This is a genomic window from Prochlorococcus marinus CUG1416 (assembly GCF_017695965.1).
Taxonomy (GTDB): Bacteria; Cyanobacteriota; Cyanobacteriia; order PCC-6307; family Cyanobiaceae; genus Prochlorococcus_A.
In genome coordinates this window covers 570911-661723 of record NZ_JAAORM010000002.1, presented here as the reverse complement: position 1 = coordinate 661723, position 90813 = coordinate 570911, and the positions used below count along the sequence as shown (strand labels likewise).

Sequence of the window (90813 nt, the reverse complement as noted above, 5' to 3'; positions counted from 1 at the left end):
GTAACCAGAATCCAACAAAAATTTTGAGGTAATTAATTATGAATTTTAAAAGATCACCATTCGCAATTCAAGATAAAAATAAAAAAGATCTAGATAATAGAAAAGAATATTCAACTCTCAAGGAACTAATTCATGAGAAAGGGATTTCATCGGACTTAGCTGATTACTGGGATAAGGAATGTGAATTAAATCCATCCAACCCACGGTGCTTGGTATACGACGATTAGTTATTTCTATTGTTTATCCAATGTTTTCTTAGAAATAAGGCATAAATCTTTTTACTAATCGCAACATACAGACCTAGGACTACTAGAAATATCGAGAGTGGAATCACAGAACAAAGACTAATTATTATTGTTATCTCTTAAAAGATTTAAATAAGGAAGTAGATCTAGACACTTTGTTAGTTATTTTTAATGAGATATTCTTGTCTATCCAATTACAAAAGCCAATTATTTTTAGACAAAAAAAAGACTCTTGCGAGCCTGAGTGATGGGGATTCCTATGATGACAAATTAAACAGAAACAATCAACACCATAAATAGTTAATTTTATTACTTATAAAAACAATCTGTAGTTCTAATGTTTTTTTTAAAGACTGGGTTATGGGGATTATCAAGCTTTAAAATGATTGATCACCTAACTTATGGCTTTAACTATGTAAAAACAAATCCATATAATAAGAGAATCAAATTGATTTTTTATATTGCTCAACTTAAAAAACTTTGGAAGACGCCAGTTCCTTCATTTAGAAAAAATAAATCGGCATAACTACGCATATACATATATAAACATCTGTAGTATTTTTTAGATAATGAATAGGAGGGATTAGAAATGATTGATTGTCCACCAGAGAATTTTATAAAATTGGTTTAAGCAGCCAGCCCATTAAAAAAATTAATAGCAATTTATAAGTGAATGAGATTGATTCCTTGAGGATGGAGTCAATCTCTTTTTTATGTAATTAATTAATACCTACTGAATTTACTAAAAAACCCGCTCATGGCGGGTTCCTAAATGGTGGCGGGGGGGAGATTTGAACTTCCGACCTTCGGGTTATGAGCCCGACGAGCTACCAGACTGCTCTACCCCGCGTCATATACATAGCATACATCTGAAAGGGTTATTTTTTCTATTTCTTTAGGATTCTTGGAATTTTAATTGACCTTTAACTTCAATTCGCACTCCCTCAGAAAAATTAAACACCTTTTCTTCAATGTCTTGAATTCTTAAGTCAGATATCCACTCTAACTGTTTTAGTAAGTGAAGACTAACAGCATGTTTAGCTCTTTTTGAACCATCCTCTACTTTTAAAGCCAATCCTATCCCTTCATTTACCTTACATAGGCACTGTATTCCCTCTGCTCCTCCTTTACCTATAACTTGTCCATGAGAAGCCTTAATTATTTCTGTATCAAATTTATTGTTGTCACTTATCATTATTGGGTTAGTTGTCATAGCTCTACTTATTTGTTCTAATTCAGCATTTTCTGAACTGCTTAGAAGTGAATACAACTTGGACATTTCTATTAGTTTTAAATAAAGAGTTGGGGCGCCACAATCATCACGTTCTGCTTTTACGTTAGATATCGGTATTTCAAGAAATTCAGAAATAATTCTGAATATTTCGATTTGAAGTGGATGATCCCCCTTTAAGTAACTTTCTAATGGCCAATTCATTTTTTTGCATGTAGCTAGAAAAGCTGCATGTTTACCTGAACAATTATGTTCTAATGGACTTTCCTTATATCTTGGACATTTAAGGTTATTAATGTCGATGTCGTATTCCCATAGAATTTTGAAGGCTTCCCTTGAATGAATTTTTGTACCGGCATGTGAACCGCATGCTAATGCAATTGATTTTGAATCATTATTTATTTTTGATGCAGCTCCACTACTTACAAAAGGTATTGCCTGAAAAGGTTTTAGCGCTGACCTTATAAAACTTTTATATTCTGGATTTCCTGCGCACATTAAAACCCTCCCTTTCTTATCGCTAATAACAGCATGAATCTTATGTACTGACTCAATGTTTGTACCTCTCATTAAGATTGCTTGTAAAGGAGGGTTATTCGAGGTGTAAAGGTTTTTGAAATTTGAACTCATTTAGAAATTGTTATATTGAAAAAGTAAAATTCCAGACAAAGCTAAGACTGAGATAATAGAAAAAATCTGAATTAAATTTCTCAAAATAGGCTTTACCTCAATTGAGGCTATAAGTGATTCTTTTTCTTTTAAAAATAATGGTTTTATCCATACTTGACCGTCATACCATCCGGATTCTTCGTACTCAACTCTTTCAGATGTTAATCTCCTAAATACATGATTCCAACCAATATATAACCTGATAGAAATCAAGAGAGGGATTGATAAGCTACTAAAAAAACTTAATAGAATATATTTTAAAAGGGATGTTTTGAAATATATACTTCCAGTAGAAATAACAAGAAATATAATAAAAGCAAATACCCAGAATTTAATCAAGACAAGAATTAGTGATTTTTTTGATTTTGGCCATGAAAAAATGTTTGATTTAGACAATTCAATGAATTCATTTGTGGGTTGTTGCTCTCGAGGTACAGGACATTTAGATTCGTTCATAAATTAATAATTATGGAAATGTAATATTATCTCCATTACTCCAGAATGATTCAAGGTCATAAAATTTTCTTATTTCTGGTTGAAAAATATTTACAATTAAATCACCATAATCAAGTAAAGCCCATTTCGCCTCATTAACCCCTTCTTTTCTTATTGGTTCAATTCTAGCCTTTTCTCTCAGTTCTCCTTCTACAGAGTTAGTTATAGATCTAACTTGTACATCTGATAATCCTTCCGCAATCAATATCCATTCACTAATGAAAGATACATTGTCAATTTTTATAAGTTTTATGTCTTTAGCCTTTTTTTCTTCACAAGCTTTAGCTGCCATCAAAACCAAATTTTTATTGTCCATATACATTTTCACTTGAGACTGATTTTTCTGAACCTTCTTGCTGAGACAATTCTGATCTAGCTTTTTCTGCACTTTTTCTTAAGGCATCTAATCTATCCTCAAAAAAGCTTCTTTTTTTCTTTTTTCGAGTTTTCTCAATTAACTCCTTTAATGCTCCTCCAAGACTTTTATAAGCGTTTGGGATACTGTATCCAAATCTACAAGCGAGATCTATAGCTCTTTCATCTGCAAAAATAGCATCTTGAATTTTTTTTTCAGAATTATTTTTTATATATAATCTATAACCTGCAAAACTTGTTAAACCAAGAGCAAGTAATAAAAGTAGCCCATCTTGTACCCACAACTCGCCTATTGCCCCTCCAAGTCCTATGGCAAGAGCAGCCATTTCCCAACCATCTCGGGGAATTGTGTCATTTTGAATTTTCCCTACTTCGTGCCAAAATAATAAATTTCTGTGGTCAATTGCAAAGTTATCCCATTCATCTAAATCTATTTGGATTTCAACTTCGTCACGACCAATTTCCTCAAGTGTTATTAAAGGAGGGTCTATAGCAGCAGCAGCTTCAATAAAAACCCAACTTTCATTTTCTGGAGGCAACAAACTTTTAAGTCGTTGAAGTTCGCTCATAAAAAATTTATTTCTATTAATACTATAGAAACAAATGTTGCTTTTCAAGTAACTTGATTAACATCTGATGATTTATCAGTAGCATAAAAAAAATGAAGGTTTTAAATTATGCCTCAAAGAGGTGATCTTAAAAAAATTCTTATTCTAGGTTCAGGACCGATTGTTATAGGACAAGCTTGCGAATTTGATTACTCTGGCACTCAAGCTTGTAAAGCTTTAAGAAAAGCTGGTTATGAAATTATCTTGATAAATTCAAATCCTGCATCGATAATGACTGATCCTGAAATTGCAAGCAAAACATATATTGAACCATTGACCCCCGAAATCGTTTCTCAGATAATTTTAAAAGAAAAACCTGATGCAATTCTTCCCACCATGGGAGGTCAAACTGCCTTGAATCTTGCTGTTAAATTATCAGAATCAGATTTTTTAATAAAAAATAATGTTGAATTAATAGGCGCTGATTTAAGAGCTATTAATAAAGCTGAAGATAGGAAATTGTTTAAAGAATCGATGGAAAAAATAAATGTAAATGTATGTCCATCTGGAATAGCCTCTAATCTGGCTGAAGCTAAAGAGGTATCAAAAAAAATTAATTCTTATCCTCTGATAATTAGGCCTGCATTTACTTTAGGTGGTGTAGGAGGTGGAATTGCTTATAATCTTGAAGAATTTGTTGAATTGTGTAAAACAGGCTTAGAGGAAAGTCCAACTAATCAAATATTGATTGAGAAATCCCTTATTGGATGGAAGGAGTTTGAATTAGAGGTGATGAGAGATACTGCTGATAACGTTGTAATAGTATGCAGTATTGAAAATTTAGATCCAATGGGTGTTCATACTGGAGATTCGATAACTGTAGCTCCCGCACAGACCTTAACAGATAAGGAGTATCAGAGATTGAGAGACTTGTCATTGAAAATTATTAGAGAGGTGGGAGTTGAAACTGGGGGGAGTAATATTCAATTTGCTATAAATCCAACCAATGGCGAAGTAATTGTTATAGAAATGAATCCTCGTGTGAGTAGATCCTCAGCCTTGGCAAGTAAAGCAACTGGATTCCCAATAGCCAAGATTGCAGCTTTATTATCTGTTGGCTATACACTTGATGAGATAATTAATGACATAACGAAAAAAACACCTGCATGTTTTGAGCCTTCAATTGATTACGTTGTCACCAAAATACCTAGGTTTGCTTTTGAAAAGTTTAAAGGCTCTTCAAATACATTAAGCACAGCCATGAAATCCGTTGGTGAGTCAATGGCAATCGGTCGATCTTTTGAAGAATCATTTCAGAAAGCTTTAAGGTCCCTAGAAGTCGGGATTTGTGGTTGGGAATCTGATTCACTCGAAGAATCTAGGAATGAGAATGACTTAAAGAATAGTTTGAGAAACCCAACATCTGAAAGGATTCTCATAATTAAACAAGCTATGAAGTTAGGAAAAACTAATTCTTATATTCAAGAAGTTACGAATATAGATTTATGGTTTATCGAGAAATTACGCAATATCTTTAATTTCGAAAATAAATTTTTGAAAGAAAAAGAACTTTATGATTTAGATAGAGATTTGATGCTACATACTAAACAACTTGGGTTCTCAGATCAACAGATAGCAAAGTTAACTAATTCTGAGTTTTTTGAAGTAAGAAGATATAGAAAAGATTTGAACATAATACCTATTTATAAAACTGTTGATACTTGTTCAGCTGAGTTTTCATCTTCAACTCCCTATCATTATTCAACTTACGAAGAGTCTTTTATTGAATTAAATTCTCAAACTTTTGATAGCGAGATTTCAAAAAATGAAAAATCTAAAAAAATTATGATTTTAGGGGGGGGGCCAAACAGAATTGGTCAAGGAATAGAATTTGATTACTGTTGTTGCCATGCATCATATCAAGCTTCTACAAATGGTTATGAAACAATAATGGTTAATAGTAATCCTGAAACTGTATCAACAGATTATGATACTAGCGATATTTTATATTTTGAGCCTGTAACTCTAGAGGATGTGCTCAATATAATAGAAGCGGAAAATCCATATGGTCTGATTGTTCAATTTGGAGGTCAAACTCCACTGAAATTATCATTACCTTTACTTGAATGGCTTAAATCTAATGATGGGCTAAAAACTGGATCAAGAATTCTTGGTACTTCTCCAATCTCAATCGATTTAGCTGAAGATAGAGAGGAATTTACAAAAATACTTAAGGAATTAAGTATTAGACAACCTTTAAACGGCATAGCTCGTAATCAAAATGAAGCACAATCTGTTGCACAAAATATTGGATTCCCTTTAGTTGTAAGACCCTCTTATGTTTTAGGAGGCAGGGCTATGGAAATTGTTAAAGATCAGAACGAATTGTCGCGATACATCTCTGAAGCAGTTAAAGTTTCGCCTGATCATCCAATACTTCTTGATCAATATTTGAATAATGCTATTGAGATAGATGTTGATGCTTTATGTGATTCAGAAGGTTCAGTTGTAATTGCTGGTTTAATGGAACATGTAGAACCTGCAGGAATTCATTCTGGAGATTCAGCTTGTTGTTTACCAACCATTTCTCTTTCAACTTCCACTCTAGAGACTGTAAAGAACTGGACTAAATTAATTGCAAAAAGACTAAATGTTGTTGGTTTAATTAATTTGCAATTCGCAATGACAAATTTAAATAATGATGAAAATAAATTATTTATTCTTGAGGCAAATCCAAGAGCTTCCAGAACTGTCCCATTTGTTTCAAAGGCCATAGGTAAACCAGTTGCAAAAATAGCTACCCAGTTAATGCAAGGCTTTACATTAGAAGATGTTAATTTTACTAAAGAATTTTCTCCAAAATATCAGGCAGTAAAAGAAGCCGTCTTGCCTTTTAAACGATTTCCAGGATCCGATACACTACTTGGTCCTGAAATGAGATCTACTGGAGAAGTTATGGGTTTAGCTAAAGATTTTGGAATTGCTTATGCTAAGTCAGAATTGGCAGCAGGAAATGGTGTTCCCACTGAGGGAGTAGCTTTTTTGTCTACTAATGATTTAGATAAAAAGTATCTTGTTCAAATTGCAAAGGAATTGTTGACTTTAGGATTTAAATTAATTGCAACAAAAGGTACAGCTTCATATTTGATTGATTTAGGCCTTCAAGTTGAAGAAGTGCTAAAAGTTCATGAAGGTAGACCAAATATAGAGGACTTAATTCGTTCGGGACTTGTTCAATTAATAATTAATACACCAATTGGCTCTCAGGCTCTTCATGACGACGCATATTTAAGACGTGCTGCTTTAGAATATAATATTCCAACTTTTACAACCATTCCTGGAGCCAAAGCCGCTATTAAAGCCATCAAAGCCCTTCGAAGTAATAAAATTGATACTTACTCTCTACAAGAAATCCATAATTATTAAACTCAATCTAAATTTTTTAGTTTTTCTCTTAATTGATTTGCTAAAGAATTTCGACTAATTGAAAGTAATTTCAATGTATCCTCATGCATCTTAAGTTGTGTTTCCGCTATTTGTAATCCTTTTATAGATTCTTTTATATCCTTAGAAAGTTCATTTATCAAATACTTTTTCCCTTCAAAGGTTAATACTGGGTTCCCAGAATCATTTGTGTCTTCACTCATGAATTTTACTTTTTAATAAATAAAATATAATTATAATTTCTTAATTAACTGTTTTTCACATAATTCTTTATAAATCCCTTCATTATTAAGTAAATCAATATGTTTACCAACCTCAATAATTTTACCTTTATCGAAAACAACTATTTTATCTGCTTCTTGAGTAGTGGCTAATCTATGAGCAATTACAATAACAGTTCTATTCTTCATGGCTCTATTAAGCCCTTCTTGAACTTCTGCTTCTGATTCTGCATCTAATGCACTTGTGGCCTCGTCTAAGAGAAGAATAGATGGGTTTCCTAGTATTGCTCTTGCAATTGCAATCCTCTGGATCTGACCTCCTGAGAAATTTGAACTTCTTTCCGTTATCTTAGTTTCATATTTATCAGGAAGATCTTGAATGAAGTTGTGAGCATTTGATAGTTTCGCTGATTCTATAATTGCTTCTTTTGTGTAACTCCTTCCCATTCTTATTACATCAATAATTTTTCCAGAAAACAAAAAAGGCTGTTGTTGTACTAGTGCAATGTTTTTTCTTATATCTTTTGTATTTAATAATCTTAGATTTTTATCATCAATAAAAATGTCTCCATTATTTGGCCTTATGAATTTTAATATTAAGGCCATCATTGTACTTTTGCCGGCTCCTGAAGCTCCAACTAAGGCTGTAACTTCCCCTTTGTTAATTTCTAAATCGATATCTTTAAGAACTTGATTATCTTTTTCATATCCAAAATTAACTTTTTTAAAAGATATTTTGCCTTCAATATTGGATATCCTTTTCAAATTATCTTTATCATCTTCAATAGGTTCTAGATTTATCTTTTTCAATCTTTTTATCGATGCTTCCGTCTGTTTATAGTCATTAAAATTTGTACTAACATGGCTTATTGGATCAATAAGCATTAATATTGCAGCAAAAAAACTACTAAATTCTTCACTAGTTAGAAGGCCTAGGTTGATTCTTGCGGCTCCTAAACCTAATATTGCTAATATTCCAAAAGCTTCTACAAATCCTACAACTGGATGCTGAAATGCAAGTAATTTCAATGTTTTATATTTTGCTTTTTTATTATCACTTAATCTTTTATAAAATCTATTCTCAATCCAATTTTCGGCAGCAAAAGATCTTATTGTCGACATTCCATTTATAGATTCACCTATTAAACTTGCTAAGTTACTAGTTGATTCTTGACTACTTTCAGATGCTAATAGAACTTTTCTTCCAAAACTATTAACTGAAAAAATAATCAATGGTGCTAATAAAAAAGTTGATAATGTGAGTGACCAATCTAAATAAAACATGTATATTATTACCGCTAATAATTGTAACGTACACGGAATAGTATCTTGAGCTGTTTTATAAATAACTTCGCTTACTCTATCTACATCTTCTGTAAGTCTATAAGTAATATCTCCGGCTGAAATTTTTTCAACAGAATTCATCTCAATTTTTTGAATTTTGCTAAATAAATTTCCTCTCATTACTTCACTAATTTCTAATGATGGTTTTGCTATAAAAACATCCTGTCCAAATTGTGCAGTTTTTTGAATTAAAAATACTAATAAAGACTTAACTATTATGCTAGAAACTTTGGAAAGATCACCAGATCCAATTGCGGGTATTAAGTTGCCAGCCAAATAAGCTAGCAAAGGCCAACAAGCTACATAAATAACCATGCATATAAAACCCTTTATAAACCTATTTGAATATGGTCTGACTGGAGGTATTAATCGCAAGATATTATATATTTTATTATTTATCCTACTTTATATTTGGCTACAGAAACAATGAAATTAGATCAATTCTTAAAATGGAAAAATTTGGTATCTTCTGGTGGAGAAGCAAAAATTGTTATTAAATCCGGTTCCGTCAAAGTTAACGGTGTAATTGAAACCAGAAGAGGAAGAAAATTAAATAAGGGAGATAAAGTAATGTTGCTACAAAATGAATTAATTTTTGAATAGTTCCCTCTTGCAGCTCAATTTATATTAATATGATTTTCTTGGAGATAGTATTTTGAGAAAACCTGTTATTGCTGGTAATTGGAAAATGCACATGACTTGTGCTGAAGCTAAGTCTTATTTAGAAGAGTTTTTACCTTTAATAAAAAACATAAAGGATGATCGTAAAGTTGTTATTGCTCCACCTTTTACAGCTATTTCAACCTTTTCTAATTATTCTGATTTTGATTTTTTAGATATTTCTAGTCAAAATATTCATTGGGAAGATGAAGGGGCTTTTACGGCGGAAATATCTCCAAAAATGCTTATTGAACATCGAGTCTCATATGCAATAGTTGGTCATAGTGAACCAAGGAAATATTTTAGTGAAAGTGATGAACAAATTAATAAAAGAGCAGTTTTTGCACAGGCTAGTGGACTTACCCCAATAGTTTGTGTTGGAGAAACATTAGAACAAAGAGAGAGAGGAGAAGCATATAGAGTTATCACTAGACAAGTTGAACAAGGACTGGAAAATACAGATCCATCTAATCTCGTAGTGGCCTATGAACCAATTTGGGCTATTGGGACAGGTAAAACATGTGAGGCTAAAGACGCTAATAAGATATGTTCTTTGATTCGAGAATTAATAGGTTTTGAAGATTTAATTATTCAATATGGTGGATCCGTTAAACCTAATAATATTGACGAAATTATGTCAATGAGTGACATAGATGGAGTTTTAGTTGGTGGTGCTTCATTAGATCCTATTAGTTTTGCAAGAATTGCAAATTATCAATAATACAAAGCCGTGGCCAAAAGGCTGGGGACAAAAAACCTCAATTATGGGAGTTATTAATTTAACTCCGGATTCATTTAGTGATGGTGGAGCTTTAAATTCTGAAAAAAAAATTATAGATCAAGTTAATAATTTTTTGAATAATGGTGTGGATGTTATTGACCTTGGTGCTCAAAGTACGAGGCCTGGGGCCGAAGAAGTTGGATCTAAAATAGAAATAAAAAGGTTAATCCCATATTTGAAAATAATAAAGTCTGAATTCCCAGATATTTTAATTTCTATTGATACTTTTAATTCTGAGGTGGCTTACGAATCTCTTTTAAATGGTGCTAATTGGATAAATGATGTCACTGGAGGAAGAAGAGATAAAGAAATTTTGGATGTTGTTTCAACATTTAACTGCCCATTCGTCATAACTCATAGTCGTGGAAATAGTAATAATATGAATGAACTTAGCAAATACGAGAATGTATTGAGTGAAGTTAAGTCCTCTATTGAGACTTTGATAAAAAATGCGTTAGAAAAAAATATATCTAGAAAAAATATAATTGTTGATCCTGGGATTGGTTTTTCAAAAGATATAAATCAAAATCTAGAGATTTTAAGAAACTTGGATGTATTTAAAAACTTAAATTTACCAATCTTAATTGGTGCATCAAGGAAAAGATTTATAGGGGAAATTTTAAATGAAAAAAACCCTAAAGAGAGAGATATTGGTACACTTGCAATAAGTTGTCTTTGTTCTCATTTTAAAATAGATATTGTGAGAGTTCATAATGTAAAAATGAACTATCAAATTCTAAAAGTGGCTGATAGGATTTACAGAAAATAGAAAGATTATTATTCTTTTACACCCTCAATTTTATCTTCTACCTCTTGGTAAAGTTCTTTTAACTGTTCTATATTTTCGTCTGAAGTTTCCCAATATCCTCTACCATTTACTTCTAGTAAAGTCCCTACTATTCTTCTAAAACTATTAGGATTTAAATCCATTAGTCTTTTTCTCATCTCTTCGTCATTTATAAATGTTTCGTTAGTTTCTTCATAAACAAAATTATCTACTTGACCACTTGTTGCACTCCAACCGAGGGTGTAATTAAGTCTGTTAGAAAGCTCTCTTACTCCCTCATAACCAGATTTAAGCATACCCTCATACCATTTAGGATTTAAGAGTTTTGTTCTTGAGTCTAATCTAATAGTCTCTCCAAGTGTCCTGACTTGAGCATTTGAAGTAGTTGTATCTGCAATGTAACTACTAGGTTCTTTGCCGTCATCTCTTAGTGTTTTAATTAGTTTTGTTGGATCTGAATCAAAATAATGACTCACATCTGTTAGAGAAATTTCTGATGAATCAAGGTTTTGGAATGTAACATCTGCTGTTTTCATGACAGATTCAAATACATCTCTTTTTTGATTCATTTCTCCTGGATTATCAGCATTAAAAGCATATGTCTTTCGAGATAAGTACATTTCTTGTAATTCATTTTCTTCCTCCCAAGTTGAATTTTCTACTGCTAAATTAACATTTGAACTATAGCTGCCACTCGCATTAGAGAATACTCTCGCTGAAGCTTCTCTTATTGAAGTGCCTTCTTTTTCTGCTTGTTCTAGTGAGTGTTTTCTTACAAAATTTGATTCCAATGGCTCATCAGCCTCAGCAGCTAATTTGACTGCCTGATCTATTAATGCCATTTGATTTATAAATAGATCTCTAAATACCCCAGAACAGTTGACTACTACATCTATTCTTGGTCTGCCTAATTCTTCTAATGGGATTAATTCTAATTTGTTGATTCTTCCAACAGAGTCTGGTTTTGGCTTTACTCCTACAAACCATAAGATTTGGGCCAGTGATTCTCCATAAGTTTTGATGTTGTCAGTACCCCATAAAACACATGCAATTGTTTCAGGCCAAGTACCTTGCTCTTCCTTTTGTCTTTCAATTAATTTGTCAACAACAGACTTTGCTGCAGCGACTGCTGCTGTTGTTGGAATTGATTGAGGATCAAGTGCATGTATGTTTTTACCGCTAGGTAAAACACCTGGGTTTCTTATAGGGTCTCCGCCTGGTCCTGGTAAAACATAATTACCATCTAATGCTTTAATTAGGCTATCCATTTCTTTGTCTGCACAGACCTGTTCCAAGCAGAAAAGTAAATAATCAAATAATTTATTTATTTCTTTCTGATTGACATCATTAAATCCATTTAATCTACAAACTCTTAACCATGGAGTGGGTAGATTTAGGCCAAATACTTTAAGAAATTCAAAAAGTTTAGAAAGAATTGATTTTTCTAAATAAACTCTACCATTAATAATTTTTAAGGAGTTAACCATTGCGAATATTGATTCTCTTGCTGTCTTTATTATTTTTTCATTTAATTCTACAAATTTGAGTTCACCTTTGTTATTGCCATCATATATTTGGTCAATAGTCAGATCCATGGATTCTGCCAGTAGTCCCGGTAAAGATCTTAATCCCTCTTGTTCTCTTTCTAATGATGCAATATTTACAAGAGTTGCTACAGCTTCTTCAGCAGTTGGAGCTTCTCCGATGGTATGAAGACCACAGGGTAATAATCTACTTTCTATTTCCATTAACTGTTTATAGATATTGCCAACAAATAGATCTCTTTCATCTAGAGAGAGTTCTTCTACGTTTTTTGAAGGGAGCTCAACATCTTTATCAAGATTACATTGTTTAGACGTCTCAACGATTGCATTAACTATTTGAATACCCCTACTATTTTCTCTTAGTTGTTGATAAGAACCAACAAGTTCACTTAGTTCTTTAAGTCCTTTGTAGAGCCCAGCATTTTCTGCTGGAGGAGTCAAATAACTAATAGTTGAAGCGTACCCTCTTCTCTTTGCGATTGTAGCTTCAGAAGGATTATTCGCTGCATAATAATACAAATTAGGCAATGATCCAATAAGAGAATCTGGATAGCATGTTTCACTCATACCCATCTGTTTACCGGGCATAAATTCAAGTGAACCGTGAGTTCCAAAATGTAGAACGGCATCAGCAGCCCAGATTTTTTCTACATAAGTGTAATAAGCAGCAAAACCATGATGAGGACTAGCACTTCTTGAATAAAGTAATCTCATTGGATCACCTTCATAACCGAATGTAGGTTGTACCCCTATAAAAACATTTCCAAAATGTTTTCCATATATAAGTAGATTCTGTCCATCACTATTTAGATTTCCAGGTGGTTTACCCCAATTTTCTTCAAGTCTTTGTGAATATGGTGTAAATTCTTCGTATTCTTTTACTGACATCTTATGAGCAATATTTAATTCAGGAGAACCATCCATTGCTTCAGGGTTGTTAATTACTTTTTCCATTAATTCTTTTGAATTACTTGGAAGTCCATCTATTTGATATCCTTTAGATTTCATTTCAAGAAGTACTCTGTAAATTGAACCGAAAACATTCAAATATGCCGCTGTACCGACATTTCCTTTGTCTGGTGGAAAACTAAATACTGTAATAGCTAATTTCTTATCCTTTCTTTTCTTTACACGTAAGGTTGACCATTTTATAGCTCTTTCAGCGATTACATCTACTCTATCTTGGAGTGTATGTGCCTTACCTGTAGCATCGTCACGACCTGAAAGAATGATAGGTTCAATTGCACCATCCAGCTCCGGAATTGCTATTTGAAGTGCTACCTGAACAGGGTGTAATCCTAAGTCGCTATCTTCCCATTCTTGAGTGGTTTGAAAAACTAATGGCAGTGCAACCATATAAGGTCTGTTTAGTCTTTTTAGAGCCTCAATAGCCTTCGGATGATCTTGTCTTGCTGGACCACCAACTAGTGCAAATCCTGTTAATGATACAACTCCATCAACAATAGGTATATCTTTATTGAGAGCATCAAAATAAAATTCGTTGACTGGCTTAGAAAAATCTAGACCTCCACAGAAGATAGGAAGTACTCTTGCTCCTCTATATTCCAACTCTTGAATAACAGCAACGTAATGAGCATCATCTCCAGTGACTATATGACTCCTTTGAAGCACTAATCCTATTGTTGGGGTTGAGTCATCTTTAGGTTTTATATCTTTTCTGTTATTTTCCCAATTTTGAAATTCTTTAAGACTTTCAAACATACAAGGAGCTAAAGGGTGCCAAATTCCTAAATCTGGGAAGGTTTCAGGGTCTTGTATTTTGAATTCTTCTATTTGATCTTTTATGTTCTCTGAAACTGCATATTTTTCAGAGATCATTAATAAGAAGTTTTTTAAGTTCTCAGTGGTACCACCTAACCAGTACTGAAAACTTAGAATGAATGTTCTCGCATCTTGAGCTTTTTCTACTGGTAGATATTTAAGTATTGATGGTAGTGTATTTAATAATTTCAACATTGAATCTTGGAAGCTTGCTCCATCAGATTCTTTTTTCTTTTTTATTAAATCTCCAATAATACTTTTAGATTGACCAAGTTGAGCCATACTAAATGAACCTAACTTATTTAATCTCATTACCTCTGGCATCGAAGGAAAGATAATTGATGCTTTAAGTTTGTCTTTGTATGGAGAAACTGCATCAACAACTTTTTGCGCAAGATCTTCGATAAAAATTAGTGAAGCTACAAATATATCTGCTTTTGCTATGTCAGCTTTAAAATCTGCAAAATTACTTTCATTTCTAAGTTCTTCGATAAGATACCCGCTAAGGTCTATACCTATTGGGCCATTCATTTCATTTATTGACTTTGCAGCTTCCGTTAAGGAATTTTGGTATTGTGGCTCAAGGACAACATAAACTGCTTTTATTACAACTTTGTGTTTGTTATCCTCAACAGGAGATACTCTGCGGTTTGCTGAGCGGACCTGCGTAAACATTGATTTTCTTTAAGTATTACTACCAGCCTACGAATGAAAAGACGTTATTGTGTGCAATATAAATAGCGTGTAACAACCCTTAAAAAAAAAATTTTTTAAAAAATGATTGAAAATTCTAAAAAAACTATACCAGTACTTGTATCCGGAGCTTTAGGCAGGATGGGACGTGAAGTTGTTAACACTGTATTAAATTCTACAGATTGTGAACTTGTTGCAGCAATTGACATAAACGAAAAGAACAATGGGTCATATATTTCTGAATTATTAAAAGTAAAAAATTGTGATGTTTTTGTCTCAACTGATTTTGAGGGAACTTTATGTTCGGTTAGTCAAAATTACAGAAATGAAAAAATTAAACCTGTTTTAGTTGATTTTACTCATCCTAATTCTGTTTATGAAAATACTAGATCAGCTATCGCATATGGGATTTCACCAGTAGTGGGAACTACAGGTCTTACTCCTTCGCAAATAAATGATTTGTCTGTTTTTGCACAGAAAGCCTCTATTGGTTGTGCGATAATTCCAAACTTTTCAGTTGGCATGGTTCTCCTTCAACAGGCAGCATCTGTGGCTGCAAAATTTTATGACAATATTGAATTAATCGAGATGCATCATAATCAAAAAGCAGATTCTCCTAGCGGAACCTGTATAAAAACTGCAGAAATGATTGAAGAATATCCTAAGAAATTTAATCAGAATATAGTTAAAGAGACTGAGTCATTGAAGGGTGTGCGAGGAGGACTCAGAGATTCAGGAATAAATATACATTCGGTAAGATTACCAGGATTATTAGCCCATCAGTTAGTAATTATGGGATCCCCTGGGGAAACTTATACAATTAAGCATGACACTATTGATAGAAAGGCTTACATGCCCGGTGTTTTACAAGCTATTAAAAAAATTGGTAATTATGAATCATTAGTTTATGGACTTGAAAAATTGATTTTTTAAAATGTTAATTCCAATTAATTCAAATCAAATATCAAAACTTATTCCAGCTGTAGGTACTGGAGGGCAATTTAAATACACTTTAGGTAATCCAAGGAAAATTCTTCAAAGAGTAATAATTTCCTCAATTGGAGGATTTATCTCGTTAATTATAAGTTCAACTGGAGATCAAACAAATAATTTTTGGTTATTACTTTGCGTGGCTTTCTTTTTGTACATCATTTGGGGTCCTATTCTTGAATCAAGTAGAAAAAATTTGAAGATAAGAAAATATAAATTTTTTTCTATTTTTGATGGTTACGTATCAGATATCTATAAAACAGAAAAGATTGAAAGTTCCAGAGAACAATCTAATAGGCAAGGTCGATTAGAATTAATCGAAAATAAAAGGACGTGGCTAGTTCTTGAATTAGAAGATGAATATGGCTATTTAGAAAAGTTAAGTTTCCCTATGGAAAATAAGCACAGTCAAATTAGAGTTGGTTCGAGTATTAGATGTTTATTAACATCTAATAACCGTAATTTTGATAGAGATTTTTATTTGACCGATGCTTGGTTGCCAGAAATTAACTTATGGGTTGGTGAGTACCCCTATTTATTAAGACCAGCATTTGAGGAAATTTGCTATATTTATCTGAATAGATAGATGATATTTATATTATCTAATGAAAAATACATTCAATTTTAAAATTGTTGGCTCTGGTCCAACAGGTTTATTACTTTCAATTGCACTTTCAAAATTTGATTGCAATATTTTTTTAACTGATTTATTAACAAAAGAAAGATTAATTGATAAAGATAAAACTTATGCAATTACTCACTCAACAAGAAAAATCTTATCTAAATTCGGACTTTGGGAAAAATTAGAACCATATTTATATGGCTTTGATACCCTTTCAATATCAGACAGCGTAACATCTGCTATTACGAACTTATCAATTTCTGATTTAGATGATGATATAATTTTTGCTGAAAATATTGGATGGGTAGTTAAACATTCAGATCTTATGAATGTATTTTTTCAAAAGATCGATAACTATAAAAATATTTTTTTTATTAAGCCACAAAAATTGTTACGTAAAAAAATATTATTTGATTATCAATTCTTTTCTACCGGAGCAAATTCACTTGATAAAAAATTGTTAGATTTTATAGATATAAAAAAATCTTATAATCAATCTTGTTTAACGTTTAAGGTTTCTATTAGAGGTAATTGTGAAAATCGTGCTTATGAAATTTTTAGAAAAGAAGGCCCGCTTGCATTATTACCTTTAGGGAAAAACATATATCAAGTAATTTGGACTTCCAGTACATTAAAGTCTATTGAAAGGTTAAATTCTGATAAGAATTTTTTGTTGGATAATTTATCAACTATCCTGCCTGATGAATTTAAGTTGGATCAAATAATTGGTGAATTGAATATATTTCCTGTTTCATTATCCTTGAATTTACCCGTTTTAAATTTTAAAAAATTAGTTTTTGTAGGTGATGCATTTCATACATTTCATCCTGTGGGTGGTCAGGGTCTTAATACTTGTTGGAGAGATGTTAATACTATTTTTGATCTTTTTAATGAAAACATTTCTATTACTAAAATGCATTTGATCTTATTCAAATTTAAGTATTTTTCAAGAAGGATTTTAGATATTATTTTTACTTTTTTCATAACTGACACATTGATAACAATTTTTGCAAATAGAAATCTTTTTTTATTTCCAATAAGAAAATTATCATTTTTACTTTTAAATAATTTTCTATTTATAAGAAAAATAGTCATTAATCAAATGACTAAATCTCTGATTTATTCAAGAATTAAATAAAACTCATGAATAATTTTTTATACAAAGAGATGATAATTTATTTATTTAATGAAGTAGGTTTAGAGGAGTCTTCTATTGAACTTGCTTTGAAATTGTCTATAAAAAATAAAACTCCATTACCAATCTTATTATGGAGCTATGGAATGCTAACTATTGAAGAACTTGATAAGTTATATTCATTTTTATTTCAAAAAATGGAATAATAATTCTGTTATAATTTACATATAGATTAATCAAGAACAATTACAGTTTTAACAAAAGGAAATAAGGTATCAAGGCAATCTATAGAGAAGCTTGATTTATTATTATTAATCCTAGAGACTATTGATTTAAATGGTATTCAATCCCTTTACGCCATATCAAATAGACTTAATTTAAATGATGTTTTTCCAAATAAAGTTACTATCTGGAAACTAAGGAATAATAATCCATTGAGAAAATCCTATGTGAATAATAATATTAAACTAGATGAATTTGATGCCTTAATTAAAATTACTGTTGAACTCTCTAGATATTTATATCCTTATATCAGAGAGATACTTCAATCTAAAGAAAATTTTGAAAAGAATTCAGTTATCTGGAATGATTTTAATAAGAGATTTATAGAGTTGATTAAAGAGAGATTTAACTTAGATTCTATGAGAGTGAAAAAGCTTTTAAATCAAACTGAAAATAATGAAATTGTTATAACGTTATTGCTTACGTTATCTCTTTGTATTTCAAATCAGGGTTATGAAAAGTTAAAGAATTTGTTATTCGATTTTTAATATGATACAAAATAAATTACTATTTCATCAATCTTCGGTGAGTCTAGAAATAATCGGATTGCCAGATTATTCAAATAATGAAAATAAAGATCAAATATCAATAATTTCACAATGGAAATTAACCATAATTGATAAACCACTTATTGAAGGCAAAATTGAACATTTAGGGCCTATTATGGATGCTTTTTATATTTATTCAAATCTTTTAATCAAAAACGAAATACCATTATATGAGTCTAAATTAATAGATATAAAAGCTGACAATCTCAACATACATAATATTGTTCTCAAGAGCTCTAAACCAAATGTAAAGCCATTAATTTTTAAGATTGGTAATTCATTGTTAACCGACATCATAAATTGTTTCGATCAGTTAAATGAATCATCAAAAGTTAGAATAAAAAAAACTGGTTTATCTAATAATATTCCTAAAAAGGTGAAATTTGGGTTAAATAACAAGGTTAAATTTTTCAATTTCATTTTGCCGCCATTTATTGCAATCTGTTCTTTAATTCTATTCTCCTCTACTTTTATTTATTTTTATAATCCTGTTGAAGATAAAGAAAAAAATGAACTAAAAAATCCAAAATAAAGACTATTAGCATTCAAAATATAAACACGATATTATTAGAGAAATTACTTTTCAGAATAATTATTAATTTATTCTTTGTTATTTGATGTATGGCAGATTTGAAAATCCCTAATTTAAATATGAAGTCTGAAAAATATATTTTTAAAAAGAAATTTACTTTAAGAAGAAAATCAAAAAAAAGACTATTAACTGAATCTGGCTTTATGTTTATTTTGGGTCTTTTATTAGTTTATATAAATTATTTAATACCTAACAAGAATTTGCTTTTTCAAAATCTACCTTTGACTTTTAATAAGTCTTTTATTTTAATTATTGAGCTCATATCAAATCTTTATGAAATATTTTTGGTGATTTTCATTTTTATTTCTTCGATTATTACTTTTATTTTATTAATGGGCTCTTTTTATAGGTTATTTAAGATTGGAAAGAGAAAAACGACACAGATCGGTTATAAATAATTTCAAATTGGCTGCATTAATCCCCCGCCACCTGAATCAGAATCATCGTCATCATTTTCTGTTTCTAATCCGAATAGTGCGTAGAATCCAAGAGCAATAGATGAGAAAATTATTGTTAAGGGTAAAATCGAAGTTTGTATTCCGACGTCTATATATTCACCCATGAATTAAGAAAAAATTTTTATAAACCTAACCGAAATTAAACTCTTTCGCGGATTTTAAATAATTATTTAATAATTTATTCTTTTTTAATTAGTAGGTCCTTATCAAAATTATTTATTTCTTCAAGAAATAAACCAAAGCAATACATCAATTGATCAATTTGATTTTGAACTTCAGTAACGCCTAAACCTCTTATAGTTATTAAGGAGCATTGTTCCCTTTCATCAAAATTAAATTTATTTTGAACATTACTTGGTAAAGAATTTTTAAGAATTTTGAAAGTAGAATTTTTTAATTTGGTCTCTATTAAGATGTTTGGCTTTTTGAGTTTGATCTTGTTAAAACCACATTTTTTAGCAAGCAATTTTAGTCTCATTATCATAATCAAGGACTCAACAGGTTTCGGTAAGGTTCCATATCTATTAATCCAATCTGAAGCTAATTCAGTTAATTCATTATTATTTGAACATTCAGTAGCAGATTTGTAAGCCTCAAGCTTCTCTTCTCTGTTTAATATCCATGTTGCAGGTATAAATGCATTTATTTGGAGGTCAATTTGTGTGTCACTAACTTCTGGTATTTCTTGCCCAGAGATTTCTGAAATAGCCTCATGGAGCATTTCTATATATAAATCATATCCAAGAGCATTAACTTTCCCACTTTGTTCTTCTCCCAGTAAACTTCCTACTCCTCTTATTTCCATATCTTTCATCGCAAGTTGGTATCCACTTCCAAGTTCCGAAAAGTCTTTTATTGCTTTCAATCTTTGTTTTGCAGCGTCATTAATTTTATTTATATTTGGATAAAATAACCAAGCATGAGCTTGTACTCCGCTTCTCCCAACTCTTCCTCTAAGTTGATAAAGTTGTGATAGTCCAAATTTGTGAGAATCTTCAATTATAATTGTATTTACTTTAGGAATGTCTAATCCACTTTCAATTATCGTTGTGCATATCATGAGATCAACTTCTCCGTTATTAAAAGCAATCATTGCATTTTCAAGCTCTGTTTCGTTCATTTGTCCATGAGCAACAATAAACTTTAAGTTGTGAAACATATTTTTTAATTTGTTTACAGCTTGATCAATATCAGAAATCCTTGGAAGAACATAAAATATTTGACCACCCCTATCAAGTTCTTGATTAATGGCAGTTCTTATTACATCCATATCAATTTCAGATAAATATGTTTTTATTGATCTTCTTGATGGAGGAGGAGTATTTAGTAAGCTCATTTGTCTCAGCCCAGATAAGCTCATATAAAGAGTTCTAGGAATTGGAGTTGCCGAGAGAGTTAAAACGTCTATGTTAGTTTTTATTTTTTTAATTTTCTCTTTTTGACTTACTCCAAATCTTTGTTCTTCATCTATAACAAGTAGTCCTAAGTTTTTTATTTCAATTTCTTTCCCTAGAATTTGATGTGTGGCTACTACTAAATCAATTTTGTTATTTTTTAAACCTGCATAGATTTCCTTTCTCTCATTAAGGGTTTTGAATCTATTGAGTAATGAAACTTTTATTGGGTAAGGTGAAAATCTATTATTTATTGTTCTCCAATGTTGTTGAGCTAGGATTGTTGTAGGTGCTAGTAATATTACTTGCTTGCCTGATGTAATAGCCTTAAAAATAGCCCGAACAGCAACCTCTGTTTTGCCAAAGCCTACATCTCCACAAACTAACCTGTCCATTGGCTTATCGCTTTCCATATCAGACTTTATTTCTTTTACAGCAGTAATTTGATCTGGTGTTGGTTGATAAGGGAATGATTCCTCTAATTCATCTTGCCAAGGACCATCTTCTGGGTATACGTGCCCCTTTACTTTTTCTCTCTTTGCATAAAGTTTTAAGATATCGACAGCAACTTTTTTGATTTGTTTCTTATTTTTATCTTTTATTCTTTCCCATTCTGTCCCTCCTAATTTATTTATTTTTGGCTTTATTTTTCCGCTAGATCTATACCTGTTAACACTACCGAGTTGATCAGCTGCAACACTTATCTTCCCGTCTTGATACTGAATGACTAAATAATCTCTTGAATCTCCAGTTATATTGATTTTTTCAATTTTTAAAAATTTTCCTATTCCATGATTTTTATGAACAATAAAATCCCCTGGACTAATCTTATTCAAATTAATATTTGAATTGGTACTTCTTTTTTTTCTTCTTATGAAAACATTATTAAAAAGAGATTGTTGTGCAAATAATTCTTTATCTGTTACGAGGACAACTTTCCATATAGGAAGATAAAAACCCTCTATTTCATAATTGTTCCTATTTTTTATAATTAAAGGAGTTGAATTATTAATTGACTTAAATGCTTCATCATTATCATTAGGATTATTTAAGAAGTTTGTATTACATTCGTGCTCAAAAAGTAAAGTCCTAGTTCTCAATGGCTGTGCCGATAATATCCATACTTTTTCTTTATTTTTTATATATTTATTTATATCGTTAGATAATTTCCCTATATTTTTAGAGTATGAATTTAATCTTTTATCGTTTAATAAAAAACTATTATGAATATTCTCTTTAGATTCAAATTCATACAATTTTATTAAATTAAAATTTCTCAGTGAATTTAATATTTCCTCAAACTTTAAATGCAAATTAGGCTTAGCCTTTAAGGTAATATCATTATTTTTGAGGTTTTCATTTAATTCATACGCACAATTATCAAAATTACTTTCTGAATCTAGATACCAGTTATTCGCAAATTTATTACAATCTTCTAATTCATCAATTACAAGAATTGTTTCTTTCTTTATGAAATCTATTATATTTGAAGGCTTTTTTTCAATTATTCCTAAATAACGATCAAGATTATTTTTATTTATATCTTCTGAATTAAAAATACAGTTCTTAGATAAATTATTTAACTTATCTTTTATTAGTAAATCAAATCCAGCCTGTATTATTTCAATATTATTGATACTTTCCAGTGTTTTTTGTGTATTGGGATCATATTCTCTTATTTTCTCAATTACATTATCAAAAAATTCTAATCTTATAGGGAACTCATTATTTACAGGATATATATCTATTATTTCCCCTCTCCTACTCCAGAATCCTTCTGTAGAAGTTACATCTTCTTTTTTATAACCAAGCAATGTAAGTTTATTTGCTAATTCTTGAATTTCAATTTGAACCCCTTTTTGCAGATCTAACTTGTTTTCAATTAATAATTTTTTATTTATTAGATGAGGTTGTAGTGATTTCTCTGTTGATACAACAATATTAAGTTCTTTGTTCTCTTTTTTTATTAATTTCGATAAAACAGTAAGCTGAGTAAATTCAATCTCTTTGGATTTATTGATTGACGAGTATGGTAAATGTTCTGTTGGCGGATAATATAAAACTGCTAAATCATTTAAACTTTCAAAATAACCAATCCATTTGTAGGCAATTTCTATATTAGGACAAATTAATAATATATTTTTATTTTCTTTTTTTGCAATGCTATCTAAGACTATTGATTTAGCATATCTACTTGAACCAACAATATTTAATTCTTTATTTTTTGAAATTCTTTTTATTAATTCAGAGGTAATTTGTGAGTTTGAAATATAATTAACTAAAGTATTTAAACTCATTTATAGTTATCAATCTTGATTACGAATATCCGACATATTATATTAGATTTTATACTGATTGTGAATAATATTTGATGGATTCAGCCGCAATAAATTCTTTTATACCCACACTAGATCAAGTAGACAGTTGGTACGAAATCTTTACACTTTTACCAATATTAATTGCACTAGAGTTATTATTATCGGCTGATAATGCTGTCGCACTAGCTTCTCTTACTAAATCCCTCGACAGTTCGGAATTAAGGTCAAGAGCCTTAAATATTGGTATTACAATATCTTTATTATTTAGAATTATTCTCATCATTTTATCTAATGTTCTTCTCAAGTTTATTTTTATTAGGGTTTTTGCTGGTTTTTATTTAATATATTTATTCTTCTCTAATGTTTTTTTTAATTCTGAAATAGAAAATGCCGAAAATGGCACAGATAATAATAAAAATAATTTTAAGTTCTTAAGGGTTGTAGCACTTCTCTCAATTACTGATTTTGCATTTTCCATAGACAGTATCACTACTGCAGTAGCTATCAGCGATCAATACATATTAATAATATTTGGAGCAGTAATTGGAGTATTAGCCTTAAGATTTACATCGGGGATTTTTCTAAAACTTCTGGATATATTTTCTAGATTAGAAACAGCAGGTTACGTAGCAATTTTAATTGTTGGGATTAAACTTTTAATAAATACGTTAATTAAAGAATCTATTCTTCCAGACTATTATTTTTATATTTTGATTCTTTTTGCTTTCATTTGGGGATTCTCTAAAAAGAGAATTTAAAACTTAATCTGAGAGATATTCACCTACTGAGGGCTTTAACTGTTGTATCAATTGCTTTTTGCTAGATATGTTTTTGCCTTCAAGTTTTGCTTCTATCAAAATAATCGGTTCAGTTTTAGTTGAAATTATTATTCCTTCATTTTCTATGACAGCTAGAATAATACCTGGCATGGGATAATTTCTCATGAAACTTATTTTTTCATTATTAATATCATCATTACTCAAAACTTTAATTTTAATTATTTTTAGGTTCTTACCTCTAAAAGTTGTATATGCTCGTGGGTATAATGCTTTTATTTTTCGAGAAATTTCAATTGCCTCATTCCCCCAATCAACTTTATAGTCTGATTTCTCAATCATTCTTGCGTAAGTAATTTCTCTTCCAAGGGTATTTTGTTTTGTTAATTGAGAATTAGTATTTTTATTAATATTTTCTTCTAGTAAAGATGTAGCATTTAAAAATAATTTTGCAGATAAATCACTAAGTTTTTCCGTTAGAGTATTTAAATTATCATTATTATCGATTTTAATTTTTTCTTCCAACAATAAGTCACCAGTATCTAGTCCTTCACTCATTTTCATAATTCCAACTCCTGTAAATTCATCCCCTTTCATTAGGGACCATTGGATTGGGGCAGCACCACGCCATCTTGGAAGTAATGAAGCATGTGCGTTCCAACAACCAAATTTCGGAATTTCTAATATCTCTATGGGTAAAATTTTCCCATAAGCGATAACAATAAATAAATCACAAGATAGTGATTTAAGTTCATTTACAAAATTTATATTGTCCCTAATTTTTTCAGGAGTATAAATTTTTATAGATTCTTGCTCGGCAAAGCTTTTAACAGGTGAAGATATTAATTTATTACCCCTATTTCTTTTCTTATCCGGTTGGCTAACTACTGCAATCACGTCGTGCTTAGATTTAATAAAAATATCAAGGCTCGCAAGTGAATATTCAGGTGTACCCCAGAATATAATTCTCACACGTCACCAGTTATTGATAATTCATCTACCCATATATGTGGAGAAACCCCATTTGTTGTTACCTCCTGGCTTGATTCAATATTTAATATGTTTTTCAAAAGATCTTTGATATCTCCTGCGACAGTTGCAGATTCTATTGAGATTTTTTTACCGTTTTTATAAAGCCATCCATCAAATGGAAGAGAGAACGAACCTTGACTTGCTCTGACCCCTGCATGGATTGCATTTAATTCTTCAATATAAACAAATTCTCCATCATAATTAGAGTGATTTAATGATGTGTTTAAATCGTAGTCTCCATTTGATTTTTCAACTACTATCCAATCAGGAGATACTGAAACTTTTGATCCTAGTCCAGCGTGACCAGTAGGAATTGTTTTAAATATTCTTGCAGTTGATTCAGAATGTATAAAATTTTCAATTCTCCCTTTGTTAATTAAACATATTCTTTTGGTAGGGGTTCCTTCTCCATCAAATGGTGATGAAGAAATATTCTTTTCGTGAAGACCATCATCATAAATATTAAGTGCTTCTGTAGATAGCTTCTCTCCAATAGAATTTTTATTAGATAAGCTCACACCATCTAAAATGCTTCTAGCATTAAACATTGAGCTAAAGGCGTTAATGATCGTTAAAAAAGACTCTGGGGAAAAACATATTAAATATTTATTAGTTTTAATAGATGAATAATTTAAATGAGAAATTGTTTTATTCGAAGCCTCTTTAATACACGATTCTATATCTATATCATCAACTCCATATCCAAGTTTTACGGAACCTGAGCTACGAGGTTTCTTATCTTTCTCTTCTGCTCTTGCATATAAATAGAGTGCAGCTTGACTTTTGGTGTAACTTCGAAAGGCACCATCACTATTTGCATAAACTCTCTCATAAAAACTCTCAGATAAACCATTATATGGAACAGATTTGATTGAATCATGACTTTCTAATAGTTTTACTTCCGCTTCTCTTAAAAGAGTAAGTAATTTTTTAATTCCAACAGGATTTCTATTTTTTACGTCCTTAACTTTAATAGGATCCTTGGCTAGTGGTGAGAATTCTGTACTTTCATTCTTGTTGCCAAAATCAGAAGCAATATTTGCTAGATTTAGAGCCTTTTTAATACCAGATTCACTGATATCACTTGTTGTAGTAATACCAACTAAATTAGATTCGTTCCAAACTCTTAAAGTTAAAATTTGCTTTTGTGATGCCTTAAGTTGTTTAGCCTCACCTTTATCTACTTGCACAGAATAATCATTAGAAAAGCTTGCACCATAATCCCATTTTTTAAGATTTAGGAAATCTGCAGCTTTGGAGATTTGAGTTGTAATTTCTCTTGAATTCATACCCTATCTTCCACCAACCGTGATTGAATCAACCTTAATATGAGGTTGGCCAACAGTTACATTGACACTTCCACTAATGGATCCACAGAATCCAGGCGCTAATTCAAGATCATTTCCGCACATTGATATTTTTGGCATAACTTCTTTAGCCTCACCAATCAAAGTTGCTCCCTTTACTGGCTTAGTTAATTTTCCATTTTTAATTAGATATCCTTCTTCTACCGCAAAATTAAATTGTCCTGTAGCACCTACACTGCCTCCACCCATTGATTTGCAGTAAAGACCATCACTAATACTATTTATTAAATCTTCTTTAGAGTACTCACCTTTAGCTATATAAGTATTTCTCATTCTTGAAGCTGCTGCAAAAGAATAATTTTGCCTTCTTCCACTCCCTGTTCTTTTATGGCCAGTTCGTAATTCACCTGCCCTGTCGGATATAAACTTTTTTAAAATTCCATTTTTTATAAGAACTGATTTCTCCGGTTCCATACCTTCATCATCTACTGATAATGAACCAAAGGATCCTTCTGATATGCCTTCATCTATTGCTGTAACTGATTCATGCGCAATTTTTTCATTCAACTTATTCTCGAATGGTGTTGTACCTCTCTCTATTTGTGTAGTTTCAAGCAAATGTCCACATGCTTCATGAAATATAACGCCACCAAATTTATTAGCTAATACAACAGGCATTTGTCCAGCCTCAACATAATCCGCATACAACATATTCATTGAACTTTCAAATACATCATTTGCTGCTTTTTCATGATCCCAGAATCTAAATTCATTAGGCATTCCTGATGATCCAAATCTTCTACTCCCATTAGATCTATATTGAGCATCACTAGCCATTACGTTAAGACCAACTGTTTGATGCAACCTAATATCGGAAGCATAGGTCCCATCGCTGGAGGCTATGATTACTTCCTGAAGATTTCTAGAGTAACTTCCTTTTCTAGTTATTATTTTGTTATTTTTTTTAAGAGACTTTGTACTGACTAATAGTTTTTCACTTATCTCATGAATTGATGGAACTTCATCAATCCATGTTTTCTTGGATAAACTATAATCTCTATGTTTATTTAGGCCGTTAAAGACTTCTCTGTTGTTTTTGTCAGTTATATCAAGCATCTCAATAGCTTGAGATACTGATTTCATCAAGCCATGTTTTGATAAATCATTAGTACTTACAAATCCGTCCCTTTTGTCTTTGAAGATTCGAATACCAGCACCTCTTCCAAATGATGGACTTACACTTGTAATGTAATCCTCTTCAGCAAGTACACTTGAATTGTCTGTATTTTCTATAAATATTTCTACAAAATCAGCTCCAAGTCCCATTCCATAGATAATAATTTCTTCTAATAAATCTTTATTGCAACTACCAAATTCGATTTCATTTGATTTGATTTGTGACGAAAGCATATGAGTTTAAAAATTTGCTCTGTATAAAAGATTATCTAATCTCAGGTTGGAAATCTTTGCTATCTAGAGGTTTTAATAAGTATAGTCTTAATAGCTGGTAACCGTTTGATAAATAGGTAGGTAATTTCTTTAAAGTTTTGGATATTTTATTTCCATCGCTGTTAGCAATATCAGAAAGGACCTTATTATTTTCAACTATTTTATCTAATCTTTCATAAAAAGATTTATCATATACATCTAATACTACAGGGAAAACTCTAGCAGAAGTTTCATTTGTTTTATTAATAACGTACTGGTCGTAATCTCTAGCATCTAAACCTAAAGAGCTGTAAAAATCTTTTTTGATTCCTAAATCCCTTGCATACATAGTTGCGAATACAGCAAGTAGAAAAAACCTTGACCATAACTTTGATGTTAATGGAAGATTGTTCAAAAAGTATCTAAATCTATGGAAATAGTCAAAGAGTGGATGTGTAAAGGTAGAGCCACCAATGGTAATTTTTTGACTTAAAGATTTAACAGTACGTGGTTGTGCTCTCATTAGTGCGTCAAAGAAGTCACCATGTCTATTTTCATCTTGACACCAATTTTCAAAGTAATTAAAGAGAGGAAAAATCTTGCTATCTGGATTCTTTTCAAGATGTCTATAAATTGCGATGTATCTCCAATAGCCTATTTTTTCTGATAAATAAGTAGCGTAAAAAATACTTCTTGGTGGGAAATAAGTGTAATCTTTATTGGCGGTTAAAAAACCTAAATCTAACTGTAATCCAAAGTCACTCATTGATTTATTCAAGAAACCTGCATGTCTAGCTTCGTCTCTAGCCATATGAGCAAAACATTCAGCAAGAAGAGGGTTTTTGTCTTTAATCCTCTTGCTAAGCTCCTTATAAAGTAAAAAGCCGGAAAACTCTGAAGTACAACTTCCTTCAAGAAAATCAACAAAAAGTTCTCTTGTCTCAGGATCTAGTTTTTCTGCAGCTCCTTCAAATTCACTATTTCTTACAAAATGATGCCTATTGTAGTCTTTCCTAAACTCCTCACATATAGCTTCCAGTTCCTCCTCATTTATTGATAAATCCATATTTTCCATTGCCTCAAAGTCTGTTGTGTAGAACCTTGGAGACAAAATTGTTTCCTTTGCTGGTGCCTTTCCATTATTTACTTCTTTTTTATTTTTAGATTCAATAGTTGATTGAGACATCTTTACTTTGATTTGTTAATACTATTATTTACTATGATTTGTATTTTCGAGGGAAAAGTTAACTAGGTGTCATTCTTTTTTTATCAATTTACTCCTAAAAGTTTTTGCCCGTTTAATCTCTGTAGAACTCTTGAAATTATTAATTTAAGGGTTATTCTTTTCTCGTCAATAAGAAATGATTCGATTATGCTAGGTTTTTGATTTGGTTTGGATAAAGAAATACTTTTTAATGAACTTATGTCCTCTTTATCGAATGATAGCCAAAAGCTGCAAGTTTCCTTTATTTCGCAATTTATTACCCAGCATTTATCTCCAGCAATTGGTCTATTGGTGTTTTTGAGATTAATATTGTTTATTTCTAATCCTCTTTGATTAATTTCTTCTACTAAAGAAGGAATTAAATGAATATTAATAAACTCTTGGAATGGCTTTTTTTCTATGGGGAGTTCTTTTTTGAGATTAGAATTAGTATTAACTGTTGGATCATTATCATTTTTTTTATCAACTCTAGAAGCAAGATTATTATTTGAGTTAGTACGATTTTCATTGATAACTTCATTATTTGGTTCTAAATTTTCTTCCATAAAAAAATACTATTTACTATATTTATTATAAATAAAAATAACCATTTTTTATAATTAGAATTATCTAGTTTACTACCAATCATTATCGTCATTATTCCAGTCATCTTTGTTATTAGGTTTATTGGAATAGTTTTGATCTTTTTTAAAATTATTTTCTTCCGTATTTTTAACTACTCTGTAATTAACAGATATTGTTGGTTGAGCATCTCTAATGTCCCTTTGTGGTGGTATATCAATATTACATTTGATATCTTCTTCATTATTTAGAGGTTCATAATTTTCTTCTATATTTTCAATAACATTTTTCTTATAACTACTAATTGTGTTTGTTAATAACGTACTTATTAATAAACCAGAAAAAAATGAAATATTGATTAACTTACCTATACTTACTTCTTGGATAGTCCATTTAAAGTATCTAAATGAAGTCCTTTGTTTATTATTTGTGTGTAATGCAATTTGAACAATTATTATTAAGATAATAGTTAATAATAAATATTTCTTCTTAATAATCATTCTAAAAAAGGTTTCTTCATTTTACTTAGTTTAATAATATTTACATGATTTATTGTTGATAATTTATTTATATTAATTCTAAATCAATTTGATATTTAAGAATATCTACTTTTATAATTTTTACTTCTATTTCATCTCCAACTTTATATGATTTCTTAGATTTTCTTCCAATCAATAAATTTTGTCTTGATCTATATTCATACCAATCATTATTAAGAGTACTGACATGGACTAAACCTTCTACATTTAATTCATATATATCTACAAAAAAACCATAACTTTGAACTGAAAAGATAAACCCACCATAAGTATTACCTAATAATTTTTCTGCTTCTCTTACTTTTTTTATACTTATCATATTAGATTTATATTGGTTGACTTTGTTTTTATATTCCTTAAGTTTATCTATTACAAATTTATTAAATAGTGTATCTATATTCTTTGACATTGATGAATTAAATATATCCCAATTTACAGACTCCCATGAATTACTCTCCATTATATTTATATCATTTATGTTACTTTTCTTCGATTTCTTCCCATTTATTATCATATTAAAAATACAGTACTGATTCAAAAGATTCGTGAAGTCATATCCTGGCATTGTCCAGGGAGAAATAAATAGTTTTTCTGATTCATCATCATCATCTGATTTTTTAGAAAGTAGGCGTATTTCATTTTCCTTAAATTCATTAATTAACAGTTTATGTAATATTCTTTTTTTACTATTATCATCGCATAATTTAATTATTTGACTAAATGTTAAATTACCATCTTCATTTAGCTCTATATCATTGCCTATAAACTCTGAATATTTGATGATTTCATTTACATTTATGTAATCCAAATCACTTGATATGTATCCAGCACTCTTTAATCCGTATTTATTTGAATGTTTGAACCATATTATATTAGCTTCATTTAGGATTGGGGCTAGATATGTTTGGCAATCATCTTTTTTTAAAGGCTCAAAATATCCTTTAGAATATTCACTTGGGTTATGGATAAAAAATTCATCTATTGATTTTATTTTATTAAGTTGGGTAGGAATTTCAACTTTACCCTCCATGAGATGTGATTTTCTAAATGATGTTGAAATTTCTAATATTTTATCTAAATCTTTAATATGTTCCTTTATGGGTTTTAATAATCTCGAGGTGATTCTAGTTTTACTTTTTCTAGATAGAAGAGCTTCAGTGAGGTCACTTCCAACAATCAAAGAGCATTTTACTAAAGTAAGGTGAAATGACCACTCAGTAATTTCATTATCACTATTCAAATGCATACAAAGACTTATGGCTTCATTCTTTTCTCCTAAATTAAATTCAGATGGATTTCTTATTGCTTCACTAAGGTAGTTTTGCCAATTATTCAATAAAGGTAATGACTCAAAGCCGTTAAAGAATATTTCTAGGGACTTTTTACTATTTAGTTCTACTCTTTCTGCAATACTATTTGAATGTAACCATAATCTAGAAGTTCTATCTTTTCCTTGTTCTATTTGAATCATAGGGAGCATAGGTGAATTATCAGAATCCCAACTTTTAAACAAATAAGAGTTTTTATCTGATAAGTCGATTCTTTGCCTTTTTTCTATTTTTTTTGATTCGATAAGATTATTATTGTTTAATTTATTGATATTGCTTTTAGACAAAACAAAATCTGTATCGAATTCCTCATTACTATTAAGCTGTAGTTCTTTTATCACATGGCCTAAACCTTCCTCTTGACCTATGGGAAATCTATCAATCGCAACTTTAACTATATTTTTATTTTCTGGTTTGTAGATATATTTTTTATTCTCTTTTGGAAGTCTTATTTTAAAAAGTATCCTATCATCGATAGGAATGGCATATACATCATTTTTTATTATTTCAACTTTAGAAAGAAGTATCTGATTTGTTCTTTCAAGAATACAATCAACTATTCCCTCCGGTGATCTTCTTCTGAATCCCTCTTTTATTATCCTTACTAAAACTTTATCTCCATTCGATGCATTATTTAGGAGATTTTCTTTAATATAGATATCTTCTTTGCTTTTTTCTCTTACTGCAAAGCAATAACCTTTGCTACTACACCTTATTTTAGCGACAATGTGATTACTATCTTTTATGAAAGTATATTCATCATCTTTGTTTTTGTTTATTATTTCTAATTTTTCAAGAGCTTTTAGAGCTATATTTAGTTTATTTTTATCCGATATTTTTGTTAATTTTAATGATCTGCATAATTTCTTATATTCCACCCCTTCTGACTGATTTAAATTATCAATTATTGAAGATGTTGTGAACATGGTATAAATGAATATTTATAAATTAATTAGGTTATACATAATACATTATTACACCTTTTAACCAAGCTTAAAACTAATTTTTTTCTTTGTCTTCATTTTCTTCTTTGTCGATAGCGAATGAATTTATAAATAGCCTGATACCAATAATAAAAAATGTTATGGAGGCTATTGATTTAAGAACTACTTCTGGTAGAAAACTTGAGATAGAGCCGCCTGTTAATGCTCCGAGTAAACTTGCAAAGACAAGTGCAGAAGAGGATCCTAAAAAAACAGCTAATGGTTTATTTGAAGTACCACTTATCGTTAAAGTAGCTAGTTGGGTTTTGTCGCCTAATTCAGCAATGAAAACGGTTATAAATGTTGACAGTAATAAACTTAAAACCATTTATATATAAATTTTGAAAGTATCATAGGCTAAAAATACACTAATAATTATCATTAAAGCTCCTGTAAATAAAGCAAATTTGCTTGGAGATATTTTTTTTGATAACCATTTTCCAATTAGGACTCCAACTACACTAGAGCTTATCAAAGCTAGAGAACTTCCAAGAAAAACAATTATTGGCTTACCAGATTCAGCAGAAAGCATTAGTGTGGCTATCTGGGTTTTATCGCCAAGTTCTGCAATAAAAATTGTTGTAAAGGTTGTTATGAATATCGATAAGAAGCTTTTTTCTACATTATTTTCTTTTTTATCTAATTTACTATTCATTTTCGTGAAACTGCGATATTAAAATTTTTCATTTCTTTACTTTTGTATCCATAATTTGATGAAATATGTTGTTTGCAACAATCTATAAGAAATTTATCACCAAATTTTAAAAATCCTTTAAATGAAACTGAGAATTCATTTACTCGGCAAAAGTGAGGTCTTGTTTCATAAATTAAGCATTTTTTATTATCTCTGTCCAGATTTTTACACCAACCGTCTTTAGCTGTCATTGAATTTATCAAAGCGATATCTTCTTTGTTAAGTTTGTCAGCCAAGTCGCTTCTTTCGTTTAAGTCGAATTTACAACAAGCTCCACAATTTTCTATACATGTCCATGATTTCATAATTTAATTCAATCTTGTAACGTATCAGTACAGTTCTTTCATTTATTTGTAAAAATAGTATCACAAAACATATTCATTATCATGGCAAATCTTATTGTATTAGGCGTAGTTGCATTATCAGGACCAGCAATAATTGCTCTAGTATTTTTTAGAAATAAATAATCTCCTTTGTGAATACTAATCTCGAGGGTGTTTATTGGGATTTAGATGGTACTATCGCAAATACAGAATTAGAAGCTCATTTACCTGCTTTTAATCTAGCTTTTAAGGACTTTGGTTTAAATTGGAATTGGGAAACTAATAAATACATCCAGCTTTTGAGAATTAACGGAGGCAAAAATAGAATTGCCTACTATTCTAAATCAAACGATGATAATTTATCAGATGAATTAATTATCAAAATCCATGAAAAGAAACAGTTTCACTATTTAGAAATTATAAAAAAAAATTGCGTTAACTTTAAAACTGGAGTTTTTAGATTAATAAATGAATTACATAAAAAAAAAATAAGGCAATTTATTGTAACTTCAAGCTCTAGAAGGCAAGTGGATTTAATTGTTGAATATCTATTTAATGGTATAAATCCATTTGAGTTTATTATCGCAAGTGAGGACGTTGAATTAAAGAAACCACATCCTTTACCTTATTTAAAGGCAGTTCAATTAAGTGGTATTAAAAAAAATAACTCAATAGTTTTCGAAGACTCTAATCCAGGCTTAATTTCTTCTTTAGCAGCTAACCTGCCGACAATATTTGTTCCTTCTAATATCCCAATAGTTCTTGAGGAAAATATTAAATTAGATTGTATTTTAGACAGTCTAGGTGATGAGAACAATGTGGCAAATGTAATTAAAGGTCCTAAACTTAAAACACCATATGTTGACCATAGCTTTCTAAGTGAATATTTAAAGACTTTTAGCAATGCAAAAAACTAAGTTTTCAAGGATTACCTATCAATTAAATAATGTATTATTTGGTTTTCTTAGTGATACTTGGAGGTCTAAATCTATTGGTCTAATTTCTGTTTTGACTGGTTATTTTTTGTTTGCTAATTTTATTACTAAATTTATATCCGAAGGTAAAAATGAATTAATAATGGTTCCAATAATTATTGTGTTTATTGAAATTATTATAAGAATCAAGCCTTCCTCAAGTTCAAAATATTATGATCTTTGGTCCGTAGTTGATAAATTAAGAATTGGTGCAATCTATGCAGTTATACTTGAAGCATTTAAGTTAGGATCTTAAAACCTATTCTTCTTCTTCTTCTTCTTCAATAGGATAAACAAATCCTTGAGCTTTCCCAGTTAATACTGATTTACCTAATGATATAGCTTTCTGAGCTGCTAATGCTGCTTTTCCTTTCCAAACAGCATGTCTATGATTCCTTTTGCTTTTTGATTTTTTCTTCTTTGGTACAGCCATTCTGTTTCTTTATTTCCTTATAATAATATAACCTTTAAGTGGTTATCTCCGAAACTTTTGAGTATATTTTGTTTATATACGTCAATTTTATAAATAAGCATATATGCTTTATTAATCACTTTTAAAGATTAGTGTTTAGATCAAAATTCTCATATTCAAATTCTAAATCAAGTTATTCGGATCTTCTAGAAGATATAGACTCGGGAAACATAGAATCAATATTTTTCTATCCTAGGCAGAGAGAAATTGATGTTCTTTACAAAAATGGTGATAAATTTAAAATACCTATACTTTATAACGATCAATTAATCCTTGAAAAGGCTACTGAAAATAAAGTAGAACTAACTATCAACAATAGTAGAAAAGAATCTTCAGCTGCTAATTCATTTGCTTCAATCAGTCTTTTCCTGATTCTTGTATTAGCCATAGTTTTAATCATTAGGAGTACATCAAAACTAGCTTCAAGAGCCTTTGGTTTTAGCAAAAATCAGGCTAAATTTGTAACTATTGATGATGTAGATACGAGATTCGATGATGTGGCTGGTGTCCCTGAAGCCGCTGAGGAATTAAAAGAGGTTATAACTTTTTTGAAGGAACCAAAAAAGTTTGAAAATCTTGGAGCTAAAGTGCCAAAAGGAGTTCTCTTGATTGGACCACCTGGAACAGGTAAAACATTATTGGCTAAAGCAATTGCCGGAGAATCAGGAGTGCCGTTTCTCTCAATAGCTGCATCAGAGTTTGTTGAACTATTTGTTGGTGTTGGGGCAAGCCGAGTCAGAGATCTATTTGCTAAGGCGAAGGAAAAATCTCCTTGTATAATATTTATTGATGAAATTGATTCTATTGGAAGGCAAAGAGGTTCTGGGATAGGAGGTGGAAATGATGAAAGAGAGCAAACTCTCAATCAGCTTTTAACTGAATTAGATGGTTTTGCTGATAATTCAGGGATTATTGTTTTAGCAGCAACAAATAGACCAGATATTTTAGATGCAGCATTATTAAGACCAGGAAGATTTGATAGAAAAATAGAAGTAATGCTTCCGGATTTAGATGGAAGAAAAAAAATTCTTGCAGTTCACTCTCTTTCAAAGCCACTCTCAAGCAAAGTTGACTTAGGATATTGGGCTTCAAGAACAATTGGATTTTCTGGAGCAGATCTGGCCAATTTGATGAACGAGAGTGCTATTCACTGTGCAAGAGATAAATCTAAATTTATTAGTGATATTCATATAGAAGGTTCTCTAGATAAAATTACCATTGGCCTTAGAAGTACATTAATAACTTCTTCTAATATGAAAAAAATAATTGCTTATAACGAAGTAGGCAGAGCAATTGTATCTGCTGTGAGAAATGGAATTGCATCAGTTGATAAAATTACAATTTTACCTAGATCTGGATCTTTAGGAGGATATACAAAGATATGCCCAAATGAAGATGTAATTTCTAGTGGCTTGATTTCAAAAAAATTATTATTTTCCAAAATTGAAATTGCTCTTGCAGGAAGAGCTGCAGAAATTATAGTTTTTGGCGAAAGCGAAATTACACAATGCTCCATAAACGATATTTCTTATGCGACGAATATTGTAAGAGAAATGGTTACAAAATATGGTTTTTCAATTCTTGGTCCTATTTCAATGGAATCTGATAATAATGAAATGCTTATGGGAGAAGGATTTTTTAAAAGAAAGCCTCTCATAGCAGAATATACTTCTTCTAGAATAGATAATGAGATCATAAAGATTTCTAAAATGTCATTAAATAATTCAATAGAAATACTGCATAAAAATAGAGTTTTACTTGATAAATTAGTTGATATACTTTTAAATCTAGAAACTATAGATAAACAAGTTTTTAAATTAACAACTTCAAAATTGTTGAAAGTTTGATTTAATTGCTTTAGATTAAAAAAAATATTTTCTTGATAATTAAAAACAATTCAACGAGGTTATTATTTACAGTTTTATTCTTGCTTATTTTTCCATTTATTCAAAAACAATGGTTTAATTTGTATTTATTTAATATTAATGATATTTCTTTTTATTCAATTCTTTACTATTTAAGCGGTACAATATGCCCAACTCTGATATGTTTAAACTCTTTAAATAACTTTACTTACTTTAATTTTAATAAGAATAATATTTATAGTAGAAAAATAATTAAAGGTAAAGCTTTATTTTTATTAGTAGCAATAAATTTGATATTTCTATCGTACTTAATAGCCGATTATATATATTTAAATTTTGATCTTATATGTAATTTACTTATCGAAGTAATTAATTTACAAAAACCTGATATTTTTCAGTTAAGTTTATTCATATCTTTAATTTCTATTTTATTGATTTTTAAGAAATCTAGGCTTTTATTTAAAAAACTAATATTAGTAAATTTTATTTTGATTTCTTTTTACATTTGGTATCTTCAGATTAATAATATGAATGTTGATGATCAGTTTCATATTTATAGATATTTTGGTTTAAATGACTTAAATTTAATTAATGTTTTTATCTTATTTGCTATAGAAATTTCTTATTTTACGTGGTCTTTTTTATCTTATAAAACAAATTTAAGCGATTGGATCGTTCACAGGCCTCAAAAAGGGGATTTAATCCCCTTTTTGAATATTTCTATTTTTTATTTATTTATAATTATTTACTACTCAAAACTTACTTAACAGTTACTAATCCTTCTACAGCGCAGAAAAATATTCCTTACTCCCTTTGGGGTCCTCTAACATTGTTTTCTCCCCGGGGGTCCAGTTTGCTGGACATACTTCATCTGGGTTTGCCGCAACGTATTGATAACCTTGAAGGATTCTTAGTGTTTCATCAACATTTCTACCTACAGGAGCCTTGTTAACAGTTGTATGCATAACTATTCCTTCAGGATTGATCAGAAATAAACCTCTATCGGCCTCTCCATCATCATTAAGAACATTATATGCCTGGCAAATTTCTCTTTTTAGGTCAGAAACTAATGGGTAGTTAATATCGCCAATTCCACCTTCATTTCTTGGGGTTTGTATCCAAGCTAAATGACAGTGTTTGCTATCAACTGATACACCAAGTATTTCAGTATTAAGTGATGAGAAATCTTTATATCTATCACTAAATGCTGTGATCTCGGTTGGGCAAACAAATGTAAAATCTAATGGGTAAAAGAATAAAACAACCCATTTACCTCTTAGAGCTGAAAGTGTAATCTCCTTAAACTCTTGATCATATACTGCAGTAGCAGTAAAATCTGGTGCTTCTTGTCCAACTCTTAAGCTCATGAATAAATTTGTCCTTATTTAAATTATGTGTGGTCTTAATGACCGTAATAGGTATTATAATTTTATTAATAATAAATTAGCAAGTTTTTTTCTATTTCAATGAAATGGCATTTTTCCTTTAGTAGGAAGTTTACAATTTTAAATCATAATAAACTTTTAAAAAATCTCAAAAAGGAGTTAATTAAATATCCCATTAAAAGACCTGATATTAATAATTCGAATTAAAAGAAATTTTCTTTTATTTAATATTCCTTTAAATTCAAATCTCTATAATTAATATTATTCTTTTAGTAATTTTAATCATGGCTAATTATATTGAAAGACTAAAGAATAAAATTAGAATAAAAAAGTTTGATTCTAATCAGCCAATTGGAGCTTGGATTTTCGTTGTAATACTAAATATAGTTGGATTTGCGGGTTATTTTTACTTAAAAGTAAATCATATTCAACTAGGTAGTTGATAAATCATTTTATTTCTTTTTTAATTGATCGACAAAAATTCTTTAATCTTTCATTGCTAGTCAAGTCTGGTAATGTCCATATTGATTCTGTTTCCGGTATTGGATAATTACTCCATTCTTTGAATTCCTCCATTATCGAAGCATTATTCAATTTCGATATAAACTTTTTTCGCTTTTTTATATATTTCCGAATAACAGTTAAGTTTGTTTCGATATATTCTCTCATAGTGAAAAACAAATCTTTTATTAATCTATCATCTCACTTGTTTGCATTGATGGGAGACATTGATTAGACGTTTTGTACAGCTTGAAAAAGACCAAATGAATAACCCCCTATTAGGATCCAGCCAAGTACACTTGATATTATTGTGGATCTTCTATTGTGTCTTCTAATAGCTGATTCAATCATTTCATTAACCTCATCTTTATTAAGATATTCTTTTCGAGATTCTTTTTTCATTTTTTTTTCTTATAAGATAAACGAATTTATAAAAAAGTGAGTATAAATTTTTTTCTGTACAGTTAATGTGTTCTATCTGGTGAATTTATAAATAATTTTGTATGTATTAATAAATATATTAACGATCTTAGGAGCAATTTATAAAAATCTAAGATAGAGTTGTCTCAATAAAAGATCCTAGAATTTTTAATACAAATAATGAATATTAATGATAAATCTGTCTTAGTAATGCTTAATAAACTAATTGCCATAGATAGGCTAAATAAAACTCAAATTCTCCAAATGGTGAATTTAGTTTCTCTATCAAATGATATCAATGATTTGAAAGATAATTTAAAATGGGAAAGGTCCAAATCATTTCATCAAAATAATTATAATATATAAACTAAATGTTGGATAAATATTAATACTTGAAATTTAAATAAGAGCCAAATAATATTTAATTAAACTAATTAGGAGTTTTCAAAGTTATTTATATAAATTGTTCAAATAAATTTTTGATAATAAAGTTTCTTATAAGATACTTTCTCTTGATTACTATGATTAAGTGTTGTTTTCTTATCCTTGTTAAATGATTTAATTAATACTGTAGAAGTTATTATTATTAATAATATAATTAGTAAATCTCCAACCGTAATCCCTCTCTCCTTAAGATTCATAAGTAAGTTAAATATTTTCCTTAATATAGCCTTTTTTATTTATTAAATTAATATTGTTTACAAACATACTAAATATATATTAAGTAAATATAAAAAGAATATAAAATTGTTAAGACTAATGGCTATTAAATCTTATAAAAACAATAGATAAGATCTGTATTAATGGATATCAAAAAAAAAATAGGTAGTTCCAACACTCCTAGTTTTTTCTCTAATGAGATGATTATCACAAAAAAATCTCTTAACGAAAATCAACTCAAATATACTTATCAAAAACAGTTAATCTCAGATCTAGATATTAAGCACAAGGAATGGTCAAAATGTGTTGACAGTAAGTTTTAAAAGCTTTTATTAATTATATTCAAAAGTTTATTTCTTTTATTTTTATTTTTCTCTTCCCAATGAATTGTTACTTCATCATTAATGATTGGTTTTGCTTCATAAGCTAAATACCAAAGAATAAATCCGGCAGGGAATATTAAAATATGCATAACAAAAATTAGTTGACTTAAATTAAATATAGTGCAACACTTGTAATATGCAAGTGTGACACTAAAAATTTATTATTATGCCCTCTCAAAGGAAAAGAATTGGGTTTCTACCGAGTGAAAAAGTTCACGATATTATTGATAAATTGTGTAGAGCTAATGAATTTAGTCAATCAAAAGTTACAGGTTTATTGGTTGAAGAAGCATTAAGGTCTAGAGGTGTATTAAGTGACTCTTTTCCTCATAAAACAAGAGAAAATTTGAACTTCATTAATGATTTCATAGAACAAGAAACATTCCCTAAAAATAATAAGTCCCCAAGTCATAGTGATGATTATACAGTTAATAAAAAAGTCTTATCCGATGATATCAAAATGATGCATGAATTTATCGAGTTTAAGTACTTTAAAAAAGTTATGAAGCAAAATAACAATATTATCGAATAAAAGTGTCACACTTAGTTTTGTTCATGTAAGATACCTTTTCTATGAAATGAAGAAATAAATAATAATGAATATTTATGAAACCCTTCATAAACAATTCCTAAAAAAAAGTGAGCCTAAAATTAATTTAATCCTAAAAAATCAGCGGACTAAATTCTCGGGGAGAAATGAACCTTAGTCCGCTTTAAATAAATAGCAATATAAAAATATTAATACAATAAACATGTGTATTGCCTTTAGATCTAAAATTAGAAGACCCAAATAATATATATTAATGCCAGTAACAGAATTAAATGAAGACACACAGGATCAAATATGTGATCTTCTTGAAAATCTGCAGCAAATAGAGAAGCTTAAAAATAAAGATATGCGTATTTTGCTTGATAAAATTGTTAGGCAATATGGAGGAAAAGTAGTAAATAAATGAAACGCTTATTAATCCGACTATTTGATTATTTTGAACTCTTTTAAATCTTGAAAGCTTCGAATTTATAACCTAAAAAAATTTTCTATCACTTTTATATATCTTTATGTTTTCTCAATTGGCGCCATAGTTAAACCTTTACTTACCAGTTGCTCGTGATAAAACTCAGCCTGTTCAAAATTACCTCTCCATACTTCTGCCGAACCTGACTGGTCTACTTCAATGGCTAGATCCCATGATCTCTTTTCACTCATTCCTGGAATTATTGCCGAAAGGGAGTTTGCTACATGTTGAAACGTATTAAAATTATCATCAAGAACTATCACTCTTGCTTCTGGATATTTATGTTTTGCTGTGTTTGGTTCTAAGACTGTAGTAGGTGAAGTGGTAGATAATTCCATTGTTAATGTTGTTTCTTTTGATTAACTACTGACTGCTTAAATTCTAGTCTTCTTGCAAGTCTATGAATGGCAGACCATGTTGCGGTTTTCCTTATAGATAGTAAGACTACTTGCTAGTCATTTTGTGGAGTTAAATCTTAATTCTTTAATACTTTTCCAAGTGCTAAAGGGCTAATTAAGTTATTCATTACTCCTTCTTAAGCCCACTTTATCTTTATAGCTAAGTAAAATCAGAGTGGCATATCAGGTCTCATATAAGAATCCCAAGATTCTCTCAAAAATGTTTTTTATCTCGATCTCTCGAAATCAGTTGATTCTTTTTGATCCTCAATCCGTACAATTTAGTACCTCTTACCGCACACATAAAATTCTTAGCAAACTACCTAAATGGATAGACCATAGAGATTATTACGAGGTAAATACCATGAAACTAAAAAATACATTTAGCATCCAAGATAAGAACATAAAAGATCTTGATAATGGAAAGGATTATTCAACTATCAAGGATTTAATGAAAGAGCAGGGAGTATCAACTGACCTATCTTAATTAAATGGATAAGGAATGTGAATTAAATCCATCCGATCAACATTGCTTGGTATACAACGATTAGTGATTCTTTATTAATTAGCACACCAATATCATTGCTATTAATTGAGTAGAGATCTTTTCATTTAATGCCATTAGACGTATTTCTAATGAATATGTGTGTTGTTGTTATAGCATTACTTGTTAGGAGAGAAATCAAGCTTACTAAAGTTAGATAGTTATGAGAATTAATTCTAAAACCATTAGCTTGTTGTTAAACATAGCTTTTTGTATTTTGGTATTTGTTATTTAGTTAGCTCTCTATTTTTTCTCCATCTGGAATACATATTTCCCATATAAATTTCTTGTATATAATTCTTTGCACCTTTTTTTAATATTTTCTTTGAAAATTTATTATTAAACTTCTTACTTGCAAGGATCTCTTGCTTCCAATTGATGTCTTCTTTCATTGCTATTGTTTTTTATGTCTCGAGCGTGACTTGAACACGCGACCTGCGGGCTATGAATCCGCCGCTCTAACCAGCTGAGCTACCGAGACATGGGAATATTGTAAAACATTGTTTGTACTTAATTATCATTTTCAAAATTTATTTGTTTATTAGCCTCATATATAGCAATACCGCATGCTACAGAAAGATTTAAACTCCTAACACCTTTTTGATCATTTGATCCGGTTTGCAAATTTGGCATAAATATTGATATTAAAAAATCGCTTTTATCAATAATGTAATTTGGCAATCCAGAATCTTCCCTTCCAAATAGCAAAACATCTTCTTCCTGAAATTTAAAATCCTTCAAGTAGATACCATTTTTTTTACTAAAGGAAATTATTCTATTAGTTAATTTGTTCTCTATAAATTTATCAAAATTTCCATACTTATTAACAGTAACTAGTGGCCAATAGTCTAATCCTGCTCTTTTTAAATATTTATCTTCTAGTTTAAAACCTAAGGGCTCTATAAGATTTAAAGGAATGTTAAATGCAGCGCATGACCTGGCAATATTACCAGTATTTTGGGGGATTCTAGGTTCAAAAAGAGCAACTTCCAATTTTACGTAGGTATTTCTAAACTTATTTCATCTATTTTGATAGCTCTACCATTTATTGCAAGCCAATTATCTTTCGAAATTTTGGTTATTTTCTTTTGAAGCTCACCAATTCTTTCAATATAAGTATTACCAATTTTATATTCTGAGACCAAACTCCAACCAACTTGCTCTCCAACAATAAATGTTATGTTTTTTCTTTTTATTAAAAGAACTATTAGTGAATGCATCTTTGTTGACCATTCTTTGTGATCTCGTTCAATACTTTCCATAACAAAACCTCCAATCGAGTCTATTAATAATGGACCCTCCTCTTTTTTTAATGTATTTAATAAATCTGTTGTCTCAATTAATATCCAATCTTTTGGCCTTCTATTTCGATGTAAATTAATTTTTTTTTGCCATTCTTTATCGTTGGGGTTGTTTTTTGATAATGCAACATATGATAAATTTTTAAATTCCTTTGCTAAATGTTCTGCAAATTCACTTTTACCACTTTTTGTTCCACCTGTAATAAAAATAATATTAGATAAATCATATCTATTACTTAAATCATGGGAATTCATGAATTCTCTATTATTTAGAGAAATACCACCAAGTAGCTAAGGGAATAATCGTGGCAGCAATTAATAAACCAACAACTATATAAGTAGCAGTAGAACTAAGAGTATCATCAGATCTCATGACGTTAAAGTTTGGATCCACTACAGGGTTGTCAATAGATGAAGGCTGACTTTTTTCGTAATTGATAATTGTCCTTTGTGGAGTTACAACAAAAAGTCTGTTTATATTGCTAACACCTTCTGCGTATGTAGTTGCAGGAATAAGGATAAATATTAAACCAGTAATAATAAAAGAAAAAAGATATTTATTAAAGTTTAGGTTCATTTTAAAAGGTTTTGATTAATTATATATTAAAAACAATATGTTTGAGTATTTTTGAGCGTACTAACCAATATAATATTTTCATAATTGAAATAGAATTAACATATTTTATATATGGGATTCAATGGGAAATCTCTAGTATTAATCGGCACGATACTATTTATTTTTCAAATAGCAAATTTCTTTTCGATAGAGATAATTACTCCTGAACTCGAACGAGCACAAGTAATAGCTGCAATAGCTTCATTAATTATTATTTTGATAGGTTTCTTATTTAAACAATTTGAACCCTTAGCAGGTGAGAAGGCTGATCTAAAAGGAGAAAATAAGTTTCTCTTCGACAAAAACATTCCTGATGATGTTATTGATGAACTTGCATGGGGATCTGAAGCAATATTAACTTCTACTGCAGCAGCAGCAATATTAATTCACAATGATGGAGTAAATATATTGAGAAGAGGAATTACTTCAAATAAGGAGTTTAACCCTGGAGAAACTTGTCTGAGATCAATAAAAGATATGAAATTATTATCATTAGTAAACACTAAATTTTATCCAGGAAGAGATGAATTTTATAATTTCTGTCCCGATATTCCATCTATTTTAGTTGTACCTATAAATAAGAAGGCTTTTATATTGATAGGAGGTTGGAGTGCAAAATGTTTTACTAAGTCTGATGAAAGATGGATAAATAACTGGTCAAAGAAAATTAATAATATTTTTGCAAAAAATAATATTTAAAAATAAATTATTGAGCGAACTCTTTTATCCTTTGCTTTAAAACTGACGGATTCTGTTTTTAAATTATAGAAGGCATTTTCTGAGTTTGTTTCATATTTATTCTGGTTATTATCATCCTTAATTATATATTTTACTGGAGTAAAAAATTCAATTATGTTATCTGCCCCCAACTTTGCTTTTCCTGAATTTAAGATGATATTGTTATTTTCAAATCTTATATTTCCTTCTAAAAGATAGCTATTCTTTTCAATATCCCAAATAAAGTTATCTGCATACAAAAAATCCTGATCTTGCTTTAGAGTTTTTAATTTTACATTTCCTTTTAAATTTAGGAGCTTATTGTTGTCAGATAATATAGAGTAATCAGAATTAATAATATATTTAGTTTCTTCACCGTTAAAAATATTTATTGTTGGACTTTTTAATTCGAAACTTAGTTCATTATTATTATAAATTGAGTTTGGACTAGTAATAGAATATATTTTATCTCCACTCTTAGAGTAAATATTCATATCTAAACTATCTATTTTTTGTGTTATTTTATTTTCTTTGATTGAATTTGGTGCACATCCAAGAATAAAAACTGGAAGGAGAATTATTAATCTATAAAAGTTATTCATACTCAAGCTTATTTATTATTGGAGTGGGTTTAGGAAGACTTGAGTTACTATCTAATAATCCCCATTTTAATTGTTGTTCCCAAGGAATTTCTTTATTGTATGTAGAACCAAGTTGTTCATTTATTTTTGATGATAATTCTGGCAATAATGGTAATAATAATAATCCTATTATTCTTGTACTTTCTAATACGTTGTAAATAATTTCTTTAACAAAAGGCAAATTATTTTCTTCTTTTATCAACATCCATGGTTGGTTATCATTTAAATACAAATTAGTTTTAATCGCAAGGCTAAGCACTTCATTAGCTGCTAGATCTAATTTGTAGATATCAAATTTATGAATATAGTTTTCTACTGCAATTTTGGAAAAATTCTCTAATTTATTTTCATTTGATATCTTTTCTATATCTGGCACTTTATTATCAAACCATTTTCTAGACATAGATGATGTTCTATTTAGTAAATTACCAATTGTATTAGCTAAGTCATTGTTGATAATGTCAACAAATCTTTTATTTTGAAAATCTCCATCATTTCCTAGTGATATGTCTTTAATGAGGTACCACCTTACCGGATCATTTCCATATTTAGAAAGTAGTAAGTCAGGGTCGAGAACATTCCCTAAACTCTTACCCATTTTTTGACCCTCTCTCGTAAGGAACCCATGCCCAAAAACCTTTTTAGGAACTTTCATATTGGCAGAAATGAGCATTGCGGGCCAATATACAGCATGGAATCTCAGAATATCTTTACCAATTAAATGAACATCAGCTGGCCATCCTCCATTAATTGATTTTTCCAATGAATGTTCTGTCGCATCGGAACTAATAGCACTTACATATCCAAGTAAAGCATCAAACCATACATAAAATGTATGGTTATCGTAACCAGGGACAGGAATTCCCCATGTGACATTTGTTCTTGAAATTGAAAAATCCTTTAAACCTCTAGAAACAAAATTTATAATTTCATTCTTTCTTTCTATTGGCTCTATAAAAGAAGGTTCGTTGATTATTTTCTCAATTTCTTTTTGATATTTCGAAAGCCTAAAAAATAGATTCTCTTCATTTTTCCATTCTAGATTTTTTTGATGTATGGGGCACTTGTATGTTGATGAGTTTTCTGGATTATCCTTAAATTCCTCACAACCAACACAATACCAACCTTTTTGAACTCCCATATAGATATCATCTGATGCTTTTACTCTTTCATAAAATTCATTAACAACAAATTCATGATTTTTTGAACTTGTCCTTATAAATTTATCAAAGGATATATTCCAATTTTTCCAATTTATATTATAGAGTTCTGAGATTTCATCACAATGTGATTTTGGTTCAATACCTTTTTCATTAGCGGTTCTTTGTATTTTTAAACCATGTTCATCAACACCAGTGATGAAAATAACATTTTTACCTATAAGCCTTTTATACCTAGCTATTGAGTCACAAATTATTGTTGTATATACACTTCCTAAATGAGGTTTATCATTAACATAGTATAAAGGGGAAGTAATGACAAAAGTCATAAAGCTTTTTTATTTATACTAACAGATATTTTTTAAACTAATAAAAACCTATTATATTTATTATACTATTAATAAATAAACTCTAAAAGATTACTATCATTTATTACATATTTAACTTTATATGTTTTATTACTATATATTTCTATTGATACAAAAAGAGTAATAAGTATTTCTAGTGAATAATCTGGAAAATAAACCAGAGCAATATTTCTTTTATGATTAATCCACTTAACGAATATTATTTTATAAAAAGGTTTTTTTTCATTCTTAAAAAATAATGTTAAATATTTAAATTTATCATTTTTAACAATATTATTATTCTCTGTTTGTCTATTTTTCGAATAATCAATAATCTTAGAGACTGAATTTATACTTAGAATCTCGTAATTATTTATTTTATTATATACTTGTCTTTGTATAATTAAATCAAGGTATCTCCTAAGTGGTGAAGTTGATTGTACATACATATTAAGACCTAATGATTCATGATTTCCCGGCTTAGTTGTTATGTAACTTCTTCCCATATATTGTTTTAATATTATATATTTAATTTCACTATCCTTGTATCTGTTAAGTATTTCGGATGGGTTGCAATTTAATTTCTGAATCCTAAATGCAGCTGCTAAGTTATATTTATTTAAAAATAAACTTATTACATAACCCATTAATATCATTGATTCTGCAATTATAATTTGTGATATTGTTTTCTCTAATTTATTTAATACAACTTTATCCTTATATAATTTAATTTTACTATTAGGACTTTCAAAAATAATTGCTCCTTGTTTCCTTCTGAATGTAATACTTTTTTCTAATAAATTTTTAATCTCAATTAATTCTATTTCTTCTTTAGGTTCTAATTCTAATATTTCATTCGCATCTTCATATGTTAATTGATATTTTGGTTTTATTATTGCTTCAGTTATTTCATAATTATTTATTGATCCATCTTCATTGAATTCAATTGCTGCACTAATAGTTTCTGAAATTTTATTTTGAGCTAGATTTGCCTTTTCAAGAATATCTTTAGGTAGCATTGGGACATATTGATCAATTAAATACAAGCTGCTATTTCTCTTTCTTGCATCTAAATCAACATTAGAGTCATGCAAAAAGAGTTTGCATGGATTACTAATATGAATCCATAAATTTTTTATATTTCCTTCTTTTATTTCTAATGAAACAGCGTCATCAATCTCATGTGGATCATCAGAGTCAATAATATATGTTTTTAAATTAGTTAAATCTTTCAAATATTTGAGATATTAATTATAGTGCCAACTATATTCAATATGAAATTATCCTTCAGGATTTACAAATGGTAAAAGAGCTACAATTCTGGCTCTTTTTACAGCTAATGTAAGATCTCTTTGTTGCTTAGAGGTTAAACCAGTCATCCTTCTTGGTAGGATTTTACCCCTTTCAGTTATGAATTTTTTTAGTAGTTCTACATCCTTATAGTCAATAGGATCTCCAGGTTTGATAGGTGATAATTGTTTTTTAAAAATTGAATTAGGCATGATTTAATTTGATTTGATTACTTTATTTCTTTGTGAATTGTCATTCTGTTTAAATGAGGATTAAACTTTTTTAGTTCTAATCTTTCAGTTGTATTTCTACGATTCTTTTCAGTAGTATATCTTGAGACACCATTTGATCTCTTAGGATCTGTGCTTGTCCTGGCTTCAGTACATTCCAGGGTCACTACAACTCTTGTCCCTTTTTTGGCCATTTTAATTAATACTTTATTGTATAATTTTCTATTGTACATCTTCAACAAACTTTTTTGAAGATATACTCATTTCTTTTATCATCATTGATTTAAAAATATATATGAAAATTTCTCAAAATTGGTTGAAAAATATAGTAGAAATTTCTTCTACTCCTGAAGATCTCTCTGAGAAATTGTCTATTGGTGGATTTGAGGTTGAATCATTAGAAGATTGTTCAGAAAATGTAAATGGTGTTGTTTTAGGTAAGGTCTTATCTGTTTTAAAACACGAAGGATCTGACAAACTCTCCATTTGCGAAGTAGATATTGGGACTTCAAAGAATTTACAAATTATCTGTGGTGCGCAAAATATTAAAACAAATATTTATGTTTATGTTGCTACTATCGGTGCAAAATTAAATGCAGTTGATTTAACTATTAAAAGAAGTGAAATTAGAGGTGTCATGAGTGAAGGAATGATATGCTCTCTTCAGGAACTAGGACTAGAAGACTCTAGCGAAGGGATAGAGATCATTGATGAAGATTTAGCACTAAAACATGAATTAGGCACTCCAGCATCTAATTTACTTCAATTAAATGATTTTATATATGATTTAGCAATTACTGCTAATAGACCTGACGGAATGTCCGTTATAGGTATAGCACGCGAAATTTCTGCCCTTTTAGAATCCACATTAAATTTCCCAGAATTAAAAAATAAATACAATATTCATTTACTTAAGGGAAATAAACTGTGCCCAGAGGCTATAACATCTAATTGCATTTATACAATAAGCTCTATTGATGGAGTAAATGGAGATAAATTATCGCCAAAATGGCTAAAAGACCGTATAGAAAAATCAGGAATAAAGTCGATTAATCTTCTAGTTGATTTAACAAACTATATTCTTTTAGAACAAGGACAACCTTTGCATGCATTTGATAAAGAAAAACTATCAAAATTAATTGGAAAAGAAGTTTCTCCAGAAGATTTCTCTGTACGAAAAGCCAAAGATAAAGAAAGCCTTATATGTTTAGATGGTAAAAAATATGAATTAAATGAAAATATTACTGTAGTTGCTTGTAGCGATAAACCTGTAGCTATTGCAGGGGTGATAGGTGGTTTAGAGACTTCTGTAACCAATACTACCTCTTCTATTTATCTTGAAGGTGCTGTTTTTAATCCAGTTACCATAAGAAAATCTTCAAAGGCGGTTGGAATAAGAACAGAATCTAGCAGCAGATATGAAAAAGGGATTTCATCAAAAAATACAATAAGTGCAGTAACCAGAGCAATTAATCTTTTAGAAGAATATTTTTCTATTAATTTACCAATTATCAATGCTTCGAATTTAAAAAATGAAGAGGATATTTTTATTAAATTAAGGAGAAATCGAATACATAAAATTCTTGGTCCATTAATCATTAATGATCAATTTGAAAAAAGAAATTTATCTGATACTGAAATAGTTGATAAATTAACACTTATAGGTTGTACTTTAAAGAGTAATGAATATGGCTGGGATGTAGCAGTAATTCCTAATAGATCACAAGATTTAATAAGAGAAATAGATTTAATTGAGGAAATTGCCAGATTAATAGGGTACGACAAATTCGACTTGAACCTTCCTAATCCAATTAAGCCTGGAAAATTGTCATCGGAACAGTTGGCATTGAGAAAAGTAAAAAATGGTTTTACAGAAAGTGGTTTTAACGAAGTACTTAGCTATTCTCTTGTTCCAGAAGATAAAGAAACACTTATAAAGATTGCTAATCCTTTATTATTAGAAACTAGCTGCCTAAGAGATAATATCTGGCAAGAACATTTAGAAATTGTAAACCGTAATATAAAAGCTGGACAAACAAGTTGTTATATATTTGAAACTGGAAATGTTTTTCATAAGCATACTGAGTTCATTCAAGAAGAAGTATTGAATGGTGCAATTTATGGCAATAGAAAATTTGGAAAATGGGTAAATTCTTGTAAGGATAATGATCTTACTTATTATCAGGCAAGAGGAAAGTTAAAAGAGGCTTTATCATGTCTGAATATAAAAATTGATGATAAACCTACTGATAAATTTGATTTTCTGCATCCAGGAAGAACAGCAAAATTAATTATTGAAGGGAAAGATGCAGGTTATTTTGGTGAAATTCATCCTAAATTAATACTAGAGAAGAAGTCATTAAAAAAAGTTTATTTATTTAGTATAAATGTAGATAACCTCCTGATAGCTAGTACAAGAAAAAATAATTGGTTTCCAATATTTAAGCAATATCCAATTGTTCCAAAAATAGATCGGGATATAAATTTTGTTTTCAGTAAGAAAATTTTTATTAGCGATATAATTTCTCAAATAAGAAAAACAGGAAAAAATCTTTTAGAGGATGTACATTTAATCGATGTCTTTGAAGATATTAAACTTGGGGAGAAAAATATAAGTTATACATTTAGATTATCTTATAGAGATAAAGATAAAACATTACTGGAATCAGATATTAAATTAATACACTCAAGCATTATCTCTAAAATTGAAAAAAGTTTTAGCACAAAATTGAGAGATTAAATGTCTTAAAAGTCTTATATAAGACTTTTAATTAGTCTATGAATAATTCTCATATAAGATAAGTAATAATCCTATAAAACTGATTAATGATGTATGATAATGAGCATGATCAATTTTTTATCTCTTTTGCTATCTTCAGTTCTGTGGGTTCAAGTCCCACAGTGGTCAGATGATTGGTCGAAATGTTCTGTTGACGTACCAGATGCTTCATGTCACTGGTATATAACTGCACCTGATAACACTTTTGGAGAAGGGTTTGATTGGGCTAGCGCCCCTTGGTTTGATGCTAACGGATTAAGTGATGTCCCTAGTATTGACAAGCAAACTGCAATTCAGAAGCTTCAGTCTAAGTAGTACTGTCTATAAGGCAGTACAGTTAGACTTAAAAGCATTTTATAGCTTTGCTTTTTAGGTATTGATATATTATTGGACATTGAAAGGACATGATTGATTGATTTATTGATCAGTTTTTAATTTTTTCGAGAATTAAACAAACTGGATGTCGTTTATTCGAATTGATATGTTATTCTATCTAACTTATCTACTATGAGACTATATAGTAGACTAATATTAAGTCTCATATAAGATATATTATACAATGAAATTTCTTCTTTTTATACAGGTTGAATTTTATTTTCTTTTTATTCTAAAAAATTTTATTAATTAATTTTGACTAATAAATAATTGATAAAGTTCAGCTTTTTTACTCGCGCCTATCTTATATTAGACTATTAAATAGACTTATAATTAGTCTAATATAAGAATAAGTATACTAATTTCTATATAGATTTTTTAGCAATTGATACGCTTCATTTAATTTTCTCATTTGATCTGTTGATCCTCCAGCATCTGGATGCGTCTCTAAGGCTATTGATTTATATGCCTCCCTAATTTTTCGCAATGTATGGGCTGATCCTGCGGATGTTGATAAATTCAATAATTTAAGTGCTCCATGTACCGTCATTGTTGAGTCCAAAGTTTCAAATGAATTTGATCTGTTATTTCGCTTAAATCTACTTACAAACCTCCTCATTAGTGTAGGTATCCTATTAATTAAATCTGATGTCGCAAAAGGGTCTTCTAAAACGCCAATCATTAATAAAACAACTTCAAGGGATGGATTTTTCTTTATCCAAAATGGGCATAATTCAGACATAAATTTATTGGCGGCACTCCACGTAAAGGGTAGATTTTCTGTTCCATCAAGATTTGGCCATATATCCCTTCCAAACCAATCCATCGATGCTTCTAATACATGATCGTTAGGAACAGTTCCATATAAGGTTTTCCAATGACTAATTAACGCTATTCGACATTTTATTAATTCAGTTTCTTTAATTGTATTAATTTGAATATCATTAATATTCTCCTTTAATTTTTCACTTTTAATACTCCTTCTTAGATTCTTTACTTTTTTTTCAACAAAATTGGGAAGGTTTATGTTTGAGTTGGCTTTTTCTTTATATTGATCGTTATTTGAAACTCTTTTACTTAAAGATATCTCATTAACTTCTTTTTTATTGTCTTGATTAATGTCTGATTTAATTAATACCAATGCAGTATTTTCATCAATATTTAATTTTTCATTATTATTCTTTTTCTCGTTAAAGTCTATTTCTTGCTGTTGGTTCTTAGGTACTAAATCATCCTCTTGAAGAAGTTCTTTAAGTATCTTTTCAATTACAGGTCCTCTTGCTCTAAATCCCCATTCTTTTCGTAATTGATCAAACCTAGAAATTAGTTCTTCAGGTAAATCAATTGAAATTCTTTTTGTATTTGAATTTTCAGGAATATCCAATAATATTTTTCTTGAATAGTAAGGAATTTATTTAATTTTATTCAAAAAAAATTGAAAGTCCATATGGAATATTGTTTTTAAATTAAAACCAACTTATTTTCATGTCACAAGTCAATTAAGTATCTTTTTATAATAAAATAAAAAAATGTTTAATTGTTATTTCAAATCATCTAAAGAAAAAAAGAGTTTTTATCAACATAAGAAATTAGAAATGCTCAATTATATTAAAGATTCTCTTGAACGTAAAATCGCATCTGTAACAGCTTCTATAGAAGTTTTAGAAAGCCAAATAAGCAGAGATAAAGATCCTGAAGTTGTTAACTAGTATTCAAACAAAACTTTCTAGAAGTTTTTCTGGACCAAATTTTTTTAAATAATTAATATCCGATTTTTCGGTTACTAGTAAATATCCTGCGAATCCTAAACCGTTAATACTGAATCCATGGATATGATCATTACTCCTCTTTATAATTGCAATCCATTTATTAGTTATTAATAGATTGTAAGGATATCTTGGTTTCACATCACTGATAGTGTCCCCAAGGCCTAATTTCATAGATAATTCTAAATACAATTCATAAAGAGATATTGAATTTTCTAAGAAATTAAATTTGGATACAATAATATTTTTTTTAAGCTTACTATCCCTATCCTTATCTAATTTCATTTCTAAAAACCACTTTTCTCTAGGGCAGGATATCTCATCTTTAGCTCTACGTAGAAGTTGAAAATGCCTGTGAGGTTGACTTGCTCCTGCAATTGGAGAACTATTGAAAAACCATAATCCACTAGTATCTTTATTAACTTTTTGGATAGCTTTCCAATCATTAATATCTAACCATCCATTTTGAGGTTTCCAATTATTTGTTATCAGTAAAATATGTCCTTTTTGTACAGGATACTTATTTAAGATTAATTGATGATCATCATCAATTTTATCGATTTCTAGTATCTTATCCCATGGACAGAATGGATTTTGCTTAGGGCCGTAAATTCTTTCTTTGTTGAAATTTGAAGTATCAAGCTTTCTAATTATGAAGTCATTATTTTGATATAAATCGCTAGTAATAATTCTTGTCTTTAGAGGATATAGAGATTCATCATTAATCGATAATTGAGTTTGATGAAGTGCTTTTTTCCAATATGTCTCTAAACTCATTTAAAAGAAACTATCATATTTATTCTAAAAAAAATAGTATATTTGTAATCACTTTTTATTAAATTGATATTCTTTCAATTTATCTAAAGGTACTGATTCTAAGACTACAATATTTGTTGATTCTAATATTACTTTAGGAGCAAGTCCGTCTAATAATGCTTGCTTCCACCTATCAAGACAAATACACCAATGATCACCATCCTTAAGTCCTGGGAAGGAATAAGCAGGCATAGGAGTTATTAAATCATTACCTTGTGATTTACTATATTTCAGGAAATTATCATCCATAACACAACATATAGAATGATTTCCTCCATCAGTTTTGTCATAATTGCAAAATCCATCTCTAAACCAGCCTGTCATAGGTTCACAACTACAAACTTCAATGTTTTCTCCTAATACATTCAATTGAACTTGATTATTTATGGTCATAGAATTTTTTGTTTAATAATACTAATAAAACACCAACATTTCTTAAAAAAAGGTTGACGAGTATAGGGGGTAAGGCGTTATTAATTCTAATAAGGTTTTTTTCATTATGGATTGGGACTTTACTGAAAACATAGCATTTAAAGCTCTTTATGATGCTTTTAAGGATAGTGACGAAACATCCGCATTAGAATTTTTATCTAGTGATGGTGCATCATACTATCTTGAATTAACACAGGACGCAGCTGGTGAGGGACTTGATCTGGGTGATAATGAAACGATGGAAGAACTTCAGGAAGAAATTATTGAATATCTAGAAAAAAACTAATTATTTAGCTTAAGCACTGAAATATTTAGCTTTTGAGTGTAGTGAAATTATAGCTGTAGTACTTTGTTCCGGATGAAGTTGTTCAGATTCATCCATGGTCAAGTTAATTCTTTTTGCATCCAACAAAGATAATTGTATGTTCGAATCAGAAACTTTTGGACATGCAGGATATCCAAAAGAATATCTAGCTCCTCTATATTTTTGTGCTAGTATTTCTCTATTTTTGTCTGGTTCTTCAGTCCTAAAGCCACATTCAATACGAATTAATGCATGGACATACTCAGCTAGAGCTTCTGCTAATTGCACAGTAAGTCCATGGAATAATAAATAATCACTATATTTATCTTCTTTAAATAATTTTTGAGAATACTCACTAGCAATATCACCCATTGTTACTGCCTGCATAGGAAATATATCTATTGGTTTATCATTTTTTAAATCACAATAGAAATCAGCTATGCAGAGATTATTCCCTGATTTTTGTCTTGGAAAATTGAATTGAGAAATTTTATTTAATGATTTATCATCAAATAAAAAAATACTATTATCTTTTCTGCCACATCTGAAATATCCATAAACTGCTTTGGGTGAAATAAGTTTTTTTTCTACAATTGTCTCTAACCATTTATCTAACAAAGGTTTTGCATATGAATCCAAATAGTTATTGTATTCATCTACGCTTTGGTTTTTTCCTTTTTTTATTTGCCATTGTCCACTAAATAAAGCTTTTTTATCTAGATAAAAAATTAACTTATTTAAATCTATATCAACCTCGTATAAGACTTTCGTTCCCAAAAAAGGAGGGTTAATTGGTTCTTCTTCATTTATAAATTTAGATCTAATAAAATTTTCTTTTAAATTAAATGTTGAAGTCTCGGTGTTTATGGATATTGAATTATTAACCTCTTCAGAGTTAGTTTTGGATGAGGCTAAGCTAATATTTATACCTTCATTGTTAATAAATCCCTCTGTATTTGACCAATTACCCTTCTTTTTATTATCCATATATTCATTCATGAATTTTAGATCAGTGAAAGCATCTTTTCCGTACAATATTTTTCCTTTATATATTTTGCTGCAGTCCTCATTTACAAATTTTGGCGTTAACGCTGCACCTCCTAATATCACTGGTACACTAATATCTTCATTGTTAAAAGCCTCCAAATTATCTTTCATAAATGCAGTCGACTTTACAAGTAATCCGCTCATAGCAATACAATCTGCATTATGCTTCTTTTGAGCATCTATAATTGCGGAAACATCTTGCTTTATTCCAAGATTTATTACGTCAAAACCGTTATTAGTAAGTATTATATCAACCAAATTTTTTCCAATATCATGAACATCGCCTTTGACTGTTGCAATTAAGAGTTTTCCATTTGATATTTTTTCATCTACAGTTTCCATATATGGTTCTAAAATTGAAACAGCAAACTTCATTGTTTCAGCAGATTGCAGTACAAATGGCAATTGCATTTGACCTGAACCAAATAAATCTCCTACAACTTTCATCCCATCTAGTAAAAATGTATTAATTATTTCTAGAGGTTTATATTTTTTTAAAGCTTTATTTAATTGATCTTCTAAACCAATTTTTTCTCCATCAATAATATGATTTTTTAAACTTTCTTCAAGAGTTAAGTTTTTATTTTCTGAAGATGCTTTTTTGAAATCCTGAATAGATAAATCTTGAAAAGCCTTTGTTAATTCTACTAATGGATCATAGGTACAAATATCATCTTCAAATTCTCTTTTGTCATAGATCAAATCTAAGCAAAGCTTTTTAGTTTCATCAGAAATTTTTGATAATGGCAATATTTTATTTGGAGCGATGATAGCAGAATCCAATCCTGCTTTAATGCATTCATCTAAGAATATTGAATTTAAATTAATTCTAGATAATGGTGAAAGACCAAAACTTATGTTTGAAACACCCAATATAATATGAATTTCAGGGAAATGATCACGAATTTTAGAGATAGCGCTAATTGTCTCTTTAGCGTTTAATCTATCCTCCTCTATCCCAGTAGAAATTGGAAGAGCTAGTGGATCAAAAAAGAGCTCATAATCTGATAAACCAGATTCCCTGGATCTATTAATAGCTCTTTTAACAATGTTATATTTTTTTTCTGAATTCCTTGCCATTCCATCTTCATCAATAGTTCCAATAACAAGTCCTGAGCCATAAGCTAAGGCTAAATTAAGAACTTGATCAAACCTTTCATCTCCATCTTCGTAATTGGTGGAATTTATAATACATTTACCCCCAGCTGATTTTAATCCACTTTCCATTTTGTCAGCATCTGTCGAATCAATCATTAATGGCAAATTTATATTAGTCACTAGTCTTGAAGTTATTTCTTTCATATCTTTAACTCCGTCTCTTCCCACATAATCAACATTTACATCGAGAACGTGGGCATTTTCTTTTTGTTGTTGCTTAGCAATTGAAACTAAACCATCCCAATCGTCGTTATTTAACAACTCCCTTACCTTTCTAGATCCACTCGCATTTAATCTTTCTCCTACAATTAAAATTGAATTATCTTGTTTATATGGCACCGAATTATATATTGAAGCCGCAGAAGGAATATAACTGCTAGAAAAATTCTTACCATTTTTGTTAGTCCGTTCGACATCTATAATTTCATCGATAATTGAAGAAAGATATTTAATATGGTCTGGTGTCGTCCCACAACATCCACCAATCAATTGAACATTAAAGTCATATATAAAATTCATTAACTGCATTTTTAATTCTATTGGCGTTAATTTATAGTGAGCAACACCACCAATATTTTCAGGAAGGCCTGCATTGGGAATACAACTTATAGCGAAGGGTGAATTTTCAGATAAATATTTAATATGATCCTTCATTTGTTCTGGACCAGTTGCACAATTAAGTCCAAGGATATCTATATTAAATGGCTCTAATATTGTTAATGCTGATGCTATATCAGATCCAACAAGCATAGTGCCTGTTGTTTCCATTGTTATAGAGACCATTATAGGTATATCAACATTTTTACTTTCAAGTATTTCTTTTGAGGCTAATAAGGCAGATTTTATTTGCAAAACATCCTGGCAAGTTTCTATTAAAAGAAGATCAACTCCTCCATCTAAAAGACCATATATTTGTTCTTTATATGATTGCTTTAATTCATCAAAATCTATATGTCCTAATGTAGGTAATTTAGTTGTTGGTCCAATTGAACCAGCAACAAATCTTGGTTTATCAATTGATGAATATTTGGCAGTACTTTTTTTAGCTATTAAAGCTGCATTTTTATTTATCTCATAAGCCTTGTCCGCAATATCATATTCTTCAAGAACTATTGATGAGGCTCCAAAAGTATTAGTTTCTATAACATGACAACCTGCTTCTAAGAATGAATTATGAACCTTTTCAACTACCTTTGGTGATGACAAAACAAGGTTTTCATTACATCCCTCTAATTCCTTTCCTCCAAAGTCATCTGCAGTAAGATTTAAGTTCTGAAAAGATGTTCCAGTACCCCCGTCAAAAATAATTAATGGTTTTTCGTCTCTATTTAGATAGGTTCTGAAAGATTCCATTTTGATTAAAAATCGATTTTTATATTGAAATTCTTGTTACCCAATTATCATAGTCTTGAGAACGACCCTCTGTTATTTCAATAAGCTTATTTTTTAACTTATTCATTATTGGTCTTTTAACATTTAATTCAGTTGATTCAATTTTTTTAACTGGTGTAATTTTTGCTGCTGTACCAGTTAGAAAAACTTCATCTGCTATTAATAATTCTGTTTTATCAACTGGTCTTTCAATTACATTTATTCCAAATGATTTTGCTAATTCAATTACACTAGCTCTAGTAATCCCCTCAAGGATATCTTGATCAACACCTGGAGTGATTAAGTCTCCATTTCTTACAACAAATAAATTCATACCACTAGCTTCGCTTACCTTACCACTTGAATTTAATAGCAAGGCTTCGTCAAAACCCGATAAACTAGCTTCCGTTTTAGCTAATGAACTAGTAATATAAGCTCCACTTATTTTTCCTCTCAATGGGAGAGATCTATCTTCTTGTCTAGTCCAACTACTCATTCTACAAGAAACACCATCTGGGGATAAATAATCTCCTAGTTCAATACAATAAATAAAGAAATCTGTTTCAATATTGTGTAACCTTGGAGCTATACCTAAATCACTTGTATATACAAATGGTCTTATATAAATAGGTTTTTCTGGCTTGTTTCTTTTTATAACTTCCTCTAAGGCTTTAAAAATATATTCTTCAGAAATATCAGTTAAGAGTAATTTTGCACTTTGAGATAATCTTTTTATGTGTTTATCAGTTCTAAATAAAAGGAATTCTTCTTTATTTGTTGGGTTAGGTATAGCTCTCATTCCTCCAAATGCAGCAGTACCATAATGTAGTGCATGAGTAGCTATTGATATTTTTGCTTCTTTAAATGGAATACATTTACCTTCGAACCAGGCATATGGAAGAAATTCATGCATATTCAATTTATTTAATTAAGGTAAACTTGTTTTATCCTACTTACTTATTCTAAACCTTATTTATATATAAAAATGCACAGGATATTAAATATAGCAGGAAATGAAAAGAATAAGGATGATTTAATAGAGCAACCAGTTGCAGATTTTATTTTTATAACAAGTGTCAAAGCTGATTTAAATCTCTTATCAAACTTATTGTTAGAAAAAGAATTTACTTCATTAAAAAATAATATTAGAGCTTTAGAAATTTCTAATTTAAATTCCTCAGCTCAAGTAGATAATTATCTACTAAAAACAATTAATTATGCAAAAGTTGTCGTACTAAGGTTATTTGGAGATAAAGGTACATGGAACTATGGAATTGAACAACTTTTAAATTGGCAAGCATTTGATAAAAAAAGGAAGCTAGTAATCCTATCAGGTACCCTTGACCAGGAAGTCTCCTTATCTGAAACAAGTAGTATAGATAAAGATGTAGCATTAAATATTTCTAAATTACTAAGATCTGGAGGACTGGATAATTATAGGAAATTTCTCAATTGTTTAAATTATCTAAAGATAGATGAAACATTAATTCCTGATGAGTTTTTGAAGATTTCTTATTATGCAGATCCTTATTTATATGATTGGAAAATTGAAAAAGGTGAAAAGATAGGAATAATATCCTATAAATCGCTTTTTTTGGCTAATGAAATTGAAGTAAACGAAAAACTTAACTTGCAGTTAAGAAAATGCGGACTATCCCCTAAAACATTTTTTATATCAACTCTAAAAGATCATATTATTCAAAAGAAATTAATAGAAATTTTTAAAAAAGAAGATATTAAAATAATAATTACCACAACTTCCTTTTCTTCATCTCAAATCAAAAATAATGATTTAATTGAAAATTCAACAAATATTTTTACTTCTCTTAAAATCCCTATTTTACAGCTTCTTTCTTCTAATATATCAAGAAAAAATTGGTTAAATTCATCAATTGGAATGAATTCATCTGATTTATTAATGCAAATAATCATTCCCGAATTTGATGGCAGAATTACTACCTGTCCTTCTGCATTTAAAGAAATAATTTCAAAGAAAAATACACTTTATAGTGAAATAACTAGTTACAAAGCTGATCAAGTAGGTATTGAATGGATTTCAAAATTTGCGACAAATTATGTGAAACTTCAAAAACTTAATAATTTTGATAAAAGAATTTGTTTAGTTATAAGTAATTATCCAGTAAAGAATGGAAGAATCGGTAATGGTGTTGGTCTTAATACACCAACTTCGATAATAAATATTCTTAACTGGTTAAGAGAAGAAGGTTATGACCTTGGATCTTGTAATTATCCACAAGATTCTTCGGAATTAATGTCAATTCTTATAAAAACTAGAACTAATGATATTGAATCTCAAAATAATAAACCATTAGATTACTTACCACTTAGTGAATATTTAAAATATTGGAAAAATTTAGAACTTGATCCTAAAAATATTATTGTTAATCGTTGGGGCAAACCATCTGATGCCATCGACCTTGATAATAAAGGATTCTCAATAAATGGTCTTAGATTTGGAAAAATAACATTATTGATTCAACCTCAACGAGGTTATGACTCTTTCACTGATAGAGATATTCATTCGCCTGATCTTCCACCTCCCCATAGATACTTAGCACAATATTTTTGGATTGAAAAAGTTTTTAATGCAAATGCTATATGCCATATTGGTAAGCATGGGACTGTTGAATGGTTACCTGGCAAATCTATAGGTCTCAGCAATAAATGTTTCCCAAATATTATTTGTCCAGCTATACCTAACATATATCCCTTTATCGTAAATGATCCTGGCGAAGGATCCCAAGCTAAAAGAAGAACTGCTGCCACAATTATTGATCATTTAACTCCACCTTTGGATAGATCAGAATTATATGGAAAATATTCAAAATTAGAAAATTATTTAGACGAATATTTTGAAGCAAAATTATTAAATTCTAATCGTATTGAAATAATAGAAAAATCCATTTTTAAATTAATTAAAAAAGATTTTAGTGAAATTACTTTAATGAATAAAAATAATCAAATAGAAGAAATTGATTCCTTTCTTTGCAAAATTAAAGAATCTCAAATCAGAACAGGATTACATGTTTTTGGCAATAGGCAGAATGATATTAATGAAATAAATTTATTCTTGTGTATTGCTAGAGTGCCAAATGCCCGCCGAATTGGTGTTGTTCAATATATAGCCAAAAATTTAAAACTAGATTTGAATCCTTGGACAAATAAATATGATCAAAAGTTAACTGAAAAGGATAAAAAAATATTATTGAGTTTTTCAAACAAAAAAATTTTAAATTTTAGAATGGCTATTGAGTTTTTAGAACAACAAGCAAAATATCTAATATATTTGTTTTTTTACAAAAATAAAACCAATATAAAAAATCTAGAAAAATATAAAAATCAGCAAATAATAGACTATTTCTTTAATGATAAGAAACACAATAATTATTTTTTATTATTAAAAAATGAGATCCTAAATCCAATCATTAATTCTTCATATAATGAAAAATCATCATTTATTAATTCATTAAATGGTAAATATGTAAACAGTGGTCCATCCGGTGCCCCTACGAGAGGTAAAACAGAAGCTTTACCTACTGGTAAAAATTTCTTTTCAGTTGATGCGAGAGGACTGCCAACTGAATCAGCATGGAGTGTTGGTTGTAAATCTGCTTCTCAAATAATTGATTTATACAAACAAGACAATGGAGAAGATTTAAAAAATATAGCAATATCTGTATGGGCAACATCTACAATGAGAAATGGTGGAGAAGATATTTGTCAAATATTATATTTATTAGGCGTACAACCTATTTGGGATGGACCCTCAAGAAGAGTAATTGATTTAGAAATCATCCCTTTATCTGTTCTCGATAGGCCAAGGGTAGACGTTACATTAAGGATTTCGGGAATGTTTAGAGATGCATTTCCTCAGTTAGTTAAATTAACTTCTAAAGCAATAAATCTTATTTCTAATCTTAATGAGAATGATAAATTCAATCCTCTTGCTGCAGCATTAAAGGATGGTGATCCAATTAATCGTATATTCGGTTCAGCGCCGGGTTCATATGGAGCTGGTCTACAAGAACTAATTTCAAATTCTAATTGGGAAAATATTGATGATTTTGGCGAATCTTTTCTTAATTGGAGTAAGTGGATTTACAGTGATAATCTTGAGCCGATAGAGGACAAAAAATCATTAGAAAACGCTCTTAAAAATGTACAGTTAGTTGTTCATAACCAAGATAATAAGGAACATGATATTTTAGATTCTGATGACTATTATCAGTTTCAAGGTGGTTTATCTTCAGCAGTAAAAAAATTGAGCGGTAAATTACCGGAAATGTATCATGGTGATTTATCTAAATTTGGATTATCTAAAATTTCAAAATTACAAGATGAAATTAATAAAGTTGTTATATCAAGAATTCTTAACCCTAAATGGATAAATGGAATGAAGGATAATGGTTATAAAGGAGCTTTTGAATTTTCAGCTACACTAGATTACTTATATGCTTTTGATGCTTCTACTGAAGTAGTATCAGATTGGTGTTATGAGGAAGTTTATAAATCATGGTTATGTGATAGGGATCTTAAGAATTTCTTTCTAGAGAATAATCCATGGGCATTAAGAGATATTGCACAAAGATTTCTTGAAATTGTCAATAGAAAAATGTGGAATAATTGTTCTTCTGATGTCATTGAAAATTTAAAGAATATAATTATTAATACTGATTCAAAAATTGAAAAAAACGAATTCTGAATTATCTGCCTAAGAGTGAAAGTCCATGACTATCTGTTCCGCATGTTTTTAGCATTGAATATTTATTTGCTAATTTATCTATTTCTGAACAGACAAATAAACTAGGATTCCATACTTCATTAAGTTCATAATCGTACCAAACCTCTATTCCATCAATACCTTGTATTTTTGCCTCTGGAATTAATTTATAAAAGGGAATCCTGTACCTCGCTGGATGTGCAAGAAATGATAAACCACCAGCTAAATTTATTGCTTTAATAACTGATTTGATATTTAAATCATTACCTATTGGAGATTCTCCAAGGATGTAGGGATTAAGGTATCTGCTTTTTATATCTATTCCCAATCCAATTACATGTACTAAACATCCTAGAATTAAACAATTAATTTCTATTCCCGAAATCAATGTAAATGCATCTTTAGGATAATTTGTGAGTATATTATTTGTTTTTATATATTCATGAGCTTTAATTGTATGATGATCGGTTATTGATAAAAATTTCAAGTTATTTTTATAAGCTTGTTCTAAAAGTTCATAGGGTTCTAGACTTCCATCACTAAATTTTGTATGACAGTGAAAATTAATATTTTTAGGACAACTATATTTATTAATATTGGAAGTTAATTTTATTAAGTCTTCCCTATTCATTACTTAATGAATTCTCATTTTTCTTTCTAATCTTTGCATATAACTGTATTGAAGCCAACATGAAAATAACAAGTCCAACTACACTCCATGTAGCAACACTGGTTGGAAAATTATTTTTAAAAATAACTAAAAGTACAATTATGAATAATAATAAAGTTGGCAATTCATTTAATAATCTTAGGTTTTTTGCTGAAATGGTCGAGGTACCATTTTGTAATGAATACATTATTTTGTAACAATAGGAATGATAAATTACTAATCCCAAAACAAAAGAAATTTTAATTTGCAACCACTTCTCACTTAACCAACTTGGCTGCATAATAACCATGCATATAGCCATACTTAAAGCTAATATCATCCCAGGAGTTGTTATTATATTCGCCAGCCGTTTTTCCATCAAGGAGTATTGTTTATTAAAGGCAATTTTTAATTCATTATCCATATTTTTAGATTCTTCATGATATATGAAAAGTCTTACCAAATAAAAAAGTCCGGAGAACCAAACGACTACCCCAATTATGTGAAGTGATTTAAACCAGAGATATGCTTCAGCTGCCAAATTACTAGATTAATTTATAAATATATATTTTTAATATAGTTATATTTAACAATATCTATAAATCTATTTTTCAAAAATTAATTAATATTTATAACTCGTGAAAATATTTATATATATCATTTACTGAATTTTTTCCAAGTCCTTTAACTTTTGATAAATCCTCTTTACTAGCTATTCTTATCGCGTCTATTGATTTAAAATGCTCAAGCAATTCTTTTATTCTTGATGGCCCTAATCCACTGATTTGGGATAATTGTGATCTATTCATTCTCTTAGATCTTTTGTCTCTATGAAAAGATAATGCAAATCTATGAGCTTCATCTCTTATTCTTCTTAATAGAAGAACTCCTTTTTGATTTTCATCAGTATCAAGAGACTTTTTAAAACCTGGAATAAATATTTCTTCGTGTTTTTTTGCCAATGAACATATAGTAACTTCTTCCTCAAGATTTAATTCTTTTAATGCTTTAATAGCTGCATTTAACTGCCCTTTACCTCCGTCAATCATTATTAAATCAGGCCAATCTGATAGAAGTTCATTGTCTAATTTGCTATTCGTTTTATCATTTAATATTGAAAAATCACCTCCGCTTTTTTTAAATCTTGACCATTTTCTAAACCTTCTATGTATTACTTCATATATCGAAGCAAAATCATCACTATGTCCTATAAAAACGTTTGGATCTTTAATTTTATATTTCCTATAATGCTGTTTAGAAGGTATACCATCAATAAAAACGACTTGTGATGCTACAGGGTCTGTACCTTGAATATGACTTATATCATAACCTTCAATTCTTTTAGGTTGTTCGCTTAATTCAAGTATTTGGGCAAGATCCTCAATTGCTGATTCATTATCTTGTATCCCATTTAATATTCTATCTAATTCTAATTTCGCATTTTTTAAAACCATCTCAACAGTTTCATGTTTTTTATTTCTTTTTGGGATTATTATTTTTACTTTCTTTTTTCTTAGCTCCGTTAACCAATCCTCTATGGTGGTTTGTTTTGGAAGGTTATATTGAATAAGAATTTCTGATGGTATTTCTACTCCTTCAACATTCATATAATGCTCTTCTAATACCCTTTGTAGAATAAGATTTTCATCTTCATTATTTAATTTTTGACTATAGCCAATTCTCCCAATGAGCTTACCAGATCTCATTTGGAAAATTTGTATACTAGCTACATTCTTTTCTGAAAATATTCCAAATATATCTCTATTAATTGATGAATCTGGTATTGATATTTTTTGTGATTCAGTTAATAATTTCAAACCTGAAATTTGGTCCCTTGTTTTTGCTGCATTCTCATAATCTAAATCATTTGAAAATTGCAGCATTTTTTTTTGTAAAAATATTTCTAAGTCATCATTTCTTCCCTGAAATATCATAGAAACTTGTTTCATTATTTTTTTATAATCGTCAGATGATATTACTTCTTGGCAAACACCTGGACATCTTCCTATTGAATAATTCAAACAAGTTCTATCCTTATAGACTGGCCTTGGTCTTTGTCTAAGTGGAAATATTTTTTTTATCGTAAATAATGTTCTCCTTAATAATCCTACATCAACATAAGGTCCATAATATCTATCTAAATTATTTCTATTTCTTCTTCTTCGTGTAATAAATATTCGAGGATATTTTTCACTCCAAGTTATACATAGATATGGATATTTCTTATCATCCTTTAATAGAATATTAAAGTATGGTTTGTTTGTTTTTATTAAATTTGACTCTAAATTTAGTGCTTCATATTCGCTATCTGTGACTATAATTTCTATTTCAGTTATTTGACGAACCATCAAACTTAATCTTGGAGTTAAATCTGAAAAATTATTGAAATAACTACTAACTCTACTTCGTAGTTTTTTGGATTTACCAATATAAAGTAAATTATTATCTATATCTTTAAAAAGATAACAACCAGATGATTTTGGGATTTCGGTTAGTCTTGATTTTAATAACTCCTTGTTATTAATTAATTTATATTCAATTTTAAAATTATTTTTATTATCTATTTTTTCTATAGAGTAATTACTCATTTATATTGGTTAACCTCCATAATTCCAACCAGTTGAACTTAAATTAAGTGAGTCAACATCATTATTCAAATAAGCAGATTTAACTTCACCAACAAAAACGGTATGGTCTCCATGCATAACACTTCCAACAACTTCACATTCAACTCCACCCACACTATCTACTAAAATAGGTAAACCTAGTTCACCTAAATTAAATTCAATAGATTCAAATCTACTTCCTAATGCTTTTTGGGGTTTAAAGAAAACTGCTGCTAGATCCTTTTGATCACTTTTGAGAACATTTAGTGAGAACTTATTTGAAGTTTTTATTATTTCATGACTAGAACCCTCTGCTCTAACAGCCATAACGACTAATGGGGGATTGAAGGAACCTTGAGTAACCCAGCTAGCCGTAAATCCGTTTACTTCATTTTTATCTTCATCTCTAACACCACAAATGAATAGTCCGTGAGGTATTTTTCTTAATAAGATTTTTTTTGCTTCTAGATTTAATGTCATAATTAATTTATCTAATAAACTTATTTTAACTAAATTTCTTATTCGATCATAATAAATTCATGAAAATTCTTTATCCAGGTACATTTGATCCACTAACAAACGGGCATATTGATTTAATAGAAAGGGCTGAAAAATTATTTGGCAATATAGTTGTAGCTGTTTTAGAAAATACTACTAAAAATCCAACATTTAATCTTCAAAAAAGAATATCACAAATAAAAAATTCTCTTTCTTATTTAAATAATGTTCAAGTTATTTCTTATTCAGGCCTCACTGTCAATTGTGCCAAGGATTTGAAAGCTAACCTTATTCTAAGAGGTTTACGAGCAATGAGTGATTTTGAGTATGAACTACAGATTGCTCATACAAATAAATCTTTAAATAAGGATATTGAAACTATATTTCTATCGACAAATACAAATTTTAGTTTTCTTAGTAGTTCTTTAGTAAAAGAAGTTGCAAAATTTGGTGGTGAAATTAATCACATGGTACCGCCATGTGTTGAAAGGGATTTAAAGGAATATTTTAAATAATATTTTTATTTACATGATTTCATGTAATAAACTTCACGTAATAATTTAAATGCTTTTTCTTTATCAATATTTTTTGAATTTTGGATAATGCTAATAATCATTGGCTTCTCATCTTTATATAAAAAGCCTGATAGTGCAAAGACATTTGAAAGAGTTCCAGTTTTTCCAAAGAACTTACCTGATAGTTCAGAATTTACAAATCGTTTAGATAATGTTCCTCTTACTCCCATTATTGAAAGTGTAGATTGATAAGCTTTAAAATCATTTGAATACCTCATTTTATCCAAAAACAATACAACTAACTTTGTTGTAATTCTATTTTTTCTAGACAGTCCACTAGCATCTGCAAAAAAAGTATTACTTATTGGAAGACCTTTTTTTCCTAACCAATTTTTCAATTTTAAATAATCATTATAATTCCAAGTATTAGAGGCATTTTTAAAGAGAGATTCTGCTGTAAAATTATGGCTTTCAGAATTTGTTAAAGTTAATAATGATAGAATTGAATTTGAGTATATTTTATTTATCTCGATAGCATCTTTTAAATAAAATCTTTTTTCTGAATCAAAATAATTAATATTTACATTTGAGTTTAAAAATTTAATATTTAAATAGTTTTTAATAAAATTATTTAAAGCATAAATATCATCATATTTATTGTGATTACTTTCTATTGCAAGAGATGTAATTGGAGATCCATATTCGTAAAGCTTATCAGTATTTGTCCAACCTTTAGGCCAATGTAGTTTTGAATCAACTTCTACAATATTAAAGTTTATATTTTTATTTTCTTCAACATTAGAAATTAGTTCAATTATATCTTCATAATTCAAATCTGGATCACCCTGACCAACCAAATAATAATTGTTTTTATTTTTTTTTAATAAAGAAGTTTTTAAATTATTATTTAATTTATATTTATTTAAAACATAGGCTGATGAGAATAATTTTTGATTAGATGCTGGCAATCTTGGAACTTCATCATTATAGGAACTAATTAATGTCCCATTATTATTCATAATTGATACACTAAAGGAATTATCGAGTGTTCGATTTAATAATGCATCATAGCTAGGACATGTTTTTTTTCTTGTAATTATTCCAGGGAAATTAAAATAAATACTATTTAGAACAAGTATTTTTTGATTTATTAGTAAATATCTTATTAAAAATGGCGATACTATTATTGTAAGAACAATTAAGAAAAATATATATAATTTTTTTATCACATTCAATCTATAAATTCATAAAAATAGATTCATTATCGGGTTTAATTTCAAATTCTTTTTTAAAAAAATATTTTTTATTTTCCTCTTTGAAAAGCAACCATTTATGTGGATAAATATGCATAAGAGCAGCTTTATTTAAAGGCTGAAGAAAATAAATATTCTTCCAAGTCTTAACAAAGTTTTTACGTCTCTCTCTAATAACACTTCCAATACCAATATTTGCATCTTCGAATTTTGGATTTAATGAATAATGAGTTCCTTGGTAATTATCAGACATAGGTTCAAATAAATCGAAATCAAAGGCCTGAGGAAGCATAGATATCATCACACTATCATTATTATTTATATTATTTGATTCATTAAATGATTTAAAAGTAAAGATTTTATCTTTAATATCTGGATAATCTCTTTGAGCTAAAGCAACCGCTCCTTGATCTGCAAATGTTATGAATACATTATTATTTTTAGCTAATATCTTGTAAATAGTTATTCCGATTCTGTTAAATTTCAATCCTTCAAAATTTAATTCTATAGTAAATCTTTTATTTGAATCTAAAAGACTTGGAATAATTGCATCCTCCATATTTTTAAGAGATTCGTTTAAATCTTTAGGTAGATTGTAATTAGTTTTCATTAAAATTTGTCAATACATATTTGAATAAGTTCTAAAAATTTATCTATTTCTGACTTATTGTTTATTGAACCTAAAGTAACACGAATATTGGAATATAGTTCATCATCTTTAAAACCTAGATTTTTAAGGGTTGAACTAGGTTTTCCAGATGAGCTTGAACAGGCACTTCCACTACTGATTGCTATATGATTTTCTGACATAAAATTAACTATTTTATAGGCCTTAATAGGTTTATATTTTTTATTTAATAGAAGAAAAGAAATATGATTGGGAAGCCTATGGTTAATACTGCCTGTAATCATTATGTGATTATTATCCTCAATTTTTTGAAAAAAATAATTTTTAAGTATAGTAATATTATTTGAAGGAAATTCGGTTGTGTAATCATACAATTTTATTTTTCCTCTAATATTCTTTAATGATTCATACATTCCAGCGATTAAAGGTAATGCTTGTGTACCTTGTCTAATTGAATATTCCTGAGTCAGTGATATGTCTTTATTTTTTAAAATTAGTCTAGAGTTTTCTTTTGTTAATAGAATACCAATACCTTTTGGACCTCCAAATTTATGAGCAGATAAACTTAAAAAGTCACATTTAAGATCTTTCCAACTAAATATTCCATTACTTAATATTTGAGTTCCATCTAAATGAAACATAATATTTAATTCTTCACATCTTTCACCTATAAATTGAACAGGTTGTATTGTCCCAATTTCACTTTGTCCCCAAATAATTGATGCAAGTTTAGTTTCTTTAGTTAATGTTTTATCAATAGTAGAAAGATTTAAAATCCCATCATTATTTACGGTCCATTCACATATATCCCAGTTTAGTTTTCTTAGTTTATTAGCACATATAGTTGTTGCCTGATGTTCAACATTCGAAATAACAACTCTACCATTTATAAAGTTCTCATAAATATTATTAAATACAATATTTGTTGATTCCGAAGAACCAGATGTAAAAATTATATCCTCTGGATCTGCTTCAAATATACAAGCAATTTTAGTTCTAATTTTTTCAAGAAATGTAGAGCATTTTATCCCTAGCTCATAGGTAGATGAAGGGTTATGCCAATAATTTCTATAAGTTGAATTTATTATATTTAAAACATTCTCAGATAATGGAGTTGTGGATGCATTATCTAAATAGATAAAATTATTTTCCATTAATTTACTAACATTGATCCTGAGAAAACCTTTTTAGCATTGCCGGTCATCATGACTTCACAATCGTCTTTTGACCAATCAATTTTAAGATTCCCTCCTGGTAAGGTTACTATGGTTTGTGAATTACAAAGGCCTAATTTATAAGCTGCTACATGAATAGCACAGGCACCTGTTCCACAGGCTAAGGTTGGGCCTGCACCTCTTTCCCATACTTTTACTTTGATATTATCTCTATTTAAGATTTGACAAAAATGCACATTAGTTCTTTCTGGAAATAATTCATTTTTTTCAAATATAGGCCCAAGTCTGGAAAGAACAATTGAATCTATGTCTTGTACAAAGAATATTAAATGAGGATTACCCATTCCTACGGCATAACCTATATTATTAAAATTTTTCTCAATAAATTCATGTGAAGGAATTGAATTGATTTTTTTTTCAATTGTTGTTGGAATATTTTGACTTTCTATAATTGGAAATCCCATTTTTACTGTAATTTCATCATTTATATATTTTGCAATTTTTAAACCTGCTTTAGTCTCAATTTTATATTCTATATTTTTATTATTCATAGAATCATTTACATGGAGATACTCAACTAAACACCTAATTCCGTTTCCACACATTTGTGCTTCAGAACCATCAGAATTAAAGATTATCATTTTTGCATAATTATCTTCATTAGGTTCTTCTATAAAAATCACACCATCTGCTCCAATACCAAATTGCCTGTTGCAAATTTTTTTTATATCAAATATTTTATTTGTCTTGTAATTTTCAAATAAATCATTTCCTCTAGAATCGATTATTACGAAATCATTTCCGTTACCTTGATATTTTTCAAAAGTTATATTTTTCATTTGTAGATAATATATTTTAAATTTTAATTATAAATTATTCCTTTTAACAATCTATTTCTATTTTATACAATGGATATTAAAATAATAATTTAACAAATATAAATTAAGTGATTTCTCCCGATAAACAATATGAGGCTGATACCAATTTATATAATCCATCTGAAATAGAAAAAAAATGGCAGTCAATATGGACAGAAAACAATTTATACAAAACCGATGAATTAACTGAGAATAGCGATAAATTTTATGCCCTATCAATGTTTCCCTACCCTTCAGGTAATCTTCATATGGGACATGTTAGAAATTATGTTATTACAGACTTAATAGCTCGGTTCCAAAGGTTTAAGGGCAAATCTGTCTTACATCCAATGGGTTGGGACGCTTTTGGTTTACCTGCTGAGAATGCAGCGATTGAAAGAGGAATTAGTCCAAGTGTCTGGACTAAAAAAAATATTTCTCATATGAAGTCACAATTAAAGCTTTTGGGACTATCAGTTGATTGGGAGAGGGAATTTGCAACATGTGATGAAAATTATTATATTTGGACACAATATCTATTTTTAGAGTTATATAAGGCAGGTCTTGTATATCAAAAGGAATCAGAAGTTAATTGGGATCCTATAGATAATACAGTCTTAGCAAATGAACAAGTTGACTCAGAGGGTAAATCTTGGAGATCTGGTGCAGTAGTAGAAAAAAAATTATTAAAGCAATGGTTTTTAAGGATTACAAATTATGCGGATGAGTTATTGAGGGATTTAGAAAAATTAGATAACTGGCCAGAAAGAGTAAAAATAATGCAAGATAATTGGATTGGTAAGTCAATTGGTACAAATATTAATTTCAATATCAATACCAATCCAGAACAGAAAATAACTGTATTTACAACCAGGCCAGATACTTTATTAGGAGTTACTTATTTAGCAATTTCTGTTAATCATTCATTAATTAATAATATTTCTGATCAAGAAACCATACAAGATATAGAAAATCTCAAACAATATTTGAAAAATAATAAAAATAATGAACTTGAAAAAATTGGAATAAAAACTAGCTTAATAGCAATAAATCCAGTTAATTCTGAACCTATTCCTATTTGGGTGGCAAGTTATGTCCTCGATGAATACGGTACAGGTGCTGTTATGGGCGTGCCTGCTCATGATCAAAGAGATTTTGAATTTGCTAAGAAAAATAATATTGATATTAGACAGGTAATTATAAAGGATAAAAATGAACAAATTAAACAGCTTGATGAAGCTTATGTGGAAAATGGATATCTTATTAATTCCAATGAATACAATGATATGGCAAATACTATTGCTAAATTAAAAATTTCAGAGGAAGGCGTAAATAATGGATGGGCCGAAAATAAGATTCAATATCGTTTAAGAGATTGGTTAATATCTAGACAAAGATATTGGGGATGTCCGATTCCCATTGTAAATTGCAAAAAATGTGGATCTGTTCCTTTAAACCAATCTGATTTACCTGTTGCATTACCAAAAGATATAAATATCTCGGCTAACAAAATTAATGCTTTAGGTGAAAATAATAATTGGATAAATACAACATGTCCAAAATGTGGAATTGCGGCAAAAAAAGAAACTGATACTATGGACACTTTTATGTGTTCATCATGGTATTTTTTAAGATATCCATCTTCAAAATGTTCAAATAAGCCATTTGAAAAGATTGAAATTAATAAGTGGTTGCCTGTAGATCAATATGTTGGAGGAGTAGAGCATGCAATATTGCATTTGTTATATGCAAGATTTTTCACTAAAGCTTTACGGGATAATCAACTATTTGATATTGACGAACCATTTAAAAAACTTTTAACGCAAGGAATGGTTCAGGCTGCAGCCTATAAAAACAATAAAACGGGTAAATATGTTTCTCCTTCAGATATTAATGACCTGTTAAATCCTACAGATCCAATTGATAATACCAAACTCGAAGTTCTATTCGAGAAGATGTCTAAGTCAAAATATAATGGAATAGACCCTGAATCAGTAATTAAAAAATATGGAGCAGATACGGCAAGGATGTTTATATTATTTAAAGCACCGCCCGAAAAAGATTTGGAATGGGGAGATACAGATGTTGAAGGACAATTTAGATTTTTAAGCAGGATTTGGAAGCTTTATATAAATTGTGCAAAAGATATAAATAGTAAATCTAATTCCTATCCAGATAAAGAAAAAAGTTTAATAAAGTCAATGAATATAGCCATAAAAGAAATTTCAAATGACATATTAAATAACCAATTTAATACTGCGATATCAGAACTAATGAAGTTTTATAATTCATTATCAAATTCCATTAATGACGTAAACAATAATTTAAAAATTGAGGCTTTAAAAACATTTTGTATTTTGTTGGCTCCATTTGCACCTCATATTTCAGAAGAAATATGGCATCTTATAGGATTTAAAAAATCTGTGCATTTAGAACACTGGCCTTCATTTAATGCCGAGGCACTTAAGGAAGATTCATATGAACTAGTAATACAAGTGAATGGAAAAGTTAGAGACAAAGTAAATATTAATAATGATATGAGTGAAGATCAAATTAAAGAATTGACGCTTAAAAGACCTAACATATTAAAATGGACTCAAGATAAGGAAATAAGAAAAATAATTATTGTTAAAGGAAAAATTATGAATATTGTTGTTTAAGAATTTATTTTTCGAATAACTAATGAATTTGGATTAGACCAATCGCCCTTAACTAAATAATCATCATTACCGAAACACATTTCACGAAGTATGAAAAATATAGGTTCACTCACTGAATGATCAAATAGTGATGTTATGTCATTTATAGAATATTCTCCACCTTCATCTAATAAATTACTTACTTTTTGTTGATACTCAATAATATTTGCGGCTGCTTTCTTTCCAGCTTCAACTCCTGGTTGATCATATGCATTTATATTTACTAATTCAGCGTAGAAGGATACAGCCCTCTCAAATAAAGCGATTAAGGCACCTAGTGAAAAACAATTTAACTTTTCTAATGTTATGGTAATACTCTGTCTTTTTTCACTAGAAAGTGCGGATCTGGTTCCTTGCAAGAAACCAGAAAGGTATTCTTTGGGATTCTCTTTTTCATCAAAAATATTAGTCGATGGAGAATCTAATAATTCAATAAAAACACAAAAGAAGTTATCAATACCATCTCTCAGCTGCTGAACATAAGCATGTTGATCTGTAGATCCTTTATTACCAAAAACTGAAATCCCTTGATTAACTATTTCACCATTTCTATTAAATTTCTTACCTAATGATTCCATTACTAATTGCTGAAGATATTTACTAAATACCTGTAACCTATCTCGATAAGGTAAAACGACCATATCTCTCTTGCCAGAGCCATCCCCAGTTAAGTACCATGCAGATGATAATAATGCTGCGGGATTATTTTTAAAATCACTTGTACGTGTGGCCTCATCCATTAATGCTGCACCTCTAATAAATTCAAATATATTTTCATTAATTAGTGCTAATGGAAGTAATCCAACAGAGCTGGTGATACTCGTTCTTCCTCCTACCCAATCTTGTAAATTAAAGATTTTCAACCAATTTTCAGAAGTAGCTTTTTTAAATAACCTACTATCTTTCATAGTTATAGCTATAGCATTTGAATTCCATTCAAGAGAATTGTTCTCACAATGACTTTTAATAATTTCCATAGCAATTCTAGGTTCAGGCGTACCACCTGATTTGCTTACAACTACGAATAATGTTGTAGATAAATTTTCAGATAATTCTTCTAACTTTTCGCTAATTAAAAAAGGATCAACATTATCGATATAAGAAAATTTTAATCCTTCAGTGCACTTTTGAAGTGACTCCGTAATAAGTAATGGGCCTAACCCACTTCCACCAATTCCTATCCATAGAACATCCGTATAGTTCTGATTATTCTTATTCTTAATGTTTCCATTTAAAATTTGTTTGCCAAATTCAGAAATATCATTAATTTCTGCACTAATCTCCTCTCTTATTTTGGAGGATGGAGAAATTTTTGGATTTCTAAGCCAATAATGTCCAACTTGTCTATTTTCATCAATATTTGATATTGCTCCATTTTCTAATTCTTGAATTGATGAAAAAACATCTATAAATTTCTGTTCTAAAGTATTTATATCGTTATTTGTGAAATTAATTTTGCTTATGTCTAGCCAGATATTTAATTTTTTATCAAACCAAAGATAATTACAGAATTTTTCCCAAGAGTTTGAATCTCCATTCATTTTATATATTTGTTTCTTTTATTTTATTTTTTAATTATATCTATACAAATAGTACTTCGATTTAAATTTGTTTAAATTTTTATTTTTAAATACATATGTTTTTGAATATAAACAATTTAAATAGAGGTTTTTTTTTATTTCATATGAATTTATCATTGGATAAAATAAAAAAAATTGGATAAATCATTTAATTACATAATTTCGCCTGAGATATCTGAATTTAGAAAATTTTCACCAAAATTAAAAATAGGTGTACTTGCATCTGGGAATGGAACAAACTTTCAGGAGTTAATTAATCTCTCAGAAAAAGGAGAATTAGATATAGATATAAAAGTTCTTATTACTAATAAAGATGATGCAGGTTGTATAAAAAGAGCTGAAAGTGTAAAAATACCTCACAAAGTAATAAAAGGCAAAGACTTTTTGGAAAAAGAGCTTTTTGAATTAGAAATTATAAATACTCTAATTAATTACGATGTTGAACTTGTTGTAATGGCTGGATGGATGAAAATCGTCAGTTCATTATTTATTAATAAATTTAAGAAGAAAATTATAAATATTCACCCATCATTACTTCCTTCATATAAAGGGGCTTCTGCAATAAAAGATTCTATATTAAATGGTTCAAAAATAACTGGTTGTTCAGTACATTTTGTTAATGAGGAGGTAGATAGTGGTTCTCTTATAATGCAAGCTGCATTGCCAATTCTAAATAACGACAATATTGAATCACTTTCTAAAAAAATACAAATACTTGAGCATAAAATTCTACCTCACTCAATCTCACATGCTGGTTTTTTGATAAGAAGTAATTTTATGGAAAGTTATTAGTTAACTCAAGACCATCATCTATTGAAAATCCACTCATAATATTTAAATTTTGAATAGCTTGTCCAGTTTGTCCTTTTAACAAATTATCAATCACAGATAAAATAATAATCCTTCCATTCCGAATATCAACTTTCACAGAAAGAAGAATTTGATTTGTATTTTTAACCCATTTTGTTGATGGGAATGTATCTACAGGTAAGACTTTAATATTTTTAAAATTTCTATAATAATTATCCAATAGAATTCTGCAATCATCCGATGTTAAACCAGGATCTCTTAATCTCCCATATATTGTCGAATGCATACCCCTTGTAATTGGAACCAAATGAGGAGTAAAAAGCAATTCAATTTTATTTCCAGAAATTATAGATGCAACTTGCTCGATCTCTGAAGTATGTCTATGGTTTATCAATCCATATGCTGATAGCCCTTCACCACATTCTGATAAAAGTAATTTTTGATTTGGTTCTCGACCCCCTCCAGAAGTACCACTTTTAGAATCAATTACTATTCCTTCATTTTCAATAATTCCCTGCGAAAGATAAGGAGCTAATGGAATAAGAGCGGATGTTGGATAACATCCTGGACATGCAATTAATCGTCCTTTTGAAATAGCTTCTTTATTTATCTCAGGAAGACCGTAGACTGCCTCTTTGCATAAATCATAATCATTCCTTTTATAGATAGCAGCTTCTTTGGAATAGACTTTTTTCCATTCATCTAAGGACTTATATCTATAATCAGCTGATAAATCAATAACTTTAACTCCTCTATCTAATAATTTCCTTGTCAATGTGGAGGACAGGCCATTTGGTAAACAAAGCAAAGCGATATCTGAGTTGTTTGAGATATTCTCTACTGAAATTTTTTCTATAGAGGGATCGGTATCAAGATAAATAAAAGGGAAATTATCATTCCACTTAGAGCCAGATGTTTTATTACCTCCTAAAAATGAGATATTGTAGTTTTTATTTTTCTTTAAAAGATTAACTGCTTGAATACCGCCGTAACCAGTAGCACCTACTATTGCAACATTCATTTCTTTGAATTGGCAGACTTTGAGATAGGATTATAAAGTGTTGAATTTAGGATAACTAACACACTATTTTTCTATATTGATAGGAATAATGAAAGAAACAAGTCCCAAATCAAATAATGGAACAATTTTGGATATAAATGAATCTTTTAAAATTGAATTTGATCCTATCAGTGATGCTTTAGCTGCAATAAGGAATGGTGAATGCATAATTGTCGTTGATGATGAAAGAAGAGAAAATGAGGGTGATTTAATTTGTGCTGCACAGTTTGCAACTCCTCAACAAATTAATTTTATGGCTACTGAGGGACGAGGTCTTATATGTCTAGCGATGAAAGGTGAAAAACTTGATTCCTTAGATTTACCTTTAATGGTTGATAGAAATACAGATGAAAATCAAACAGCTTTTACGATATCAATAGATGCTGGCCCTGAAAATAATGTTTCGACTGGGATTTCAGCTGAAGACAGAGCCAAGACTATTCAAGTTGCTATAAATCCAAATACACAACCTGATGATTTAAGAAGACCAGGACATATATTTCCATTAAGAGCTAAAAAAGGTGGGGTTTTAAAAAGGGCAGGTCATACAGAAGCAGCAGTAGATATTGCAGCAATGTCTGGTCTATATCCCGCCGGAGTGATTTGTGAAATACAAAATCCTGACGGATCGATGTCAAGACTTCCACAACTTAAAGAGTATGCAAAACAGTGGGGAATGAAATTAATATCAATAGCTGACTTAATTAGTTATCGTTTTCAAAATGAGAGATTTGTATTTAGAAAATCCGATGCTGTTCTTCCAAGTATTTTTGGGAATTTCAAAGCCTATGGATATATTAATGAACTTGATGGTTCTGAACACGTTGCATTAGTTAAACAAAAATCATCAAAATTAAGCGAACCTGTACTAGTTAGAATGCATTCAGAATGCTTAACTGGTGATGCTTTTGGATCATTACGTTGTGATTGTAGGCCCCAGTTAGAGGCTGCTTTATCAAGGATAGAGAAGGAGGAAGAGGGAGTTGTTGTTTACTTGAGACAAGAAGGTAGAGGTATTGGTCTAATAAACAAATTAAAAGCTTACAGTTTACAGGATGGTGGATTAGACACAGTAGAAGCTAATGAAAAGCTTGGTTTTCCTGCTGATCTCAGAAATTATGGAGTTGGAGCACAGATATTAACTGATCTTGGTATAAAAAAATTAAAATTACTAACAAATAATCCTAGAAAAATAGCCGGATTAGGTGGTTATGGAATAGAAGTTATTGAGAGAGTTCCATTAGTAATTTGTCCAAATGATAATAATGCCGAATATTTGAGTGTTAAGAAAACAAAGTTAGGCCACATGATTGATGAAGAGAATTCTAATACAAGTAATATAGATCCATTTATATCTATTTTTCTTGACGGAAATTATAAATCTATAGATCTCGTTCCATTAAAAAATAAAGTTATTAAATTCTGTGATGATCAAAACATTAACATTAAACTGGAAAGTACTCCAAGATTATTAGCTTTTTGGAATCGACCAAAATTAGTTTGGCGAATTATACATGATCGCAATAGAACAAATACCAACATTACTGATGAAGAAATAAAGAATATAGAATTATTTATTCAATTTTTATCAAAATACGAAAACAGTACAAAGATTGGGATTATTGTTTCTAGAAATATTGAACAAGCCCTACATCCAAAAAGTAGTATCAAACTTATCAACACTAAATTTACTATTAATAATGAAATCTTATATTCTTCTACAAGAAAATTTAATCTAGATAAAGAGACATTTAGTATTGTTTTTGAAGGTTAAATTATTACTTTAGAGTTGCCTTTAAAATTTTTGAACCGTTAGTAAGTTTTAACACGACGTCCATATCATCGGTTTTACCAAAAACTGTATGAACTCCATCGAGATGGGGTTGTGGTTCATAAACTATAAAAAACTGACTACCTCCAGTATCCTTACCAGCATGAGCCATGGAAAGTGAACCTTTAAGATGTTTTTTTGAATTGATTTCACAATTGATATTATATCCAGGACCTCCAGTTCCAGGCATGCCAGATGCTCCATCACGAGTATTTGGACATCCACCCTGAGCCATAAAACCAGGAATAACTCTGTGAAAGGCTAAACCATCATAAAAACCATCACTTATCAATTTAGTAAAGTTGTTTACGGTATTTGGTGCATCTTCAGAGAAAAATTCAATATTTATGTTCCCTACTTCTGTTTCGAATAACGCTTTTGCCATTTTATTTATTTATTAGATTATTAGTATCTTAATGGTTAAAGCAACTTTTCAAGATTTTCCTTAATGGTATTTATATCAATTTTTTCTTTATTATTAGTTTCCCCTCCCCAATTATCAAATTCTAGGTTTTTTTGAGGTGGAGAAATTAGCAACCTATCTTCGGCTGTTTTAGGTACAAAATTTTTCTCCACTAATTTGCATTCATAATCTAATTTAATACAGAACTCATTTATTTCTTCAATGTCAATCATTTCAACTGTTGGGAGAGGAAAATCTTGAGCTTCAAGGAGACCACAGTATCTTGTCGCATCATCCTTGTCTTCAAACATAAGAACTATAGTTCTTCCTTTAAGTTCAATTGAATGAATTCCTTCTTTATCTGTTCCTGAATTATATAAAAGAACAAATATGTTCATAAGTATCTATTTTTTTCTATATATATAGTATTTGATTAAGAATCAGAAAGTGATAATTCTTGTAATCTTGTATATAAAGCAATTTCCTCATCATTAATATCAGCAGGTATAACAACCAAGATTTCAACATATTGATCGCCTACATTATCTTCGAATGTTAAACCCCTACCCTTCAAACGTAACATTCTTCCGGTAGATGATTTTGGAGGCACCTGAAGAGTAACATTTCCATCAAGGGTGGGGACTTCTACAGCACAACCAAGAAGTGCGTCATGAGGAAATAACTCTAATTTATAAAGAACTCGTAAACCATCAATTCTTAGACCACTTTCAGTTTGAACTCTTAACTGTAGATAATGATCTTTTCCTCCCCATGCAATATTTTCAAGCCTTAATCTCCATCCATCTCCAGCGAAAGGAGGAGTATCAACTTCAACTACAGTTTCATCTTCAAGTTCTATTAAAATTGAAGCTCCATTTAGAGCCTCCTCAGGAGTTAATTCAATAATTGTTTCAATATCTTGGTGGAGTTTAACTGGAGGAGGCTCTTCTGGAGAGGTTGTAGGGTATGCATAATTATTGAATTGATCATTATCTATATTTATGGATTCATCCTCTAATGGTTCATTTTCGTATTCGTCGTAAGTCTTTGAGGTATATTCATATCCAAATAATGAATTAAGATAATCTTGAAAATCAGGAAAACCTGTCTGGTAATTATTTTTTTCATGATCTTGCTGAATATTTTCATCCGAACTTTTATTTCTATTATTTGGTTCACGTAAGTATTCGTATGCTTCGTTAATTAATTTGAATCTTTCTTCTGCATTTAGATCATTTTTATTTAAATCTGGATGCCATTTTCTTGCTTCTCTTCGAAAGGCCTTTTTAAGTTCTTTATCGTCAAAATCAAGGGATAAACCCAAAATCGATAAATAGTCTTTTTTAGAGGAAATAGTCATTGTCCCATGGATCATCATCCCTAGAGTTACCATACCTCGAATTTCTATAATTTCTATTCATTTGATTGTCCCAAGGATCATCATCCCAATAATCATCTGAAAAAAGTTCATCCTTTAATGAGCCAAATGTACTTTTAATACCTTGTAGTGGATTATTATCAGTTTTCCTTTCTGCAGCAAATTTTCTGTTTAAACCAAATAATGCTTCTTGGAGAGCACTTACTGAAATTTCTAATTCTTGAGGATCATCATCATCTATGAATTCCTCAACATCCTGAATAGCTAATTCAACAGCTCTTTGCTGCCTTTCGGCCCCATAAGGCCCAAATTCTAAAGAAGCATCCCTAAGCCTTCTCTCAGCTTGCGCAATAAGAGTTAAAGCACTATTTTTTCTATCAATGACAGATCTTTTTTTTCTATCTTCATTAGCCTTCGATTTGGCTTCTTCAATTATCGAATTAATTTCTTGCTCATTTAAATTTGAGCCTCCAGAAATTGTAACTGTTTGCTTTCGTCCAGTAGTTCTATCAGTTGCACTAACTTCTAAAAGACCATTAGCATCTATATCAAAGGCAACTTGAACTTGTGGAATTCCTCTGGGTGCTGGTGGTATTCCTGATAACCTAAATTTACCAAGTGATTTATTTTCAGATGCTAATGGCCTTTCACCTTGCCTTACTTGAACAACAACTGATGATTGATTAGCTTCTGATGTACTAAAAACATCAGATTCTCTTACTGGTATTGGAGTATTACGAGGAATAAGTACCTTCATAAGACCTCCAATAGTTTCTAAACCTAATGAAAGAGGTGTAACATCATTTAGAAGTAAATCTTGTAAATCACCATTAATTATTCCAGATTGTATAGCAGCACCAATGGCAACTACCTCATCTGGATTAACGGATTGGCAGGGATCATTAGGAACTAGAGTCTTAACTAATTGTTGAACCATTGGAATTCTGGTGCTGCCACCTACAAGAACTACCTCATCTATATCTTCTGCGTTCCATCCGGAATCATCTAATGCTATTTGCACAGGCTCTAATAATCTATCTAATAGATCTTGAGATAATGATTCAAATATTTTTCTATCTAAGGTCTCTTCAATATGTAATGGACCCTCATTACATGTGGTGATAAAAGGTAAGGATATTTTTGTTTTTTGCAATCCTGATAATTCACATTTTGCTTTTTCAGCAGCTTCAGTTAATCTCTGCAAAGCTTGTCTATCCCTTCTTAGATCAATTTCGTATTTAGCAAGAAATTTTTCAGCAAGCCAATCTACTATTTTGGAGTCAAAATTGTTTCCTCCTAGTTGGGTATCTCCACATGTGGCTTTAACATCAAATACACCATTAGATATTTTTAATAATGAAACATCAAATGTTCCTCCCCCTAAATCAAAAACTAAAACATTATTAGAAGAACTTTTTTCAAAACCATAAGCTAGAGCCGCTGCAGTAGGTTCATTTAGGATTCTATCAACTTTGATACCAGCTAATATTGCGGAATCCTTTGTAGCTTGCCTTTGAGATTCATTGAAATAAGCAGGGACTGTAATAACAGCAGAATCAACAGTTTCTCCAAGATATGTCTCAGCATCATTTATTAATTTTCTAATTAATGAGCTGACTAATTCTTCAGGAGCATACTCCCTTTCAGTATTTGGACTAAGAACCCTAACACTGCCAGTATTATTTGCTTTGACATTATAAGGAACAGAAATACTTGTATCATCTAACTCGTCCCAATCGCTACCAATGAATCTTTTTAAGTTATAAAAGGTATTCTTTGGATTTAAAACAAGTTGTCTTCTTGCTTGGTCTCCTATTACTATTTCTTTGTCCTTTGTAAAACCAACTATTGAAGGTGTAGTTCTAGACCCTTCAGAATTTGAAATAACAATTGGACGACCAGCTTCTATAACCCCGACAACAGAGTTAGTAGTACCTAAATCAATTCCAACTATTTGCCCCATGTTTTTAGATCGCTAAATTAAAGCAAAACATACTAATAATTTACTTAATTTTTATCGTAGATATTTACATATAATAGTAAAAATCAAATATTTTCAACTTAATTTAAATAAATAAAATTATAAATTACCTAGTCAAAATGATTACTATCTATTTTATAAATCCTCTGTAGACATAATTGTTGATGTAATTAACCAATATCAACTAGTATAGAACGGAGAGAGAGGGATTCGAACCCTCGATAAAGTTGCCCCTATACAGCATTTCCAGTGCTGCGCCTTCAACCACTCGGCCACCTCTCCAAACAACCTTATTTTAACCCTTTATCATCCAATTTTTGAGGAAAGTTATTTGAATAAGACTTTCACAGTCACGATTAAAAATAAAGAAACCGGAAAGGTCTACCAAGAGCAGGTTAATTGTGATGAATATATTCTTAATGAATTTGAAAAGAAAGGTTTTAAGCTTGCATTTTCATGTAGAAATGGTTGTTGTACAAGTTGTGCAGTTAAAATAAAATCTGGTACCTTGCAACAACCTGAAGCTATGGGCGTATCGCAAGCATTAAAAGATAAAGGTTATGCACTTCTCTGTGTCGCTAAAGCATCTTCAGATCTCGAGGTTGAAACAACTTACGAAGATGAACTTTACGATTTACAATTTGGTAAATATTTTGGCAGGGGAAATACAAGAGTTGCACCACCTTGGGAATTTGAGGAAGATTAATTAAAATGTTTGAGCTCAAAGATATAGAAGAACTTACAAATCATATAAGCCTTTCTAAATTGTATGAAATAGCCAAAAAGTCAGCTCAAATTGGTAATGAAATTCTAAAAATTAATTACAATAAAATTCAAAAAATTTCATCGAAAGGTAGAAAAGGTGATCTTGTAACCAATGTAGATCTGGAAGTTGAAAATAAAATAAAAGAATATTTAATAGAAGAGACACCCAACATATCTATTAATGCAGAGGAATCGGGGAAATTAAATAAATCCTCTGATTTAACTTGGTGTATAGACCCATTAGACGGAACAACTAATTATTCCCATGGATATCCCTTCTTTGGAACTTCTATTGGTCTTGTATATAAAAATAAGCCAATTATAGGGGCCATATCAGTACCTTATATAAATGAACTATATTCAGCCTGTATTGGTTTAGGATCCTTCTGCAATGATATAGAACTTAAAGTATCGAATCCGCTAAATCTTTCTGATAGTTTGCTTGTGACTGGTTTTTCTTATGACAGATTTGAGACAGAAGATAATAATTATGCTGAATTTTGTTATTTAACACACAAAACAAGAGGCGTTAGAAGAGGAGGAGCCGCAGCAGTTGATCTAGCATTTGTTGCGGCAGGAAAGGTTGATGGATACTGGGAAAGGGGATTGGAGGTTTGGGACCTGGCGGCCGGTGCTATTATTGTTAAAGAGGCAGGTGGAATTATTTCGGATTATCCATCAGGCGAATTTAATTTAAGTTCCGGAAGAATTCTTGCATGCTCGCCCAGCCTTGAGAATGAATTAAAAAATGAACTAGAGAATGTTTTTCCATTTAATAAAAATCTTTATACCTAAAAACCGTCAAATAGTTAAATGACTGATATAAAAGAAATTAAATTAGTAGATGTAAAGAATAACTCTAATATAATTAATAATTTAAATAATATTTATAAACTATGGGGTTATGAAGAAGTCTCACCTTCATTTATAAACACTTTAGAGACGATAAAAGGTCGTGGTGTTATTGAAGAAAATGAGGTTGTTGGAATAGTAAGTAATAATTCATTATGTCTCAGGCCAGAAATGACAACATCTATTGTCAAATTATCATCTACTAGATTAATAAATAAGAAAAGACCTATAAGATTATTTACCAATGGAATGGTGTTTAATAAAAAACAAAATAATAAAAATTCATCCAAGTTGCAAGAGAAACTCCAAAGTGGAATTGAATTAATAGGATATGATACAAAATACCCAGAAATTGAAGTTATTAATATATTGTTTGATGCTATAGATAATATTAATTTGAAGGATGAATGTAATTTGTGTCTACTAGTTAGCACCACAAAAATAATGGACTTGATATTGAATAAATATAAGAATAATAATTTTGAAGAAATTAAAAAAAGTTTGGTTAACTTTGATCAAGATAAATTATCTAAATTAGGAATTAAAGAAGATGATAAATATATTCTTAAAGATATATTATTTACAAGAGGAGAACCAATTGCAATATTAAAAAAATTGAAAAGGATATATGGCACTAGTAAAACAATAGATGACCTAAATTTTTTATTTGAAACATTATCAATAATGTCAAATAAATATGGTGTTAAATTACAACTTGATCCAACATTTCAACCTCACTTGAATTTATACGAAGGGATAGTTTTTCAACTTATAGGTGATAGTGGTAATAATAAAAACGTGATAGCAAAAGGTGGAAGATATGATGAATTAGTAAGATTCTTTAGTCCTAATGAGATAATCTTAAATGGAATTGGATTTACTATCTCAATAGATGTTTTAAGAAATTTAATTAAGCAAGAAAAGACAGATAAGAAAAAGATTTTGTTAATGTTTAAAGATTCTTATTTATGGGAAAAAGCTATGAATGAGCAAAAAGAACTACAGAAAAGAGGAAATATTGCAATCTTACATTTAAATCCATGTGATGATTCAGCTAAAGCCAATCAAATAATGAAAGAAAATAATTGTACTGAGATATTGTGGGTCAGATAAATAACTTCTCAATAATTAATTGATTAATCTTACTTTTAGATTTATATATTGTTCGGACAATACTCCTAATTAAACTTGATTAACTAGTTTTTAGGAAATAGGATTTAAATGTTTAATTTATTTCAGTAAATGGAAAAAGGCGAAATTCGTATTAATACCGAGAATATTTTCCCAATTATTAAAAAGGCAGTATATTCCGACCATGAAATCTTTTTAAGAGAACTTGTTAGTAACGGTGTTGACGCAATAAGTAAAAGAAGAATGGCTTCTATGGCAGGTGATTGCGAAAATAATGAAGAAGCTCAAGTAAAAATAACTATTGACCGTGAGAAAAATACCCTAACAATATCTGATAATGGAATTGGAATGAATGATGAAGAAATTAAAAAATATATAAACCAAGTAGCATTCTCAAGCGCAGAAGAATTTCTAACAAAATATAAAAAAGATAATGATGAATTTATTGGTCATTTTGGACTTGGATTTTATTCAAGTTTCATGGTGGCAGAAAAAGTCGATATATTAACTAAATCAGCAATTGGGGAATCAAAAGCTTTCAAATGGTCTTGTGATGGATCGCCAAATTTCACATTAGAGGAATCAGAAAGGGAAACAATTGGTACAGATGTGATACTTCACCTACTTGAAGAAGAAAAAGAGTTTATTGAACCTGAAAGGATTAAATCATTAATAAAAAAATATTGTGATTTCATGCCAATAGATGTCTTATTAGAAGGTGAAACAATTAATAAGAAAAATCCTCCTTGGAGAAAACAATCTAGTGAATTAAAAGATGAGGACTATATCGAGTTATATAAATACCTTTACCCTTTTCAGGGAGATCCATTGTTATGGATTCATCTAAATACAGATTATCCATATGATATACAAGGTATATTGTATTTTCCTAAGTTGTCTGGTAGAGCTGATTGGGAAAAGGGCGAAATAAAACTATTTTGTAATCAAGTATTTGTAAGCGATTCAATTAAAGAAATAGTACCAAAATATCTTTTACCTCTAAGAGGAGTTATTGATTCTACAGATATCCCATTAAATGTTAGTAGAAGTGCATTACAAACGGATAGAAAGGTACGGTCAATATCTTCATTTATATCAAAGAAAATTGCTAATAAATTAAAGGATTTGATAAAAAATTCTCCAGAATTTTATGCCGAAATATGGGATTCAATCTCTGCTTTTATTAAAATTGGTGCTATCGAAGATGAAAAATTTGCTGATTTAGTCGATAAAAGTATAATTTTCGAAACAATAATTAATTCGGAAAAAGACGTCACTAAGGATATTGATAATAAGTCCCTTATCAAATCCAATGATAAATATTTTACAACTCTGGCAAACTACAAAGAACGAAATAACATAAATGATTCTAAAAAAATTATTTATTGTTCAGATATTATTGCTCAGTCAAGTGCATTAAATATCTGTTTATCTGATAACAAAGAAGTTATTAAATCAGATCCGTTAATTGATGCACAATTTCTTCCATGGTTGGAAAGCAAAAACGAAGACTATCAATTCCAAAGAGTTGATTCGGAAATAAATGAACTACAAGATAACGAAGCCAATGAAATTGTAGATAAGGATGGCAAATCAAATACAGAAAATCTTAGAGAGACCATAGTTAAAGCACTTAACAATGAAAAAGTAACAGTTAAAGTTCAGTCACTTTCAAGCCAAGGTGCCCCACCTGCAATGATCTTGCTTCCAGAGCAAATGAGAAGAATTAATGATATGGGCGCTTACATGGAACAGAAGATGCCTGGCTTACCTGAATATCATGTCCTCTTAATTAATAAAGAACATCCACTTATTATTGGCCTTAATAAAATTACTGGCAATAAAATAATTATTGATAAAAAAGAGCCTATTGAAAATCCATTGGCATCTAAAATTGCTAATCATGTTTACAGTATGGCTAAACTATCCGTTGGTGGATTAGATCAAGAACAGATCATTAATTTACAAAATAATAATGCCGAATTAATTTCAGAATTACTTAATTCAACAACCTAAGTCGTATGTTAAAATTTTTAAAGATATAACTCAAAAAATATGTCAAGAGTTTGCGAACTGACTGGTGCAAAAGCTAATAACGGAATGGCCGTGAGTCACTCACATATTCGTACAAAGAAATTACAACAAGTTAATCTTCAAAAAAGAAGACTTTGGTGGGAGGAAGGAAAAAAATGGGTAAATATAAAAATTAGTACTAAAGCTCTCAAATCAATTCAAAAAGTAGGTTTAGATAAATTTGCTAAATCAAATGGAGTTGATTTAAAGAAATTCTAAATTTGATGAGAAATTTAGTTTTATGTCTATCTATATCATTTTTTCTTTTAATTAATTTTAATTCAGCATTAGCCTTTGACTTTGCTCCTGAAGTTGGAGACTTGGCTCCAGACTTTCATTTAGAAGGTTTTAATAAAAAAATAAAAACAAAAACAATGTGGGAATTAAGTGATTTCCAAGGTAAATGGCTTGTTATCTATTTTTATCCCAAGGATTTTACAGTAGGTTGCACTATTGAAGCTAAAGGGTTTTCAGAATTAAAAAATGATTTTTCAAAATATAATGCAGAAATTGTTGGCATAAGTGCTGATAATCAAGATTCTCATGAAAGTTTCTGCCGTGAGAAATCTATAAACTATACTTTATTATCTGATCCAAATGGAATCATTAGTGATAAATATGGTTCCTGGATACCTCCATTCTCAGATAGAAATACTTTTTTGATCTCTCCAGAAGGTAAAATCTCTTATAGATGGATAAGTGTCCTACCCATAAATCATGCTAAGGAAGTCCTTAACGTATTAAAGAAAAAAAGGTAAAATTTTGCACGAACTATCATTTGGAACATGGTTAATACATATTTCATCAGTAGTTGAATGGATTTATGCAATATTTATAATTAAAAAAATAAGTAATTTTGAAAAATACAAAACTTTTTTTTGGTTAAGCCTAGCTATGATTCCAAATTTAATTAGTGCCATGTGCGCAATTACCTGGCATATTTTTGATAATCAGGAATCTTTGTATGGTTTAGTAACTCTTCAAGGAATATTGACTTTTATAGGTAACTCAACATTAGCGATAGCAACCATTGTTATATACAAAACGTCTTTTACTTATGAATGATTTTTTCTTAATGTTTTTAGAGAAATTAGCGACTTTAGATAATACAGTATTATTTGCTGCTTCAATTATTCCATATTCAATCTTTTTGTTTTACTTATATAAACTCAAATCAATTAATAGATTTGTAAAGACAGGCTTTTCCTTGACAGTTTTCTTTGTATTTATAACTATATTATTATCTATTTTATCATTAACATATTATGATAAAACACTTGTTGAAGTTGACCTACTTCATGGTTCAGCTGAGTTTTTCCTAACCCTAAGTGATTTTGTTATATTATTTGGTTTCTTAAAGATATTAAATAATTTAGAAGTAAACAACTCTTAAGACCTTTAACAATTTTGTCTTTTTTATGCAAAAGTATTAGAGAATATATAAAAATAACGAATTTTTATGCTTACTACATTATTTGCAGCTGCTGATCCAGCAACATTTTCTTGGTCTCCCAAATGTGCCATGATAATGATTACATGTAATGGTATTGCTTATGCAATAGCAAGAGCAAATATTCAAAAACCTAATGAAGGTTTTGAAATACCTAATTCAACATTTTATGGTGGTTTAAGTCACGCCTCAGTTGTTGGAGCTAATTGCTTAGGTCACATATTTGGAATTGGTGCGATACTTGGATTAGCATCACGTGGTGTTTTATAGAAATTTTTAAAATAATTTTTAATTATTTAATTTGAATTTCTCAATAATTTTATCTGCCATCTGATCAGGCATAAGACCTAATTTTTTCTTACTCTGATCAGGTGATGCATGATCAACTAAAACATCAGGTATACCAATCCTGTATACAGGAATATTTACTTCATTATCGTTAAATAATTCAACGATAGCTGAACCAAACCCACCAATTAATGTCCCTTCTTCCATAGTTACTACTTTTTTGATTCTACTTGCTAGAGGAACAATCAGTTTTTGATCGAGAGGTTTTACAAATCTTGCATTTACAATACATGCATTAATTTTCATATCCTTTAAGATCTTTGATGTCTCAATTGCTGAAGCGACCATAGAACCATAAGCAATAATTAAAATATCATTACCCTCTTCTAGTATTTCACCTTCACCTATATTAATTGGTTCCCAACCCTCATCCATTACAGCTACGCCTAATCCAGAACCTCTAGGTATTCTAAGAGCGGTAGGTCCTTTATGATTAATTGATGTTATTAACATTCTCTGTAATTCGGACTCGTCTTTTGGAGCCATTAAGACAAAATTAGGTATGGATCTCATATAACTGATATCGTACTGACCTTGATGGGTAGGACCATCTGCACCAACTATTCCAGCTCTATCAAGTACGAATGAAACAGGTAAATTTTGTATCCCTACATCATGAATTAGTTGATCAAAGGCACGTTGAAGGAAAGTGCTGTAAATAGCTACAACTGGCTTAAGACCATCGCAGGACATTCCAGCTGCAAGAGTAACCGCATGTTGCTCAGCTATTCCTACATCGACATATTGATCTGGGATATTTTTTTGCAGAATATCTAATCCGGTGCCAGTAGCCATTGCTGCAGTAATACCAATAACTTTACTATCCTGCTCACAAATTTTTAATAAGGTTTGACCAAAAATTTTACTGTAACTAACAGGCTTTGGTTTATTAGATGGAATAGATTTTCCAGTCGTAAGATCAAATGCAGACTGGGCATGATACCCAACTTGATCAGCTTCTGCATATGGGTAACCCTTACCTTTCGTTGTAACAACATGAACTAGCACAGGTTTTTTTAGTCTATGAGCAGCATTAAATGTATTAATTAAATTTCCAATATTATGACCGTCAATTGGACCCATATATGTAAACCCAAGTTCTTCAAAAACAGCTCCAACTTTAGGCACAGCTAAACGTCGCACACTTCCTTTAATATTTTTTAATTCTTCTGGTATATCCTTACCAATTAACGGAATATTTTTCACAC

93 protein-coding genes and 3 tRNA genes (1 of these 96 running past the window's edge) are annotated in these 90813 nt (G+C 29.7%); 39 read left to right on the top strand and 57 right to left on the bottom strand.

Annotation, left to right across the window (positions count from 1 at the left end):
• Window positions 1-38: 38 nt before the first annotated feature.
• On the top strand, window positions 39-227 hold the full coding sequence (locus HA146_RS05035) for a virion host shutoff-like protein (RefSeq protein WP_209108450.1): 189 nt from the start codon (window positions 39-41) through the stop codon (window positions 225-227).
• 791 nt (window positions 228-1018) lie between these two features.
• Here the strand turns inward: HA146_RS05035 and HA146_RS05030 are convergent.
• From HA146_RS05030 to HA146_RS05010, 5 genes are all read right to left on the bottom strand, one after another.
• Window positions 1019-1095: transfer RNA gene (locus HA146_RS05030), tRNA-Met, on the bottom strand.
• Between the two features lie 45 nt (window positions 1096-1140).
• A complete protein-coding gene (locus HA146_RS05025) occupies window positions 1141-2106 on the bottom strand; it encodes an asparaginase (RefSeq protein WP_209108449.1) in 966 nt (321 codons plus the stop codon).
• Entirely contained in the window at window positions 2107-2601 is a 495-nt protein-coding gene (locus HA146_RS05020) for a CGLD27 family protein (RefSeq protein ID WP_209108448.1), read from the bottom strand. It lies immediately after the preceding gene.
• A 10-nt stretch (window positions 2602-2611) separates the two neighbouring features.
• Entirely contained in the window at window positions 2612-2956 is a 345-nt protein-coding gene (rsfS, locus tag HA146_RS05015) for a ribosome silencing factor (RefSeq protein ID WP_209108447.1), read from the bottom strand.
• Complete coding sequence (locus tag HA146_RS05010; protein WP_209108446.1) at window positions 2946-3584, bottom strand: DUF3318 domain-containing protein; 639 nt, start codon at window positions 3582-3584, stop codon at window positions 2946-2948. The genes rsfS and HA146_RS05010 overlap by 11 nt, the downstream gene beginning before the upstream one ends.
• 108 nt (window positions 3585-3692) lie before the next feature.
• Between HA146_RS05010 and carB the strand changes: the two genes are divergently transcribed.
• On the top strand, window positions 3693-6989 hold the full coding sequence (carB, locus tag HA146_RS05005) for a carbamoyl-phosphate synthase large subunit (protein ID WP_209108445.1): 3297 nt from the start codon (window positions 3693-3695) through the stop codon (window positions 6987-6989).
• A 2-nt stretch (window positions 6990-6991) separates the two neighbouring features.
• On the opposite strand, the gene HA146_RS05000 is transcribed toward carB, so the two are convergent.
• Both HA146_RS05000 and HA146_RS04995 read right to left on the bottom strand, forming a co-directional pair.
• Entirely contained in the window at window positions 6992-7210 is a 219-nt protein-coding gene (locus HA146_RS05000) for a DUF6447 family protein (RefSeq protein WP_209108444.1), read from the bottom strand.
• A gap of 30 nt (window positions 7211-7240) precedes the next feature.
• Entirely contained in the window at window positions 7241-8887 is a 1647-nt protein-coding gene (locus tag HA146_RS04995) for an ABC transporter ATP-binding protein (protein ID WP_245157436.1), read from the bottom strand.
• Window positions 8888-8998: 111 nt separating this feature from the next.
• Here HA146_RS04995 and HA146_RS04990 point away from each other — a divergent pair, with 111 nt between their 5' ends.
• From HA146_RS04990 to folP, 3 genes are read left to right on the top strand one after another with little or no spacing between them, the layout of a single operon-like run.
• Window positions 8999-9175 (top strand): RNA-binding S4 domain-containing protein, encoded by a 177-nt coding sequence (locus HA146_RS04990; RefSeq protein ID WP_209108442.1) that lies wholly within the window; start codon window positions 8999-9001, stop codon window positions 9173-9175.
• A gap of 52 nt (window positions 9176-9227) precedes the next feature.
• Complete coding sequence (gene tpiA, locus HA146_RS04985; protein WP_209108441.1) at window positions 9228-9953, top strand: triose-phosphate isomerase; 726 nt, start codon at window positions 9228-9230, stop codon at window positions 9951-9953.
• Entirely contained in the window at window positions 9937-10782 is an 846-nt protein-coding gene (gene folP, locus HA146_RS04980; protein WP_209108490.1) for a dihydropteroate synthase, read from the top strand. The genes tpiA and folP overlap by 17 nt, the downstream gene beginning before the upstream one ends.
• Before the next feature lie 8 nt (window positions 10783-10790).
• Here folP and HA146_RS04975 read toward each other — a convergent pair whose 3' ends face one another.
• Complete coding sequence (locus tag HA146_RS04975) at window positions 10791-14801, bottom strand: magnesium chelatase subunit H (protein WP_209108440.1); 4011 nt, start codon at window positions 14799-14801, stop codon at window positions 10791-10793.
• Window positions 14802-14903: 102 nt separating this feature from the next.
• Here HA146_RS04975 and dapB point away from each other — a divergent pair, with 102 nt between their 5' ends.
• Genes dapB through HA146_RS04945 form a run of 6 tightly spaced genes read left to right on the top strand, consistent with a single transcriptional unit; the run spans window position 14904 to window position 18928 of the window.
• Complete coding sequence (gene dapB, locus HA146_RS04970; protein ID WP_209108439.1) at window positions 14904-15752, top strand: 4-hydroxy-tetrahydrodipicolinate reductase; 849 nt, start codon at window positions 14904-14906, stop codon at window positions 15750-15752.
• Window position 15753: 1 nt separating this feature from the next.
• On the top strand, window positions 15754-16395 hold the full coding sequence (locus HA146_RS04965; protein ID WP_209108438.1) for a hypothetical protein: 642 nt from the start codon (window positions 15754-15756) through the stop codon (window positions 16393-16395).
• A 19-nt stretch (window positions 16396-16414) separates the two neighbouring features.
• Window positions 16415-17569: an FAD-dependent monooxygenase gene (locus tag HA146_RS04960; protein WP_209108437.1), complete on the top strand. Its 1155-nt coding sequence runs from the start codon at window positions 16415-16417 to the stop codon at window positions 17567-17569.
• A gap of 5 nt (window positions 17570-17574) precedes the next feature.
• Window positions 17575-17772: a DUF2949 domain-containing protein gene (locus tag HA146_RS04955; protein WP_209108436.1), complete on the top strand. Its 198-nt coding sequence runs from the start codon at window positions 17575-17577 to the stop codon at window positions 17770-17772.
• Between the two features lie 39 nt (window positions 17773-17811).
• Complete coding sequence (locus HA146_RS04950; protein WP_348535280.1) at window positions 17812-18336, top strand: DUF3038 domain-containing protein; 525 nt, start codon at window positions 17812-17814, stop codon at window positions 18334-18336.
• Window positions 18337-18373: 37 nt separating this feature from the next.
• Entirely contained in the window at window positions 18374-18928 is a 555-nt protein-coding gene (locus HA146_RS04945) for a DUF4335 domain-containing protein (RefSeq protein ID WP_374027176.1), read from the top strand.
• 460 nt (window positions 18929-19388) lie between these two features.
• On the opposite strand, the gene HA146_RS04940 is transcribed toward HA146_RS04945, so the two are convergent.
• Together HA146_RS04940 and mfd are read right to left on the bottom strand one after the other, a co-directional pair.
• The gene (locus tag HA146_RS04940) at window positions 19389-19550 is read right to left on the bottom strand and encodes a hypothetical protein (protein ID WP_209108434.1); all 162 of its coding nucleotides are present in this window, start codon (window positions 19548-19550) and stop codon (window positions 19389-19391) included.
• Between the two features lie 74 nt (window positions 19551-19624).
• Entirely contained in the window at window positions 19625-23137 is a 3513-nt protein-coding gene (mfd, locus tag HA146_RS04935) for a transcription-repair coupling factor (protein ID WP_209108433.1), read from the bottom strand.
• Between the two features lie 74 nt (window positions 23138-23211).
• Here mfd and HA146_RS04930 point away from each other — a divergent pair, with 74 nt between their 5' ends.
• Window positions 23212-23916 carry a TerC family protein gene (locus HA146_RS04930; RefSeq protein ID WP_209108432.1) on the top strand — a complete coding sequence of 235 codons (705 nt, stop codon included), beginning with the start codon at window positions 23212-23214 and terminating at the stop codon, window positions 23914-23916.
• 3 nt (window positions 23917-23919) lie between these two features.
• On the opposite strand, the gene fmt is transcribed toward HA146_RS04930, so the two are convergent.
• From fmt to HA146_RS04880, 10 genes are all read right to left on the bottom strand, one after another.
• A complete protein-coding gene (gene fmt / locus HA146_RS04925; RefSeq protein ID WP_209108431.1) occupies window positions 23920-24906 on the bottom strand; it encodes a methionyl-tRNA formyltransferase in 987 nt (328 codons plus the stop codon).
• Window positions 24903-26255 carry a TldD/PmbA family protein gene (locus HA146_RS04920; RefSeq protein WP_209108430.1) on the bottom strand — a complete coding sequence of 451 codons (1353 nt, stop codon included), beginning with the start codon at window positions 26253-26255 and terminating at the stop codon, window positions 24903-24905. The genes fmt and HA146_RS04920 overlap by 4 nt, the downstream gene beginning before the upstream one ends.
• Window positions 26256-26258: 3 nt before the next feature.
• A complete protein-coding gene (locus HA146_RS04915; RefSeq protein WP_209108429.1) occupies window positions 26259-27683 on the bottom strand; it encodes a TldD/PmbA family protein in 1425 nt (474 codons plus the stop codon).
• Between the two features lie 31 nt (window positions 27684-27714).
• Window positions 27715-28887, bottom strand: coding sequence for a magnesium-protoporphyrin IX monomethyl ester (oxidative) cyclase (gene acsF / locus HA146_RS04910; RefSeq protein ID WP_209108428.1), 1173 nt, complete (start codon window positions 28885-28887; stop codon window positions 27715-27717).
• Window positions 28888-28970: 83 nt separating this feature from the next.
• A complete protein-coding gene (locus HA146_RS04905) occupies window positions 28971-29471 on the bottom strand; it encodes a DUF2996 domain-containing protein (RefSeq protein WP_209108427.1) in 501 nt (166 codons plus the stop codon).
• Window positions 29472-29543: 72 nt separating this feature from the next.
• A complete protein-coding gene (locus tag HA146_RS04900; protein ID WP_245157418.1) occupies window positions 29544-29987 on the bottom strand; it encodes a hypothetical protein in 444 nt (147 codons plus the stop codon).
• Window positions 29988-30054: 67 nt separating this feature from the next.
• Entirely contained in the window at window positions 30055-32280 is a 2226-nt protein-coding gene (locus HA146_RS04895) for an RNB domain-containing ribonuclease (protein ID WP_209108426.1), read from the bottom strand.
• Between the two features lie 73 nt (window positions 32281-32353).
• Complete coding sequence (locus HA146_RS04890) at window positions 32354-32665, bottom strand: TMEM165/GDT1 family protein (RefSeq protein ID WP_209108425.1); 312 nt, start codon at window positions 32663-32665, stop codon at window positions 32354-32356.
• Complete coding sequence (locus HA146_RS04885; protein WP_209108424.1) at window positions 32666-32992, bottom strand: TMEM165/GDT1 family protein; 327 nt, start codon at window positions 32990-32992, stop codon at window positions 32666-32668.
• Complete coding sequence (locus tag HA146_RS04880) at window positions 32989-33336, bottom strand: YkgJ family cysteine cluster protein (protein ID WP_209108423.1); 348 nt, start codon at window positions 33334-33336, stop codon at window positions 32989-32991. Before HA146_RS04880 ends, HA146_RS04885 begins: the two co-directional genes overlap by 4 nt.
• A 170-nt stretch (window positions 33337-33506) precedes the next feature.
• On the opposite strand from HA146_RS04880, the gene HA146_RS04875 reads away from it, so the two are divergent.
• Window positions 33507-34271 (top strand): HAD-IA family hydrolase, encoded by a 765-nt coding sequence (locus tag HA146_RS04875; RefSeq protein WP_209108422.1) that lies wholly within the window; start codon window positions 33507-33509, stop codon window positions 34269-34271.
• Window positions 34258-34584 carry a DUF565 domain-containing protein gene (locus HA146_RS04870; RefSeq protein ID WP_209108421.1) on the top strand — a complete coding sequence of 109 codons (327 nt, stop codon included), beginning with the start codon at window positions 34258-34260 and terminating at the stop codon, window positions 34582-34584. Before HA146_RS04875 ends, HA146_RS04870 begins: the two co-directional genes overlap by 14 nt.
• 3 nt (window positions 34585-34587) lie before the next feature.
• Here HA146_RS04870 and rpmF read toward each other — a convergent pair whose 3' ends face one another.
• The gene (gene rpmF / locus HA146_RS04865) at window positions 34588-34761 is read right to left on the bottom strand and encodes a 50S ribosomal protein L32 (protein ID WP_209083759.1); all 174 of its coding nucleotides are present in this window, start codon (window positions 34759-34761) and stop codon (window positions 34588-34590) included.
• 131 nt (window positions 34762-34892) lie between these two features.
• On the opposite strand from rpmF, the gene ftsH reads away from it, so the two are divergent.
• A complete protein-coding gene (ftsH, locus tag HA146_RS04860) occupies window positions 34893-36647 on the top strand; it encodes an ATP-dependent zinc metalloprotease FtsH (protein ID WP_209108420.1) in 1755 nt (584 codons plus the stop codon).
• Window positions 36648-37447: 800 nt separating this feature from the next.
• Here ftsH and HA146_RS04855 read toward each other — a convergent pair.
• Window positions 37448-38032, bottom strand: coding sequence for a peroxiredoxin (locus tag HA146_RS04855; protein ID WP_209108419.1), 585 nt, complete (start codon window positions 38030-38032; stop codon window positions 37448-37450).
• Window positions 38033-38334: 302 nt separating this feature from the next.
• Between HA146_RS04855 and HA146_RS04850 the strand changes: the two genes are divergently transcribed.
• A complete protein-coding gene (locus tag HA146_RS04850; RefSeq protein WP_209108418.1) occupies window positions 38335-38493 on the top strand; it encodes a hypothetical protein in 159 nt (52 codons plus the stop codon).
• Between the two features lie 4 nt (window positions 38494-38497).
• On the opposite strand, the gene HA146_RS09720 is transcribed toward HA146_RS04850, so the two are convergent.
• Both HA146_RS09720 and HA146_RS04840 read right to left on the bottom strand, forming a co-directional pair.
• Window positions 38498-38626, bottom strand: a complete 129-nt coding sequence (locus tag HA146_RS09720; RefSeq protein WP_432419972.1) for a hypothetical protein — start codon at window positions 38624-38626, stop codon at window positions 38498-38500.
• 156 nt (window positions 38627-38782) lie between these two features.
• On the bottom strand, window positions 38783-38953 hold the full coding sequence (locus HA146_RS04840) for a hypothetical protein (protein WP_209108416.1): 171 nt from the start codon (window positions 38951-38953) through the stop codon (window positions 38783-38785).
• A 198-nt stretch (window positions 38954-39151) separates the two neighbouring features.
• On the opposite strand from HA146_RS04840, the gene HA146_RS04835 reads away from it, so the two are divergent.
• Window positions 39152-39337, top strand: coding sequence for a hypothetical protein (locus HA146_RS04835; protein ID WP_209108415.1), 186 nt, complete (start codon window positions 39152-39154; stop codon window positions 39335-39337).
• A gap of 437 nt (window positions 39338-39774) precedes the next feature.
• Complete coding sequence (locus HA146_RS04830) at window positions 39775-39954, top strand: hypothetical protein (RefSeq protein WP_209108414.1); 180 nt, start codon at window positions 39775-39777, stop codon at window positions 39952-39954.
• On the opposite strand, the gene HA146_RS04825 is transcribed toward HA146_RS04830, so the two are convergent.
• Window positions 39951-40103 carry a hypothetical protein gene (locus HA146_RS04825; RefSeq protein ID WP_209108413.1) on the bottom strand — a complete coding sequence of 51 codons (153 nt, stop codon included), beginning with the start codon at window positions 40101-40103 and terminating at the stop codon, window positions 39951-39953. The genes HA146_RS04830 and HA146_RS04825 overlap by 4 nt on opposite strands.
• Window positions 40104-40180: 77 nt before the next feature.
• Here HA146_RS04825 and HA146_RS04820 point away from each other — a divergent pair, with 77 nt between their 5' ends.
• Both HA146_RS04820 and HA146_RS04815 read left to right on the top strand, forming a co-directional pair.
• Entirely contained in the window at window positions 40181-40546 is a 366-nt protein-coding gene (locus HA146_RS04820) for a hypothetical protein (RefSeq protein WP_209108412.1), read from the top strand.
• Between the two features lie 271 nt (window positions 40547-40817).
• Complete coding sequence (locus HA146_RS04815) at window positions 40818-40970, top strand: hypothetical protein (RefSeq protein WP_209108411.1); 153 nt, start codon at window positions 40818-40820, stop codon at window positions 40968-40970.
• 101 nt (window positions 40971-41071) lie between these two features.
• Here HA146_RS04815 and clpS read toward each other — a convergent pair whose 3' ends face one another.
• The gene (gene clpS / locus HA146_RS04810) at window positions 41072-41368 is read right to left on the bottom strand and encodes an ATP-dependent Clp protease adapter ClpS (protein WP_209108410.1); all 297 of its coding nucleotides are present in this window, start codon (window positions 41366-41368) and stop codon (window positions 41072-41074) included.
• Window positions 41369-41603: 235 nt separating this feature from the next.
• Between clpS and HA146_RS04805 the strand changes: the two genes are divergently transcribed.
• Complete coding sequence (locus tag HA146_RS04805; protein ID WP_209108493.1) at window positions 41604-41915, top strand: hypothetical protein; 312 nt, start codon at window positions 41604-41606, stop codon at window positions 41913-41915.
• 284 nt (window positions 41916-42199) lie between these two features.
• Here HA146_RS04805 and HA146_RS04800 read toward each other — a convergent pair whose 3' ends face one another.
• The 5 genes from HA146_RS04800 to HA146_RS04780 all read right to left on the bottom strand — a co-directional run bounded on the left by HA146_RS04800 (window position 42200) and on the right by HA146_RS04780 (window position 43850).
• Window positions 42200-42364 (bottom strand): hypothetical protein, encoded by a 165-nt coding sequence (locus tag HA146_RS04800; protein ID WP_209108409.1) that lies wholly within the window; start codon window positions 42362-42364, stop codon window positions 42200-42202.
• A gap of 15 nt (window positions 42365-42379) precedes the next feature.
• A tRNA-Met gene (locus HA146_RS04795) sits at window positions 42380-42453 on the bottom strand.
• Window positions 42454-42482: 29 nt separating this feature from the next.
• Window positions 42483-42965 carry a tRNA (cytidine(34)-2'-O)-methyltransferase gene (locus HA146_RS04790; protein ID WP_209108408.1) on the bottom strand — a complete coding sequence of 161 codons (483 nt, stop codon included), beginning with the start codon at window positions 42963-42965 and terminating at the stop codon, window positions 42483-42485.
• Between the two features lie 2 nt (window positions 42966-42967).
• Window positions 42968-43528: a bifunctional adenosylcobinamide kinase/adenosylcobinamide-phosphate guanylyltransferase gene (locus tag HA146_RS04785; protein WP_209108407.1), complete on the bottom strand. Its 561-nt coding sequence runs from the start codon at window positions 43526-43528 to the stop codon at window positions 42968-42970.
• 10 nt (window positions 43529-43538) lie between these two features.
• Window positions 43539-43850: a fusion glycoprotein F0 gene (locus HA146_RS04780; protein ID WP_209108406.1), complete on the bottom strand. Its 312-nt coding sequence runs from the start codon at window positions 43848-43850 to the stop codon at window positions 43539-43541.
• Between the two features lie 111 nt (window positions 43851-43961).
• Here HA146_RS04780 and HA146_RS04775 point away from each other — a divergent pair, with 111 nt between their 5' ends.
• Complete coding sequence (locus tag HA146_RS04775) at window positions 43962-44588, top strand: cofactor assembly of complex C subunit B (protein WP_209108405.1); 627 nt, start codon at window positions 43962-43964, stop codon at window positions 44586-44588.
• Here HA146_RS04775 and lptC read toward each other — a convergent pair.
• The 5 genes from lptC to rpmG all read right to left on the bottom strand — a co-directional run bounded on the left by lptC (window position 44585) and on the right by rpmG (window position 48468).
• Window positions 44585-45208 (bottom strand): LPS export ABC transporter periplasmic protein LptC, encoded by a 624-nt coding sequence (gene lptC / locus HA146_RS04770; RefSeq protein ID WP_209108404.1) that lies wholly within the window; start codon window positions 45206-45208, stop codon window positions 44585-44587. The two genes, HA146_RS04775 and lptC, sit on opposite strands and share 4 nt — an antisense overlap.
• Window positions 45201-46736 carry a methionine--tRNA ligase gene (gene metG, locus HA146_RS04765; protein WP_209108403.1) on the bottom strand — a complete coding sequence of 512 codons (1536 nt, stop codon included), beginning with the start codon at window positions 46734-46736 and terminating at the stop codon, window positions 45201-45203. The genes lptC and metG overlap by 8 nt, the downstream gene beginning before the upstream one ends.
• Window positions 46737-46804: 68 nt before the next feature.
• Window positions 46805-47989, bottom strand: coding sequence for a ribonuclease catalytic domain-containing protein (locus tag HA146_RS04760; protein ID WP_209108402.1), 1185 nt, complete (start codon window positions 47987-47989; stop codon window positions 46805-46807).
• A gap of 45 nt (window positions 47990-48034) precedes the next feature.
• On the bottom strand, window positions 48035-48256 hold the full coding sequence (gene rpsR / locus HA146_RS04755; RefSeq protein WP_002806014.1) for a 30S ribosomal protein S18: 222 nt from the start codon (window positions 48254-48256) through the stop codon (window positions 48035-48037).
• A 17-nt stretch (window positions 48257-48273) separates the two neighbouring features.
• Complete coding sequence (gene rpmG, locus HA146_RS04750; protein WP_002805540.1) at window positions 48274-48468, bottom strand: 50S ribosomal protein L33; 195 nt, start codon at window positions 48466-48468, stop codon at window positions 48274-48276.
• A 77-nt stretch (window positions 48469-48545) separates the two neighbouring features.
• Between rpmG and pheT the strand changes: the two genes are divergently transcribed.
• Together pheT and HA146_RS04740 are read left to right on the top strand one after the other, a co-directional pair.
• Complete coding sequence (gene pheT, locus HA146_RS04745; RefSeq protein WP_348535278.1) at window positions 48546-51014, top strand: phenylalanine--tRNA ligase subunit beta; 2469 nt, start codon at window positions 48546-48548, stop codon at window positions 51012-51014.
• Between the two features lie 105 nt (window positions 51015-51119).
• Window positions 51120-51368, top strand: coding sequence for a hypothetical protein (locus tag HA146_RS04740; RefSeq protein WP_209108487.1), 249 nt, complete (start codon window positions 51120-51122; stop codon window positions 51366-51368).
• A gap of 418 nt (window positions 51369-51786) precedes the next feature.
• On the opposite strand, the gene HA146_RS04735 is transcribed toward HA146_RS04740, so the two are convergent.
• The 3 genes from HA146_RS04735 to HA146_RS04720 all read right to left on the bottom strand — a co-directional run bounded on the left by HA146_RS04735 (window position 51787) and on the right by HA146_RS04720 (window position 54403).
• Window positions 51787-52812, bottom strand: coding sequence for a molecular chaperone DnaJ (locus HA146_RS04735; protein ID WP_209108400.1), 1026 nt, complete (start codon window positions 52810-52812; stop codon window positions 51787-51789).
• Between the two features lie 328 nt (window positions 52813-53140).
• Window positions 53141-53971, bottom strand: coding sequence for a DUF4922 domain-containing protein (locus HA146_RS04725; RefSeq protein WP_209108398.1), 831 nt, complete (start codon window positions 53969-53971; stop codon window positions 53141-53143).
• A 48-nt stretch (window positions 53972-54019) separates the two neighbouring features.
• On the bottom strand, window positions 54020-54403 hold the full coding sequence (locus tag HA146_RS04720) for a DUF2237 family protein (RefSeq protein ID WP_209108397.1): 384 nt from the start codon (window positions 54401-54403) through the stop codon (window positions 54020-54022).
• Window positions 54404-54509: 106 nt separating this feature from the next.
• Here HA146_RS04720 and HA146_RS04715 point away from each other — a divergent pair, with 106 nt between their 5' ends.
• Complete coding sequence (locus tag HA146_RS04715) at window positions 54510-54728, top strand: hypothetical protein (protein ID WP_209108396.1); 219 nt, start codon at window positions 54510-54512, stop codon at window positions 54726-54728.
• A 9-nt stretch (window positions 54729-54737) separates the two neighbouring features.
• On the opposite strand, the gene metH is transcribed toward HA146_RS04715, so the two are convergent.
• The gene (metH, locus tag HA146_RS04710; protein WP_209108395.1) at window positions 54738-58304 is read right to left on the bottom strand and encodes a methionine synthase; all 3567 of its coding nucleotides are present in this window, start codon (window positions 58302-58304) and stop codon (window positions 54738-54740) included.
• 19 nt (window positions 58305-58323) lie between these two features.
• Complete coding sequence (locus tag HA146_RS04705) at window positions 58324-59235, bottom strand: branched-chain amino acid transaminase (protein ID WP_209108394.1); 912 nt, start codon at window positions 59233-59235, stop codon at window positions 58324-58326.
• Between the two features lie 72 nt (window positions 59236-59307).
• On the opposite strand from HA146_RS04705, the gene cobN reads away from it, so the two are divergent.
• Window positions 59308-63045, top strand: coding sequence for a cobaltochelatase subunit CobN (gene cobN, locus HA146_RS04700; RefSeq protein ID WP_209108393.1), 3738 nt, complete (start codon window positions 59308-59310; stop codon window positions 63043-63045).
• Between the two features lies 1 nt (window position 63046).
• Here the strand turns inward: cobN and HA146_RS04695 are convergent, their stop codons facing one another.
• The 4 genes from HA146_RS04695 to HA146_RS04680 all read right to left on the bottom strand — a co-directional run bounded on the left by HA146_RS04695 (window position 63047) and on the right by HA146_RS04680 (window position 66798).
• Complete coding sequence (locus HA146_RS04695) at window positions 63047-63694, bottom strand: PHP domain-containing protein (protein ID WP_209108392.1); 648 nt, start codon at window positions 63692-63694, stop codon at window positions 63047-63049.
• Entirely contained in the window at window positions 63687-64253 is a 567-nt protein-coding gene (gene hemJ / locus HA146_RS04690) for a protoporphyrinogen oxidase HemJ (protein WP_209108391.1), read from the bottom strand. The genes HA146_RS04695 and hemJ overlap by 8 nt, the downstream gene beginning before the upstream one ends.
• 88 nt (window positions 64254-64341) lie before the next feature.
• Window positions 64342-66300 (bottom strand): excinuclease ABC subunit UvrC, encoded by a 1959-nt coding sequence (gene uvrC / locus HA146_RS04685; RefSeq protein WP_209108390.1) that lies wholly within the window; start codon window positions 66298-66300, stop codon window positions 64342-64344.
• Window positions 66301-66309: 9 nt separating this feature from the next.
• Window positions 66310-66798, bottom strand: a complete 489-nt coding sequence (locus HA146_RS04680) for a flavin reductase family protein (protein WP_209108389.1) — start codon at window positions 66796-66798, stop codon at window positions 66310-66312.
• Between the two features lie 59 nt (window positions 66799-66857).
• Between HA146_RS04680 and coaD the strand changes: the two genes are divergently transcribed.
• Window positions 66858-67331 (top strand): pantetheine-phosphate adenylyltransferase, encoded by a 474-nt coding sequence (coaD, locus tag HA146_RS04675; protein WP_209108388.1) that lies wholly within the window; start codon window positions 66858-66860, stop codon window positions 67329-67331.
• A gap of 5 nt (window positions 67332-67336) precedes the next feature.
• On the opposite strand, the gene HA146_RS04670 is transcribed toward coaD, so the two are convergent.
• From HA146_RS04670 to dapF, 4 genes are read right to left on the bottom strand one after another with little or no spacing between them, the layout of a single operon-like run.
• The gene (locus HA146_RS04670; RefSeq protein WP_209108387.1) at window positions 67337-68560 is read right to left on the bottom strand and encodes a D-alanyl-D-alanine carboxypeptidase; all 1224 of its coding nucleotides are present in this window, start codon (window positions 68558-68560) and stop codon (window positions 67337-67339) included.
• Window positions 68561-68567: 7 nt separating this feature from the next.
• Window positions 68568-69194, bottom strand: coding sequence for a DUF1995 family protein (locus tag HA146_RS04665; RefSeq protein ID WP_209108386.1), 627 nt, complete (start codon window positions 69192-69194; stop codon window positions 68568-68570).
• Complete coding sequence (locus HA146_RS04660) at window positions 69194-70366, bottom strand: cysteine desulfurase family protein (RefSeq protein ID WP_209108385.1); 1173 nt, start codon at window positions 70364-70366, stop codon at window positions 69194-69196. Before HA146_RS04660 ends, HA146_RS04665 begins: the two co-directional genes overlap by 1 nt.
• Window positions 70366-71226, bottom strand: a complete 861-nt coding sequence (gene dapF / locus HA146_RS04655; protein WP_209108384.1) for a diaminopimelate epimerase — start codon at window positions 71224-71226, stop codon at window positions 70366-70368. The genes HA146_RS04660 and dapF overlap by 1 nt, the downstream gene beginning before the upstream one ends.
• A gap of 107 nt (window positions 71227-71333) precedes the next feature.
• Here dapF and leuS point away from each other — a divergent pair, with 107 nt between their 5' ends.
• Window positions 71334-73904: a leucine--tRNA ligase gene (gene leuS, locus HA146_RS04650; RefSeq protein ID WP_209108383.1), complete on the top strand. Its 2571-nt coding sequence runs from the start codon at window positions 71334-71336 to the stop codon at window positions 73902-73904.
• Here leuS and HA146_RS04645 read toward each other — a convergent pair.
• Window positions 73901-75484 (bottom strand): glucose-6-phosphate isomerase, encoded by a 1584-nt coding sequence (locus HA146_RS04645; protein ID WP_209108382.1) that lies wholly within the window; start codon window positions 75482-75484, stop codon window positions 73901-73903. The two genes, leuS and HA146_RS04645, sit on opposite strands and share 4 nt — an antisense overlap.
• A gap of 174 nt (window positions 75485-75658) precedes the next feature.
• Here HA146_RS04645 and purN point away from each other — a divergent pair, with 174 nt between their 5' ends.
• Complete coding sequence (gene purN / locus HA146_RS04640) at window positions 75659-76315, top strand: phosphoribosylglycinamide formyltransferase (RefSeq protein ID WP_209108381.1); 657 nt, start codon at window positions 75659-75661, stop codon at window positions 76313-76315.
• Here the strand turns inward: purN and argC are convergent.
• The gene (argC, locus tag HA146_RS04635; protein WP_209108380.1) at window positions 76299-77354 is read right to left on the bottom strand and encodes an N-acetyl-gamma-glutamyl-phosphate reductase; all 1056 of its coding nucleotides are present in this window, start codon (window positions 77352-77354) and stop codon (window positions 76299-76301) included. The two genes, purN and argC, sit on opposite strands and share 17 nt — an antisense overlap.
• A gap of 88 nt (window positions 77355-77442) precedes the next feature.
• Between argC and ribBA the strand changes: the two genes are divergently transcribed.
• Complete coding sequence (gene ribBA, locus HA146_RS04630; RefSeq protein WP_245157416.1) at window positions 77443-79167, top strand: bifunctional 3,4-dihydroxy-2-butanone-4-phosphate synthase/GTP cyclohydrolase II; 1725 nt, start codon at window positions 77443-77445, stop codon at window positions 79165-79167.
• 4 nt (window positions 79168-79171) lie between these two features.
• Here ribBA and HA146_RS04625 read toward each other — a convergent pair whose 3' ends face one another.
• From HA146_RS04625 to HA146_RS04605, 5 genes are all read right to left on the bottom strand, one after another.
• A complete protein-coding gene (locus tag HA146_RS04625) occupies window positions 79172-79609 on the bottom strand; it encodes a peptidylprolyl isomerase (RefSeq protein ID WP_209108379.1) in 438 nt (145 codons plus the stop codon).
• A gap of 35 nt (window positions 79610-79644) precedes the next feature.
• Entirely contained in the window at window positions 79645-80025 is a 381-nt protein-coding gene (locus HA146_RS04620; RefSeq protein WP_209108378.1) for a DUF3110 domain-containing protein, read from the bottom strand.
• A 35-nt stretch (window positions 80026-80060) separates the two neighbouring features.
• Complete coding sequence (locus HA146_RS04615; protein ID WP_209108377.1) at window positions 80061-81020, bottom strand: DnaJ C-terminal domain-containing protein; 960 nt, start codon at window positions 81018-81020, stop codon at window positions 80061-80063.
• Window positions 80971-82968 carry a molecular chaperone DnaK gene (dnaK, locus tag HA146_RS04610; RefSeq protein WP_209108376.1) on the bottom strand — a complete coding sequence of 666 codons (1998 nt, stop codon included), beginning with the start codon at window positions 82966-82968 and terminating at the stop codon, window positions 80971-80973. The genes HA146_RS04615 and dnaK overlap by 50 nt, the downstream gene beginning before the upstream one ends.
• Window positions 82969-83181: 213 nt before the next feature.
• A tRNA-Ser gene (locus HA146_RS04605) sits at window positions 83182-83268 on the bottom strand.
• Window positions 83269-83317: 49 nt separating this feature from the next.
• Between HA146_RS04605 and HA146_RS04600 the strand changes: the two genes are divergently transcribed.
• From HA146_RS04600 to psaK, 9 genes are all read left to right on the top strand, one after another.
• Entirely contained in the window at window positions 83318-83692 is a 375-nt protein-coding gene (locus HA146_RS04600; RefSeq protein WP_209108375.1) for a 2Fe-2S iron-sulfur cluster-binding protein, read from the top strand.
• 5 nt (window positions 83693-83697) lie between these two features.
• Complete coding sequence (locus HA146_RS04595; RefSeq protein ID WP_209108374.1) at window positions 83698-84546, top strand: inositol monophosphatase family protein; 849 nt, start codon at window positions 83698-83700, stop codon at window positions 84544-84546.
• Between the two features lie 18 nt (window positions 84547-84564).
• A complete protein-coding gene (locus HA146_RS04590; protein ID WP_209108373.1) occupies window positions 84565-85716 on the top strand; it encodes an ATP phosphoribosyltransferase regulatory subunit in 1152 nt (383 codons plus the stop codon).
• Window positions 85717-85845: 129 nt separating this feature from the next.
• Window positions 85846-87750 (top strand): molecular chaperone HtpG, encoded by a 1905-nt coding sequence (htpG, locus tag HA146_RS04585; protein WP_209108372.1) that lies wholly within the window; start codon window positions 85846-85848, stop codon window positions 87748-87750.
• A gap of 39 nt (window positions 87751-87789) precedes the next feature.
• A complete protein-coding gene (rpmB, locus tag HA146_RS04580) occupies window positions 87790-88026 on the top strand; it encodes a 50S ribosomal protein L28 (RefSeq protein WP_025881448.1) in 237 nt (78 codons plus the stop codon).
• 5 nt (window positions 88027-88031) lie between these two features.
• Complete coding sequence (locus HA146_RS04575; protein ID WP_209108371.1) at window positions 88032-88565, top strand: peroxiredoxin; 534 nt, start codon at window positions 88032-88034, stop codon at window positions 88563-88565.
• A gap of 4 nt (window positions 88566-88569) precedes the next feature.
• Window positions 88570-88872 carry a DUF2499 domain-containing protein gene (locus tag HA146_RS04570; protein ID WP_209108370.1) on the top strand — a complete coding sequence of 101 codons (303 nt, stop codon included), beginning with the start codon at window positions 88570-88572 and terminating at the stop codon, window positions 88870-88872.
• Window positions 88865-89200, top strand: a complete 336-nt coding sequence (locus HA146_RS04565) for a DUF3593 domain-containing protein (RefSeq protein ID WP_209108369.1) — start codon at window positions 88865-88867, stop codon at window positions 89198-89200. The genes HA146_RS04570 and HA146_RS04565 overlap by 8 nt, the downstream gene beginning before the upstream one ends.
• A gap of 66 nt (window positions 89201-89266) precedes the next feature.
• On the top strand, window positions 89267-89527 hold the full coding sequence (gene psaK, locus HA146_RS04560; RefSeq protein WP_011376448.1) for a photosystem I reaction center subunit PsaK: 261 nt from the start codon (window positions 89267-89269) through the stop codon (window positions 89525-89527).
• An 18-nt stretch (window positions 89528-89545) separates the two neighbouring features.
• Here psaK and dxs read toward each other — a convergent pair whose 3' ends face one another.
• Window positions 89546-90813, bottom strand: the 3' portion of a protein-coding gene (gene dxs / locus HA146_RS04555) for a 1-deoxy-D-xylulose-5-phosphate synthase (RefSeq protein ID WP_209108368.1). It continues 622 nt past the right edge of the window; the window shows 1268 of its 1890 coding nt (coding positions 623-1890); the start codon falls outside the window, past its right edge; the stop codon is at window positions 89546-89548.

Excerpts from the sequence above, each read along its gene's own strand:
- HA146_RS04800 (WP_209108409.1), bottom strand. The coding sequence starts at position 42,364 with ATGAAAGAAGACATCAATTGGAAGCAAGAGATCCTTGCAAGTAAGAAG.
- HA146_RS04590 (WP_209108373.1), top strand. The coding sequence starts at position 84,565 with ATGACTGATATAAAAGAAATTAAATTAGTAGATGTAAAGAATAACTCT.
- HA146_RS04665 (WP_209108386.1), bottom strand. The coding sequence starts at position 69,194 with ATGAAAACTAATTACAATCTACCTAAAGATTTAAACGAATCTCTTAAA.
- HA146_RS04850 (WP_209108418.1), top strand. The coding sequence starts at position 38,335 with ATGGCTAATTATATTGAAAGACTAAAGAATAAAATTAGAATAAAAAAG.
- HA146_RS04645 (WP_209108382.1), bottom strand. The coding sequence starts at position 75,484 with ATGAATGGAGATTCAAACTCTTGGGAAAAATTCTGTAATTATCTTTGG.
- HA146_RS04785 (WP_209108407.1), bottom strand. The coding sequence starts at position 43,528 with ATGAATTCCCATGATTTAAGTAATAGATATGATTTATCTAATATTATT.
- dapF (WP_209108384.1), bottom strand. The coding sequence starts at position 71,226 with ATGAAAAATATAACTTTTGAAAAATATCAAGGTAACGGAAATGATTTC.
- HA146_RS04595 (WP_209108374.1), top strand. The coding sequence starts at position 83,698 with ATGTTTGAGCTCAAAGATATAGAAGAACTTACAAATCATATAAGCCTT.
- HA146_RS04840 (WP_209108416.1), bottom strand. The coding sequence starts at position 38,953 with ATGAAAAAAGAATCTCGAAAAGAATATCTTAATAAAGATGAGGTTAAT.
- HA146_RS04920 (WP_209108430.1), bottom strand. The coding sequence starts at position 26,255 with ATGAATTCAAGAGAAATTACAACTCAAATCTCCAAAGCTGCAGATTTC.
- psaK (WP_011376448.1), top strand. The coding sequence starts at position 89,267 with ATGCTTACTACATTATTTGCAGCTGCTGATCCAGCAACATTTTCTTGG.
- HA146_RS04625 (WP_209108379.1), bottom strand. The coding sequence starts at position 79,609 with ATGGCAAAAGCGTTATTCGAAACAGAAGTAGGGAACATAAATATTGAA.
- HA146_RS04975 (WP_209108440.1), bottom strand. The coding sequence starts at position 14,801 with ATGTTTACGCAGGTCCGCTCAGCAAACCGCAGAGTATCTCCTGTTGAG.
- HA146_RS04965 (WP_209108438.1), top strand. The coding sequence starts at position 15,754 with ATGTTAATTCCAATTAATTCAAATCAAATATCAAAACTTATTCCAGCT.
- HA146_RS04955 (WP_209108436.1), top strand. The coding sequence starts at position 17,575 with ATGAATAATTTTTTATACAAAGAGATGATAATTTATTTATTTAATGAA.
- HA146_RS04780 (WP_209108406.1), bottom strand. The coding sequence starts at position 43,850 with ATGAACCTAAACTTTAATAAATATCTTTTTTCTTTTATTATTACTGGT.
- HA146_RS04960 (WP_209108437.1), top strand. The coding sequence starts at position 16,415 with ATGAAAAATACATTCAATTTTAAAATTGTTGGCTCTGGTCCAACAGGT.
- HA146_RS04880 (WP_209108423.1), bottom strand. The coding sequence starts at position 33,336 with ATGAAATCATGGACATGTATAGAAAATTGTGGAGCTTGTTGTAAATTC.
- HA146_RS04820 (WP_209108412.1), top strand. The coding sequence starts at position 40,181 with ATGCCCTCTCAAAGGAAAAGAATTGGGTTTCTACCGAGTGAAAAAGTT.
- lptC (WP_209108404.1), bottom strand. The coding sequence starts at position 45,208 with ATGAATAACTTTTATAGATTAATAATTCTCCTTCCAGTTTTTATTCTT.
- HA146_RS04620 (WP_209108378.1), bottom strand. The coding sequence starts at position 80,025 with ATGAACATATTTGTTCTTTTATATAATTCAGGAACAGATAAAGAAGGA.
- HA146_RS04990 (WP_209108442.1), top strand. The coding sequence starts at position 8,999 with ATGAAATTAGATCAATTCTTAAAATGGAAAAATTTGGTATCTTCTGGT.
- HA146_RS09720 (WP_432419972.1), bottom strand. The coding sequence starts at position 38,626 with ATGGAGGAATTCAAAGAATGGAGTAATTATCCAATACCGGAAACAGAA.
- rsfS (WP_209108447.1), bottom strand. The coding sequence starts at position 2,956 with ATGGACAATAAAAATTTGGTTTTGATGGCAGCTAAAGCTTGTGAAGAA.
- HA146_RS04915 (WP_209108429.1), bottom strand. The coding sequence starts at position 27,683 with ATGCTTTCGTCACAAATCAAATCAAATGAAATCGAATTTGGTAGTTGC.
- ribBA (WP_245157416.1), top strand. The coding sequence starts at position 77,443 with ATGAAAGAAACAAGTCCCAAATCAAATAATGGAACAATTTTGGATATA.
- HA146_RS04715 (WP_209108396.1), top strand. The coding sequence starts at position 54,510 with ATGGATTGGGACTTTACTGAAAACATAGCATTTAAAGCTCTTTATGAT.
- HA146_RS04615 (WP_209108377.1), bottom strand. The coding sequence starts at position 81,020 with ATGGTAACTCTAGGGATGATGATCCATGGGACAATGACTATTTCCTCT.
- rpmB (WP_025881448.1), top strand. The coding sequence starts at position 87,790 with ATGTCAAGAGTTTGCGAACTGACTGGTGCAAAAGCTAATAACGGAATG.
- HA146_RS04905 (WP_209108427.1), bottom strand. The coding sequence starts at position 29,471 with ATGGAAGAAAATTTAGAACCAAATAATGAAGTTATCAATGAAAATCGT.
- mfd (WP_209108433.1), bottom strand. The coding sequence starts at position 23,137 with ATGAGTTTAAATACTTTAGTTAATTATATTTCAAACTCACAAATTACC.
- HA146_RS04885 (WP_209108424.1), bottom strand. The coding sequence starts at position 32,992 with ATGAATAGTAAATTAGATAAAAAAGAAAATAATGTAGAAAAAAGCTTC.
- HA146_RS04895 (WP_209108426.1), bottom strand. The coding sequence starts at position 32,280 with ATGTTCACAACATCTTCAATAATTGATAATTTAAATCAGTCAGAAGGG.
- HA146_RS05025 (WP_209108449.1), bottom strand. The coding sequence starts at position 2,106 with ATGAGTTCAAATTTCAAAAACCTTTACACCTCGAATAACCCTCCTTTA.
- HA146_RS04830 (WP_209108414.1), top strand. The coding sequence starts at position 39,775 with ATGGATATCAAAAAAAAAATAGGTAGTTCCAACACTCCTAGTTTTTTC.
- HA146_RS04815 (WP_209108411.1), top strand. The coding sequence starts at position 40,818 with ATGCCAGTAACAGAATTAAATGAAGACACACAGGATCAAATATGTGAT.
- HA146_RS04695 (WP_209108392.1), bottom strand. The coding sequence starts at position 63,694 with ATGAATAGGGAAGACTTAATAAAATTAACTTCCAATATTAATAAATAT.
- metG (WP_209108403.1), bottom strand. The coding sequence starts at position 46,736 with ATGACTTTTGTCATTACTTCCCCTTTATACTATGTTAATGATAAACCT.
- HA146_RS04565 (WP_209108369.1), top strand. The coding sequence starts at position 88,865 with ATGAATGATTTTTTCTTAATGTTTTTAGAGAAATTAGCGACTTTAGAT.
- rpmG (WP_002805540.1), bottom strand. The coding sequence starts at position 48,468 with ATGGCCAAAAAAGGGACAAGAGTTGTAGTGACCCTGGAATGTACTGAA.
- HA146_RS04725 (WP_209108398.1), bottom strand. The coding sequence starts at position 53,971 with ATGAGTTTAGAGACATATTGGAAAAAAGCACTTCATCAAACTCAATTA.
- cobN (WP_209108393.1), top strand. The coding sequence starts at position 59,308 with ATGCACAGGATATTAAATATAGCAGGAAATGAAAAGAATAAGGATGAT.
- HA146_RS04995 (WP_245157436.1), bottom strand. The coding sequence starts at position 8,887 with ATGGTTATTTATGTAGCTTGTTGGCCTTTGCTAGCTTATTTGGCTGGC.
- htpG (WP_209108372.1), top strand. The coding sequence starts at position 85,846 with ATGGAAAAAGGCGAAATTCGTATTAATACCGAGAATATTTTCCCAATT.
- HA146_RS04575 (WP_209108371.1), top strand. The coding sequence starts at position 88,032 with ATGAGAAATTTAGTTTTATGTCTATCTATATCATTTTTTCTTTTAATT.
- metH (WP_209108395.1), bottom strand. The coding sequence starts at position 58,304 with ATGGAATCTTTCAGAACCTATCTAAATAGAGACGAAAAACCATTAATT.
- carB (WP_209108445.1), top strand. The coding sequence starts at position 3,693 with ATGCCTCAAAGAGGTGATCTTAAAAAAATTCTTATTCTAGGTTCAGGA.
- HA146_RS04740 (WP_209108487.1), top strand. The coding sequence starts at position 51,120 with ATGATCAATTTTTTATCTCTTTTGCTATCTTCAGTTCTGTGGGTTCAA.
- HA146_RS04835 (WP_209108415.1), top strand. The coding sequence starts at position 39,152 with ATGAATATTAATGATAAATCTGTCTTAGTAATGCTTAATAAACTAATT.
- HA146_RS05035 (WP_209108450.1), top strand. The coding sequence starts at position 39 with ATGAATTTTAAAAGATCACCATTCGCAATTCAAGATAAAAATAAAAAA.
- dnaK (WP_209108376.1), bottom strand. The coding sequence starts at position 82,968 with ATGGGGCAAATAGTTGGAATTGATTTAGGTACTACTAACTCTGTTGTC.
- HA146_RS04870 (WP_209108421.1), top strand. The coding sequence starts at position 34,258 with ATGCAAAAAACTAAGTTTTCAAGGATTACCTATCAATTAAATAATGTA.
- uvrC (WP_209108390.1), bottom strand. The coding sequence starts at position 66,300 with ATGAGTAATTACTCTATAGAAAAAATAGATAATAAAAATAATTTTAAA.
- HA146_RS04900 (WP_245157418.1), bottom strand. The coding sequence starts at position 29,987 with ATGATTATTAAGAAGAAATATTTATTATTAACTATTATCTTAATAATA.
- HA146_RS04940 (WP_209108434.1), bottom strand. The coding sequence starts at position 19,550 with ATGGGTGAATATATAGACGTCGGAATACAAACTTCGATTTTACCCTTA.
- acsF (WP_209108428.1), bottom strand. The coding sequence starts at position 28,887 with ATGTCTCAATCAACTATTGAATCTAAAAATAAAAAAGAAGTAAATAAT.
- clpS (WP_209108410.1), bottom strand. The coding sequence starts at position 41,368 with ATGGAATTATCTACCACTTCACCTACTACAGTCTTAGAACCAAACACA.
- rpmF (WP_209083759.1), bottom strand. The coding sequence starts at position 34,761 with ATGGCTGTACCAAAGAAGAAAAAATCAAAAAGCAAAAGGAATCATAGA.
- HA146_RS05020 (WP_209108448.1), bottom strand. The coding sequence starts at position 2,601 with ATGAACGAATCTAAATGTCCTGTACCTCGAGAGCAACAACCCACAAAT.
- HA146_RS04825 (WP_209108413.1), bottom strand. The coding sequence starts at position 40,103 with ATGCATATTTTAATATTCCCTGCCGGATTTATTCTTTGGTATTTAGCT.
- HA146_RS04660 (WP_209108385.1), bottom strand. The coding sequence starts at position 70,366 with ATGGAAAATAATTTTATCTATTTAGATAATGCATCCACAACTCCATTA.
- coaD (WP_209108388.1), top strand. The coding sequence starts at position 66,858 with ATGAAAATTCTTTATCCAGGTACATTTGATCCACTAACAAACGGGCAT.
- dapB (WP_209108439.1), top strand. The coding sequence starts at position 14,904 with ATGATTGAAAATTCTAAAAAAACTATACCAGTACTTGTATCCGGAGCT.
- HA146_RS04775 (WP_209108405.1), top strand. The coding sequence starts at position 43,962 with ATGGGATTCAATGGGAAATCTCTAGTATTAATCGGCACGATACTATTT.
- HA146_RS05000 (WP_209108444.1), bottom strand. The coding sequence starts at position 7,210 with ATGAGTGAAGACACAAATGATTCTGGGAACCCAGTATTAACCTTTGAA.
- HA146_RS05010 (WP_209108446.1), bottom strand. The coding sequence starts at position 3,584 with ATGAGCGAACTTCAACGACTTAAAAGTTTGTTGCCTCCAGAAAATGAA.
- HA146_RS04930 (WP_209108432.1), top strand. The coding sequence starts at position 23,212 with ATGGATTCAGCCGCAATAAATTCTTTTATACCCACACTAGATCAAGTA.
- rpsR (WP_002806014.1), bottom strand. The coding sequence starts at position 48,256 with ATGCCTAATTCAATTTTTAAAAAACAATTATCACCTATCAAACCTGGA.
- HA146_RS04720 (WP_209108397.1), bottom strand. The coding sequence starts at position 54,403 with ATGACCATAAATAATCAAGTTCAATTGAATGTATTAGGAGAAAACATT.
- HA146_RS04855 (WP_209108419.1), bottom strand. The coding sequence starts at position 38,032 with ATGAGCTTAAGAGTTGGACAAGAAGCACCAGATTTTACTGCTACTGCA.
- argC (WP_209108380.1), bottom strand. The coding sequence starts at position 77,354 with ATGAATGTTGCAATAGTAGGTGCTACTGGTTACGGCGGTATTCAAGCA.
- HA146_RS04705 (WP_209108394.1), bottom strand. The coding sequence starts at position 59,235 with ATGCATGAATTTCTTCCATATGCCTGGTTCGAAGGTAAATGTATTCCA.
- HA146_RS04680 (WP_209108389.1), bottom strand. The coding sequence starts at position 66,798 with ATGACATTAAATCTAGAAGCAAAAAAAATCTTATTAAGAAAAATACCT.
- HA146_RS04890 (WP_209108425.1), bottom strand. The coding sequence starts at position 32,665 with ATGGTTTTAAGTTTATTACTGTCAACATTTATAACCGTTTTCATTGCT.